The organism is Streptomyces sp. NPDC032091 (assembly GCF_055580265.1).
On sequence record NZ_JBVILR010000019.1, the window covers coordinates 54,884 to 167,121 of the forward strand.

Annotated in this window: 98 protein-coding genes, 1 tRNA gene, 3 pseudogenes and 1 riboswitch (2 of these 103 running past the window's edge); of the genes and pseudogenes, 49 read left to right on the plus strand and 53 right to left on the minus strand. The window is 74.5% G+C overall.

Translation table 11 applies throughout. The features are described 5' to 3' along the window. Window positions 1-88, plus strand: partial view of an O-acetyl-ADP-ribose deacetylase gene (locus tag ACZ5NJ_RS27145; protein ID WP_468767987.1) — the end only. Its footprint begins 422 nt before the window's first position; only the last 88 of its 510 coding nucleotides appear in the window; its start codon lies off the left edge, out of view; the stop codon is at window positions 86-88. Here the strand turns inward: ACZ5NJ_RS27145 and ACZ5NJ_RS27150 are convergent. Further along, window positions 85-798, minus strand: a complete 714-nt coding sequence (locus ACZ5NJ_RS27150) for an IclR family transcriptional regulator (protein ID WP_468767988.1) — start codon at window positions 796-798, stop codon at window positions 85-87. The two genes, ACZ5NJ_RS27145 and ACZ5NJ_RS27150, sit on opposite strands and share 4 nt — an antisense overlap. 183 nt (window positions 799-981) lie before the next feature. On the opposite strand from ACZ5NJ_RS27150, the gene ACZ5NJ_RS27155 reads away from it, so the two are divergent. Beyond that, window positions 982-2,061 carry a helix-turn-helix transcriptional regulator gene (locus ACZ5NJ_RS27155; protein WP_468767989.1) on the plus strand — a complete coding sequence of 360 codons (1,080 nt, stop codon included), beginning with the start codon at window positions 982-984 and terminating at the stop codon, window positions 2,059-2,061. Between the two features lie 7 nt (window positions 2,062-2,068). On the opposite strand, the gene ACZ5NJ_RS27160 is transcribed toward ACZ5NJ_RS27155, so the two are convergent. Beyond that, complete coding sequence (locus tag ACZ5NJ_RS27160; protein WP_468767991.1) at window positions 2,069-2,830, minus strand: GNAT family N-acetyltransferase; 762 nt, start codon at window positions 2,828-2,830, stop codon at window positions 2,069-2,071. 79 nt (window positions 2,831-2,909) lie between these two features. On the opposite strand from ACZ5NJ_RS27160, the gene ACZ5NJ_RS27165 reads away from it, so the two are divergent. Beyond that, window positions 2,910-3,890, plus strand: a complete 981-nt coding sequence (locus tag ACZ5NJ_RS27165; RefSeq protein WP_468767993.1) for a phosphotransferase family protein — start codon at window positions 2,910-2,912, stop codon at window positions 3,888-3,890. Here ACZ5NJ_RS27165 and ACZ5NJ_RS27170 read toward each other — a convergent pair. Continuing rightward, window positions 3,881-5,458, minus strand: coding sequence for an AMP-binding protein (locus ACZ5NJ_RS27170; RefSeq protein WP_468767994.1), 1,578 nt, complete (start codon window positions 5,456-5,458; stop codon window positions 3,881-3,883). The two genes, ACZ5NJ_RS27165 and ACZ5NJ_RS27170, sit on opposite strands and share 10 nt — an antisense overlap. 90 nt (window positions 5,459-5,548) lie before the next feature. Here ACZ5NJ_RS27170 and ACZ5NJ_RS27175 point away from each other — a divergent pair, with 90 nt between their 5' ends. Beyond that, window positions 5,549-6,430 carry a LysR substrate-binding domain-containing protein gene (locus tag ACZ5NJ_RS27175; protein WP_468767995.1) on the plus strand — a complete coding sequence of 294 codons (882 nt, stop codon included), beginning with the start codon at window positions 5,549-5,551 and terminating at the stop codon, window positions 6,428-6,430. 11 nt (window positions 6,431-6,441) lie between these two features. Here the strand turns inward: ACZ5NJ_RS27175 and ACZ5NJ_RS27180 are convergent, their stop codons facing one another. Beyond that, window positions 6,442-6,924: an Lrp/AsnC family transcriptional regulator gene (locus ACZ5NJ_RS27180; RefSeq protein WP_468767996.1), complete on the minus strand. Its 483-nt coding sequence runs from the start codon at window positions 6,922-6,924 to the stop codon at window positions 6,442-6,444. Window positions 6,925-7,089: 165 nt separating this feature from the next. Here ACZ5NJ_RS27180 and ACZ5NJ_RS27185 point away from each other — a divergent pair, with 165 nt between their 5' ends. The 7 genes from ACZ5NJ_RS27185 (at window position 7,090) to ACZ5NJ_RS27215 (ending at window position 15,166) form a co-directional block, all read left to right on the plus strand. Further along, complete coding sequence (locus tag ACZ5NJ_RS27185; RefSeq protein WP_468767998.1) at window positions 7,090-8,097, plus strand: DMT family transporter; 1,008 nt, start codon at window positions 7,090-7,092, stop codon at window positions 8,095-8,097. Continuing rightward, a complete protein-coding gene (locus ACZ5NJ_RS27190) occupies window positions 8,090-9,286 on the plus strand; it encodes an amino acid aminotransferase (protein WP_468767999.1) in 1,197 nt (398 codons plus the stop codon). Before ACZ5NJ_RS27185 ends, ACZ5NJ_RS27190 begins: the two co-directional genes overlap by 8 nt. 258 nt (window positions 9,287-9,544) lie before the next feature. Then, window positions 9,545-10,195 (plus strand): hypothetical protein, encoded by a 651-nt coding sequence (locus tag ACZ5NJ_RS27195; RefSeq protein WP_468768000.1) that lies wholly within the window; start codon window positions 9,545-9,547, stop codon window positions 10,193-10,195. Then, complete coding sequence (locus ACZ5NJ_RS27200; RefSeq protein WP_468768002.1) at window positions 10,192-11,400, plus strand: MAB_1171c family putative transporter; 1,209 nt, start codon at window positions 10,192-10,194, stop codon at window positions 11,398-11,400. Before ACZ5NJ_RS27195 ends, ACZ5NJ_RS27200 begins: the two co-directional genes overlap by 4 nt. Then, window positions 11,397-12,302 carry a DNA-binding protein gene (locus ACZ5NJ_RS27205; protein ID WP_468768004.1) on the plus strand — a complete coding sequence of 302 codons (906 nt, stop codon included), beginning with the start codon at window positions 11,397-11,399 and terminating at the stop codon, window positions 12,300-12,302. Before ACZ5NJ_RS27200 ends, ACZ5NJ_RS27205 begins: the two co-directional genes overlap by 4 nt. A 100-nt stretch (window positions 12,303-12,402) precedes the next feature. Beyond that, window positions 12,403-12,882: a DUF3574 domain-containing protein gene (locus tag ACZ5NJ_RS27210; protein WP_468768006.1), complete on the plus strand. Its 480-nt coding sequence runs from the start codon at window positions 12,403-12,405 to the stop codon at window positions 12,880-12,882. 199 nt (window positions 12,883-13,081) lie between these two features. After that, on the plus strand, window positions 13,082-15,166 hold the full coding sequence (locus ACZ5NJ_RS27215) for a SpoIIE family protein phosphatase (protein ID WP_468768007.1): 2,085 nt from the start codon (window positions 13,082-13,084) through the stop codon (window positions 15,164-15,166). A gap of 3 nt (window positions 15,167-15,169) precedes the next feature. On the opposite strand, the gene ACZ5NJ_RS27220 is transcribed toward ACZ5NJ_RS27215, so the two are convergent. Continuing rightward, complete coding sequence (locus tag ACZ5NJ_RS27220) at window positions 15,170-17,983, minus strand: SpoIIE family protein phosphatase (protein WP_468768009.1); 2,814 nt, start codon at window positions 17,981-17,983, stop codon at window positions 15,170-15,172. Next, on the minus strand, window positions 17,980-18,966 hold the full coding sequence (locus ACZ5NJ_RS27225) for a GlxA family transcriptional regulator (RefSeq protein WP_468768010.1): 987 nt from the start codon (window positions 18,964-18,966) through the stop codon (window positions 17,980-17,982). The genes ACZ5NJ_RS27220 and ACZ5NJ_RS27225 overlap by 4 nt, the downstream gene beginning before the upstream one ends. Before the next feature lie 113 nt (window positions 18,967-19,079). Here ACZ5NJ_RS27225 and ACZ5NJ_RS27230 point away from each other — a divergent pair, with 113 nt between their 5' ends. Next, window positions 19,080-19,667 (plus strand): cysteine hydrolase family protein, encoded by a 588-nt coding sequence (locus tag ACZ5NJ_RS27230; protein WP_468768011.1) that lies wholly within the window; start codon window positions 19,080-19,082, stop codon window positions 19,665-19,667. Between the two features lie 135 nt (window positions 19,668-19,802). On the opposite strand, the gene ACZ5NJ_RS27235 is transcribed toward ACZ5NJ_RS27230, so the two are convergent. After that, entirely contained in the window at window positions 19,803-20,951 is a 1,149-nt protein-coding gene (locus ACZ5NJ_RS27235; RefSeq protein ID WP_468768013.1) for a glycerate kinase, read from the minus strand. A gap of 143 nt (window positions 20,952-21,094) precedes the next feature. Between ACZ5NJ_RS27235 and ACZ5NJ_RS27240 the strand changes: the two genes are divergently transcribed. The 3 genes from ACZ5NJ_RS27240 to ACZ5NJ_RS27250 are packed head-to-tail and all read left to right on the plus strand — an operon-like array spanning window position 21,095 to window position 23,844. Continuing rightward, window positions 21,095-22,816, plus strand: coding sequence for a BCCT family transporter (locus ACZ5NJ_RS27240; RefSeq protein WP_468768014.1), 1,722 nt, complete (start codon window positions 21,095-21,097; stop codon window positions 22,814-22,816). A gap of 43 nt (window positions 22,817-22,859) precedes the next feature. After that, complete coding sequence (locus ACZ5NJ_RS27245; protein ID WP_468768016.1) at window positions 22,860-23,360, plus strand: NUDIX domain-containing protein; 501 nt, start codon at window positions 22,860-22,862, stop codon at window positions 23,358-23,360. Window positions 23,361-23,415: 55 nt separating this feature from the next. Beyond that, window positions 23,416-23,844, plus strand: a complete 429-nt coding sequence (locus ACZ5NJ_RS27250; protein WP_468768018.1) for a hypothetical protein — start codon at window positions 23,416-23,418, stop codon at window positions 23,842-23,844. A gap of 6 nt (window positions 23,845-23,850) precedes the next feature. Here the strand turns inward: ACZ5NJ_RS27250 and ACZ5NJ_RS27255 are convergent, their stop codons facing one another. The 11 genes from ACZ5NJ_RS27255 to ACZ5NJ_RS27305 all read right to left on the minus strand — a co-directional run bounded on the left by ACZ5NJ_RS27255 (window position 23,851) and on the right by ACZ5NJ_RS27305 (window position 37,209). After that, the gene (locus ACZ5NJ_RS27255) at window positions 23,851-24,345 is read right to left on the minus strand and encodes a methylated-DNA--[protein]-cysteine S-methyltransferase (RefSeq protein WP_468768019.1); all 495 of its coding nucleotides are present in this window, start codon (window positions 24,343-24,345) and stop codon (window positions 23,851-23,853) included. Next, on the minus strand, window positions 24,342-25,832 hold the full coding sequence (locus ACZ5NJ_RS27260) for an AlkA N-terminal domain-containing protein (RefSeq protein ID WP_468768020.1): 1,491 nt from the start codon (window positions 25,830-25,832) through the stop codon (window positions 24,342-24,344). Before ACZ5NJ_RS27260 ends, ACZ5NJ_RS27255 begins: the two co-directional genes overlap by 4 nt. Window positions 25,833-26,226: 394 nt before the next feature. Further along, window positions 26,227-27,087 (minus strand): CDP-diacylglycerol--serine O-phosphatidyltransferase, encoded by an 861-nt coding sequence (gene pssA, locus ACZ5NJ_RS27265; protein WP_237293154.1) that lies wholly within the window; start codon window positions 27,085-27,087, stop codon window positions 26,227-26,229. Then, window positions 27,074-27,730 carry a phosphatidylserine decarboxylase gene (locus ACZ5NJ_RS27270; protein ID WP_468768021.1) on the minus strand — a complete coding sequence of 219 codons (657 nt, stop codon included), beginning with the start codon at window positions 27,728-27,730 and terminating at the stop codon, window positions 27,074-27,076. Before ACZ5NJ_RS27270 ends, pssA begins: the two co-directional genes overlap by 14 nt. Before the next feature lie 186 nt (window positions 27,731-27,916). Further along, window positions 27,917-29,122, minus strand: a complete 1,206-nt coding sequence (locus tag ACZ5NJ_RS27275) for an acyl-CoA dehydrogenase family protein (protein ID WP_344166407.1) — start codon at window positions 29,120-29,122, stop codon at window positions 27,917-27,919. A gap of 2 nt (window positions 29,123-29,124) precedes the next feature. Continuing rightward, entirely contained in the window at window positions 29,125-29,637 is a 513-nt protein-coding gene (locus tag ACZ5NJ_RS27280; protein WP_007267475.1) for a MaoC family dehydratase, read from the minus strand. A 5-nt stretch (window positions 29,638-29,642) separates the two neighbouring features. Next, on the minus strand, window positions 29,643-30,617 hold the full coding sequence (locus ACZ5NJ_RS27285; RefSeq protein WP_399484595.1) for an HpcH/HpaI aldolase/citrate lyase family protein: 975 nt from the start codon (window positions 30,615-30,617) through the stop codon (window positions 29,643-29,645). Further along, window positions 30,614-32,665, minus strand: coding sequence for a protein meaA (locus ACZ5NJ_RS27290; protein WP_468768023.1), 2,052 nt, complete (start codon window positions 32,663-32,665; stop codon window positions 30,614-30,616). The genes ACZ5NJ_RS27285 and ACZ5NJ_RS27290 overlap by 4 nt, the downstream gene beginning before the upstream one ends. 31 nt (window positions 32,666-32,696) lie before the next feature. Continuing rightward, a complete protein-coding gene (gene ccrA, locus ACZ5NJ_RS27295) occupies window positions 32,697-34,034 on the minus strand; it encodes a crotonyl-CoA carboxylase/reductase (RefSeq protein ID WP_468768025.1) in 1,338 nt (445 codons plus the stop codon). 393 nt (window positions 34,035-34,427) lie between these two features. Continuing rightward, a complete protein-coding gene (locus ACZ5NJ_RS27300; RefSeq protein WP_468768027.1) occupies window positions 34,428-35,243 on the minus strand; it encodes a TetR family transcriptional regulator in 816 nt (271 codons plus the stop codon). Between the two features lie 163 nt (window positions 35,244-35,406). After that, a complete protein-coding gene (locus tag ACZ5NJ_RS27305; protein WP_468768029.1) occupies window positions 35,407-37,209 on the minus strand; it encodes a 3-hydroxyacyl-CoA dehydrogenase family protein in 1,803 nt (600 codons plus the stop codon). Between the two features lie 409 nt (window positions 37,210-37,618). On the opposite strand from ACZ5NJ_RS27305, the gene ACZ5NJ_RS27310 reads away from it, so the two are divergent. Then, a complete protein-coding gene (locus tag ACZ5NJ_RS27310) occupies window positions 37,619-38,188 on the plus strand; it encodes a HEAT repeat domain-containing protein (RefSeq protein ID WP_468768030.1) in 570 nt (189 codons plus the stop codon). A gap of 42 nt (window positions 38,189-38,230) precedes the next feature. Here the strand turns inward: ACZ5NJ_RS27310 and ACZ5NJ_RS27315 are convergent, their stop codons facing one another. Then, window positions 38,231-39,841, minus strand: a complete 1,611-nt coding sequence (locus tag ACZ5NJ_RS27315) for an alpha/beta hydrolase (protein ID WP_468768032.1) — start codon at window positions 39,839-39,841, stop codon at window positions 38,231-38,233. A 1,454-nt stretch (window positions 39,842-41,295) separates the two neighbouring features. On the opposite strand from ACZ5NJ_RS27315, the gene ACZ5NJ_RS27320 reads away from it, so the two are divergent. The 4 genes from ACZ5NJ_RS27320 to ACZ5NJ_RS27335 all read left to right on the plus strand — a co-directional run bounded on the left by ACZ5NJ_RS27320 (window position 41,296) and on the right by ACZ5NJ_RS27335 (window position 46,217). Next, a complete protein-coding gene (locus tag ACZ5NJ_RS27320) occupies window positions 41,296-41,739 on the plus strand; it encodes an SRPBCC family protein (protein WP_468768034.1) in 444 nt (147 codons plus the stop codon). Window positions 41,740-41,952: 213 nt separating this feature from the next. Further along, window positions 41,953-42,786: a M55 family metallopeptidase gene (locus tag ACZ5NJ_RS27325; RefSeq protein WP_468768036.1), complete on the plus strand. Its 834-nt coding sequence runs from the start codon at window positions 41,953-41,955 to the stop codon at window positions 42,784-42,786. Between the two features lies 1 nt (window position 42,787). Continuing rightward, a complete protein-coding gene (locus ACZ5NJ_RS27330; RefSeq protein WP_468768140.1) occupies window positions 42,788-44,203 on the plus strand; it encodes a M20/M25/M40 family metallo-hydrolase in 1,416 nt (471 codons plus the stop codon). A gap of 13 nt (window positions 44,204-44,216) precedes the next feature. Then, entirely contained in the window at window positions 44,217-46,217 is a 2,001-nt protein-coding gene (locus tag ACZ5NJ_RS27335) for a dipeptidyl-peptidase 5 (RefSeq protein WP_468768037.1), read from the plus strand. 40 nt (window positions 46,218-46,257) lie between these two features. Here ACZ5NJ_RS27335 and ACZ5NJ_RS27340 read toward each other — a convergent pair whose 3' ends face one another. Further along, window positions 46,258-46,965 carry a hypothetical protein gene (locus ACZ5NJ_RS27340; protein ID WP_468768039.1) on the minus strand — a complete coding sequence of 236 codons (708 nt, stop codon included), beginning with the start codon at window positions 46,963-46,965 and terminating at the stop codon, window positions 46,258-46,260. A gap of 35 nt (window positions 46,966-47,000) precedes the next feature. On the opposite strand from ACZ5NJ_RS27340, the gene ACZ5NJ_RS27345 reads away from it, so the two are divergent. Both ACZ5NJ_RS27345 and ACZ5NJ_RS27350 read left to right on the plus strand, forming a co-directional pair. Next, window positions 47,001-47,558 (plus strand): GNAT family N-acetyltransferase, encoded by a 558-nt coding sequence (locus ACZ5NJ_RS27345; protein ID WP_468768041.1) that lies wholly within the window; start codon window positions 47,001-47,003, stop codon window positions 47,556-47,558. Window positions 47,559-47,650: 92 nt separating this feature from the next. After that, window positions 47,651-49,640: pseudogene (locus ACZ5NJ_RS27350) on the plus strand (DUF5107 domain-containing protein). 84 nt (window positions 49,641-49,724) lie between these two features. On the opposite strand, the gene ACZ5NJ_RS27355 reads toward ACZ5NJ_RS27350, so the two are convergent. Then, window positions 49,725-50,546, minus strand: a complete 822-nt coding sequence (locus tag ACZ5NJ_RS27355; RefSeq protein WP_468768043.1) for a methyltransferase domain-containing protein — start codon at window positions 50,544-50,546, stop codon at window positions 49,725-49,727. 182 nt (window positions 50,547-50,728) lie between these two features. On the opposite strand from ACZ5NJ_RS27355, the gene ACZ5NJ_RS27360 reads away from it, so the two are divergent. The 4 genes from ACZ5NJ_RS27360 (at window position 50,729) to ACZ5NJ_RS27375 (ending at window position 55,432) form a co-directional block, all read left to right on the plus strand. Continuing rightward, window positions 50,729-51,301 carry a TIGR03086 family metal-binding protein gene (locus ACZ5NJ_RS27360; protein ID WP_468768141.1) on the plus strand — a complete coding sequence of 191 codons (573 nt, stop codon included), beginning with the start codon at window positions 50,729-50,731 and terminating at the stop codon, window positions 51,299-51,301. An 89-nt stretch (window positions 51,302-51,390) separates the two neighbouring features. Continuing rightward, the gene (locus tag ACZ5NJ_RS27365) at window positions 51,391-52,650 is read left to right on the plus strand and encodes an aminotransferase class I/II-fold pyridoxal phosphate-dependent enzyme (RefSeq protein ID WP_468768143.1); all 1,260 of its coding nucleotides are present in this window, start codon (window positions 51,391-51,393) and stop codon (window positions 52,648-52,650) included. Window positions 52,651-52,683: 33 nt separating this feature from the next. Then, window positions 52,684-53,895: an MBL fold metallo-hydrolase gene (locus tag ACZ5NJ_RS27370; RefSeq protein WP_468768044.1), complete on the plus strand. Its 1,212-nt coding sequence runs from the start codon at window positions 52,684-52,686 to the stop codon at window positions 53,893-53,895. 121 nt (window positions 53,896-54,016) lie between these two features. Beyond that, entirely contained in the window at window positions 54,017-55,432 is a 1,416-nt protein-coding gene (locus ACZ5NJ_RS27375) for an amidase (RefSeq protein WP_468768046.1), read from the plus strand. A 122-nt stretch (window positions 55,433-55,554) separates the two neighbouring features. Here ACZ5NJ_RS27375 and ACZ5NJ_RS27380 read toward each other — a convergent pair whose 3' ends face one another. After that, window positions 55,555-56,229: a DedA family protein gene (locus ACZ5NJ_RS27380; protein ID WP_468768048.1), complete on the minus strand. Its 675-nt coding sequence runs from the start codon at window positions 56,227-56,229 to the stop codon at window positions 55,555-55,557. After that, on the minus strand, window positions 56,226-57,002 hold the full coding sequence (locus ACZ5NJ_RS27385) for an MBL fold metallo-hydrolase (protein ID WP_468768049.1): 777 nt from the start codon (window positions 57,000-57,002) through the stop codon (window positions 56,226-56,228). Before ACZ5NJ_RS27385 ends, ACZ5NJ_RS27380 begins: the two co-directional genes overlap by 4 nt. Window positions 57,003-57,294: 292 nt before the next feature. Here ACZ5NJ_RS27385 and ACZ5NJ_RS27390 point away from each other — a divergent pair, with 292 nt between their 5' ends. The 3 genes from ACZ5NJ_RS27390 (at window position 57,295) to ACZ5NJ_RS27400 (ending at window position 61,309) form a co-directional block, all read left to right on the plus strand. After that, on the plus strand, window positions 57,295-57,699 hold the full coding sequence (locus ACZ5NJ_RS27390; protein WP_468768050.1) for a hypothetical protein: 405 nt from the start codon (window positions 57,295-57,297) through the stop codon (window positions 57,697-57,699). Window positions 57,700-57,751: 52 nt separating this feature from the next. After that, window positions 57,752-59,818 carry a phage holin family protein gene (locus ACZ5NJ_RS27395; RefSeq protein WP_468768145.1) on the plus strand — a complete coding sequence of 689 codons (2,067 nt, stop codon included), beginning with the start codon at window positions 57,752-57,754 and terminating at the stop codon, window positions 59,816-59,818. A gap of 75 nt (window positions 59,819-59,893) precedes the next feature. Continuing rightward, window positions 59,894-61,309 (plus strand): amino acid permease, encoded by a 1,416-nt coding sequence (locus tag ACZ5NJ_RS27400; protein ID WP_468768052.1) that lies wholly within the window; start codon window positions 59,894-59,896, stop codon window positions 61,307-61,309. Window positions 61,310-61,407: 98 nt separating this feature from the next. Here the strand turns inward: ACZ5NJ_RS27400 and ACZ5NJ_RS27405 are convergent, their stop codons facing one another. After that, window positions 61,408-62,985, minus strand: a complete 1,578-nt coding sequence (locus ACZ5NJ_RS27405; protein ID WP_468768054.1) for an RNA polymerase sigma factor — start codon at window positions 62,983-62,985, stop codon at window positions 61,408-61,410. A 247-nt stretch (window positions 62,986-63,232) separates the two neighbouring features. After that, window positions 63,233-63,994 carry a class I SAM-dependent methyltransferase gene (locus ACZ5NJ_RS27410; RefSeq protein ID WP_468768055.1) on the minus strand — a complete coding sequence of 254 codons (762 nt, stop codon included), beginning with the start codon at window positions 63,992-63,994 and terminating at the stop codon, window positions 63,233-63,235. A 69-nt stretch (window positions 63,995-64,063) separates the two neighbouring features. Further along, a riboswitch (ZMP/ZTP riboswitch) is annotated at window positions 64,064-64,163 on the plus strand. A gap of 74 nt (window positions 64,164-64,237) precedes the next feature. On the opposite strand from ACZ5NJ_RS27410, the gene ACZ5NJ_RS27415 reads away from it, so the two are divergent. Beyond that, the gene (locus ACZ5NJ_RS27415) at window positions 64,238-65,083 is read left to right on the plus strand and encodes a bifunctional 5,10-methylenetetrahydrofolate dehydrogenase/5,10-methenyltetrahydrofolate cyclohydrolase (RefSeq protein WP_468768147.1); all 846 of its coding nucleotides are present in this window, start codon (window positions 64,238-64,240) and stop codon (window positions 65,081-65,083) included. A gap of 99 nt (window positions 65,084-65,182) precedes the next feature. On the opposite strand, the gene ACZ5NJ_RS27420 is transcribed toward ACZ5NJ_RS27415, so the two are convergent. Both ACZ5NJ_RS27420 and ACZ5NJ_RS27425 read right to left on the minus strand, forming a co-directional pair. Further along, window positions 65,183-66,667, minus strand: a complete 1,485-nt coding sequence (locus ACZ5NJ_RS27420; RefSeq protein WP_468768057.1) for an NAD(P)/FAD-dependent oxidoreductase — start codon at window positions 66,665-66,667, stop codon at window positions 65,183-65,185. Between the two features lie 286 nt (window positions 66,668-66,953). Next, on the minus strand, window positions 66,954-67,775 hold the full coding sequence (locus ACZ5NJ_RS27425) for a helix-turn-helix domain-containing protein (protein ID WP_468768059.1): 822 nt from the start codon (window positions 67,773-67,775) through the stop codon (window positions 66,954-66,956). A gap of 183 nt (window positions 67,776-67,958) precedes the next feature. Here ACZ5NJ_RS27425 and ACZ5NJ_RS27430 point away from each other — a divergent pair, with 183 nt between their 5' ends. Next, the gene (locus ACZ5NJ_RS27430; protein WP_468768060.1) at window positions 67,959-68,264 is read left to right on the plus strand and encodes a 4a-hydroxytetrahydrobiopterin dehydratase; all 306 of its coding nucleotides are present in this window, start codon (window positions 67,959-67,961) and stop codon (window positions 68,262-68,264) included. A gap of 40 nt (window positions 68,265-68,304) precedes the next feature. On the opposite strand, the gene ACZ5NJ_RS27435 is transcribed toward ACZ5NJ_RS27430, so the two are convergent. The 4 genes from ACZ5NJ_RS27435 to ACZ5NJ_RS27450 all read right to left on the minus strand — a co-directional run bounded on the left by ACZ5NJ_RS27435 (window position 68,305) and on the right by ACZ5NJ_RS27450 (window position 72,592). Next, window positions 68,305-68,796 (minus strand): RICIN domain-containing protein, encoded by a 492-nt coding sequence (locus tag ACZ5NJ_RS27435; protein WP_468768062.1) that lies wholly within the window; start codon window positions 68,794-68,796, stop codon window positions 68,305-68,307. Window positions 68,797-68,803: 7 nt separating this feature from the next. Then, window positions 68,804-69,646, minus strand: coding sequence for an aldo/keto reductase (locus ACZ5NJ_RS27440; protein ID WP_468768064.1), 843 nt, complete (start codon window positions 69,644-69,646; stop codon window positions 68,804-68,806). A gap of 140 nt (window positions 69,647-69,786) precedes the next feature. Then, on the minus strand, window positions 69,787-71,610 hold the full coding sequence (locus ACZ5NJ_RS27445; protein WP_468768065.1) for an AMP-dependent synthetase/ligase: 1,824 nt from the start codon (window positions 71,608-71,610) through the stop codon (window positions 69,787-69,789). Between the two features lie 130 nt (window positions 71,611-71,740). After that, window positions 71,741-72,592 carry a LysR substrate-binding domain-containing protein gene (locus ACZ5NJ_RS27450; RefSeq protein WP_468768067.1) on the minus strand — a complete coding sequence of 284 codons (852 nt, stop codon included), beginning with the start codon at window positions 72,590-72,592 and terminating at the stop codon, window positions 71,741-71,743. Between the two features lie 147 nt (window positions 72,593-72,739). Between ACZ5NJ_RS27450 and ACZ5NJ_RS27455 the strand changes: the two genes are divergently transcribed. Together ACZ5NJ_RS27455 and ACZ5NJ_RS27460 are read left to right on the plus strand one after the other, a co-directional pair. After that, a complete protein-coding gene (locus tag ACZ5NJ_RS27455; protein WP_468768069.1) occupies window positions 72,740-73,792 on the plus strand; it encodes a bile acid:sodium symporter family protein in 1,053 nt (350 codons plus the stop codon). A gap of 9 nt (window positions 73,793-73,801) precedes the next feature. After that, complete coding sequence (locus tag ACZ5NJ_RS27460) at window positions 73,802-74,227, plus strand: (2Fe-2S) ferredoxin domain-containing protein (protein WP_468768070.1); 426 nt, start codon at window positions 73,802-73,804, stop codon at window positions 74,225-74,227. On the opposite strand, the gene fdhD is transcribed toward ACZ5NJ_RS27460, so the two are convergent. Then, window positions 74,224-75,084, minus strand: a complete 861-nt coding sequence (fdhD, locus tag ACZ5NJ_RS27465) for a formate dehydrogenase accessory sulfurtransferase FdhD (RefSeq protein ID WP_468768071.1) — start codon at window positions 75,082-75,084, stop codon at window positions 74,224-74,226. The two genes, ACZ5NJ_RS27460 and fdhD, sit on opposite strands and share 4 nt — an antisense overlap. 207 nt (window positions 75,085-75,291) lie before the next feature. On the opposite strand from fdhD, the gene ACZ5NJ_RS27470 reads away from it, so the two are divergent. The 3 genes from ACZ5NJ_RS27470 (at window position 75,292) to ACZ5NJ_RS27480 (ending at window position 78,234) form a co-directional block, all read left to right on the plus strand. After that, window positions 75,292-76,233 carry a beta-ketoacyl-ACP synthase III gene (locus tag ACZ5NJ_RS27470; protein ID WP_395510035.1) on the plus strand — a complete coding sequence of 314 codons (942 nt, stop codon included), beginning with the start codon at window positions 75,292-75,294 and terminating at the stop codon, window positions 76,231-76,233. Between the two features lie 182 nt (window positions 76,234-76,415). Continuing rightward, a tRNA-Leu gene (locus ACZ5NJ_RS27475) sits at window positions 76,416-76,500 on the plus strand. An 81-nt stretch (window positions 76,501-76,581) separates the two neighbouring features. Further along, a complete protein-coding gene (locus tag ACZ5NJ_RS27480; RefSeq protein WP_468768072.1) occupies window positions 76,582-78,234 on the plus strand; it encodes a serine/threonine-protein kinase in 1,653 nt (550 codons plus the stop codon). Window positions 78,235-78,597: 363 nt separating this feature from the next. Here the strand turns inward: ACZ5NJ_RS27480 and ACZ5NJ_RS27485 are convergent. Both ACZ5NJ_RS27485 and ACZ5NJ_RS27490 read right to left on the minus strand, forming a co-directional pair. Then, window positions 78,598-79,317, minus strand: a pseudogene (locus ACZ5NJ_RS27485) (IclR family transcriptional regulator domain-containing protein); the annotation flags it as partial. 800 nt (window positions 79,318-80,117) lie between these two features. Continuing rightward, a complete protein-coding gene (locus ACZ5NJ_RS27490) occupies window positions 80,118-80,648 on the minus strand; it encodes a sigma-70 family RNA polymerase sigma factor (RefSeq protein ID WP_468768073.1) in 531 nt (176 codons plus the stop codon). A gap of 433 nt (window positions 80,649-81,081) precedes the next feature. Between ACZ5NJ_RS27490 and metG the strand changes: the two genes are divergently transcribed. Then, window positions 81,082-82,797 carry a methionine--tRNA ligase gene (gene metG, locus ACZ5NJ_RS27495; protein ID WP_468768075.1) on the plus strand — a complete coding sequence of 572 codons (1,716 nt, stop codon included), beginning with the start codon at window positions 81,082-81,084 and terminating at the stop codon, window positions 82,795-82,797. Between the two features lie 178 nt (window positions 82,798-82,975). Continuing rightward, on the plus strand, window positions 82,976-84,175 hold the full coding sequence (locus tag ACZ5NJ_RS27500; RefSeq protein ID WP_468768076.1) for a glycosyltransferase 87 family protein: 1,200 nt from the start codon (window positions 82,976-82,978) through the stop codon (window positions 84,173-84,175). Between the two features lie 32 nt (window positions 84,176-84,207). Here ACZ5NJ_RS27500 and ACZ5NJ_RS27505 read toward each other — a convergent pair whose 3' ends face one another. The 5 genes from ACZ5NJ_RS27505 to ACZ5NJ_RS27525 all read right to left on the minus strand — a co-directional run bounded on the left by ACZ5NJ_RS27505 (window position 84,208) and on the right by ACZ5NJ_RS27525 (window position 89,343). Continuing rightward, complete coding sequence (locus tag ACZ5NJ_RS27505) at window positions 84,208-85,032, minus strand: SCO2583/SCO2584 N-terminal domain-containing protein (RefSeq protein WP_468768078.1); 825 nt, start codon at window positions 85,030-85,032, stop codon at window positions 84,208-84,210. Window positions 85,033-85,131: 99 nt separating this feature from the next. Continuing rightward, window positions 85,132-85,674, minus strand: a complete 543-nt coding sequence (locus ACZ5NJ_RS27510; RefSeq protein ID WP_468768079.1) for a DUF6245 family protein — start codon at window positions 85,672-85,674, stop codon at window positions 85,132-85,134. 80 nt (window positions 85,675-85,754) lie between these two features. Further along, on the minus strand, window positions 85,755-86,411 hold the full coding sequence (locus ACZ5NJ_RS27515) for a response regulator transcription factor (protein ID WP_468768080.1): 657 nt from the start codon (window positions 86,409-86,411) through the stop codon (window positions 85,755-85,757). Further along, window positions 86,399-87,733: a sensor histidine kinase gene (locus ACZ5NJ_RS27520; RefSeq protein ID WP_468768082.1), complete on the minus strand. Its 1,335-nt coding sequence runs from the start codon at window positions 87,731-87,733 to the stop codon at window positions 86,399-86,401. The genes ACZ5NJ_RS27515 and ACZ5NJ_RS27520 overlap by 13 nt, the downstream gene beginning before the upstream one ends. A 41-nt stretch (window positions 87,734-87,774) precedes the next feature. Continuing rightward, entirely contained in the window at window positions 87,775-89,343 is a 1,569-nt protein-coding gene (locus tag ACZ5NJ_RS27525; protein ID WP_468768084.1) for a YfcC family protein, read from the minus strand. 184 nt (window positions 89,344-89,527) lie between these two features. On the opposite strand from ACZ5NJ_RS27525, the gene ACZ5NJ_RS27530 reads away from it, so the two are divergent. Continuing rightward, complete coding sequence (locus ACZ5NJ_RS27530; RefSeq protein ID WP_468768085.1) at window positions 89,528-90,100, plus strand: hypothetical protein; 573 nt, start codon at window positions 89,528-89,530, stop codon at window positions 90,098-90,100. A 72-nt stretch (window positions 90,101-90,172) separates the two neighbouring features. Beyond that, on the plus strand, window positions 90,173-90,949 hold the full coding sequence (locus tag ACZ5NJ_RS27535; RefSeq protein WP_468768087.1) for a bestrophin-like domain: 777 nt from the start codon (window positions 90,173-90,175) through the stop codon (window positions 90,947-90,949). Between the two features lie 48 nt (window positions 90,950-90,997). Here the strand turns inward: ACZ5NJ_RS27535 and ACZ5NJ_RS27540 are convergent, their stop codons facing one another. The 3 genes from ACZ5NJ_RS27540 to ACZ5NJ_RS27550 all read right to left on the minus strand — a co-directional run bounded on the left by ACZ5NJ_RS27540 (window position 90,998) and on the right by ACZ5NJ_RS27550 (window position 93,475). Further along, entirely contained in the window at window positions 90,998-92,188 is a 1,191-nt protein-coding gene (locus tag ACZ5NJ_RS27540; protein WP_468768090.1) for an MAB_1171c family putative transporter, read from the minus strand. After that, window positions 92,185-92,742, minus strand: a complete 558-nt coding sequence (locus ACZ5NJ_RS27545; protein ID WP_468768092.1) for a toxin-antitoxin system, toxin component — start codon at window positions 92,740-92,742, stop codon at window positions 92,185-92,187. The genes ACZ5NJ_RS27540 and ACZ5NJ_RS27545 overlap by 4 nt, the downstream gene beginning before the upstream one ends. 64 nt (window positions 92,743-92,806) lie before the next feature. Continuing rightward, window positions 92,807-93,475 (minus strand): helix-turn-helix domain-containing protein, encoded by a 669-nt coding sequence (locus ACZ5NJ_RS27550; protein WP_358897047.1) that lies wholly within the window; start codon window positions 93,473-93,475, stop codon window positions 92,807-92,809. Window positions 93,476-93,810: 335 nt separating this feature from the next. Here ACZ5NJ_RS27550 and ACZ5NJ_RS27555 point away from each other — a divergent pair, with 335 nt between their 5' ends. The 3 genes from ACZ5NJ_RS27555 to ACZ5NJ_RS27565 all read left to right on the plus strand — a co-directional run bounded on the left by ACZ5NJ_RS27555 (window position 93,811) and on the right by ACZ5NJ_RS27565 (window position 98,396). Beyond that, on the plus strand, window positions 93,811-94,683 hold the full coding sequence (locus ACZ5NJ_RS27555) for a helix-turn-helix domain-containing protein (protein WP_468768095.1): 873 nt from the start codon (window positions 93,811-93,813) through the stop codon (window positions 94,681-94,683). 223 nt (window positions 94,684-94,906) lie between these two features. Beyond that, window positions 94,907-96,265: a 6-phospho-beta-glucosidase gene (locus ACZ5NJ_RS27560; RefSeq protein WP_468768097.1), complete on the plus strand. Its 1,359-nt coding sequence runs from the start codon at window positions 94,907-94,909 to the stop codon at window positions 96,263-96,265. 76 nt (window positions 96,266-96,341) lie between these two features. Beyond that, a complete protein-coding gene (locus ACZ5NJ_RS27565; RefSeq protein WP_468768099.1) occupies window positions 96,342-98,396 on the plus strand; it encodes an MDR family MFS transporter in 2,055 nt (684 codons plus the stop codon). A 54-nt stretch (window positions 98,397-98,450) separates the two neighbouring features. On the opposite strand, the gene ACZ5NJ_RS27570 is transcribed toward ACZ5NJ_RS27565, so the two are convergent. After that, window positions 98,451-98,945, minus strand: coding sequence for a nucleotide triphosphate diphosphatase NUDT15 (locus ACZ5NJ_RS27570; protein ID WP_468768101.1), 495 nt, complete (start codon window positions 98,943-98,945; stop codon window positions 98,451-98,453). Window positions 98,946-99,127: 182 nt separating this feature from the next. Here ACZ5NJ_RS27570 and ACZ5NJ_RS27575 point away from each other — a divergent pair, with 182 nt between their 5' ends. Further along, window positions 99,128-100,633, plus strand: coding sequence for an NAD(P)/FAD-dependent oxidoreductase (locus ACZ5NJ_RS27575; protein WP_468768102.1), 1,506 nt, complete (start codon window positions 99,128-99,130; stop codon window positions 100,631-100,633). Here ACZ5NJ_RS27575 and ACZ5NJ_RS27580 read toward each other — a convergent pair. After that, a pseudogene (locus tag ACZ5NJ_RS27580) lies at window positions 100,597-100,749 on the minus strand (ATP-dependent DNA ligase); the annotation flags it as partial. The gene ACZ5NJ_RS27575 and the pseudogene ACZ5NJ_RS27580 sit on opposite strands and share 37 nt — an antisense overlap. A 60-nt stretch (window positions 100,750-100,809) precedes the next feature. Here ACZ5NJ_RS27580 and ACZ5NJ_RS27585 point away from each other — a divergent pair. Then, entirely contained in the window at window positions 100,810-101,241 is a 432-nt protein-coding gene (locus tag ACZ5NJ_RS27585) for a recombinase family protein (protein WP_468768104.1), read from the plus strand. A 953-nt stretch (window positions 101,242-102,194) separates the two neighbouring features. Here the strand turns inward: ACZ5NJ_RS27585 and ACZ5NJ_RS27590 are convergent. The 8 genes from ACZ5NJ_RS27590 to ACZ5NJ_RS27625 all read right to left on the minus strand — a co-directional run bounded on the left by ACZ5NJ_RS27590 (window position 102,195) and on the right by ACZ5NJ_RS27625 (window position 106,970). Continuing rightward, the gene (locus ACZ5NJ_RS27590) at window positions 102,195-102,626 is read right to left on the minus strand and encodes a hypothetical protein (RefSeq protein ID WP_468768105.1); all 432 of its coding nucleotides are present in this window, start codon (window positions 102,624-102,626) and stop codon (window positions 102,195-102,197) included. Between the two features lie 76 nt (window positions 102,627-102,702). Next, window positions 102,703-103,143, minus strand: a complete 441-nt coding sequence (locus ACZ5NJ_RS27595; RefSeq protein ID WP_468768106.1) for a glycine-rich domain-containing protein — start codon at window positions 103,141-103,143, stop codon at window positions 102,703-102,705. Between the two features lie 263 nt (window positions 103,144-103,406). Next, a complete protein-coding gene (locus ACZ5NJ_RS27600) occupies window positions 103,407-103,628 on the minus strand; it encodes a DUF7848 domain-containing protein (protein WP_468768107.1) in 222 nt (73 codons plus the stop codon). Between the two features lie 8 nt (window positions 103,629-103,636). Further along, entirely contained in the window at window positions 103,637-103,843 is a 207-nt protein-coding gene (locus tag ACZ5NJ_RS27605) for a hypothetical protein (RefSeq protein WP_468768109.1), read from the minus strand. 291 nt (window positions 103,844-104,134) lie between these two features. Continuing rightward, window positions 104,135-104,983 carry a helix-turn-helix domain-containing protein gene (locus ACZ5NJ_RS27610; RefSeq protein WP_468768111.1) on the minus strand — a complete coding sequence of 283 codons (849 nt, stop codon included), beginning with the start codon at window positions 104,981-104,983 and terminating at the stop codon, window positions 104,135-104,137. Window positions 104,984-104,996: 13 nt separating this feature from the next. After that, the gene (locus tag ACZ5NJ_RS27615; protein ID WP_468768112.1) at window positions 104,997-105,524 is read right to left on the minus strand and encodes a DUF6879 family protein; all 528 of its coding nucleotides are present in this window, start codon (window positions 105,522-105,524) and stop codon (window positions 104,997-104,999) included. Then, window positions 105,502-105,729 (minus strand): hypothetical protein, encoded by a 228-nt coding sequence (locus ACZ5NJ_RS27620; protein ID WP_468768114.1) that lies wholly within the window; start codon window positions 105,727-105,729, stop codon window positions 105,502-105,504. The genes ACZ5NJ_RS27615 and ACZ5NJ_RS27620 overlap by 23 nt, the downstream gene beginning before the upstream one ends. A 170-nt stretch (window positions 105,730-105,899) precedes the next feature. Continuing rightward, window positions 105,900-106,970 (minus strand): ATP-dependent DNA ligase, encoded by a 1,071-nt coding sequence (locus tag ACZ5NJ_RS27625; RefSeq protein WP_468768116.1) that lies wholly within the window; start codon window positions 106,968-106,970, stop codon window positions 105,900-105,902. A 75-nt stretch (window positions 106,971-107,045) separates the two neighbouring features. Here ACZ5NJ_RS27625 and ligD point away from each other — a divergent pair, with 75 nt between their 5' ends. The 4 genes from ligD to ACZ5NJ_RS27645 all read left to right on the plus strand — a co-directional run bounded on the left by ligD (window position 107,046) and on the right by ACZ5NJ_RS27645 (window position 111,292). Beyond that, window positions 107,046-108,077, plus strand: a complete 1,032-nt coding sequence (gene ligD, locus ACZ5NJ_RS27630) for a non-homologous end-joining DNA ligase (RefSeq protein WP_468768118.1) — start codon at window positions 107,046-107,048, stop codon at window positions 108,075-108,077. Between the two features lie 19 nt (window positions 108,078-108,096). After that, window positions 108,097-108,609: an HAD domain-containing protein gene (locus ACZ5NJ_RS27635; protein WP_468768120.1), complete on the plus strand. Its 513-nt coding sequence runs from the start codon at window positions 108,097-108,099 to the stop codon at window positions 108,607-108,609. A 119-nt stretch (window positions 108,610-108,728) separates the two neighbouring features. Continuing rightward, window positions 108,729-109,790 carry a hypothetical protein gene (locus ACZ5NJ_RS27640; RefSeq protein WP_468768122.1) on the plus strand — a complete coding sequence of 354 codons (1,062 nt, stop codon included), beginning with the start codon at window positions 108,729-108,731 and terminating at the stop codon, window positions 109,788-109,790. Beyond that, window positions 109,787-111,292 carry a hypothetical protein gene (locus tag ACZ5NJ_RS27645; RefSeq protein ID WP_468768123.1) on the plus strand — a complete coding sequence of 502 codons (1,506 nt, stop codon included), beginning with the start codon at window positions 109,787-109,789 and terminating at the stop codon, window positions 111,290-111,292. The genes ACZ5NJ_RS27640 and ACZ5NJ_RS27645 overlap by 4 nt, the downstream gene beginning before the upstream one ends. Here the strand turns inward: ACZ5NJ_RS27645 and ACZ5NJ_RS27650 are convergent. Beyond that, window positions 111,289-112,238: the 3' portion of a GDSL-type esterase/lipase family protein gene (locus ACZ5NJ_RS27650; protein ID WP_468768124.1), read on the minus strand. Its footprint extends 28 nt past the window's final position; only the last 950 of its 978 coding nucleotides appear in the window; the start codon falls outside the window, past its right edge; its stop codon occupies window positions 111,289-111,291. The genes ACZ5NJ_RS27645 and ACZ5NJ_RS27650 overlap by 4 nt on opposite strands.

The following is a 112,238-nucleotide window of genomic DNA, read 5'->3' on the forward strand; positions in this document are numbered from 1 at the left end:
CCGCACCACCCCCACCCGGGTGGAGGAGGTCCGCTTCGTCCTCTTCGACACGGCCGCCTACACCACCTTCGAAGCCGCCCTCCGCTAGCCCCCCGACCCGGCCCGCCGCAGCGGCTCCGGCCAGGTCGTGCGGGCCCGCGCGGGGTCGTCCCGCCAGGGGTGGGCGGTGCGGGGGAGGCGGGCCGACAGCGCTGCGGCCGCCGCCGCGGCCGCGGCCGTCAGCGGGGCCAGGGGCCGGTCCGCCGGGGTCATCGCGGCCAGCGCCGCCACCACCCGCCCGTCCCGGCCCCGCACCGGGAGCGCCGCACAGCACAGCCCCGGCACCACGCCCTCGCGGTCCACGAACGGGCCCCGCTCCCGGCTCGTCAGGGCCAGCCCCGCGGCCGTGCCGAGCGGGAAGCACATCCCGTCGCGCACCGGCACCAGCGGTTCGGCGAGCCCCGGCACCGAGGCCACCGTCAGCGCCATCCCGTCACGCGGCACCACCAGGACGGCGCTGGCGCCCGTCGTCATCCGCACCCGCAGCAACGGCGTCCGCGCCGCCGCCCGCAGCCCCGGGTACGGCTGCCACGACTGCCCCAGCCGGAACAGCTCCGGCCCCAGCACGTAGCGCCGGCCCCGCCGCTCGACCGCCCCCAGCGCGGCCAGCTGCTCCAGCAGGCGGTGAGCCGTCCCCTTCGGCACCCCGCACGCCACGGCGATCTCCGTCAGCCCCGCCTCCCCGCCCGCCCGCCGCAACGCGTCGAGCAGCGCGAACGCCCCGTCGAGCACCCCTCTGCCCACCGACTTCCCCGTCATCGATCCCCCCGCACCCCTCGGTCACCGGCCCGAAGTCCCTCCGCAGTGTGCGGACGCCGCGCCGGCCGCGCCATCCCAGGAACCTGGGGGTGCGACCCGCCCCGCGCCGTTTATCGAACGTTCAGCGCCATGGCCGAATCTGGACCCCTGTCCGCCCCGCCGGGCGGCCGAACGGGAGGACGCATGACCGGCCCCACGTACTGGCAGGCCGCGTACCGGCGTACGGTCCGGGCCGCGCGGGAAGCGACCGGCCCCGTCCCGGTGCTGGAGGCGGCCGCGGCCGAACTGGCGCGCACCGTCCCCTTCGAGCTGTGGGCCGGGGTCCTGCTGGACCCGGACACCCTGCTCAACGTCGGCGGCGTCTACCGGCACGGCGTGGGCGCGCGGTGGATGCCCCGGATGCTCGACATCGAGTACCGCGAGGGGGACGCGCTCCAGATGCCCGCCCTCGCCCGGTCGGGCACCGCGCCCGTGGGGACCCTGCACACCGGACTCGACGGCCGGCTCGACCGCAGCACCCGCTACCGCGACATCTACCGCCCGCAGGGGCTGGGCGACGAGATGCGGATCCTGCTGCGCGACGCCGGCCGGGTGTGGGGCGCGCTGGTCATGGTTCGCGACGCCGGCGGAGTGCCGTTCTCCGCCGCCGAGACGGAGTTCGCCGCCCGGCTCTGCGCCCCGCTGGGCCGGGCCCTGCGCGACTCCCTGACGGCCGTGCCGGGCGGCCGCGACCCCGAGGCGCGGGCGATGGTCCTGCTCGGCGCCGAGTACGAGCTGCTCACCTCCTCCGCCGCGGCCCGGGCCTGGTTCGCCGAGCTGGCCGAGGTACCCGCGGCCGGCACCGGTCTGCCGGCCGCCGCCTACGGGGTGGCGGCGGCCGCGCTGCGCAGTGAGGCGGGCGGCAGCCGGGTGTGCGTGCCCACCCGCTCCGGAGGCTGGGCGGGCATCGAGGGCTGGCGCCTGGACGGGGGCCCCGCACCGCAGATCGCCCTGTCCGTCGGGCCGGCGTCCCCGCCCGACCGGATCGCCGCGCTGCTGCGGGCGTACGCGCTGACCCCGAGGGAGTGCCAGGTGCTGCGGCAGGTGCTGCGCGGCGCGTCGACGGCGCAGATCGCCGCCGGGCTGGCCCTCTCCCCGCTGACGGTGCAGGACCACCTCAAGTCGGTGTTCGCCAAGACCGGGGTGCGCTCCCGCCGCGAGCTGGTCGGGCGGGTCTTCTTCGAGCAGTACCTGCCCGAGCCGCCGCCCGACCCGTCCGGGTGACGCTGCCTCAGACCCGCTCGAAGCCGTGGCACCGGCCGATGACCGAGAAGCCCCGGCGCTCGTACCAGTGGCGCGGCCAGTCGGCCGCGTCGGCCGTCAGGAAACGGGTGGCGCAGTGCGCGTCGGCGGCCCGGCGCAGGGCGGAGGCCAGGACCGCGTCGCCGTAGCCGCGCCCCAGGTGGAGCTCGGAGGTGACCAGGTCCTCGATCTGGGCCGTGCCCGAGGCGGGGTCCAGGTAGAGGTCGGCCCACGAGACGACCTCGCCCTCCGGCGAGCGGGCGCCGATGAACCGCACGGTGTCGGCCCCGCGCCGGCCGGTGTCGCGGCGGTCGACGAGCTGGCGGATCACCTCCTCGCCGGCCTCGGGCAGGAAGTCGCGCCAGCGCCGGGCCAGCGGCACGCGGAGCGCGTCGAGGTCCACCTCCTCCGCCCCGCCGTCGGCCGGCACCGGACCCCCGTGCAGCATGACGAGGTAGACGGAGTGCGCGTAGCCGGCCCGCAGCAGCGGCTCGGCGCAGGCCTTCCCGGTCTCGTCGTCGAGGACGGTGAGCTGGCGGTACGGCAGGTGCCCCAGTACCTCGTCCGCCAGGGCGGGCAGTGCCCCGGGGTCGACCGCTCCGTCGACGACGGCGTAGTTGTTGCCGTACGAGAGCGGGAACGCGTCGTCGAGCGCGGCGAATCCGCCGGGGAAGTCGACGGTCCGCGCGGCCTTGCGGCGCGCGAAGGCCGCGAGGAAGGTCTTGATCTGCTGTATCTCGGAGACGGGCATGGGGTGAGCCTAGGCGGCCGGGTGCCGTGACTTCTCGGGTTTTCCCCCGGTCCGTGCTGTGTACAACTAGGCTGCGGCCATGGGGACGCACGCGGAGACGGAGCAGGCGGAGCAGACGGAGCGGGACTGGGCGGCGACCCGCGCCTGGGTGGAGGGCACACTGCCCGACGGGGAGCGCATTGAGGGCGCCACGCCGCTCCAGGGCGGCTGGACCTCGCGGATGCGCCGTCTGGACCTGGCCGGCGGGGCGGCGGGCGCCCGGTCGCTGGTACTGCGGTCCTTCGTCCGGCCCTTCTACCTCCGTCACGCCGAGGGCCTGCTGGCGCGCGAGGCGGCGATCCTGCGGCTGCTCGCCGGCACGGACGTCCCCGCCGCCTCGCTCGTGGCCGTGGACCCGACGGCGGAGCACTGCGACCACCCCTCCCTGCTGATGTCCCTGCTGCCCGGGACCGTGCGCGTCGACGACGGGGAGCACGGGCGGCGCGCCGAGCTGATGGCCCGGCAGCTGCTGGGCATCCACCGGCTACGGGTGTCCGCGGCGGACCGGCCCCGCGCCTACCAGGCGTGGGCCTCCGCCGAACAGGTCACCCCGCCGGAGGACACCGGGAGGCCCGCGCTGTGGCGGCGGGCCGCGGACGTCATCCGCCGCGAGCCCCCGGAGCACCGGGCCTGCTTCCTGCACCGCGACTTCCACCCCGGCAACGTCCTCTTCGAGGGGACCGGCGAGGCCCTGCGCGTCAGCGGGGTCGTCGACTGGGTGGAGACCTCCTGGGGGCCGGCCGACCTGGACGTCGCCCACTGCTCGACCTCCCTGGCCCTGCTGCACGGGGTGCCCGCGGGCATGGGCTTCGCCGACCGCTACACGGCGGCCGGGGGAACCCTGGCCGAGGACCCGGCCGGTCACCTCTACTGGCGCCTGCTCGACGCCCTGGCCTTCGCCCCGGACGCGGAGAAGGTCGCCGTGCCCTGGCGTGCGCTGGGCCGGACCGACCTCACCCCGCGGGTGATGGCGGACCGGCTGGAGGACTACCTCGACGCACTCTTCGAACGCTACGCCTGAGCCGGGGGGCGTCCCGCCGGGCCTCCCAGGGTGCGGGCCAGCAGTCGCTTGTCGGGCTTGCCGACGCCGGTGAGCGGGATCCGGTCCACGGTGTGCACGGCGCGGGGCGCGTACATCGCCCCCATGTGCCGCGTGACGTACTCCCGGACCACCCCGGGCCCCGCGTCCCGCCCCGGCACGGGGACGACCGCCGCGTGCACCTCCTCGGTCCCGTCCGCCCGGCGCACCCCGAACACCGCGCACCGGGCGACGGCGGGATGGGCCAGGAGCAGTTCCTCCAGTTCCGCCGGGTGGACGTGCCCGCCGACCACGACGATCCGGTCCCCGAGCCGGTCCAGGACGAACAGGCGGCCCTCGGCGTCCAGGCAGCCGACGTCCCCGGTACGGATCCAGCCGTCGCGCAGCACCTCCGCGGTCGGCCCGGGCTGCCGCCAGTACCCGCTCATCGGCATCGGGGTCCGGACGACGATCTCCCCGCTCTCCCCGGCGGGCAGCGGCCGGCCGTCGGCGCCGCGGATCTCGATGGTGACGCCGGGCCCCGGCCGGCCCGCCGTCGGCAGCCCGCCGGGGCCCGTCACCCCGTGCTCGTGCGGCAGCACCTCGGCGATGTTGCCCGCCTCCGTCTGCCCGTACCAGCCGTGCAGCACCGGCCCGAACGCCCGGGCCGCCTCCCGCAGCCGCCCCGCCGACGCGGCGGTCCCGCCGTAGAAGACGCGGCGCAGGGCGGACAGGTCGGTCGCCGGCCGGTCCGGGTGGTCCAGCAGCTCGTAGAGCAGCGGCGGCAGCAGCCAGACGTCCGTGATCCGCTCGCGGGCGAGGGCCGCCAGCACGTCGCCCGCCTCGAACCCGGGCCGGAGCACGACGGTGCCGCCGGCGAGGAGGGTGATGTCCGCGAGGACGCCCGCCATGTGCGCGAGCGGGGTGCAGGCGAGGGTGCGGGGCGGGCTCCCGGCGGGAATCCGGCCGGCGTGGAGGGCCAGCGTCCGCGCGTACGGGCCGTGCGCCATCCGCACCCCCTTGGGGACCCCGGTGGTGCCGCCGGTGAAGCGGACGCACCAGTCGTCCCCGGGGCGGGCCGCGCCCGCCACCGGGCGGGGCGGCCGCAGCGCCGCGGCCGCCGTCAGGTCCTCGTGGTCCGGGGACGGCCCCAGGGACAGGACGGCCTCCACCTCGACCCGGGCGAGCAGCGCCCGGACGGCGGCCTCCGTGCCGGGCGCCACCAGCAGCACCGCCGGGCCGACGCCCTCCACGATCCGCGCCCGCGCCTCCGGGGCCGTGCCCTCGCCCAGGAACACCGCCCGCGCGCCGATCAGGTTCGCCGCGTACCGGGCGGTGAGCGCCTCGGGCCGGTTCCCCGTCAGGAAGGCGACGGTGGCGCCCCGGCCCACGCCCCGCTCCGCCAGCTCCGCAGCCGTCCGCAGGATCCCGTCGCGCAGCTCCCCGGCGGTGACGGCGGGGCCCCGCGCCGGCACCAGGGCCGGCCGGCCGGGGGAGCGGGCCAGCACCTCCAGGACGGACTCGACGTAACTCCGGTACGGCACACCCGTGTTCACACTGTTCTCGGTCATGCTCCGCAGGCTAGGGGCGCACCGTTCATACGGTCCAAGACCGGTTCGGCCATGAAAGGATGCCTTCACGGGTATGAAGGGGACGGGGAGATGGACCTGCTCGCACTGCGCTGCTTCCAGGCCGTCGCCCGCCACGAGCACATCAGCCGGGCGGCCGCCGAACTGCGCGTGGCCCAGCCCTCGGTGAGCCGCACCGTCGCCCGCCTGGAGGCCGAGCTCGGTGTGCTGCTCTTCGAGCGCCGCGGCCGCCGCATCCGCCTGAACCGGCACGGCGCCGCGTTCCTGCGCCGCGTCGACCGGGCGCTGGCCGAACTGGAGGACGGCCGCCGCGAACTGGCCGAGGCGGCGGGCACCGGAAGCGGCGGCGTGACGGTGGCCGCCGAGACCCTGATGACGGTGGCGGCCCTCCTCCCGGGCCACCGCCTTGCCCACCCCGGCGTGGACGTGCGGCTGCGCCAGTGCCCCGCCGACGCGATGGCGCACCTGCTGCGCACCCGCGGGGCCGACCTCTGCCTCGCCTCCGCCCCCCTCGCCGGGCCCGGGCTGGAGGCGGTGGAGCTGCTCCGCGAGGAGGTCCTGCTCGCCGTGCCCGCCGGGCACCGGCTGGCCGGACGGGAGGGCGTCGCCGTGGCGGAGCTGGCGGGGGAGCCGTTCCTCACCCCGGGGCCGGGGCACTGGCAGCGGGAACTCGCCGACCGGCTGTTCGCCGGGGCCGGGCTGCGGCCCGCCGTCGTCTGCGAGGGCAACGAGCCCGGCGCGCTCCTCGACCTGGTCGGTACGGGCCTGGGCGTCGCCCTGCTCCCGGCGATGGCCCGGGACGCCGGCCCGCGCGCCGGCGTGGCCTGGGCGCGGCTGGCGGCGCCGGACTGCCGCCGGGTGCTGTGGCTCGTCCGCGACCGGGAGGCCTTCGTGCCCGCCGCCGTCCGCGACTTCGCCGCTTTCGCCCTCGCGCACTTCCGCGGGGACGGCTGACCGCCCGCGGCTCAGACGGTCCGGGCGGCCGTCCCCGGCATGGGCCGCGGATAGGTGCGGGACCGCTTGACGCTGCCGAACGCGAAGCTCGACTCGATCGAGGCGATCCCGGGGATCGCGTGGATCCGGTGGCGGACGAGGGCCTCGTAGGCCTCCAGGTCCTCGATGACCACGCGCAGCAGGTAGTCGCTGCTGCCCGCCATCAGGTAGCAGTCCTGGATGTGCTCGATCACCGCCACGTGCTGCTCGAACTCGGCGACCGCCTCCTTGGTGTGCCGCTCCAGGCGGATCCGGACGAAGACGGTGATCGGCAGCCCGAACGCGACCTGGTCCACCACCGCCGTGTAGCCCCGGATCAGGCCCGCCTCCTCCAGCCGGCGGACCCGGCGCAGGCAGGGCGAGGGGGACAGCCGGACGCGGTCGGCGAGGTCCTGGTTGGAGAGCCGCCCGTCGGCCTGCAGCTCCCGGATGATCTGGAGGTCGACGGCGTCCATGGCCACTCCCGGGGTTACTCGGCGCACTCTCGGCGTTTCTTGGCAGATCCTGCCCCAAACGTATGTCCGAGAGGCAGAACTGGCAATCGGCTGCCCCGGCCCAAGCCCTAACGTTGCCGGTGAACGGGCCGGACCGGCCCGCTCTCACAGGCTGGAGTGCATCCCTTGGTCGCGACCCACACCACCGGCGCGTCCGCGCCTGCCGACACGGCGGGCCCGCCGGCCGGAAACACCGGCCGGTTCGGGCTCTCCCCGCACGCCGAGGGCATGGCGGCCCTCGCGGTGACCGTGGCCATCTGGGCCGCCTTCGCGCTCAGCGCCCGCGCCCTCGGCGCCTCCACCCTGCTGCCCGCCGACGCCGCCCTGCTGCGCTTCGGCGTCCCCGTGCTCGTCCTGGCCCCCGCCCTGTGGCGGCGCAGGCGCAAGATCGCCGCCGTCCGCCCGGGCCCCGCCCTCATGATCGTCTGCGGGGCCGGGGTGCCCTTCTTCCTCGCCGCGATGCACGGCGGTTCCCTGACCTCCGCGGCCTTCGTCGGCTCGATCGTCCCCGGGATGGTCCCGCTCTTCGTCGCCGCGCTGATGGCGGCCCGCGGCCGCGGCCTGCCCCGGGGCGCCCAGGTGGCCGGGCTCGTCCTCATCGCGGCCGGCGTCGCCGCCCTGGTGTGGCGCTACGTCGTCCCCGTCGACGCCGACGTGCTGGAAGGGGCCGGCACCCTGCTCGTGGCCAGCGGCCTGTGGGCCCTGTACACGGTCGGGCTGCGCGACGTGGACCTCGACCCCGTCGGGTCGATCGGCCTGCTGTGCCTGCCCTCCTTCGCCGTGATCGGGCTGCTGGTCCTCACCGGGGTCCTCCCGACGGGCCTGGCGCACGCGGCCGGCGGCGACATCGCCCTGTTCCTCGTGGTGCAGGGGCTCGGCGTCGGACTCTGCGCCGGCCTGCTGTACGCCTTCGCCATCCGCCGCCTGGGCGCCGAGCGCAGCTCCGTCGTCGGCAGCCTCAGCCCCGTGGCCGTGGTCCTGCTCGCCGTCCCGGTGCTCGGCGAGTCCCCGACCGCCGCCGTCCTGGTGGGCGTCCCCCTCATCACCGCCGGCGTGGTCCTCGCCAACCGCCGCCCCGGCCCCCGTACCCGTCCCTCCGCCCGCCCCCGTCCCGAGGTCCCCGCAGATGCTTGAGCTCCTCCCCCCGCCGCCCACCGACCCGCTGTGGGACCTGACGTACGAGTTCGGCTCCGACGAGCGGGCCGAGCGGCTGAACCTGGTGCTCGGCGTCTACCGCGACCCCACGGGCCGCACGCCGGTCATGGCCGCCGTCCGCGAGGCGGAGATACGCCTGGCGGAGCGCTCCGAGTCCAAGGAGTACCGGGGCCTGTCCGGCAACACCGCCTTCAACCGGGCCCTGCTCACCCTGGTCCTGGGCGACGCCGGACCGCAGGGCCCGGCCGGCCGGGCGGCGGCCGTCCAGACCGTCGCCGGCTCCGGCGCGCTGCGGCTGCTGGCCGACCTGATCTGCCGCACCAGGCCGGGCGCCACGGTGTGGATCAGCGACCCGGCGTACGTCAACCACCGCCCCATCCTGGAGGCGGCCGGGCTCCGGGTCCGCACGTACGGCTGGCGCGACGCCGAGGGCGGTTTCGACGCGGCGGGCGTGCTGCGCGACCTCGCCGAGGCGCGCCGCGACGACGTGGTCCTGCTCCAGGGCTGCTGCCACAACCCCACCGGCGTCGACCCCGAGCCCGAGGACTGGGAGGCGCTGGCCGCCCTCGCGGCCCGCGACGGCTGGGTCCCGTTCGTCGACCTGGCCTACCACGGCCTCGGCGACGGGCTGGAGGCCGACCTGCGTGCCACCCGGCTGCTCGCCGAACGGGTGCCGGAGATGCTCATCGCCGTGAGCTGCTCGAAGAATTTCGGCCTGTACAGCGACCGCACCGGCTGCGCCATCGTCCTGGGCGCCTCGGAGCGGGCCGTGCGGCACGCGGAGACGGCCCTGCAGAACGCCGCCCGGACGCTGTACTCCATGCCGCCCGAGCACGGGGCCGCCGTGGTGACGGCCGTCCTGGAGGACGAGGGCCTGCGGACCGCCTGGCGGGCCGAACTCGACGTCATGCGCGGCCGTATCGAGGCCAACCGCACGAGCCTCGCCGCGCACCTGGCGGAGCTGGGCCGGCCGGCGCAGGCGGCTTCGCTCGCACGGCAGCGGGGGATGTTCTCGATGCTGCCCCTCACCCCCGAGGAGATGCTCCGGCTGCGCCGGCAGTACGCCATCTACGGGACCACCGCCGGCCGGATCAACATCGCGGGCATCGCCGCCGAGCGGATCCCGTGCCTCGCGCGCGGCGTGGCCGGCGTGCTCGCCGGCCGCTGAGACGGCCCGGAGCCGCCGCCCGAAGCCACCGCGGAGCCACCGCCCGGACCCACCCGGAACCGCGCCCGCGGACGTCCGTTCCGGCGCCCCGGATTTCCCGGCCGCTTTCCCCGTCTCCGGGGAGGGCGGCCGGCGGAGTATCACCGGTCGAAATGCCCTGGAGAATGGCCGGATAGAACTCACCGGCCCTGGTGGGGAGTTGGCCGTATGGCATCATGGCCGCGTTGTCGACCGCTGGGTTCGCCGGAGGACTGAGGGATGAAGTTACCTGGCTCCGCGTTACCGGCGTCGGAGGACCGGACGCTCCGGCGCCGGCTGAAGAAGGTGCGCCGGACCTGCGAGGGGCTGCTCGCGGAGTGGGGCATGGAGCACGGCTGCGGCATCGACGAACTCCACGCATATCTCAGCGAACAGCGCGGACGTCCGATCCATTTGATTCCGACGGCCTTCCCCGAACGCCACCTGTTCGGCATATGGCTGAAAACGGATGACTTCGACATCATCGCCTTCGAGAAGGCGGCTTCGGCGTCGCACAAGGAACACATCATCGCCCACGAACTCGCCCATATCGCCTTCGATCACAAAGGCTCCCTGCAACTGGACGGGGCCGCCCCCGGTACGCAGGAGCCGGACGGTGCGCAGGGTGCGGGCGAGGAGGACGAGGCGGCCGAAGAGGCCGACGCGGGACTGCTGTTCTCCGACGTCGACCCGGAGGCCGTGCGGAGCGTGCTGATGCGCTCCCGCTACAGCGACGACGAGGAGCAGGAGGCCGAGACGATGGCCTCCCTGATCCTCGCCCGCGCCAACAAGCGCTGGACCGAACCGGCCTGGGGCGTTCCGGACGCGGCCGCCGAGATAGTGGCCCGGATCGAGAGCGGCCTGGGCAGGCCCGAACAGGGGCCCGCGTGATCTACGCGATCCTCGCGTGGGTCTGCGCCTTCGTGGGCCTCGCGGCCTTCGCCTACCGGCTCCCGGACCTGCTGCGCAGACGGCACGACGTCGCCCTGTGGGCGCTGTGCACCTACTTCCTCTGCTCCGGCATCAGCTTCCTGGTCGACCTGGACCTGCTGCGGCTGCACATCTCCGCCTTCTTCGGGCTGCCCAACATCACCTCGCTGATCACCCAGGCCGCGGTCGTGGTGCTCACCGCCGCGCAGCAGGTGGTCCTCGTCTACTGGTCCTCGCCGCCGGCCGAGGCCCGCCGCATGGCCCGCCGCCGCGTCCTCGGCTTCGGCGGCGCGCTCGCCGTGCTCGTCGTCTCCTCCTTCTCCGTCGGCCCCGTGGCCCACTCGGAGACGGCGACCTCGACGATCCTGCTCAGCATCCAGCACGGCGGATACGCCGTGTACATGTCCTTCTACCTGCTGATCTGCGCCGTGGGGCAGTTCGAGACCGTGCGCCTGTCGCTGCGCTTCACCACCATGGCCAACCGCCAGTGGCTCAAGGTCGGCATGCGCACCGTCACCGTCGGCGCCAGCATGATCCTCGTCTACTGCGTCACCCGGGGCGTCCAGATCGCCGGGACCCGCCTGGACTTCGACGGCAGCGCCCTCGACCCCATCCAGTGGACGGCCGGCAGCGTCGGCGCCCTCCTCCAGATCGCCGGCTGGACCATCCCCTCCTGGGGCATCCGCATCACCCGCGCCCGCGGCTGGATCCGCTCCTACCGCTCCTGGCGCCGGCTGCGGCCCCTGTGGTGGGCGCTGTACCAGGCCTCGCCCGACATCGCCCTGGACCCGCCGCGCTCCCGGCTGCGCGACCTGATGCCGCCCCGCGACCCGCACTACCGCCTCTACCGCCGGGTCATCGAGATCCGCGACGGCCAGCTGATCCTGCGCACCTCGCTCTCCCTGGAGGACTTCTCGCGGGTGGCCCGTTCCCTGGACCTCCCCGAGGACCCCACCTCGCCCCTGGGCGAGGCCCTCCAGCTGCGCGCCGTGCTGAGCCGGCCGGCCGAGGAGCGGGCCGAGTGCGCCGACCCCTCCGAGATCCCCGCGCGGCCCCCGTACGAGGACTTCCGCGACGAGGTGGAGTGGCTCAGCCGGGTGGCCTCGTCGTTCCGCCGGCTCGGCCGGCGCCGCTCCGGGCCGGTGGACGCCGGCCTGCTGTCATGACGGCACCGGAGCGGGAGCCCGGCGGCCTGGTCCCCCTGGCCGGACGCGCCGTCGCGCACCTGGTGGCCCTCGACACCGAACGCGGCGCCACCACCGCCGTGGCGGCCGTACGGGGGGCCGTGCGCGGGATCCCGCAGCTGGCGGCCGACCCGCACGCCCTGCGCGGGCTCGGCCCCGACGCCCTCGCCGCCCTCGCCGAGCTGGCCGAGGTCATCGGCTGGATCCTCTTCGACGCCGGCCGCTACCGCCCCGCCCACCGGATGAACCTGCGGGCGCTCGCCCTGGCCGGCCTCTGCGGGGACCGCTGGACGGCCCGGCTGACCCTGCTCAACCACGCCATGCTCGCCACCCACACCGGCCGCCCCCGCGCCGCTTTGGACGCCGCCGGCCGGGTCGCCGGGCCGCGCCCGCTGCCCGCCCGGGTCGCCAGCCTCGTCCTGGTCCGCCGGGCGCACGCCACCGCCCTGCTCGGCGGCCACCGCGAGCCCCTGGAGCTGATCGCCCGGGCCCGCAGCCGCTTCCTGGACGGGGTCTCGGCCCGCGACCCGCACTGGGCGTGGTGGATCGACGAGACGGAGCTGCTCGGCCACCAGGGCTGGGTCCAGGCCCGGCTGCGCCGCTGGGACCGGGCCATCCCCCTGCTGTACGAGGCGGCCACCGCGCCCGGCCCCGCCTACCGGCACCTGTTCACCGCACAGCTCCTCGCGGCCCTGGCCGGGGCCGGGGCCTGGCGGGAGGCGGAGGAGCTCATCGGGCGGGTCGCCCCCGGCGCCGCCGGCATCGGCTCGGTCCGCACGACCGAGACGCTCGCCGCCACCGCGGCCCGCCTGCGCCGCCGCTCCGGAGCCCCGGCCCCGCTGCGGGACGCGGCCGCCTTCCTGCGGGAATCCCTGCCGGCCTGAGCGGCCCCCGCCGCCCTCCGCGGCGGCCCCCCCACGCGACACGGACACACGCACGCACCCCCGGAAACACACCCACGCACCCCAGAGTGAGGACGACGACATGCGCTCCCCGAGAATCTCGACCCCCGCCGCGGCCCTGCTGGCCGCGGCCGCCCTGCTCTTCGCCTTCGGCGGCCCGGTGTCGCAGGCCGCCTTCGGCACGCCCACCGCCTCCGCCGCCCCGGCGGCGCAGCCCGCCGCCGACCTCGGCAGCCCGTACATCTCCACCCACCTCTACTTCGGGACGGGCCGGCACAACGGGAACCCGCCCATCACCGAGGAGGAGTTCAACGCGTTCGTCGCCGACGTCATCACCCCCCGCTTCCCCTCCGGGCTGACCCTCCAGGAGGGGCGCGGCCAGTGGCGTGACAAGGAGGGCGACATCAACCGGGAGAAGTCGTACGAGCTCACCGTGATGTACCCGGTGCGCGAGGCGGCCGCCCGCAACGCCGACATCGAGTACATCCGCCGGCTGTACTGCAAGACCTGGGAGCTGGAGTCCGTGGGCCGGGCCGACGTCCGCGCCCAGGTCGACTTCTGACGGGACCGGCCCGCGCGCCTTCCGGGCGGGCCGGCGGGGTGCGGTCGGCGCGCCACCGGCCCGTCCCGCCCCACCGGCCCGTCCCGCTCCACCGGCCCGTCCCGCCCCACCGGCCCGTCCCGCCCCTGCCACAGCGCCCCGCGTCGAGCGCTCGGATAGGGTGAATCGGTACGAATCGGACCCCCGTGAGGTCGGTGCCTTGGACACGTACCAGTCGACGAGCAGGGTGCCCGATCCGCCGGAGGCGGCCGTCGGCTACGCGGGCGTGCTCCGCGAGCTGCTGCCGATCGCCCTGTGGCGGGAGGACGCGGACGGGCGCGTCGTGGAGTGGTCCCTGGCCGCCCAGGAGCTCCTGGGCCACCGCCCCGAGGACATCCTCGGCCGCCCGGGCACCGCCGTCCTCGTCCCCGAGGCCAACCGCGCCCTCGCCGACGACCTGACCCGACGGGTCCAGGCCGGCGAGACCGTCGTCGGCACCCTGCCCGTGCGCCACCGCGACGGCCACCGCGTCGCGATGGAGATGTGGATCGTGCCCGCCGCCGACCCCCGCGGCCGCAGGGGCGCCATGCTCATCGCCGTCGAGACCTCCGAGGTCCTGCGGATGCGGGACTCCCTCGCCGCCCTCCAGAGCCTCTTCACCCAGTCCCCGATCGGCCTCGCCACCCTCGGCCCCGACCTGCGCTTCCTGCGCGTCAACGACGCCCTCGCCCGGATGAACGGCGTCTCCGCCGCCGAGCACCTCGGCCGGCGCCTCACCGAGGTGGTCCCCGGGGTCAACGCCGCCGCCCTCGAAGCCACCATGCGCCAGGTGCTCGAACGCGGCACCGCCGTCCTCGACGTCCGCCGCACCGGCCGCACCCCCGCCGACCCCGGCCACGACCACACCTGGTCCTGCTCCTACGCCCCCCTCCTCGACGGCGGCGGCCGCACCCTCGGCCTGATCGCCTCCCTCATCGACATCACCGAGGGCCAGCGCGCCCAGCTGGAGGCCGAACGGGCCCGGACCCGCTTCGCCCTCCTCGCCGAGGCCGGCACCCGCATCGGCACCACCCTCGACCTGGGCCGCACCGCCCAGGAGATCGTGGACCTGCTGGTCCCGCAGCTCGCCGACTCCGCCGACGTCCAGCTCCTCGAAGCCGTCCTGGACCCCGACGAGACCCACGCCGCCGCCGCCCACGGGCTGCTGCGCCGCCTCGCCGCCACCTTCCCCGACCCCGCCGCCCCCACCGCCCGGCTCGCCCCCGGCCAGACCCTCCAGATCCCCGCCGGGTCGGTCTACGAACGCGTCCTCGCCGAGGGCGTGCCCATGAACCTCTACGCCTCCGACGTCCCCGCCCTGATCACCGACCCCCGCGCCGACGCCCTGCGCGCCTACCTCGCCACCCTCGGCTCGGCCCGCATGGTCCCGCTCGTCGCCCGCGGCAAGGTCCTCGGCGCGGTCGCCGTCACCCGGCTGCGCAGCCGCGAGCCCTTCGACGCGCAGGACTGCGTCCTCATCGACGAACTCGTCGCCCGGGCCGCCCTCAACATCGACAACGCCCGCATGTACACCACCCAGCGGCACGCGGCCCTGACCCTCCAGCGCAGCCTCACCAACAGCGCCCTCCCCGACGTCCCCGGCCTCCGGCTCACCGGCCGCTACCTGCCCGCCAGCGACCACGACGTCGGCGGCGACTGGTACGACGTCATCCAGCTGCCCCGCGGCCGCACCGGCCTGGTCATCGGCGACGTCATGGGCCACGGCATCCACGCCGCCGCCGTCATGGGCCAGCTGCGTACCGCCGTCCGCACCCTCGCCCGGCACGACGTGCCGCCCGCGCGGATGCTCCGCTCGCTGGACGCCGTGGTCTGCGACCTCGGCGAGGACGAGATGGCCACCTGCGTCTACGCCGTCCACGACGCGGCCACCGGCGACTGCGTCATCGCCCGCGCCGGCCACCCGCCGCCCGCCGTCGTCTCCGGCGACGGCACGGTCGCCTTCCTCCGCGGCCCGTCCGGCACCCCCCTGGGCACCGGCGGCCGCTCCTTCCGCACCGAGACCGTCGCACTGCCCCCGGGCAGCCTCCTCGCGCTCTACACCGATGGGCTGATCGAGGCCCGCGACCGGGACCTGGACGAGGGGATGGAGCGCCTCGCCGACGCCCTGGGAGGGCCCGCCCGGCCGCTGGAGGAGCTGTGCGAGGGCATCCTGGCCCGGCTGCTGCCCGCCGCCCCACAGGACGACGTGGCGGTCCTGCTGGCCCGGACCACCGGCCCGGCCGGCCCCGTCCGGCCGCCGGCGTAGCCGTCACCAGGCCAGGTCCCCCAGGGCGTCCAGGTCCAGGTCCAGCGGCAGCGGCGGCTCCGCCCCGGAGGCGCGCGACAGCTCCGCCCAGATGACCTTGCCCCGCTCCGTGTAGCGGGTGCCCCAGCGCTCCGCGTACTGCGCGACGAGGAACAGCCCGCGGCCGCCCTCGTCGGTGGTCGCCGCGTACCGCAGGTGCGGGGACGTGCTGCTGCCGTCGGAGACCTCGCAGATCAGGTTCCGGTCGTGCAGCAGGCGGACCCTGATCGGCTCGTTCCCGTACCGGATCGCGTTGGTGATCAGCTCGCTGAGGACCAGCTCGGCGGTGAACGAGAGCTCCTCCAGCCCCCACGCCTCCAGCTGTCCCGCCGCCGCGCGGCGCACCCGGGAGACCGCCGACGGATCGTCGGGGACCTCCCACTCCGCGATCAGGTGCGGATCCAGCCGCCGCGCCTCGGCGATCAGCAGTGCGATGTCGTCGCTCGGCGCCGGGAACAGCATCGCCGCCAGGACGTCCGCGCAGGCCTGCTCGGGGCTGCGGCCCGCCCGGGCCAGCGTCCGCCCCAGCAGCTCCAGCCCGGCGTCGAAGTCCCGGTCCCGGTCCTCCAGCAGCCCGTCGGTGAACAGCACCAGCCGGCTGCCCTCGGGCAGGGCCAGCCCCGCCGCCTCGAAGGGCATCCCGCCCACCCCGAGCGGGAGACCGGTCGGCAGCTGGGGGAACTCCACCCGCCCGTCCGGGTGGACCAGGGCGGGACCCGGGTGGCCGGCGCTCGCCATGACGCAGTGGCCCGACACCGGGTCGTAGACGGCGTACAGGCAGGTGGCGCCGGTGATCCCGGCCGGCTCCTCGGCCCCCGCGCCGGCCTCCTCGCCCGCCCGGCCGCCGGGCCCCGCGCCACCGCCCGGCTCGCCGCTCTCCAGCTGGTCGATCCGGTCGATGAGCTCGTCCAGGTGCCCCAGCAGCTCGTCGGGCGGCATGTCCAGCGTCGAGAAGTTGTGCACCGCCGTCCGCAGCCGGCCCATCGTCGCCGCCGCGTGCACCCCGTGCCCCACCACGTCGCCCACCACCAGCGCCACCCGCGCCCCCGGCAGCGGGATCACGTCGAACCAGTCCCCGCCCACCCCCGCCTGCGCCGGCAGGTACCGGAAGGCCGTCTCCACCGCGCTCAGGTCCGGCAGCACCCGGGGCAGCAGGCTGCGCTGGAGGGTCACCGCGGTGGCGTGCTCCCGGGTGAAGCGGCGGGCGTTGTCGATGGAGACGGCCGCGCGCGCACCCAGCTCCTCCGCGAAGGACAGGTCCTCCTCGTCGAAGGCCTCCTGGGTGTCCGCCGCCCGCCAGAAGTTCGCCATCCCCAGCACCACCCCGCGCGCCTGGAGCGGTACGGAGATCAGCGAGTGGAACCCATACTCCAGGGCCACGCGCGTACCCGCCGGGTCGGCCGCCCGCCAGCCCATCGCGGCGCGCAGGTCGGCGGCCAGCACCGCATGACCGGCGTCCAGGGCCGCTGCCATCGGGGCCGTGGGCACCGCGAAGAAGATGGTGTCGCCGACCGGCTGGAGCGGCTGGTCGGCGCGCACCCCCGACATCGCCGCCCGGCGCATCCGCGTGTGCATCCCGGCCGCCGGCGAGGGCTCTTCCCCGCGCAGCACCGGCTCCAGCAGCTCGACGGTGACGAAGTCGGCGAAGCGCGGCACGGCCACCTCCGAGAGCTCCTCCGCCGTGCGCGCCACGTCCAGGGTCGTGCCGATCCGCACCCCCGCGTCGTACAGCAGCTGGAGCCGCTCCCGGGCCACCTCGGCGCGGCCGGAGAGCGCGGCGAGCTCGGTGGTGTCGCGCAGGGTCATCACGCTGCCCGACGGCCGCCCCGCGAAGGGCGCGGTGGGCCGCAGGTTGAGGGCCAGCAGCCGGTCGCCCGCCAGGTGGACCTCGTCCGTCGCGACCCGGCCGGACAGCAGCAGCTCCGCGGTGCCCGGATCGAGGCCCAGCTCGCCGACGTGCCGCTGCTCGGCGTCGGGCGGCAGGTCCAGCAGCCGGCGGGCCTCGTCGTTGGCGAGCAGCAGCCGGTGGTCGGCGCCGACGATCAGCACGCCCTCGCGCACGGCGTGCAGCACCGCCTCGTGGTGCTCGTTCATCCGGGCCAGTTCGGCGGCGCCCAGGCCCCGGGTCTGGCGTCGCAGCCGCCCGCTGACCAGGGCGGCCCCCGCGGTGCCCAGCAGCAGGGCGCCCACGGCGGCGCCGATCAGCAGCGGGAGCTGCCCCTCGACCACATGGCTCACGTTCTCGATCTCGATGCCGGTGGAGACCAGCCCGACCACCGTGCCCCGCGCGTCCCGTACCGGGACCACGGCGCGGACCGCGTCACTGGGGGCGCCCCGGAAGACCTCCGTGAAGGCCTCCCCGGCGGCGGCCCGCCCCAGGTCGCCGGTGGCGCGTTTGCCGATCAGGTCCGGCCGGGAGTCGGTGTAGCGGATCCCGTCGGGGGTCAGGACCGCGATGAAGTCGAGCCCGGAGGCCTTGCGGGCGGCGTCGGCCAGCGGCTGGAGCTCGGCGGTGGGGTTCGGGGAGGCCAGGGCGGCGGGCAGGCCGGGGGCGTGGGCGAAGGCCTCGGCGGCGGCCAGCGAGCGGTTGCGGGCGTCCTTCTCGCCGTCGTAGCGGGCCTGGAAGACCAGGGCCACGGCGGCGGCCGTGATCAGCAGCAGCACGATGAGGGCCTGGAGGGAGAACACCTGACCGGCGAGACTGTCCCGGGCCAGGGAGAGGCGCGCGAGCAGGCTCCCCGGCCGCGTCTCCCTGTGCCGACCCGAACGTCCGGTCATGAGCCATTTCTAACACTGTCACCGGGTATGGGGGCGTTGGCCGCCGCCGTGCGGTACGCGCGCGGGCTGCGCCCGAAGGCCGCCGCGAAGTGCTGGCGGAAGGTCACCTCGCTGGCGAACCCCGCCCGGCGGGCCACCTCGGGCACCGGATGGTCGGTGCGCTCCAGCAGCTTGCGGGCCTCGTCCAGCCGGCGGCTCAGCAGCCATTGGTGGGGTGTGGTCCCGGTGGCGGCCGTGAAGTGCCGGGCGAAGGAGCGCGGGGACATCCCGGCCCAGCGGGCCAGGGTGGCCACGTCCAGCGGCTCGTGCAGCCGGCGCAGGGCCTGCTGGCGTACGGCGGCCAGCGCCTCGGCCGTCCGGTCGGCGGCCGGGGTGGGCCGGTCCAGGTACTGGGCGTGGTCCCCGGTGCGGAAGGGGCCCGTCACCATCGAACGGGCGATGGCGGCGGCGGCCTCCGCGCCGTGGGCCTCGCGCACCAGGTGCAGGCACAGGTCGATGCCGGAGGCGACCCCGGCGGAGGTCCACAGCCCGTCGTCCTCCACGAACAGCGGGGCCTCCTCCACCAGCACCGCGGGGTGGCGGGCGGCCAGCTGCGGGGCCAGCCACCAGTGCGTCACCGCGCGCCGCCCGTCCAGCAGTCCCGCCTCGGCGAGGACGAACGCCCCCGCGCACAGCGCCGCCACCGGTACGCCGCGGGCGTGCGCCTGCCGCAGGGCGGCCAGCACCGGCTCGGGCGTCGGGTCGGTGGGCTCGGCCAGGGCCGGCACGACGACCAGGTCGGCCCGGTCGAGCCAGTCCAGGCCGCGGTCGGGGGCGAGGGTGAGCCCGCCGGGCAGGGCGATGGGCCCGGGCTCCAGCGCGCAGCGGCGCAGCTCGAACGGGGGCACCCCGCTGCGGCTGCGGTCGGGCCCCCAGACCTCGGTGATCACGGCGAGGTCGAAGGCGCGGATGCCGGGCTGGGCGACGATCGCGACGCGGTGCATGCGGCCACTCTGCCAGAGGCCCGCCCGGTGATCCTGCCAGGCTGGCAGGATCCCATCGTTTCGCGTCCCCGTCGCCCCTGGGGCGCGGGGGCGGGGCGAACCATGATCGACCCATGACCGAGAACGCGATCGAGATCGCCCCCGACAGTGCCCTGATCGTCATCGACGTGCAGAAGGGCTTCGACGACGCCTCCTTCTGGGGCCCGCGAGACAACCCGGCGGCCGAGGACAACATCGCCGCCCTGATGGACGCCTGGCAGGAGACGGGCCGCCCGGTGGTGCTGGTCCGGCACGCTTCGCTGCGCCCGGGGTCCGTCCTCGCCGCCGACCGGCCCGGCCACGCCTTCAAGGACTTCGTCGCCGAGCGGGCCGGGCGGGAGGCCCTGCTCGTCACCAAGACCGTGAACTCGTCCTTCTACGGCACCCCGGACCTGGGGGACTGGCTCACCGCGCGGGGCATCCGGCAGCTGGTGGTCACCGGCATCCAGACCAACATGTGCGTCGAGACCACCGCCCGGATGGGCGGGAACCTGGGCTACGAGGTCCTCGTCCCGCTGGACGCCACCCACACGTTCGACCTCGCGGGGCCGGAGGGCCTCACCCTCACCGCCGCCCAACTGGCGGCGGCCACCGCCGTCAACCTCCACGGCGGCGGCTTCGCCCGCGTGCTCACGACGGCGGAGGTCCTGGCCGCGGTGTGATCCCGTACGTGCGCTCCACACCCGTGCGCCCCAACGCGGCGCGGGCTGTTCGCGGCCCCGCCGGCGCCCCCGGACGGCCGAGGCCCGGCACCCCCGTAGCGGGGTACCGGGCCTCGGGAGCAACGGCCGGCCGGGTCAGAGGACCTCGGCGGCGATGTTCTCCGCGACGCGCTCCAGCAGGGGCCCCGCGTTCGGGATGGACTTCGCCGGGTCCGGCTCCAGGTCCGTCAGGGGGTACGCCTTGCGGATGCCCGCCGCCTCCAGCGCCTCCTGCCCCAGCAGCAGCCGCCCGCACACCGCGACCACCGGCTTCCCCGCGGCCCGCGCCGCCGCCGCGACACCGGCCGGGGCCTTGCCGTGCAGGGTCTGCTCGTCCAGGGAGCCCTCACCGGTGATCACCAGTGTGGCCCGCTCCAGCGCCGGCGCGAAGCCGAGCACCTCCAGCATCAGCTCGATGCCGGGGCGGAAGCTCGCGCCCAGCAGCAGCGCGCCGTAGCCGATGCCGCCCGCGCCGCCCGCGCCGGGGGAGGCGGCGAGCTCGGCGGCCTTGGGGCCGATCGCCTTCTCCAGCACCTGCGCGTAGTGGCCCAGCGCCGCGTCCAGGGTCGCCACGTCCTGCGGCGAGGCCCCCTTTTGCGGGCCGTACACCGCCGCGCAGCCCTTCGGGCCCGTCAGCGGGTTGTCCACGTCGCTGGCCAGGACGAAGTCCACGTCCGCGAACCGCGGGTCGACGCCCGACAGGTCCGCCGACGCCAGCGAGGCCAGCGCGCCGCCGCCCGGGCCCACCGGTGCGCCGTCCGCGTCCAGGAACACCGCGCCCAGTGCGGCGAGCATGCCCGCGCCGCCGTCGGTGGTGGCGCTGCCGCCCACGCCGAAGACGATCGAGCGCGCGCCCGCGTCCAGCGCGGCCTTCAGCAGCTCGCCGGAGCCGTACGTGGTCGCCGTCAGCGCGGCGAAGGTGCCCGCGGGGAGCAGCTGGAGCCCGGAGGCCTCGGCCATCTCGACCACCGCGGTGCCGTCACGGAACGCGAAAGCGGCCGTGACCTGCTCGCCGAGGGGACCGGTGACCCGGACCTCCCGGCGTTCGAACCCGGCCGCCACGGCGGCCGCGACCGTGCCGTCGCCGCCGTCCGCGACGGGGAGGGTCTCGACCTCCACGCCCGGTACGGCCCGGCGAAGACCCGCCGTCACCCGCTCCGCGACCTGAACGGCCGTGAGCGAGCCCTTGAATTTGTCCGCGGCGATGAGCACGCGCGCGGCCTCAGTTACTGCTCCGTCCGTCACCTTGCTAATCCCTTGCTATCGAACAGTGCAGTCGCGCCGCCATGAGCTTATCCGGAGGATCCTCCTATGCCCACGAGTGGCCTGGGCCACATGCGGCGTGCCATGCGCCTAAATACGGATATACGCCTGCATAGTGTGGCCGCATGAGCGCGGAATCACTGGAAGAGGCACGCCCGGACGCCCTCGGCGCGGGGCCCGGCGGCGGCCCGCCGGACGACAGTCCCGACCGTACGGTCGTCACCGTCGGGGTGGCCGCCGTGCTGGCCGTCGTCGCCTGGGCCGCCCTGGGCAAGGACTCCTTCGACAGCGCCTCCGGCTCCGCCCTGGCCTGGGTGCTGGACAACTTCGCCTGGCTCTTCGTGATCGCCGCCGACGTCTTCCTCGTCCTGTGCGTGGTCCTCGCCGTCAGCCGCTTCGGCCGCATCCGGCTCGGCGCCGACGACTCCGAGCCCGAGTTCGGCAACCTCGCGTGGATCGCGATGATGTTCAGCGCCGGCATGGGCATCGGCCTGATGTTCTACGGGGTGGGCGAGCCCCTCACCCACTACCTCGCCCCGCCCCCCGCCAGCGGCGCCGCCCCCCGCACCGGCGACGCGGCCCGCGCCGCCCTCGACTACTCCTTCTTCCACTGGACCCTCACCCCGTGGGCCATCTACGGCATCGCCGGCCTCGCCCTCGCCTACGCCACCTTCCGCAAGGGCCGCGGCAACCGCCTCAGCTCCGCCTTCGTCCCCCTCATGGGCGAGCGCCGGGCCGCCGGCTGGCCGGGCAGGGCCATCGACCTGCTCGCCGTCTTCGCCACCGTCTTCGGCACCGCCACCAGCCTCGGCCTCGGCGCCCTCCAGGTCGCCGAGGGCCTGAACATCACCACCGGGATCCGCGCCTCGACCGGCGTCGAGCTGGTCATCATCGGATCGCTCTCCGCCGCCTTCGTGCTGTCCGCCTTCTCCGGACTGCACAAGGGCGTCAAATGGCTCAGCACCCTCAACGTCGTACTCGCCGCCGCCCTGATGCTCTTCGTCTTCCTGCTCGGCCCGACCGTCTACGTCCTCGACGTGATCCCCGCCGGCGTCGGCAGCTATCTGCACGAGCTGCTGCCCATGGCCAGCCGCACCGGCGCCTTCACCGACCGGGCCTGGCTCGGCGCGTGGACGATCTTCTACTGGGCGTGGTGGCTCTCCTGGGCCCCCTTCGTCGGCACCTTCATCGCACGGATCTCCCGCGGCCGCACCATCCGCGAGTTCCTCGTCGGGGTGCTCCTCGTCCCCTCCGGCGCCACGGTCGTCTGGTTCTGCGTCATGGGCGGCACCGCCATCCGCCTGGACTCCACCGGCGCCGCCGACCTCGCCGCCAAGGCCAAGGAGGGCGCGGAGGCCTCGCTCTTCGCGATGCTCGACGCCCTGCCGCTCGGCACCCTCACCTCCTGGGTGGCCATGGCCCTGGTCATGACGTACTTCATCACCAGCGCCGACTCCGCCTCCCTGGTCATGGGCTCGCTCACCAGCCGCGGCTCCCTGCACCCGCCGACCTGGCTCGTGGTCACCTGGGGCGTCCTGATGGCCGCCGTCGCCGCCGTCCTGCTCGTCGCGGGCGGCCTGAAGTCCCTCCAGGCCGCGACCATCCTCGTCGCCCTGCCGTTCGTGCTCGTCATGCTGCTGCTGTGCTGGGCGCTGCTGCGCGAACTGCGCGAGGACCCCGGCGCCGGACCCGCCCGCCACCCCGCCCTGCACGGGCTGCGCGACGCCGTCCGGGCCATGGTGGGCGAGGCCGTCACCGAGGCGAACCCCGTCCGCCACCCCCGGCTGCGCCGCGTCGCCGAGGGCCGGGGCCGCGACCGCGAGGACGGCCCGGACCCGCGGGGGTGAACCACCCGGAACGGGTCCCGGGCGGGCCCGTTAGGGTGGCGGCGTGACCACCACGGATGACTTCGCCACCTACATCGCGAGCCTGCCCCGGGTGCTGGCCGGCGCCGCCGCCCTCTTCCGCGACGAGCGGGGCCGGGTCCTGCTCGTCGAGCCCAACTACCGCGAGGGCTGGGCCCTGCCGGGCGGCACGATCGAATCCGACCTGGGCGAGTCGCCCCGTACGGCCGCCCGCCGCGAGAGCGCCGAGGAGATCGGCCTCGACCTGCCCCTCGGCCGGCTCCTCGCCGTCGACTGGAGCCTGGGCGAGGGCCGCCCGCCGCTGGTCGCCTACCTCTACGACGGCGGCGTGCTCGACTCCGCCCAGCTGGCGTCCATCACCCTCCAGGAGGAGGAACTGCTCTCCTGGAAGCTCGTCGAGCCCGCCGAGCTCCCCGCCTACCTCCTCGGGTCGCTCGGCCGGCGCACCCAAGAGGCCTGTCGCGTACTGGAGTCGGGGGAGGGGACCGTGGAACTGGAGAACGGCCGCCGCCCCGGGAACGCCTGAACCGCCCCACGCCCCTGCCTGTCCCGAACGCCTCGACCCAGGGCAGAATCAACAGATGATCACGATGTACGCCTGGCCGAGCACGGCCGACGGTCCCGACGCCCTTCCCATGGTCCACTTCACCACCGAGGAGCAGTCGGGCGGCGAGGTCTCCCCCGAGGGGATGCCGGTCTGGCTGTTCGACACCGCGATCCGCGAGGGCGGCTGGGCCAACTTCGAGGACTTCGAGGCCTGGTCCGCGCCCGCCGAGGGCTGGCAGGCCTTCTACCGCCGGGAGGACGACGTCCTCGCCGTCACCGGCCCCGGCCCCTGCGAGGGCTGGTACCAGGGCCGGCTCGGCGCCGACGGCGACTGGGTGAAGGCCGCCGCGACCCAGCAGAGCCTGGTCCTGCTCGCCGCGCCGGTCCAGCACCCGTCCCTCTACGCCTACGCCGTCGAGGCGGGCGCCGGTTTCGCGCTGCTGGTCCCCCTGGCGGTGGTCTGACCCCGGTCAGGCACCGCGGCCCTCGAACTCCAGCAGCCGCACCTTGCGCTCGATCCCGCCGCCGTAGCCCGTCATCGAGCCGGAGGCGCCGATCACGCGGTGGCAGGGCACGATGATGCCGACCGGGTTCTTCCCGTTGGCCAGGCCCACCGCACGGGAGGCGCCCGGCTTCCCGAGCTCCGCCGCGAGCCGCCCGTAGGACCAGGTCTGCCCGTACGGGATCCGGACGAGCTGCTCCCAGACGCTGCGCTGGAACGCGGTCCCCTCCAGCTTCACCGGGACGGTGAACTCGGTCAGCTCGCCGGCGAAGTACGCGGTGAGCTGCCGCACCACCTCGGGGAACGGCTCCTCGGCCGCCGCGACCCGCTCGCCGAAGGACTCCTCGTCCGGGCGGTGGCGCTGGCCGGTCATGTACAGCCCGCTCAGGACCCCGTCGGTGGCGACGAGGGTCAGCGCCCCGTACGGGCTGTCGACGACGGTGTGCTGCCTGGTGCTGGTCACGACGGTGCTCCTTCTGCGGGCATGCGGTTGATCGGGTGGTCGTCGGTGGCCCAGAGGTACTGGACGGCGTACGCGCGCCAGGGCCGCCAGCCGGCCGCGCGGGCGGTGAGCGCGGCGGGCGTCGAGGGCAGCCCCAGCCCCCGGGCGGCCTTGCGGACCCCGAGGTCGGAGGGGAGGAAGGCGTCCGGGTCGCCCAGGGCCCGCATCGCGATGATCTCCGTGGTCCACGGCCCGAATCCGGGCAGGGCGCCCAGCCGGGCGCGGGCCACCTCCCAGTCGCTGTCGATGCCCAGCGGCAGGGAGCCGTCGGCCAGGGCCGCGATCAGGGTGGTGAGCGTGGTGCGGCGGCTGCGCGGCATCGACAGCGCCTCGGGATCGAGGCCCGCCAGCGTCCCGGGGGAGGGGAACAGGTGCGTCAGCCCGCCCTGCGGGTCCTCGACGGGCTCCCCGTACGCGGTCACCAGGCGGGCCGCGTGGGTCCGCGCGGCGGCCGTGGACACCTGCTGCCCGAGCACCGCCCGTACGGCGAACTCCGCCGCGTCGACGGTACGGGGCACCCGGCGCCCGGGCGCCTTGTCCACCAGCGGGGCCAGCAGCGGGTCGGTGCGCAGCTGGTCGTCGACGGCCTCGGGGTCGGCGTCCAGGTCGAGCATCCACCGGCAGCGGCTGATGGCGATGGTCAGGTCCCGCAGGTCGGTCAGCGCGAGCCGGCAGCCGATGTGGTCGGGGCCGGGGGTGAGGGCGACGATCCCGGAGCCGTGGGGGAGCCGCAGCGTCCGACGGTAGGCCCCGTCCCGCCACTCCTCCACGCCGGGGACGGCGGTGGCGACGAGGTGGCCGAAGAGGTTGTCGGGGTTCAGCGGGGCCCGGTAGGGCAGCCGCAGGCTCAGGGTCCCGGGGATCCGCGGCTCCCGCCGCCCCGCCCGGGCGGCGCGGGCCCGCAGCTCGCCGGGGGTGAGGGCGAAGACCTCGCGGACGGTCTCGTTGAAGTTCCGGATGGAGGAGAAGCCGGCGGCGAAGGCGACGTCGCCCATCGGCAGCTCGGAGGTCTCGATCAGCAGCCGGGCGGTCTGCGCGCGCTGGGCGCGGGCCAGGGCGAGGGGGCCGGCGCCGAGCTCGGCGTTCAGCTGCCGCTCGACCTGCCGGGCGGAGTAGCCGAGCCGCGTGGCGAGCCCGGGGACCCCCTCGCGGTCGACGACCCCGTCCTGGATGAGCCGCATCGCGCGGGCGACGGCGTCGGCGCGGGCGTTCCACTCGGGGGACCCGGGGCTGGTGTCGGGCCGGCACCGCTTGCAGGCCCGGTAGCCGGCCTGCTGGCAGGCGGCCGCGCTGGGCAGGAAGCTCATGTTCTCGACCTTGGGCGGCACGGCCGGGCAGCTGGGCCGGCAGTAGATGCCGGTCGTCCGGACCGCGGTGAAGAACCACCCGTCGAAACGGGCGTCCTTCGACTGCACGGCCCTGACGCAGCGGTCGGTGTCGGTGTACATGGCTCCAGCATCCCGGCCGGCCGGGGGTGGGGCTGGCGGTTTTCCGACATCAAGCCTAGCCCTCCCGGGGGGCGGGGGTGGCGTGGTCCCGCTGCGCGGGGCGAGGTCCCCTACCCGCCCTTCGCCCGTTCCCTGGGGGCTCCGCCCCCAGACCCCCGCGCCTCAAACGCCGGCTGGGCTGGAAATTCGCTGCGCGAATTCCAGCCCGCGCGGCGTTTGAGCGCACCGGGCGCGGAGCGCACGGTATCGGGGTCAGGGGCAGAGCCCCTGGGAACGGTGGAAGGGCGGGTAGGGGACCTCGCCCCGCGCAGCGGCACCCGCGCAGCCCCGCCGGGGAACGGCGAAGGCCCCGGGGGCCAAGTGGGACCCCGGGGCCTTCGGAAGCTGCGCCGCGCTACGGGAGCTGCGCCGCGCGGGCCTCGCGTCGGTTGTGGCGGAACGTGTTCGCCCGCCGCGTCGTCGCGAACAGCGGAATCGTCGCCGCGAGGGCGATCTGCAGCGCGCACCCCGTCTGGAGCAGCAGCTGGCCGCCCGGGGCGTCGAACGCCCAGGCCGCCAGGAGGCCCATGGCCCCCACGATCCAGCTGAGCATCGCCGCCGCGAGGGCCCCCCGCGGCTTCGGGTACTCGACCCGGCTGACCATCAGCCAGGCCACGCCCACGATCGCCAGCAGCGTCGGGACGAACGGCAGCTCCAGCAGGACGATCGAGACGACCGTCAGCGCGCCGAAGGGGCTCGGCATGCCCTGGAACATGCCGTCCTTCATCGTCACGCAGCTGAATCTCGCCAGGCGCAGGACCACGGCCAGCAGGACCACGATCGCCGCCAGCGCCGACACCTTCTGGTGCGCGTCGTCGGCGACCATCCCGTAGACCAGCACGAAGTACGCCGGCGCGAGGCCGAAGCTGATCAGGTCGGAGAGGTTGTCCAGCTCGGCGCCCATCGGGGAGCTGCGCAGCTTGCGGGCGACGATGCCGTCGAAGAGGTCGAAGACCGCCGCGAGCAGCATCAGTATCACCGCGGTCGCCGCGCTGTGCCGGGCCATGCCGGACTCGCCGCTGCCGGTCAGGTGCGGGATGAGGATCCCGGTGGTGGTGAAGTACACCGCCATGAACCCGCAGGTCGCGTTGCCCAGGGTGAGCGTGTCCGCTATCGACAGCCGCAGCGAGAGCGGCATGTCGTCCTCGGCGGACTCCTCCGGGGCGGACTCGGGCACCCAGCCGGTGGCAGGAGTCTCGGGGTCAGTCACGGTCAATTCGGGTCACCCCCGCGGTGGTGGCCTGACCGACCTCGACCGCGACCTCGACGCCCTCCGGGAGGTAGATGTCGACGCGGGAGCCGAAGCGGATCAGACCGATGCGTTCGCCCTGCTCCACCTTGGTGCCGGCCGGCAGGTACGGGACGATGCGACGGGCGACGGCGCCGGCGATCTGCACCATCTCGATGTCGCCGAGCTCGGTGTCGAAGTGCCAGACGACGCGCTCGTTGTTCTCGCTCTCCTTGTTGAACGCCGGGACGAACCCGCCGGGGATGTGCTCCACGGACGTCACCGTGCCGGCCAGGGGCGCGCGGTTGACGTGGACGTTCAGCGGGCTCATGAAGATCGCGACGCGGGTGCGCCCGTCCTTCCACGGCATGATGCTCTGCACCACACCGTCGGCGGGCGAGATGACGCGGCCCTGGGCGATCTCGCGCTCGGGGTCGCGGAAGAACCACAGCATGCCCGCCGCGAGCGCGGTGGTGGGCACGGCCACAGCGGCCCAGCGCCCGGACTTGCGGGCCCGGGCCAGGCTGAGGGCCGCGGTGGCAACGGTCGGCAGAAGCCACGGCGATGCTCCGCGCGCGAGGCGTACGCCGAGTCGGCTGTCGCGAGGTGCAGAGGTTTGGCTGTGGGGCATGGATGACCTTCGTAGCGGGTGATTGCCGCGCCGCAAACGGGGGGACGGGACGGCGGCTTTACTGGAATGCTATCGGTTGCGCGCAACAACTGGGCAAGCCAGAAGCCGAGTCGATGGCCCCCAGCCAGTGACTCGCAGTGACTCTCCCACGGAAAACCGTGGGATGAGTCACCGCAAAAGGGACTTTCAGCCCTGGACTCGGTACTCCTCCAGCAGGCGGCGCCCGATGATCATTTTCTGGATCTCGGCGGTACCTTCACCGATCAGAAGCATCGGGGCCTCCCGGTAGAGACGCTCGATCTCGTACTCCTTCGAGAATCCGTAGCCGCCGTGGATGCGGAAGGCATCCTCGACGACCTCCTTGCAGTATTCGGAGGCGAGGTACTTCGCCATGCCGGCTTCCAGGTCGTTTCGTTCCCCGGAGTCCTTTTTGCGTGCTGCGTTCACCATCATGGCATGGGCCGCTTCGACCTTGGTAGCCATCTCGGCCAGCTTGAACTGGATGGCCTGGTGCTGGGCGATGGCCTTGCCGAAAGTGTGACGTTGCTGGGCATAAGAGACACCCAGCTCGAACGCACGCTGCGCGACGCCACAGCCACGGGCCGCCACGTTGACGCGGCCGACCTCGACCCCGTCCATCATTTGGTAAAACCCTCGGCCGGTCTGGCCGCCGAGGACCCGATTGGCCGGAATGCGCAGTCCGTCCATGATCAGCTCGGTGGTGTCGACACCCTTGTAGCCCATCTTGTCGATCTTGCCCGGGATGGTCAGGCCCGGGCGGACCTCACCGAAGCCCGGCTCCTTCTCGACGAGGAAGGTGGTCATCGACTTGTGCGGGGCCGTGCCCTCGGGGTGTCCTTCGTCACTCCGCACCAGGACGGCCACCAGGGTCGACGAGCCGCCGTTCGTCAGCCACATCTTCTGGCCGTTCAGGACGTACTCGTCGCCGTCCTTGACCGCCTTGGACGTGATGGCCGACACATCGGAGCCCAGTCCCGGCTCCGACATCGAGAACGCGCCGCGCACCTCGCCCAGCGCCATGCGCGGGAGGAAGTACTCCTTCTGCTCCTGCGTGCCGTGCTGCTTGAGCATGTACGCCACGATGAAGTGGGTGTTGATGATGCCCGAGACGGACATCCAGCCGCGCGCTATCTCCTCGACGCACAGCGCGTAGGTGAGCAGCGACTCACCCAGGCCGCCGTACTCCTCGGGGATCATCAGGCCGAAGAGGCCGAGCTCCTTGAGCCCGTCGACGATCTGCTGCGGGTACTCGTCGCGGTGCTCCAGCTCGGTCGCGACCGGGATGATCTCCTTGTCGACGAACTCCCGGACGGTCTTCAGGATCTCCTGCTGGACGTCCGTGAGCCCGGCGGTCTGGGCGAGTCGGGCCATGGCTACTTCCCCTGTTCCTTCAGCTGAGGCCGGCCGGGCTGCTCGCCGCCGCGCGCCTTGATGTACGTCTCGGTCGGGACCATCACCTTGCGCCGGAAGACGCAGACGAGGGTGCCGTCCTGCTTGTAGCCCTTGGTCTCCACGTACACGATCCCGCGGTCGTCCTTGGACTTCGACGGGGTCTTGTCGAGGACCGTGGTCTCGCCGTAGATCGTGTCGCCGTGGAAGGTCGGCGCCACGTGCCGCAGGGACTCGATCTCCAGGTTGGCGATGGCCTTCCCGGAGACGTCCGGCACGGACATGCCCAGCAGCAGCGAGTAGACGTAGTTGCCCACGACCACGTTCTTGCCGAAGTCGGTCGTGTTCTCCGCGTAATTGCTGTCCATGTGGAGCGGGTGGTGGTTCATGGTCAGCAGACAGAAGAGGTGGTCGTCGTACTCCGTGACCGTCTTCCCGGGCCAGTGCTTGTAGACCGCGCCGACCTCGAACTCTTCGTAGGTGCGTCCGAACTGCATGGCGCTCAGGCCTCCGGGATCTCGAACTTGGTGGTGCGCTGCATGCCGGCGGCCCGGCCCTTGCCGGCGATGACCAGGGCCATCTTGCGGCTGGCCTCGTCGATCATCTCGTCGCCGAGCATCGCGGAGCCCTTCTTGCCGCCCGCCTCGGAGGTGCACCAGTCGTACGCGTCGAGGATCAGCTCGGCGTGGTCGTAGTCCTCCTGCGAGGGGGAGAAGACCTCGTTGGCCGCGTCGACCTGGCCCGGGTGCAGGACCCACTTGCCGTCGAAGCCCAGGGCGGCGGCGCGGCCGGCGACCTCGCGGTAGGCGTCCACGTCGCGGATCTGGAGGAAGGGGCCGTCGATCGCCTGGAGGTCGTGCGTGCGGGCCGCCATCAGGATCCGCATCAGGATGTAGTGGTAGGCGTCCGCCGGGTAGCCGGGCGGCTGCATGCCCACGACCAGGGACTTCATGTTGATCGAGGCCATGAAGTCGGCCGGGCCGAAGATGATGGTCTCCAGGCGCGGCGAGGCGGCGGCGATCTCGTCGACGTTCACCAGGCCCTTGGCGTTCTCGATCTGCGCCTCGATGCCGATCTTGCCGACCTCGAAGCCCATGGTCTTCTCGATCTGGGTGAGCAGGAGGTCGAGCGCCACGACCTGCTGGGCGTCCTGGACCTTCGGCAGCATGATGCAGTCGAGGTTCTGGCCGGCGCCCTCGACGACCGTGATGACGTCGCGGTACGTCCAGTGGGTGGTCCAGTCGTTGACGCGCACCACGCGGGTCTTGCCGGTCCAGTCGCCGTTGTTCAGCGCGTCCACGATGGTGTGGCGGGCGCCTTCCTTGGCGAGCGGCGCGCAGGCGTCCTCCAGGTCCAGGAAGACCTGGTCGGCCGGCAGACCCTGGGCCTTCTCCAGGAACCGGGGGTTGGAGCCCGGCACCGCGAGGCAGGAACGGCGCGGCCGCAGCCGGTTCACGGGGGACGTGGGCGTGGTCATGCGGAGACCTCCAGGGGGTCGAGCTTGTTCGCTTTCCGGATCTCGTCGACGATACGGCCGATGATCTCCGTGATACCGAAGTCCTTGGGTGTGAAGACGGCGGCGACTCCGGCCGCCTTGAGGGCGATGGCATCGGCGTTCGGAATGATGCCGCCGAGGACCACGGGGATGTCACCCGCCCCCGCCGTACGGAGGCGTTCCAGCACGTCCGGCACGAGCGCGCTGTGCGAGCCGGACAGGATGGACAGTCCCACGCAGTGCACGTCCTCGGCCAGCGCCGCCGTCGAGATCTCCTCGGGCGTCAGCCGGATGCCCTGGTAGACGACCTCGAAGCCGGCGTCGCGGGCCCGCACGGCGATCTGCTCGGCGCCGTTGGAGTGCCCGTCCAGGCCGGGCTTGCCGACCAGCAGGCGCAGCCGGCCGGAGCCCAGCTCGTCCGCCGTGCGGGCGACCTTCTCGCGGACCAGGGCCAGCGGGGTGCCCTCCTCGGCGGTGACGGCCACCGGGGCCGAGGAGACCCCGGTCGGGGCGCGGAACTCGCCGAAGACCTCGCGCAGGGCGTTGGCCCACTCGCCGGTGGTGACACCGGCCCGGGCGCACTCCAGGGTGGCCTCCATCAGGTTCTCGGTCCCGGCGGCGGCCTCCTTCAGCCGGTCCAGGGCCTGGCCCACGGTCGGGAAGACGAACGGGTCTCCCTCCCCCTGCCGTTCCGAGGACTCCTGCCGCTCGGCGCGCCAGCGCACGATCCGCTCCACGGTCAGCGCCTCGGTGGCCGGGTCGACCGTCATGATCGCCCCGTCGAGGTCGGCGGTGAGCGGGTTCTCCTCGGTCTGCTGGAAGCAGTTGACGCCGACGATCTTGTCCTCGCCGGCCTCGATCCGGGCGCGCCGCTCGGCGTGCGAGGAGACCAGCTCGCCCTTGAGGTACCCGGACTCGACGGCGGCCATCGCGCCGCCCATCTCCTGGATCCGGTCGATCTCGGCCAGGCAGTCGGCGACCAGGGAGTCGACCTTGGCCTCGATGACGTGGGAGCCGGCGAAGATGTCCTCGTACTCCAGCAGGTCGCTCTCGTGCGCGAGGACCTGCTGGATGCGCAGCGACCACTGCTGGTCCCAGGGCCGGGGCAGGCCCAGCGCCTCGTTCCAGGCGGGCAGCTGCACCGCGCGGGCGCGGGCGTCCTTGGAGAGGGTGACGGCCAGCATCTCCAGCACGATGCGCTGGACGTTGTTCTCCGGCTGCGCCTCGGTGAGGCCGAGGGAGTTGACCTGGACGCCGTAGCGGAAGCGGCGCTGCTTGGCGTCCTCGATGCCGTAGCGCTCCCGGGTGACCTGGTCCCAGATGCGGCCGAAGGCGCGCATCTTGCACATCTCCTCGATGAAGCGGACGCCCGCGTTCACGAAGAAGGAGATACGGGCGACCACCTCGCCGAAACGATCCTCCGGCACCTGGCCCGAGTCGCGCACCGAGTCCAGGACGGCGATCGCGGTGGACATCGCGTACGAGATCTCCTGGACCGGGGTGGCCCCGGCCTCCTGGAGGTGGTACGAGCAGATGTTGATCGGGTTCCACTTCGGGATGTGGTTGACCGTGTACGCGATCATGTCCGTCGTCAGGCGGAGGGACGGTCCCGGCGGGAAGACGTGCGTCCCGCGCGAGAGGTACTCCTTGACGATGTCGTTCTGGGTGGTGCCCTGGAGCTTGGCGATGTCCGCGCCCTGCTCCTCGGCGGCCACCTGGTAGAGCGCCAGCAGCCACATGGCGGTGGCGTTGATCGTCATCGAGGTGTTCATCTGCTCCAGGGGGATGTCCTGGAACAGCCGCCGCATGTCCCCCAGGTGGGAGACGGGGACGCCGACCCGGCCGACCTCGCCGCGGGCGAGGACGTGGTCCGGGTCGTAACCGGTCTGCGTCGGCAGGTCGAAGGCCACCGACAGGCCGGTCTGTCCCTTGGCGAGGTTGCGGCGGTACAGCTCGTTGGACGCCTCGGCCGTGGAGTGGCCGGCGTACGTCCGCATGAGCCACGGACGGTCCTTCTGGCGCTCTGTCATCTCAGGCGATCCTTACGGCCTTTGAGCGGACTCAGACGTTGCGGAAGCGGTTGATGGCGTCGAGGTGCTTGGCGCGCAGCTCGTGGTCGCGGACGCCCAGGCCCTCCTCGGGGGCGAGCGCGAGGACGCCGACCTTGCCCTGGTGGAGGTTGCGGTGGACGTCGTACGCGGCCTGGCCGGTCTGCTCCAGGGAGTAGACCTTGGAGAGGGTGGGGTGGATCTTGCCCTTGGCGATCAGACGGTTGGCCTCCCAGGCCTCGCGGTAGTTCGCGAAGTGCGAGCCGATGATCCGCTTCAGCGACATCCACAGGTAGCGGTTGTCGTACTCGTGCATGTAGCCCGAGGTGGAGGCGCAGGTGGTGATGGTGCCGCCCTTGCGGGTGACGTAGACGGAGGCGCCGAAGGTCTCGCGGCCCGGGTGCTCGAAGACGATGTCGATGTCCTCGCCGCCGGTCAGCTCGCGGATGCGCTTGCCGAAGCGCTTCCACTCCTTGGGGTCCTGGGTCTGCTCGTCCTTCCAGAACTTGTAGCCCTCGGCGTTGCGGTCGATGACCGCCTCGGCGCCCATGGACCGGCAGATCTCGGCCTTCTCCGGGGAGGAGACGACGCAGATCGGGTTGGCGCCACCGGCCAGGGCGAACTGGGTGGCGTAGGAGCCCAGGCCGCCGCTGGCGCCCCAGATGAGGACGTTGTCGCCCTGCTTCATGCCGGCGCCGTTGCGGGAGACCAGCTGGCGGTAGGCGGTGGAGTTGACCAGGCCGGGGGAGGCGGCCTCCTCCCAGCTCAGGTGGTCGGGCTTCGGCATCAGCTGGTTGGACTTGACCAGCGCTATCTCGGCAAGGCCGCCGAAGTTGGTCTCGAAGCCCCAGATGCGCTGCTCGGGGTCGAGCATCGTGTCGTTGTGGCCGTCCGAGGACTCCAGCTCGACCGACAGGCAGTGCGCGACGACCTCGTCGCCCGGCTTCCAGGAGTTGACCCCGGGGCCGGTGCGCAGCACGACGCCCGCGAGGTCGGAGCCGATGATGTGGTAGGGGAGGTCGTGGCGCTTGCTGAGGTCGCTCAGCCTGCCGTAGCGCTCCAGGAAGCTGAAGGTCGACACCGGCTCGAAGATCGAGGTCCAGACCGAGTTGTAGTTGACCGAGGAGGCCATGACGGCCACCAGGGCCTCGCCCGGGCCGAGTTCCGGCACCGGGACCTGGTCCAGGTGCAGGGACTTGCGGGGGTCCTTGTCCCGGCTGGCGAGACCGTCGAACATCTCGGTCTCGTCCTTGTGCACGGTGATCGCGCGGTACGAGTCGGGCAGCGGCAGCGCCGCGAAGTCTGCGGCGGTGGCGGACTGCGACTGAATCGCGTCCAGGATGTCCTTCACGGTGTTGCCTCCGGCTGAGCGCTGTTTGAGGGTGCGCAGAGGGGTACGCGGTGCGTGCGTGGGAGCTGGTCGTGGGTGCTGCGAGGTGCCGTCGGTCCGGCGGGCTGTGGTGCGGCCGCGCCTGTGGTGGGGCGGGCGGGGGCCTGGTGACGCAGGCATCCGGGGCGCGTTCCGTGCCGAGTGGGCGTGGACCGCGGGGACGTCCGGACGGGATTCAACGTATGGCACCCCGTGTCACTCGGCAAGGCACTGCGTGCCAAAAATTTCTCTCATTTGCCTACTGACCTGCGCAGATGAGCGATGATCGATCAGAGTTACCCACGAGTAGGGGCAAGCCGGACAAACGAAAGCGGCCGCCCCCGTACCGGGAGCGGCCGCTGTGACGCGAGCGACTTACCTGTTCTTGAGTGCTTCTTCGATGGTCCGCATGACCTCGTCGAGCGGGGCGTCGGTCCGGGCCACCGCGACGAGCACCTCGCCCTCCGTGCGCACCGCCGTCTGCGGGACCGCCGGAGCGCCGCCCAGCGAGCGGCCGGCGCCGATCCCCGACCCGAAGGTCTTGCGGACGATTCCGAAGGCGTGGTCCAGCTGCGCCTCCACGTCCCCCTGGCCGCCGGCCCGCAGCCAGCGCCGCAGCACGTGGTTGTGCGCGGTCACCACCGCGGACGCGGCCACCTCGGCGAGCAGCGGGTCGTCGTTGCCGTCGTGGTGGTCGGTCTCGTCGAAATGGGCCAGCAGGTAGCGGGTGAACAGCCGCTCGTAGCGGGCCACCGAGGCGATCTCCCGCTCCCGCAGCGCCGGTACCTCGCGGGTCAGCCGGTAGCGCTCCACCGACACCGCCGGCGAGGCGGCGTACATCTTCATGACTTCCTTGATCCCCCGGCACACCGTGTCCAGCGGGTGCTCGTGCGCCGGGGCCACGTCCAGGACCGCCTCGGCGCGGATCAGGGTGTCGTCGTGGTCCGGGAAGATCGCCTCTTCCTTGGACCGGAAATGCCGGAAGAAGGTCCGGCGCGCCACCCCGGCGGCCGCGGCGATCTCGTCGACCGTCGTGGCCTCGTACCCCTTCGTCGCGAACAGCTCCATGGCCGCCGTCGCGAGCTCGCGGCGCATCTTCAGGCGCTGGGCCGCCGCCCGGGTGCCCGCCGTGCCCTCGGGGGCGTCGGAGGCCGAGGAGGCGCGGGGTGAGGTCTTGGCGGGCTGGGACATAGAGCGAAAGTACTTCATCCGGGCGGGTGTGCGCGCCGGAGGGGGGTGGGCGGGGGGCGGATGCGGGGGAGAGCCCGCACTGGGCTCGGGAGGGTGTGTCCGCCGTGAGGGTCCGGCGGACCCGAGCAGCCCTCCCCACGCATCCTGCTCAGGGCCCGGCGGGTTACCGGCGGGCGTACTCACGGAATCCGCGGCCGGTCTTCCGGCCCAGGCAGCCCGCGGCGACCAGGTGCTCCAGCAGCGGCGACGGGGCCAGGCCCGGGTCGCGGAACTCGCGGTGGAGCACCTTCTCGATGGCCAGCGACACGTCCAGGCCGACCACGTCGAGGAGCTCGAACGGGCCCATCGGGTAGCCGCCGCCCAGCTTCATCGCGGCGTCGATGTCGTCGAGGCTGGCGTAGTGCTGCTCGACCATCTTGACCGCGTTGTTCAGGTACGGGAACAGCAGCGCGTTCACGATGAACCCGGCCCGGTCCCCGCAGTCCACCGCGTGCTTGCGGACCTTGCCGCAGACCTCGCGGACCGTGGCGTGCACGTCGTCGGCGGTCAGGACGGTCCGGACCACCTCGACCAGCTTCATGGCCGGTGCCGGGTTGAAGAAGTGCATCCCGATCACGTCCTGCGGGCGCTCGGTGGCCCGCGCCACGGCGATCACCGGCAGCGAGGAGGTGGTGGTGGCCAGCACCGCGCCGGGCTTGCAGACCTTGTCCAGGCCCGCGAACAGCTGCTGCTTGACCTCCAGGTCCTCGGCGACGGCCTCCACGGCCAGGTCCACCTCGGCGAAGGCCTCCAGCGACCCGGCCGGGGTGACCAGCGCGAGGGTCTGCGCGGCGGCCTCCTCGGTCAGGCGGCCCCTGGACACCGCACGGTCCAGGGACTTCCCGATCGCGGCCTTCGCGGCCTCCGCCTTCTCCTGGCTCCGCGCGGCCAGCACCACCGGGTATCCGGCCTGCGCGAAGACCTGCGCGATCCCGCTCGCCATGGTCCCGGAGCCGGCCACGCCGACCGAGTGGACCGGGCGGCCCGAGCCCAGCAGGGAGCCGTCCAGCGGCGTCTGGAGGTCGCGGACGACCACAGGGCTGCCCGGGGCCTCGTACGTGTAGAAGCCGCGGCCGGCCTTCTGCCCGGTCAGGCCCGCCTCCACGAGGTGGCCCAGGATCGGGGCCGGGGCGTGCAGCCGGTCGCCGGAGGAGGCGTACATGGCCTCCAGGACCGTACGGGCGGTGTCCACGCCGACCAGGTCGAGCAGGGCGAGGGGGCCCATCGGCAGGCCGCAGCCCAGCTTCATGGCCGCGTCGATGTCCTCGCGGGAGGCGTACTTGGCCTCGTACATCGCGGCGGCCTGGTTGAGGTAGCCGAAGAGCAGGCCGTCGGCGACGAAGCCGGGCCGGTCGCCGACCGCGACGGGCTCCTTGCCCAGCTCCCGGGCCAGGGCGGTGACCGCCTCGACCGCGGCGGGCGAGGTCAGCACGCTGGAGACGATCTCGACGAGCTTCATCGCCGGGGCCGGGTGGAAGAAGTGCATGCCCAGGACGCGCTCGGGCCGCAGCGACTCGGCGGCGAGCCGGGTCACGGACAGCGCGTTGGTGCCGGTGGCCAGGACCGTGTCGGGCCGGACGATCGCGTCCAGTTCCCGGAACACCCGGAGCTTGAGGTCGTAGTCCTCCGGGACCACCTCGATGACCAGGTCGGCGTCGGCGGCGGCGGACAGCTCGGTGGAGGTGCGGAAGCGGGCGAGGACCTCCTCGCGCTCCTCCTCGGTGAGCTTGTACTTGGCCACCGAGCGGGCCGTGGCGGCCGCGAGGGCCCCGGCGGCCCGGCGGGCGGCCGTCTCGCTGACGTCGATGCCGACGACCTCGCGGCCGGCCCGGGCGAGGACCTCGGCGATGCCGGTGCCCATGGTGCCCAGGCCGACGACGGCGATGGTGTGCGGGGAGGAGGGACTGGACGTGGACGGAAGGTCCATCGCGGGACTCCAGTGGAATGAGGGTGACGACTGAGGGAGGGCGCGCGCGGCGCACGGTGCGCGCGAAGAGCCGTACGGCCTGCCGGATGGGCTGCGGCCGTGCGGGGAGCGGGCCCGGAGGGATCGCGCCCGGAAGTGGGCGCGGGGGCCTGGGCGGCACGACCCTGTCCCGGGGTCCTGCCGTGCGTACGGGTGGAGCGGTGAACCGACTGACACGGGGCGGCTGCGTCACCAGGCCGGTCCCGTGCGTGTGGAAGAGACAGTAACTCGGCGGTAACTCGCGCGCCAGAGCGCGGAGATGTGACCTGTACCGCCCAAATGTACCGATCATCGATGATCGATCAGCCGGGGCGCGTGCAACTCCGCGGAACCCGGCGTGGCGCGGCTCGGGGAGCCCTAGGGTGGCCGCGTGAACGAGGTACTGGAGCGCCTGCGGGCGGAGGCGGACGGATCGCCCGGGTACGAGACGCTGCTGGCGGCCGGCCCGGACGGGCTGGCGGCCTCGCTGACATCGGCCGGGCAGCCCCTGTGGGCCCGCGAACTGGCCGCGTACCGGCTGGGAATGGCGCGGGACCGGCGGGCCTTCGAACCGCTGGTCCTGCTGCTCAACCACCGGGACCCGGCGCGCTGCGAGGCCGCCGCGCAGGCCCTCGGCGTGCTCGGCGACCCCCGCACCGCCCGCGCCGCGGCCGCCCTCGCCACCAATACCCTGCGCACCGCCTACGCCCTGCACCCGGTGCGGCTGCTGGCCGCGCTGCGGGCGCCCGAGTCGGCCCCGGCGCTGATCTCCACCCTGTCGCGGCTGCTCGCCCCGCACGATCCGTACTGGCGGGTGGCCCTGGCCTGCGTCGAGGGCCTGGGCGCCCTGGCCGACGCCCGGGCCCGCGACGTCCTGGTCCGCGCCCAGGCCCACCCCAGGCTCGCCCTGGCGGCCACCGACGCGCTGAACCGTCTGATGGCCCACCACCCCGACGCCTGACCCCCCGGCCCGGGCGTCATGCGGCGGGCCGCCCGCCGGAGGTCAGCCGCGGAAGCCCAGCAGCCCGTGCAGGGCCGCGCCGCCCGCCGAGGACGGGACCGCCCGGGTCTGCGTCGTCGGCTTCGGGGCCGGCTGGGCGGGGCAGGTGGCGTCGGAGGCCTCTCCGGTCCTCAGGTACGCCGCCAGCTTCTCGTCGAGGCACTTGTTGCCCGCCAGCGCGATCCCGTGGTTGCCGCCGCCCTGTTCCACCACCAGCGCCGAACCCGCCAGCCGGCGGCGCATGCCCACCGCGCCCTCGTAAGGGGTCGCGGCGTCCTCCGTCGCCTGGAACAGCAGCGCCCCCGGGAGCGCGGTGTTCGTGACGTCCGGGGCCTGGAGCGGCTCCGTCGGCCAGAACGCGCACGGCGCGTTGTACCAGGCGTTGTTCCAGGTCATGAAGGGCGCCTTGGCGTGCGTGCGCCACATGTCGGCCCGCCACTTGTTCCAGTCCTTCGGCCAGGCCGAGTCCCGGCACTGCACCGCCGTGTACACGCTGTACGAGTTGCCCGCCGAGGGCTCCACCGCCCCGAACCGCTCGTACGCCGCCACCAGAGGCTTCGGGTCCCCCTTCACCGCGTACGCCGCGAACGCCTCGGCCAGGTGCGGCCAGTAGCCGTTGTAGTAGCCGCCCGGCATGTAGGTGTCCTCCAGCTCCGCCGGGCCCACCTTCCCGCCGGCCGGCGTCCCGCGCAGCGCCTCGCGCATCCCGTACCAGCGCCGCTCCACGGCGGCCGGGTCGGTGCCCAGGTGGTACGTGGAGTCGTACTGCGCCACCCAGGCCAGGAACGCCTTGTGGCGGGCGTCGAAGGCCTGGTCCTGGGCCAGGTTGTCCTCGTACCAGACCCCGCCCGGGTCGACCACGGAGTCCAGGACGAGGCGGTGCACCCGGTCCGGGTGCAGCTTGGCGTACACCGCGCCCAGGTAGGTGCCGTAGGAGTAGCCGAAGTAGCTGACCTTGGGCGCCCCCAGGGCCGTGCGCAGCACCTCGAGGTCACGGGCGGCCGAGACGGTGCCGACGTACGGGAGCACGTCCGCGTGCTTGGCCTGGCAGGACTCGGCGAAGGAGCGCACCCGGTCCAGGTTGGCCTGCTCGGTGGCCGCGTCCAGCGGCACCGAGTCCGGCCGTACGGGCTTGAAGTGCCCGGCCCCGCAGTCCAGCGCGGGCTCGCTCTTGCCCACCCCCCGGGGGTCGAAGCCGATCACGTCGTACCGGGCCGCCACGTCCTTGGGCAGGGCCGCGGCCACGAACCCGGCCAGGGCGCGGCCGCTGCCGCCCGGACCGCCCGGGTTGACCAGCAGCGGGCCCTGGAAGGCGGAGGCGGGGGCGGTGTGCGGGACCCGGGTCAGGGCCAGGGAGATCTGCCGCCCGGCGGGCCGCTCGTGGTCGAGGGGGACCCGGAGGGAGGCGCACTGCAGGGTCGGGTAGCGGGGGGTCGCGCAGCCGGTCCAGCGCAGCGCGGCGGCGGCCGGTGCGGGTGCGGGCGCGGGCGCCGGGGCGGCGGCGGTGACGGGGCTCGCGAGGGCGGCGGCGACCGTGGAGATCGCCAGCAGCAGGGCGGCGCGCCTCTTCACGGGGCCGCGCTGCTTCGCGGGGTGCGGTACGGGGTGGAGCATGGGGCCTCCCAGCCGAGGGGTCTGGGCGGAATCGTCCCGGAAACCGCGCCCGGAAAGCGGGATTGGGCGCCCTATTGGCCCGATGTGATGACCCGTCGGGCGGCGTCCGGGTCACGGGGCCGCCCCCGGTGACGCGCGCTGCGACTCCGCCCGGGCCGCCCCGGCCGGGACACCGGCCCGCCGCCCCGGACCACGCGCCACCGGCCCCCGGGGCCGCAGACGGCCTACCACCGGCCCCGCCGCGCCGCCCGCCCCGAGGCCGTGCGGGCGGCGGCCGCCGGCGCGGCAGGCCCGCCACCCCGCGCGGCGGGGCCCGGACCCGGAGGGCCCCGCCGGTCACGTCCCGCGGCCCTCCGGCCCGGGCGGGCCCGCCGGGGCCGCCGCGCTGGCCGACTCGCGGCTGTGCCGGCGCGGCGGGCCCGCCGCCCCGTGCTGCGGGGTCCGGACCCGGAGGGGCTCCGCCGGGCGCGTCCCCGGCCGGGGCGGGCCTACTGCCGGTGCCGCCGCGCCGGCCGACTTGCGGACGTGCGGGCGTCGGACCGTCGGCGCGGCAGATGCGCCACCCCGTGTCGCGGGGGTCGAACCCGGACAGGCCCGCCGGGCACGTCCCCGGACCCCCGGCCCGGGCGTGTACGGCTGAGGACGCCGTCAAGGAGGCGGTGGTGTCGTGAACACGGCGGACGGGATCCGGCGGGCGCCGCCGTGTCCGGCGAGGGCCTCGAAGAGCTGGACGCGTCGCCGCTCCGGCAGCGGGACCGGGACACAGACCGCAAGCCGGGCTCCCGCCTCCGCGCGGCCGGCCGGCGGGCCGGAAAAGGGCCGGCGGGGGCAGTGGGGTTCGAGGCCGGGCACGCCGGCAGGCGACGGCCCCGCCGCCCCGGTCCGGCTGCGCCGGACGCCCGTCCCAACTCCCCGACCAGCGCCGCAGGCGCCCGTCCCGTGCCGCCGGCGTCCGCCTCGCGGCGTTGGCGTCCGCCTGTGCTGTAGGCATCCGCCTCGTGGCGCGCAGGCGCCGGTCCCGTGCGTCCGTCCCGCGCACCGGCATCCGTCCCGTGCCGCAGGCATCGGTCCGGTGCCGCCGGCTCGTGCCGTAGGCGTTGGCCTGATGCGTCCGGCTCGTGCCACAGGCGTCGGTCCGGTGCGCCCGTCCCGTGCCACAGGCGTCGTCGGCACGGTGAGCCAGCCCTGTGCCGCAGGCGTCGTCGGCCCGGTGCGCCCGGTCCGGGCCGCAGGCGTCCGTCCCCTGCGTCCGTCCCGCGCGTGGGCGTCCGGCTCCTGCCGCAGGCGTCCGGCCTCCGTCCCGTCCGGTGCCCCCGGCCGCGTCGCAGGCCCCGGCTCCGGGGGGCCTTCCGCTTCGGCGGCGGGACCGGGTGCGGACGTCCCGGATTTGGGCGCCCGCCCCGGAGGTGGTTGGCTTGCCGCGAAGAACGGACACCACAGCTGGAGGAACAGGTATGGCGCAGGTCGAGGCCACCACGGAGCGCATCATCGGGGCCGACGCGGAGACCGTCTTCGACGCGCTGGCGGACTACACCGGCACCCGGGGCAAGCTGCTCCCCGAGCACTTCAGCGAGTACGAGGTGCGCGAGGGCGGCGACGGCGAGGGCACCCTGGTCCACTGGAAGCTCCAGGCCACCAGCAAGCGCGTCCGCGACTGCCTGCTGGAGGTCACCGAGCCCACGGACGGCCAGCTCGTGGAGAAGGACCGCAACTCCTCCATGGTCACCACCTGGACCGTCACCCCGGCCGGCGAGGGCAAGTCCAAGGCCGTCGTCAGCACCGTCTGGAACGGCGCGGGCGGCGTCGGCGGCTTCTTCGAGCGCACCTTCGCGCCCAAGGGCCTCGGCCGCATCTACGACACCGTCCTCGACAACCTGGCCCGGGAAGTCGAGGCCTGACCGGCGCCTCCGGCCGCCGTCAGGGCAACTCCCCTGGCGGCACTCACCGGTTCGGGTGGATTTCCCCGGCCCGCGGCGGACGTTCCCGGCGCCCGGGCCGCACGCGCGCCGCGCCCGGCCCCGCGCCCCGCGCGGCCCGGGCGTGGCCCCGGGCCGGGGAGCCCCCGGGCGGCTAGGGTGGGGCCCCAGTCGACCCGACCCACCGGGGGCCCGATGAAGATCCTCATCTCCGCCGACATGGAAGGCGCCACCGGCGTCACCTGGCCCGCCGACGTGCTGCCGGGCACCCCCCAATGGGAGCGCTGCCGGGGCATGTTCACCTCCGACGTCAACGCCGCGATCCTCGGCTTCCACGACGGCGGCGCCGACCGGGTGCTCGTCAACGAGGCCCACTGGACCATGCGCAACCTGCTGCTGGAGGAGCTCGACGCCCGCGCCGAGATGATCACCGGCCGCCACAAGTCCCTCTCCATGGTCGAGGGCGTCCAGCACGGCGACGTCGACGGCGTCGCCTTCGTCGGCTACCACACCGGCGCCGGGGCCGAGGGCGTCCTCGCCCACACCTACCTCGCCAACTCCCTCACCGGGGTCTGGCTCGACGGGCTGCGCGCCAGCGAGGGCGTCCTCAACGCCCATGTCGTCGCCGAGTACGGAGTCCCCGTCATCCTCGTCACCGGCGACGACCTCACCTGCGCCGACGCCGCCGGCTACGCCCCCGACGCGCGCACCGTCGCCGTCAAGGACCACGTCTCGCGCTACGCGGCCGTCTGCCGCACCCCGGCCCGCACCGCCGCCGACATCCGGGCCGCCGCCGCCGAGGCCGTGAAACTCGCCGTCCGCCACGAACCGGTGCGCGGCGGCCCGCGCACGGTGGAGGTGGAGTTCGACGCGGAGCACCTGTCGATGGCCGCCACCGTCGTCCCGGGCGTCGAACGGACCGGCGAACGCCGGATCGCGTACACCAGCGGGACCATGTACGAGGCGATCCGCACCTTCAAGGCGGTCACCACGGTCGTCTCGGCGGCTCTGGAGGAGCAGTATGGCTGACATGGAACGGCTGGACGGCGGCCCCGGCGCGGCGGGCCCCCACGCGGCGGTCTCGCTCGCGGCGGCCCCCGACGGGGCCCTGGACCGGGCCCTGAGCGGGGCCCTGGACGCGGCCGCGTTCGACGAGGTGACCGCGTTCACCTCCGAACTGATCCGCATCGACACCAGCAACCGCGGCGGCGGCGACTGCCGGGAGCGCCCCGCCGCCGAATACGCCGCCGAGCGCCTCGCCGGGGCCGGACTGGACCCGGTCCTCCTGGAACGCACCCCGGGCCGCACCAACGTGGTGGCCCGCATCGAGGGCACCGACCCCACCGCGCCCGCCCTCCTCGTCCACGGCCACCTCGACGTGGTCCCCGCCGAGGCCGCCGACTGGAGCGTCGACCCCTTCTCCGGCGAGGTCCGCGACGGGGTGGTCTGGGGCCGCGGCGCGGTCGACATGAAGAACATGGACGCGATGGTGCTGGCCCTCGTACGGGCCTGGGCGCGCACCGGCGCCCGCCCGCGCCGCGACATCGTCATCGCGTTCACCGCCGACGAGGAGGACAGCGCCGTCGACGGCTCGGGCTTCCTCGCCGACCACCACCCGCACCTCTTCGAGGGCTGTACGGAGGGCCTGAGCGAGTCCGGTGCCTTCACCCTGCACACCGGACCCGGCCGGGCCCTCTACCCCATCGCCGCCGGCGAACGCGGCACCGCCTGGCTGAAGTTGACGGCACACGGCCGCACCGGGCACGGCTCCAAACCCAACCGCGACAACGCCGTCACCCGCCTCGCCGCCGCCGTCGCCCGCATCGGCGACCACGAGTGGCCGCTGCGCCTCACCGACACCGTCGCCGCCTGCATCACCGAACTGGCCGCCCTCCAGGGCCTGTCCGTCGACCCGCGCGCCCCCGGCGTCGACCTCGAAGCCGTCCTCGGCAAGCTCGGACCGGCCGCCGCCCTGGTCGAGGCCACCCTGCGCAACAGCGCCAACCCGACGATGCTCAGCGCCGGTTACAAGCTGAACGTGATCCCCGGCCACGCCACCGCCCACGTCGACGGCCGCACCCTGCCCGGCGGCGAGGCCGAGTTCGCCGCCGTCCTCGACGAGCTCACCGGCCCCGACGTGGACTGGGAGTTCCACCACCGGGAGGTCGCCCTCGAAGCGCCCGTGGACGGCCGGACCTACGCCGTGCTGCGCGAGGCCGTCGAACACTTCGACCCCCACGGGCACGCCGTCCCCTTCTGCATGGCGGGCGGCACCGACGCCAAGCAGTTCTCCCGCCTCGGCATCACCGGCTACGGCTACTCCCCGCTCAAACTGCCGCCCGGCTTCGACTACTGGGACCTGTTCCACGGCGTGGACGAACGGGTCCCCGTCGACGCCCTGCACTTCGGCGTCCGCGTCCTGGACCGCGCGCTGCGGACCCTGTGATGGGGGCCCGCTGATGGCGGCGGCCGCCGCCTGCGCGCCCTACGGCAGCTGGCCCTCGCCGCTCACCGCCGCCCACGCGGCCGCCCACGACGGACGCCCCGAGTACGTGGGCACCGTCGGCGCGGAGGTGTGGTGGACCGAACCCCGACCCGAGGAGGGCGGCCGCCGCACCCTGGTGCGCCGGCCCGCCGACGGCGGCCCCGCCCGGTCGGTACTGCCCGCGCCCTGGAACGTGCGCAGCCGGTTCACCGAGTACGGGGGTCTGCCCTGGGCGGGGGCCGAACGCGCCCGCGGGGGACCGCTGGTGGTGTTCGTCCACCACACCGACCAGCGGCTCTACGCCTACGAGCCCGACGCGCCCGGAGCCCCGCCGCCCCGTCCGCTGACCCCGGTCTCGGCGACCGGCGGCGGGCTGCGCTGGGCCGACCCGGTGCTGCGCGGGGCCGAAGTGTGGTGCGTGCTGGAGGAGTTCACCGGCCCCGCCCCGGGTGAAGTGCGCCGGGTCGCGGCCGCCGTCCCGCTGGACGGCTCCGCCGCCGCCGACCGGGGCGCCGTCCGGGAGCTCACCGACGACCGCCACCGCTTCCGTACCGGGCCGAAGCCCTCCCCGGACGGGCGGAGCGCCGCCTGGCTGGTGTGGGACCACCCCCGGATGCCCTGGGACGGAACGGAGCTCCAGCTGGCCGACGTACGCCCCGACGGCACGCTCGGCGCGCCCCGTACGGTGCTCGGCGGCCCGGAGGAGGCCGTGGCCCAGTCGGCCTGGGCCGCCGACGGGAGCCTGCTCGCGGTGAGCGACCGCGGCGGCTGGTGGAACCCGTACCGGGTGGACACCGCCGGCGGCGGGGCCGTCGCCCTGTGCCCGCGCGAGGAGGAGTTCGGCGGTCCGCTGTGGAAGCCGGGGCTGACCTGGATGGCGCCGCTGCCGGAGGGGACGGTCGCCGTCCTGCACGGCCGGGGCTCCTGCGTCCTCGGCGTCCTCGACCCCGACACCGGCGACCTGGTGGACGCCGCCGGGCCCTGGACGGCCTGGCAGCCGGGCCTGGCCGTCAGCGGCACCCGCGTCTACGGGGTCGCCGCCAGCCCGCGCAGCGCGTACGAGGTCGTCGAGCTGGACACCGCCACCGGGCACGCCCGGGTGGTCGGCGCCCGGGCGGCGGACCCCGTGGACCCGGCGTACTACCCCGAGCCGCAGAGCCGCACCTTCCCCGGCCCCGGCGGCCGCGACATCCACGCCCACGTCTATCCGCCCCACCACCCCGCCCTGCGGGCCCCCGCCGACGAGCAGCCCCCGTACGTGGTGTGGGCGCACGGCGGCCCCACCGACCACGTGCCGCCCGTACTGGACCTGCACATCGCCTACTTCACCTCGCGGGGCATCGGCGTCGTCGAGGTGAACTACGGCGGCTCCACCGGCTACGGCCGCGCCTACCGCGAGCGGCTGCGCGAACAGTGGGGCGTCGTCGACGTGGAGGACTGCGCGGCCGTGGCCCGCGCCCTGGCCGACGAGGGCACCGCCGACCCCCGCCGCCTCGCGATCCGCGGCGGCAGCGCGGGCGGCTGGACGGCGGCCGCCTCCCTGGCCGCCACCGGCCTGTACGCCTGCGCGGCGGTCATCTACCCTGTCCTAGACCTGAGGGGCTTCGCCGCCGAGACCCACGACCTGGAGTCCCACTACACCGACGGCCTCGTCGGCCCGCCGCAGACCCTGGGACCGCGCTGCCGCGAACGCTCGCCCGTGGCCCGCGCCGACCGGATCACCGCACCGTTCGTCCTCCTCCAGGGCCTGGAGGACCCCGTCTGCCCGCCCGCCCAGGCGGAACGCCTGCTGGCCGCGCTCCGCGCCCGGACGCCGGCGGTCCCACACGCCTACCTCACCTTCGAGGGCGAGGGCCACGGCTTCCGGCGGGCGGAGACGATGGTCCGGGCACTGGAGGCGGAACTCTCCCTGTACGCGCAGGTCTTCGGCTTCGACAGGTCGGACGTACCGCGGCTGGAACTGCGCGGCGACTGAGCGGGCGCGGCTCGGCCCGGCCGTGGCGGTCCGGCCGGGCTCAGGCCGTACGGAGCCAGACGCGCAGCGGGCCGAGCGGGCTGAACCCGGCGCGTACGGCGGCGTCCAGGTCCGCGCCGTGCTCGTATCCCACCACCGGCAGCTCCGGCCAGTGGCGGGCGGCCGTGCCGAGGGCGACGGCCCGGGCGGCGTCGGCGTCCTCTCCGCTCCCGCCGAACACGTTCGAGACGCCCACCACGCCGCCGCCGGTGCTGAGGACGGCCCCGGCCGCGATCCGGCCCCCGTCACGGCCGGCCAGGAAGACGACGCCCTCCCGCAGCAGGCCGGAGTGGAACAACCCCTCGCCCTCCCCGCCCGCCCAGGCCGCCTCCCACCGAGCCAGCTCCCCGGGTGCCTCCACCTCGTCCCACTCCAGCCGGCCGCCGGCCGGTGCGGCGGCGGCCCCCTCCGGACGGTGGACCCACTGCGCCTCGAACAGCACCTCGAACCCGGCCGGGGACAGGTCCAGCGAGGCGAAGCTGTCCTTCACCGAGCAGCCCGGGGTGGCGGTGTCGACGCCGGCGAGCACCTCGGCGGCCGTCGCCGAGGGGGCGAGGGTGACGGCGTCGGGGTACAGGGGCGGGGTGCGGCGGGGGCTGCACCACAGGCCGCGGCGGAAGTGGCCGCCGCGGACGACGGCGGCGCACCACTCCGCGTTGTTGCGGGCGGCGGCGGCGAGCAGGGCGGGGGCATCCGGGTCGGTGATCACACCGGGGATGCTGCCACGGGCCGTAGCCTGGGTCGATGCCGTTTTCCACGTCCACGTACCTGAGGGAGGGCGCGCGGGTCGGGCTGCGCCCCTTCCGGCCCGCCGACGGACCGGAGTTCACCGCCCGGGTCCGCGAGAGCCGCGCCCTGCACGAGCCCTGGCTGTACCCGCCGGACACGATCGAGGAGTACGAGCCGTACGCCGCCGGCCTCGCGGAAGGCGGGGTCCGGGCCGGCTTCCTGGTCTGCGAGCTCGCCGGCGGGGCCATCGCCGGGTTCGTCAACGTCAACAACATCGTGCGCGGCGCCTTCCAGTGCGGGGCGCTGGGCTACGGGGCCTTCGCGCACGCGGCGGGGCGGGGGCTGCTCGGCGAGGGCCTGGACCTCCTGCTGGAGCACGCCTTCGCGGACCGTGACCGGGACGGCCTGGCGCTGCACCGGCTGGAGGCGAACATCCAGCCGGGCAACACGGCGTCGATCGGCCTGGTCCGGGGGCGGGGCTTCCGCCGGGAGGGGCTCTCCCCGGACTTCCTCCACGTCGCGGGCGCGTGGCGCGACCACGAACGGTGGGCGCTCACCGCGCCGACGCCCTGACACCCGGCCCGCGCTCCGCTTTGCGTAATCCTGACCGGTGGTGATGCGCGGAACCCCTGTGCACCGCCCGTGGTGGCGTGTTCCATTCCTCCATGGCCACCACCGTCCGACGTGTCCCGCTGACCCTCCCCGCCGCCCCGCTGGGCCCCGACAACCCGCTGCCCGCCCTGCGCGCCCCCGACGGGGTCCACGCCCTGGACGAGCGCTCGCGCGAAGGGCTGCCGCGCGACATGGCCCGTCAGATCGGGTACGAGCCGCTGCGTTCCCTGCTGCCCGTCCGCATCCGCGACGGCTACGGACGCCGCCGCGCGGAACGGGAGTTCGACGCCGTCGTCATCGACAACGGCCGGCTGCGCGCCACCGTGCTGCCCGGCCTCGGCGGGCGGGTCCACTCGCTCGTCCACCTCCCCACCGGGCGTGAACTCCTCTACCGCAACCCCGTGTTCCAGCCCGCCAACTTCGCCCTCAACGGCGCCTGGTTCTCCGGCGGCATCGAGTGGAACATCGGCGCGACCGGCCACACCGCCCTGTCCTGCGCCCCGTTGCACGCCGCGCTCGTGCCGGCCCCCGACGGGGGCGTCATGGTGCGGCTGTGGGAGTGGGAGCGGCTGCGCGACCTGCCGTTCCAGGTGGACCTCTGGCTGCCGGAGGACTCGGACTTCCTGTACGTCGGCGTCCGCGTGCGCAACCCGCACGAACGGCCCGCCGCCGTCTACTGGTGGTCCAACACCGCCGTCCCCGAGGATGCCGGCACACGGGTCCTCGCCCCCGCCCGGGAGGCCTGGCACTTCGGCTACGAGCGCGCGCTGCGGCGGATCCCCGTCCCCCGGTGGGAGGACGCGGACCGGACGTACCCGCTGGACAGCACCTACCCCGCCGACTTCTTCTACGAGGTCGAGCCCGAGGCCGCCGCCCGCCCCTGGATCGCCGCCCTCGACGCCGGGGGGCAGGGCCTGGCGCAGGCCTCCACGGGGCTGCTGCGCGGACGCAAGCTGTTCGTGTGGGGCGCGGGCGCGGGCGGCCGGCGCTGGCAGGAGTGGCTGACGGAACCCGGTACCGGGGGCTACGCCGAGATCCAGGCCGGACTGGCCCGGACCCAGCTGGAGCACGTACGGCTCGACGCCGGGGCGGAGTTCAGCTGGCTGGAGGCGTACGGGCCGCTGTCCGCCGACCCGGCGGCGGTGCACGGCGCCGACTGGGCCGCGGCGCGCACCGCGGCCGGGGCGGCGCTCGACGCGGCGCTGCCGCCCGGCACCCTGGACGCGGCCCACGAGGCGTGGCGGCGCGTCTCCGCCGACGCCGAGCCGGACGGCGGGCCGGGGGAGTGGCTGGCGCGGGGCTCGGGATGGGGCGCGCTGGAGGTGCTGCGCGCCGGCTTCGCCCTGCCCGGCACCCCGTTCCCGGAGGCCGTCCTGGAGGAGGCCCAGGAGCCCTGGCTGGGGCTGTGGCGGACGGGTGTCCTCCCGGCACCGCGGCGGGTCGTCCCGCCGGGGCCGAGCCTGGTGGCCCCGCACTGGCGGGACATGCTGGAGACCGCCCCCGCGGACCCGTTGACCGAGTACCACCTGGGCGTGGCGCAGTGGCACGCGGGCGACACCGCGCAGGCCGTGCGCAGCTGGGAGCGCGGACTGGCGCTGGCCCCCTCGCGCTGGCCGCTGCTGCGCTGCCTGGCGGTGGCGGACACGCTGGCCGGCGACCGGGAACGGGCGGCCGACCGGTACGCGGAGGCGTTCGAGGACCTGGCGGCGGAGAGCCGGGGCGGCGAGGCGTGGACCGCCGCCGAGTCCGCGCTCGGCCGGGAGGCGATGGCGGCCCTGCTGGCGGCGGGCCGCCCGGCGGGCGCGCGGGCGGTCTGGGACCGGCTGCGGCCCGCGCTGCGGGAGCAGGGGCGCTTCCGTCTGCTCGCCGCGCGGCTGCTCGCGGCGGAGGGGCACGTCGGCGCGGCCCGGCGGGTGTTCGAGGACGGCTTCGAACCGGCGGACCTCCGGGAGGGGGGAGGAAACCCTGGCGGAGGTCTGGTCGACGGTCTCGGCGGCGCCGCTGCCGCCCCCGTACGACTTCCGCATGCGCCCGCCGACGTAGCCCCCGGCCCCGGGGGTTCCCTCGCGCCCCCGGCCCCGCCGGCGTTCGGGTGGCCCCGGAAATGAGGGGGTCAGGGGCGGAGCCTCACGCGCGGCACAGCAGCTCGCCGTTCAGCACCGAGAACCACGCGTCGGGCGCGGCCCCCCACTCCCGCCAGGCGGCGGCGACCCGGGCCAGGTCGTCGCCCGTCGCGTGCCGCCCGCCCACGGCCGCCTCCGCGTACGACGAGGCCGTCGTCCGGTCCGCCCACAGGCCGGACCACCACGCCACCTCCTCCGGCGTCGCATAGCACCACGCCGTCGCCGACGCGCGGACCTCCGTGAAGCCCGCCGCCCGCGCCCATGACAGCAGCCGCCGCCCGGCGTCCGGTTCGCCGCCGTTCGCGCGGGCCACCCGGCGGTACAGGTCCAGCCACTCCTCCAGCCCCGGCGTCGACGGGTACCAGGTCATGGCCGCGTAGTCGGCGTCGCGCACCGCGACGACGCCGCCCGGCCGGCACACCCGCCGCATCTCCCGCAGGGCCCGCACCGGGTCGCCCACGTGCTGCAGTACCTGGTGGGCGTGGACCACGTCGAAGGTGTCGTCGGGGAACTCCAGCGCGTGGACGTCCGCCACCGCGAAGTCCACGGCGTCCTCCAGCCCCCGCTCGGCCGCGTGGGCGCCCGCCTGGGCCAGGACGTCCTGCGCCGCGTCGACCGCCGTGACCCGGCCGCCCGGCGCCACCAGCTCCGCCAGGTCGGCGGTGATGGTGCCGGGGCCGCAGCCCACGTCCAGCACCCGCAGGCCCGGGCGCAGCTCCCCGATCAGGTAGGCGGCCGAGTTGGCGGCGGTGCGCCACCGGTGCGAGCGCAGGACCGATTCGTGGTGGCCGTGCGTGTAGACGGCCGTCTCGCGGGCGTCGCCCATGGCGGGTCTCCTCCTCGTCGAAGTGCTGTGATCACCGTAGGCGGTCCGACCGGGATATGAGATATGCGTTTTGACATGTGGACAGCAGCCTTGATTCCCAACGGCACGGGCCGGGTCGGTGGCAGGGCGGGGCGGGGGCGAGGACAGTGGGCCGCAGGGGATCGCCGAGGACGGTGAGGACGATGCCGGAGTCGCTGCTCGCACAGCACGCCGCGGCTCTGCGGCTCTTCGGTGAGCGGGTACGGGCCGTCGCGGACGGCCAGTGGGGCGCTCCGACCCCCTGTACCGAGTGGACCGTGCGCGACCTGGTCAACCACGTCACCGGCGAGCAGCTCTGGGTGCCCCCGCTGGTGACGGAGGGGAAGACGGTCGAGGACGTCGGGGACGGGCTCTCCGGCGACCTGCTCGGCGGGGACCCGGCGGGGGCCTGGGAGCGGGCCGCGGCCGCCGGGCGGGCGGCCTTCGGCGCGCCCGGGGCGCTGGAGCGCACGGTCCGGCTCTCCTACGGGCCGACGCGCGGGGCGGCGTACTGCGCGGAGCTCACCGCCGACTGCGTCGTCCACGCCTGGGACCTGTCGCGGGCCATCGGCGCGGACGACCGGCTGCCGGACGGGCTCGTCGAGTTCGCCCTCGAGGAGGTCATGCCGTACGCGGACGGGCTCGCCGCGAGCGGGATGTTCGACGCGCCGCTGGAGGTGCCGCCCGGGGCGGACGCGCCGACCAGGCTCCTCGCCCTGCTGGGGAGGCGCGGCTGACGGCGAGGGATAGCGGGCAATATGGCGGAAATAATCGTATAAAGGGCGGGTCGGGCACCAGGCAGCGGGAAGGCGGGCACGTGGCGGGGATGGCCGAGGGGACGACGGAAGGACCGGCCGGGGCCGGGGTGTGGCGGCTGGCGCCGGAGGGACGGGGGCCGGTCCGGTACGGTCCCCCCGCTCCCGAACCGGGCCTGCCGGTCCTCCCCGAGCTGCGGGCCGCCCTCGCCGGGGCGGCCGACCTGGCCGCCCCCGAACCCCCCGGCGGCGCGGAACCCGTACGCGCCGCCGCCTGCCGGTACTGGGCCCGGCGCGGGCTCCCCACCGAGCCGGAGAACGTCGCCGCCGGGCCCGGCGCGCCCGCCCTGCTGCTCGCGCTGCTCGGCGCGTACGGGGGCGACGTGCTGCTGCCCCGCCCCTGTCCCGCCTGGTGGACCCCCCAGGTCCGGCTGCTGGGACGGCGGGCCTACCACGTGCCCACCCCGGCCGAGTGCGGCGGCGTCCCGGACCCGTACGCCCTGCTGGAGACCGTACGGCGGGTGCGCGCCGAGGGCGGCGACCCGCGCGTGCTGCTGCTGTCCGTGGCCGACGACCCGACGGCCACCGTGCCGCCGCCCGAGATGCTCCGCGAGGCCTGCGAAGCGGCCGCCGACGCCGGGCTGTTCGTGGTCAGCGACGAAAGCTGGCGCGACACCGTCCACCGGCCGCACGACACGCTGGTGCTGAGCCCCGCCGAGATGCTGCCCGACACGGCCGCCGTGCTCGTGGACCTGTCCGGCGCGCTGCTGCCGGGCGGCTGGCCCGCCGCCGTGGCCCGCTTCCCCGCCACCCCGCGCGGCACCTGGCTGCGCGCCCGCACCCTCGACATCCTCACCGCCACCGGCGCCCTGGTGGCGGGCCCCCTCGCCGTGGCGGCGGCGCACGCGCTGGACGAGCCGGACCACGTCGCCGGACGGGCCTACGCGGCCGCCGCCCTGCACGGCGCGGTGGCCGCGGCCGCCCACCGGGAACTGCTCGCCGCCGGGGCGCTCGCCCGGCCCCCACAGGCCGGGCGGCACCTGTACGCGGACCTCACCCCGCTGCGCGCCGGCCTGGCCCGGCACGGGGTGGGCGACGCGATGGAACTGGAGGACTGGCTGGGCGGCCGGCTGGGCTCGCCGACGCCCGGCGGACAGCGGTTCGCGGACGAACTGGGTGCCCTGCGCGTACGGCTGTCGACCGGCCCGCTGCTGGGCGCCACCCCGCGGGAGCGGCTCGCCGCGCTCGGCTCCCGCGACCCACTGGACCTGCCGCACGTCCGGGGCGCGCTCGACCTGCTCGGCTCGGTACTGGCCGGGCTGGCCGACTGACGCCGAAGACCGCCGCCGAACGGAGACCGCTCGATGAGGGACCAGCCGGAAACCCCGGTGACGACCGCCCGCCCCCCGCACCCGGACGGCGCCCCCTCCCCGCCCGCCCCCCTGGCGCCGTCCACCCCCGCGCGCCGCGCCACGCTCCCCGCGCCCCCGGCCGGCCCGGAGCCCGCGGACCCGTCCGCCGCGCACCCCTCCGCCGCGCACACCGCCCCGCGGCCCCTCGGGGAGGTACGGGTCTGGCCGCGGTCGTTCCGGGACCGGCTGACGACACCGCTGCCCGGGGTGCGCGGCCTCGCGCGGCTGGCCAGGGAAGGGGCCTTCCGGCCCGGGCCCGACGGGCTGAGGGGGATCCCCGACCTGCCGTACCGGCCCGCGCCGCTGCCCGAGGTGCCCCCGGGCGCCGTCTGCGCGACCTGGGCCGGGCACGCCTCCTGGGTGATCCGCACCGGCGGGCTGACGGTGCTCACCGACCCGGTCTGGTCCCGGCGGATCCTGGGCACCCCGGCCCGGATGACGCCGCCCGGCGTGCCCTGGGAGGAACTGCCGCCCGTGGACGCCGTGGTGATCAGCCACAACCACTACGACCACCTCGACGCCCCCACCCTCCGACGGCTCCCCAGGGACACCGCCCTCTTCGTCCCGGCGGGCCTCGGCCGCTGGTGCCGGCGCCGCGGCTTCCGCCGGGTGACCGAGCTCGACTGGTGGGAGTCCGCCGAACTGGGCGGCGTGCGCTTCGACTTCGTCCCCGCCCACCACTGGTCCAGGCGCACCCTGCTCGACACCTGCCGCACCCTGTGGGGCGGCTGGGTGCTCACCGACCGGGCCGGCACGGGCCGCACGGTCTACTTCGCGGGGGACACCGGTTACGGGCACTGGTTCGGCGAGATCGGCGCCCGCCACCCCGGCATCGACCTCGCGCTCCTGCCCGTCGGCGCCTACGCCCCGCGCTGGTGGCTGCGCGACGTCCACGCCGACCCGGAGGAGGCCGTACGCGCCTGCCGCGACCTCGGCGCCCGCCGGATGGCCCCGATGCACTGGGCCGCCTTCGTCCTCTCCGCCGAACCGGTCATGGAACCCCTGCACCGCGTCCGCGCCGCCTGGGCCCGCGCCGGGCTGCCCCGCGAGGACCTCTGGGACCTGCCCGTCGGCGCCTCCCGCACCCTCGCCCCCCGCGCGGAGGCGGACGCCGCGGCCGGGGTGGCGGCCAGGCGCCCGTCCGCCGTGCGCGAGGCCCCTTAGGACCGGCCGCGGCCGATCCCCTGGGACCGGCCGCGGCCGGATCCCGCCCCTGTCGTGGACCGCCCGGGTCGGCATACCGTGCCACCACGGAACACCCCGGTGGAGGAAGGCGCGTACGCACGTGGACGACGGTGAGCTGATGTTCCTGGGCGCGGCCCGGCAGGCGGAGCTGGTCAGGGAGGGGAAGGTGACCGCGCGGGCCCTCGCGGAGGCCTCGCTCCGCCGGATCGCGGAACTGGACCGGCACCTGGGCGCGTTCCGCGTGGTGCGGGCCCGCGAGCGGGTCCTCGCCGAGGCCGACGCGTGTGACGCGGCCCGGGAGGCCGGTACGGAACTGCCCCTGCTGGGCGTGCCCGTGGCGGTCAAAGACGAGCTGGACGTGGCGGGGGAGGTCACGACCTTCGGCGGCGCCGCCAACCTGACCCCGGCCGCCCGCGACGGCGAGGCGGTACGGCGACTGCGGGCGGCCGGAGCCGTCGTCGTCGGGAAGACCACGATGCCCGAGTTCGGGCAGTGGCCGTTCACCGAGTCCGCCGCCCACGGCCGCGCCCGCAACCCCTGGGACACCTCCCGCACCACCGGCGGATCCAGCGGCGGCAGCGCCGCGGCGGTGGCGGCCGGCCTGGTCGGTGCCGCGCTCGGCGGCGACGGCGGCGGCTCGATCCGCATCCCCGCCGCCTGCTGCGGGCTCTTCGGCCTCAAACCGCAGCGCGGCCGCGTGCCCACCGCCCCGCAGCCGCACCTGTGGCACGCGCTCGGCACCATCGGCCCGCTCACCCGCGGCGTACGGGACAGCGCCCTGCTCTACGACGTCCTCAGCGGGCCCGCGGACGGCGACCGCTGGACGGCCCGCCCCACCCCCACCGGCTTCCTCCGGGCGGCGTCCACCGAGCCCGGGCGGCTGCGGATCGCCTGGTCGGCCAAGCCCGCCGTGCCGGGCGTACGCCCCCACCCCGAACACGTGGCGGCCCTGCGGCGGACCGCGGAGCTGCTGCGCGAACTGGGGCACGACGTACGAGAGGTGTCCCCGCGCTACCCCGACGCCACGGCGGCGTTCCTGCCGCAGTTCTGCGGGGGCGTGCGGGCGGAGGCGGCGGCCGTGGAGCGGCCGGAGCTCCTGGAGCGCCGCACCCGGCAGACCCTGGCGCTGGCCCGGCTGGTGCCGGACGCCGCGGTGGAAGCGGCCGTACGGGCGGGGGAGCGGCTGGCCGACCGGGCCGACCGGGTCTTCGCCGGGGCGGACCTGCTGCTCACCCCGGCCCTCGCGCACCGGCCGCGCCGGGTCGGCGCGCTGGACGGGGTGGGGCTGGCGGGAGCGCTGATCCGCTCCCGGCCGATGGTCGCGTACACCGCGCTGTGGAACGTCACCGGGCATCCCGCGGCGTCCGTCCCGGCGGGGTTCGGGACGGACGGCCTGCCGGTCGCCGTCCAGCTGGTGGCGCGGCGGCACGAGGAGCCGGTGCTCGTGGGCGTCGCCGCCCAACTGGAATCCGCCCGCCCGTGGACCGGCCGGACCCCGCCCCTGGCCGCCGCCTGAGCGCAAGCCCCCGACCCCGACCGCGCGCTCCGCGCCCGGCGGGGTCAGGGCCCCTCGGCCCCGGCCGGGGACGGTGGGAAACGGCCCGCCTCCAGGGCCGGCCGCCCCGTCCGGTTCCCGCGTCATCGCCCACCCCCGTCGTCCCGGAGGGAAGGAGCCGGCCCGCGACCGCCCCGGGCCCGCCGCCACACCGCCGGGCCCGCGCTGATCACCACCGTCAGGGCCACCGCGACGGCGACGCCCTTCCACGGCTCGGAGAACAGCGAGCCGCCCAGGATCCCGATCAGCCCGTACGTCGCCGCCCAAGCGAGACACGCGGGCGCGTCCCCCCGGGCGAACCGCCGCAGCGACAGCCCGCCCAGCAGGCAGGCCAGCATCACCGGGACCCGGCCCGCCGGAACCAGCCGCGACAGCACCAGGACCAGTACCCCGTGCTCCTCCAGCCCGGCCCGCGCCCGCTCCAGCCGCTCCGGCGCGGCCCGCCGGCGCAGGGACTCCAGCATCCGCGAGCCGCCGCGCGAGCGCACCCCGCGCTGCCCGAGCCAGTACAGCGCGAGGTCCCCGGCGAAAGCCGCCAGGGCCGCCACCCCGAAGACCGGCAACACCCCCAGCGGCAGCGACCGCTGATGGAACGCCACCACCGCCGCGGAACTCACCAGCGCCCCCGTGGGGATCACCGGGACCAGCGCCCCCACCGCGACCAGCACGAACAGCGCCGGATAGCCCACCGCCCGCTGGGCCGTCCCGGGCGGCACCCGCCCGACCACCTCCGCCGCGCCCTGCCACCACCCCGTCACGGCAGCCGCACCCGCTCCCCGTGCCCGGGGACCCGGACGGCCACCTTCGGCGCGAGCACGGCCGCCAGCCGGGCGAACTCCTCGCCCGGCGCGTGGAACTCGTGCGGCCGGACCGCGTCCATGCCGATCGGCCAGTACGTCCCGTAGTGCACCGGCACCGCGGCCGGCGGCGCCAGCCGCACCAGCGCCCGCGCCGCGCCCTGCGCGTCCAGGTGCCCCGGCCCCAGGTACGGCCCCCAGCCGCCCACCGGCAGCAGGGCCACGTCCACCGGCCCGGTCTCGTCGGCCATGGTGTCGAACAGGCCCGTGTCCCCCGCGAAGTACGTCCGCGCCGACCCCTCCACCACGTACCCCAGCGCCCGCACCCGCTGCGGCCCGAACGGCACCCGCCGCCCGTCGTGCCGGGCGCTCACCGCCCGCACCCGTACGCCCTCCCGCACCCCGACCTCCTCGCCCGGGACCACCTCCGTCACCGCCAGGCCCCGCCGCCGTGCGAGCCGCACCAGCCCGGGCACCGCCCGGCCCGCCCCGCGCGGCACCACGAGCCGGGTGCCGGGCGCCAGCCGGGCCAGCGACGGCAGGTGCAGGTGGTCGGCGTGCAGGTGCGACACCAGCACCACGTCCGCCTCGGCGGCCTCCGGCGGGGGCGGTGCCCCGCGCCGGCGCCGCAGGTGGGCCAGCCGCCGGACGAACAGCGGGTCCGTCAGCACCCGTACGCCCGAGTCCCGCACTGTGCACGTGGCGTGCCCCCACCAGGTGATCTCGACCGGCACCCCCGCACCCCCTTCCGCTCGACCCGTCGAGCCTAGGGCCTGTCGTCAAACTCCCGTCTGCCCCGCGACGCCTGGCACGCGCTCTCGCCGCACCGGGCGAAAGCCAAGTACGTCCAGTACGCGGGCTTCCGCCCGGCGCACCGAGAGCACGCACCAGACGCCGCGGGGCCGCCCTCCGGGCGACGACGGGAGTTTGACGACAGGCCCTGGGCCTTCCCCGGCCGGCCCGCCCGGAAGCGGAACTCCGCTGCCCCCTCCTCCGCGGGCCCGGATCGGAGTAGGGTCGGGCGCCATGGATGCGTTGCGCGTGGCCGCGATCACCAGCCTGGCCCCGCTGGAGGAACTCGACGCCGACCCCTTCGCCGTGGACACCCGGAGCCAGCACGCCATGTGCGCGAACTGGGCCGCCGCGCAGGGGTACGTGGTCACCCGGCAGCTGCTCTTCTACGGGCTGCGGGCCGACCACTGCGGGCTCTGGAGCGACGTGGACGCCGGCCACGTCGACCTGTTCGTCGCCCCCAACCGGCGGGTCCTGGCCCGCGCGCTGCGCTCCGTGGAGGAGTTCACCGCCGAGTGCGCGCGGCGCGGCGTACGCCTGGAGACCGCCGGGACCGAGGAACCGCGCTACACCTCCGCCATGAAGGCGGAGGTGCACCGCAGGCTGTCCATGCCCACCGCCGGCTACGACGGCACCTGAGGAGGGGCGCGGCGTGGGGCGGTGGCGGGCCACGGGCGGCGCCCTGGTGCGGATGCTCCTCGTGTGGGCGGTGTCCACGCTGACCCTGCTCGTGCTGGCCGGGATGCTGCCCGACGTCCGCCTCCAGTCCGCCGACGGCGACAGCGTCACCCGCGTCGGGCTGACCGCCGCCTGGGGCGCCGGGGCCTTCGGTCTGCTGAGCGCCCTGGTCTGGCCGCTCGTCGTACGGGCCCTGCTCCTGGTGCCCGCCCTGCTGCTCGGGCTGCTCGTCTTCTTCCTCAACGGCTCCCTCCTGCTGCTCGCCCTCCGCCTGATCCCCGAGGACCGCGGCGCCGCGGTCGCCCCCGAGACGGCGGTGGTCGTCGCCGCGGCGATGTCCGCCGTCGCCTCGGCCGCCTCCACCGCGCTGGCGGTGCGCGACGACGAGGCGTACCGGCGCCGGCTCCACCGGCTCGCCTCCCGGCGCCGCCGCCGCTCCGGACCGCCCCCGGGCGGCCCCCCGGGCCTGGTCTTCCTCCAGCTCGACGGGGTCGGGTACCGGCTGCTGCGCCGGGCGGCCGCCGAGGGGCTGATGCCGACGGTGGCCGGCTGGCTGGAGCGGGGCCACCGGGTCATGCCCTGGCGCACCGACTGGTCCAGCCAGACCGGCGCCAGCCAGCTCGGCATCCTGCACGGCTCCACCTTCGACGTGCCGGCCTTCCGCTGGTACGAGAAGGACACCGGCGAGGTGAGGGTCTGCAACCGGCCCACCAGCGCCGCCGAACTCCAGCGCCGCGCCGTGGAGCGCACCCGGGACGGGGGACTGCTCACCCTGGACGGGGCGAGCCGGGGCAACCTGTTCAGCGGGGGCGCCGACCAGCTGGCGCTGGTGCTCTCGGTCGCGGCCCGGCGCGGCCGCGCCAACCGCTCCCGCGCGGGCTACTTCGCGTACTTCTCCGACCCGGCCAACGCCGTCCGCACCGCCCTGTCCTTCGTCGCCGAGGCGGCCCGGGAGATCGGCCAGTCGCTGCGCTCGCGGCTGCGCCACGAGCACCCCCGGGTGGCGCGCGGCGGCCTGTACCCGCTGATCAGGGCCTTCGCGACGGTCGTCGAGCGGGACGTGGTGGTCTCCGCGGTGATCGGCGACCTGTTCGCGGGCCGGACGGCCGTCTACGCGGACCTGGTGGCCTACGACGAGGTCGCCCACCACTCCGGCCCGCACGGCCGGGACACCGACCGGGTGCTCGCCCGGCTGGACCGGAGCCTGGCGCTGCTCGCCCGGGTCGCCGAGCACGCGCCCCGCGAATACCGCTTCGTCCTGCTCTCGGACCACGGCCAGAGCCCGGGGGAGACCTTCCTCGGACGCTACGGGCTCAGCCTGGAGGACCTGGTCCGGGCGGGCTGCGGATTGCCCGTGCCGCGTCGGGCCGGCCGCACCCGCAGCGGGGCGGAGGCCCGGGCGGCGGTGCTGGCCGCCCTGCACCGGCCGGTGGAGGAGGACGGGGAGGAGGCCCGCCCCGGACCGGGGCCGGACCCGGTGGTGCTGGCCTCGGGCAACCTCGGGCTGATCTCCTTCCCCCGGCTGCCGGGCCGCGCCGGCCGCCGGGCGATCGAGCGGGCCCACCCGGCCCTGCTGCCTACCCTGGCCAACCATCCGGGCGTGGGCTTCCTGCTGGTCGACGGGGAGGTACTGGGCCCCGGCGGGGCCTCGGCGCGGCTCGACGTACCGGGAGCGGCGGAGGAGCTCCTGGCCGCGTTCGGGCCGGGAGCGGCGGACGCGGTCCGCCGGACGGACTCCTTCCCGCACGTGGCCGACGTCATGGTCAACTCCGCCTACGACCCCCGCACCGGGACCGTGCACGCCTTCGAGGAGCAGATCGGCTCGCACGGCGGCCTCGGCGGGGAGCAGGGGGAGCCGTTCCTGATGTGGCCGGCGGCCCTGTCACGGCCGGACCCGGAGCTGGTGGGCGCCGAGGCCGTGCACGAGCTGCTGCGCCGCTGGCTGCGCGAGGCGGACGGCCCCCAGGTCCCCCTCCCGGCGCGTCCGGACGATCATCGGCCGGAGGATCACCGGCCGGAGGGCGCATTGAACGGAACCTTTCCGTCCGCAGCGCGTACCGCGCCGGACGAAAGCCGGTGATTTGGCGCGGACTTCCCGGTGGTCAACCATGTGTTCACCTGCCCACCATGTGAGACATTCCGAGGCGCACCACCGATGACCAGCACCGCAGCCCCGCCCGCCGAGCAGAGCACCGCCCCCGGGGCCGCCGGAAACCATTCGCCGGTCACGCCCGGACAGGCACCCGCCCCGGCCGACCGCCACGCCCGCCGCTTCGGCCTCCCCGTCGCGATCTGCCTCGTCATGGGCAACGTGATCGGCGGCGGGATCTTCCTGCTCCCCGCCTCGGTCGCGCCCTTCGGCACCATCAGCCTGCTGGCCTTCGCCGTCCTGACCGTCGGCGCGGTCGCCCTCGCCCTGGTCTTCGGCCGCCTCGCCCGGCGCCACCCGCAGACCGGCGGCCCCTACGTGTACGTGCGCGCCGCCTTCGGCGACTTCGCGGGCTTCCTCGCCGCGTACAGCTACTGGATGACCGCCTGGGTCTCCAACGCCGCCCTCGCCGTGGCCTCCGTCGGCTACCTCGGCGTGCTCTTCCCGGCGGTCGGGGAGCACAAGTGGTCGATGTGCCTGGCCGCCCTCGCCGTCCAGTGGCTGCCGGCCCTCTCCAACCTGGCCGGGACCCGGTACGTGGGCGCGGTGCAGGTGGTCGCGACCGTCCTGAAGCTGGTGCCGCTGCTGCTGGTGGCCGTCGGCGGGCTGTTCTTCTTCGACCCGGCCAACCTCGGCCCCTTCCGGGCCACCGGTCAGAGCCCGGTCGGGGCGGTCTCCGCGTCCGCCGCGATCCTGCTCTTCAGCTACATCGGCGTCGAGTCCGCCGCCGTCAGCGCGGGCGAGGTCCGCGACCCGGCCCGCAACGTCGGCCGCGCGACCGTCCTCGGCACCGTCGGCGCGGCCACCGTCTACCTGCTGGGGACCCTGGCCGTCTTCGGCCTGGTCGCCCACGACAAGCTGGTCACCTCCCAGGCCCCCTTCACCGACGCCGTCGACACGATGTTCGGCGGCACCTGGGGCGGCACGCTGGTCGCCGGCGCCGCCGTGATCTCGATGGTCGGCGCCCTCAACGGCTGGACGCTGCTCGGCGCCCAGACCCCGTACGCGGCCGCCAAGGACGGACTCTTCCCGAAGGTCTTCGAGAAGAAGCAGCGCGGCGTCCCGGTGGCCGGCGTCCTCGTCACGGTCGTCCTGGCCTCGGCCCTGACCGTCTACAACTACACCGCGGGCTCCGCGGCGGTCTTCGAGTCCCTGGTCCTGATCACCACCTTCACGGCGACCGTCCCCTACCTGCTCTCCACCGCCGCCCAGCTGTACTTCCTGGCCTCGGGCCAGTCGGAACGGGTCCGGCGCGGACAGCTGGTCCGGGACGCGGTCCTGGCCGGAGTGGCCTTCGCCTTCTCCATGTGGCTGGTCGCCGGATCCGGGTACGCGGCCGTCTACCAGGGCGTCCTGTTCCTCTTCGCGGGCGTCCTGGTCCACGCCCTGATGTCCGCCCGCAAGCGCCGCGCGGCGGCCTGACCGGCCGGCTCACGAACGGCGGAATCCGGCGAAAACGGCGAAAACGCGGAGGTCCGCGCCGAACGGCGCGGGCCTCCGCTTTCGTGTGTCCCCGGGGATCAGTCCAGGTAGTCGCGCAGCACCTGGGAGCGCGACGGGTGGCGCAGCTTCGACATGGTCTTGGACTCGATCTGGCGGATGCGCTCACGGGTCACCCCGTACACGCGGCCGATCTCGTCCAGCGTCTTCGGCTGGCCGTCGTTGAGGCCGTAGCGCATGGAGACCACGCCCGCCTCGCGCTCCGAGAGCGTCCCCAGGATCGACTGGAGCTGCTCCTGGAGGAAGGTGAAGGACACCGCGTCCGCGGGCACGACCGCCTCGGAGTCCTCGATGAGGTCACCGAACTCGCTGTCGCCCTCCTCACCCAGGGGGGTGTGCAGGGAGATCGGCTCGCGGCCGTACTTCTGGACCTCGATGACCTTCTCCGGGGTCATGTCGAGCTCCTTGCCCAGCTCCTCCGGGGTGGGCTCGCGGCCCAGGTCCTGGAGCATCTGGCGCTGCACGCGGGCGAGCTTGTTGATGATCTCGACCATGTGCACGGGGATGCGGATGGTGCGGGACTGGTCGGCCATGGCGCGCGTGATCGCCTGCCGGATCCACCAGGTCGCGTACGTGGAGAACTTGAAGCCCTTGGTGTAGTCGAACTTCTCCACGGCGCGGATCAGACCGACGTTGCCCTCCTGGATCAGGTCCAGGAAGAGCATGCCGCGGCCGGTGTAGCGCTTGGCCAGCGAGACCACGAGGCGGAGGTTGGCCTCCAGCAGGTGGTTCTTGGCGCGGCGGCCGTCCTCGACGAGGATCTCCAGCTCGCGCTTGAACGCGGGCTTGTGGTCCTCCTCCTCTTCGAGCTTGTACTCGGAGAAGAGACCGGCCTCGATGCGCTTGGCGAGTTCGACCTCCTGCTCGGCGTTGAGCAGCGGCACCTTGCCGATGAGCTTGAGGTAGTCCTTGACCGGGTCGGCGGTGGCACCGGCCACCATGACGGTCTGCGCCGGAGCGTCGTCCTCGTCCTCGTCGGACAGCACGAAGCCCTGGCCGCCGGCCTTGGGGGCCTCTTCCTCGGTCTCGTCGGCGAGGTCCTCCACGGCCCATTCCTCGCCCTCGACGGCCGGGTTCTCGGCGTCGTCGGCGTCCTTGGCGGTGGTCTTCTTCGCGGCGGTCTTCTTGGTGGCCGTGGCCTTCTTGGCCGCGGTCTTCTTGACCGTGCGCTTCTTGGGCTCGGCGGCGGCCTCGGCCGACACCTCCTCCGCGGCGGCGGCCGACGGAGCGGATATCGCCGCGGCGGCGGCCGGGGCGGCGGCGACCGAGGCCTTGCGCGCGCCGATGGGGCGCGGCGCGGCCGCCTTCTTGGTCACGGTGCGGGCCGGGGCGGCGGCTGCCTTGCGGGGCTTCTTGGCAGCAGCCTTGGTGGCGGGGGCGGCGCTGACGTGGAGGGCGACACCCTCCTCGTCCAGGACCTGGTTCAGGCTGCGCAGGACCCGCTTCCACTGGTCCACCGGGATGCGGCCGGCCTCGAAGGCCTGGCGCACATCGTCACCGTTGATGTGACCCTGCTCGCGGCCGCGCTCGACGAGCGCGACGAGGGCCTCCGATTCGGCGATCTCCGGAGGGAACGTACGGGACGGGCTGAGCGACACAAGGAGCCTCTCGTTGCGAACAGATAAGGGGTGGGCGGGAATCATCGCGCGGACTCGGGAAACAGTCCCCGGAGGGGCTGTATTCCGGGGCCGCGCGAGGACACCTGTCGGTTCATCGCCCGCCCGAGTCGATTCGTTACGCGCTGAATTGAGTGACCTGCGCCACGCTGTGTCCGGGCAACCGATCCCGCGCGCTTCCGTCCGCGCCGGACCGGTGCCGGACGCGCCTCGTACGCACGCCCCCGCATCAGTCCGGTTTGCGGGCCTCGATGAGGAACCGGGCGGTGTGCGCGACGAACGGACCGTCGCGCTCGATCCGTTCGTGGAGCTCCCGCAGCCGGTCCCGGTACTGCCCGACCGTGAAGCCCGGCACCATCCAGATCACCTTCCTCAGGAAGTAGATCACGGCTCCGATGTCGTGGAATTCCGTACGCAGCCGCTCGGAGCGCAGGTCGACCACCTCCAGGCCCGCCTTCCCCGCGTCCGCCACCGCGTCGTCGGGGTGCCGGGCGCGCCGGACCTCCTCCGGCTGAGGGCCCAGGAAGTACTCGACCAGCTCGAAGACGCTGGCCGGACCGACCTGCTGCGAGAAGTAGGTGCCGCCCGGTCTCAGCACCCGGGCGATCTCCTCCCACCAGATGGTCACCGGGTGGCGGCTGGTCACCAGCTCGAAGGCCGCGTCGCCGAAGGGCAGCGGCGGCTCGTCGGCGTCCGCGACCACCACGGCGCCCAGCGGGTGCAGCAGCCGGGTCGCCTTCTCGATGTTCGGCGGCCAGGACTCCGTGGCCGCCGTCAGCGGCGGCAGCGGGCCCGCCCCGGCCAGCACCTCTCCGCCGCCGGTCTGGACGTCCAGGGCGGAGCGCACCCGGGACAGGCGTTCGCCGAGCAGCCGCTGGTACCCCCAGGAGGGGCGCTGCTCGGTGGCCCGGCCGTCGAGCCAGGAGAAGTCCCAGCCGTCCGCCGAGACGGATTCCGCCTCGGCGACGAGATGGTCGAAAGTGCGCGTCATGTCTCGATCGTCCCAGCATCGGCGCCGGTCATCCACCGGATAAACCGGTGGACGGTTCGATTACAGTGGAGGCAGGGCCGTGACTGGCGTTCGGGTGGATCACCACCGGGGAGCGGCCCGGCGTACGCACCTCCCCGTACGTCGACTGCCGCGCGCCTGGGCGAACCGCGATCCGCGACCAGCGATCCGCAGCGACGTTCAGGAGACCCCGTGACGACTGCCCCCTCGGCCACCGCCCAGCTCATGGACGGCACCGCCCTCGCCCGCCGCATCTCGCAGGAGACCGCCGCCCTCGCGGCGAAGATCACCGAGCGCACCGGCACCGCGCCCTGCCTGGCCACCGTCCTGGTCGGCGAGGACCCCGCGTCCGTCACGTACGTGCGCATGAAGCAGAACCGCTGCGCCAAGGCCGGGATCACCTCCCGCCACGTGGAGCTCCCGGCGGAGACCACCACCGAGGAGCTCGTCGCCACGATCACGGCGCTCTCCGAGGACCCCGCGATCAGCGGCATCCTGCTCCAGCACCCGGTCCCGCACCACATCGACGAGCGGGCCGCCTTCGAGGCCATCGCCCCCGGCAAGGACGTCGACGGGGTCACCATGCACTCCTTCGCCGCCATGGGCTTCGGCCTGCCCGGCTTCGTCTCCTGCACCCCCGGCGGCATCATGCGCCTGCTCGCCGAGTACGAGGTGGACCTCACCGGCAAGCACGCCGTCGTGGTCGGCCGCAGCGCGATCCTGGGCAAGCCCGCCGGGATGCTGCTGCTGGAGCAGAACGCCACCGTCACCTACTGCCACTCCCGCACCAAGGACCTGTCCTCGATCGTCCGCCAGGCCGACGTGCTGGTCGCCGCCGTCGGCAAGGCCGAGTTCATCCGGGGCGAGGACATCAAGGAGGGCGCGGTCGTCCTGGACGCCGGCTACAACGAGGGCAACGTCGGCGACGTCCACTTCGAGTCGGCCGCCGCCCGCGCCTCGCTGATCACCCCGGTGCCCGGCGGTGTCGGCCCGATGACGATCGCGGTCCTGCTGGAGCAGACCGTGCACGCCGCGGCCGCCCAGGCCGGCCTGGACCTCGCGGACCTCTGAGCCGCCGCACCCCCGTACGGCGGGCGCCCCGGACCTCCGCGGTCCGGGGCGCCCGCCGTGTGCGCGCGGGCGGCCGGGCCGCGTCGGGGCGGCCGCCGCTCAGGGGGCCTGGCCGACCGAGTCGACGGATCCCGCCTGTGCGGCCGGGCGCACCGGAGCGCCGCCGGTTCCGGGCCCGGGGCCCTTCGCCCGGCCGAGGCCCGCGACGGCCCGCTCCGCCGCCGTCAGCGGCGGCTCCTGGGACGCCCCCCGGTCCGAGGCCCGCAGCACGTGCCAGACCACCGGCGGGCGCAGCCAGCGGGTGGGCGCGCTGCTCATGGTGATGACGTCGAACAGCACGCCGGTCAGCGCCTCGTCGGTGGTGGCCCCCGTCATCAGCCGGTCCACGTACGCGTTGACCAGCCCGGCGCCCGCCCGCAGCTTCGTCCCGGTGGCCCCCGGGTAGAGGATGTCCTGCGAGGTGGCCAGCTCCCAGGCGGCGCCCACCGCCGGCGCGATCGCCCGCTGCGCCGCCCGGCCGATGCCGGGGTGGCCGAGCCCCTTGGCCCGCAGCAGGGCCCGGACGGCCAGCAGCGACTGCGCCGCCACCGACATGCCCTGCCCGTACAGCGGGTTGAAGGTGGCGACCGAGTCGCCGACGGCGAAGAACCCGTCGGGCAGCGGCGCCTTCTCGAAGAAGACGCGGCGGTTGGCGGTGCCCGGGGTGACGGCCACGTCGGTCAGGGGCTTCCGGCCCTCCAGCAGTTCGCCGACGATCGGGTCGCGGACCCCCTTGGCGAACGCGACGAACAGGTCCGGGTCCCCGGTCGGCTGGCCGCCCCGGGTGCCGGACAGGGTGGCCTGCCACCGACCGCCCTCGATGGGAACGATCGTGGCCGTCTGCCCCGGTACGGGAACCCGCGGATCGGACTGGACGTTGACGATGGGGAAGCCCGCCTCGTGGGCCCCGGCCGGGGCCTCGAAGACCCGCGTCGCGTAGACGAGTCCGGAGTCCACCTCGGCCTGCCGGATACCGGACACCCCGAGCTCCCCCAGCCAGGCCGGGGCGCGCGAGCCGCGTCCGCTCGCGTCGACCACCAGGTCGGCGCGCACCAGCCGGTCCCGCTCCTCGGGGGTGTCGACGCGGACGCCGGTGATCCGGGCCGCCGTGCCCTCCAGCCCGCTCACCCGGCTCTCCTGCAGCAGGGTGACCCCCGGCAGCCCCCGCACCCGGGCGCGGACCACCGAGTCGAGGAGGTCGCGGCTGCAGGAGATGTTGAACTGCTTCTCCCGGCAACGCGGGATCCAGCCCTGGGCGGTCTTGGTGACCAGGTCGGTCGGCAGGCTGCGGCGCAGGGCGCCCGCGCCGGTCCAGGCGTCGATGACCCCGGGCAGGATCCGCTCCATGGCACGCGCCCCGCCCGACCACAGCAGATGCGTGTGCCGGCCCTGGGGGAGCCCGCGGCGCGGGGCCGGCCCGTCGGGCAGCCGGTCGGCGTCGATCACGGTGACCGTGGCGTGTTCGGCCAGCACGGCGGCGGCGAGGAGGCCGCTCAGGCTGCCGCCGATGACGACGGCGTGGCGGGGCGCGGAGGACTGGTTCATCGTGTCGGGCTCTCTGTCTCGGGCCGGGCCGGCCGCGTGGCGCCGGGCCGCCGCACGGTCCGCGTGGTCCTCATGGGCCTGCCCTCCGGCGGTGTGGGATCGGGAGGCGGCTCGCACCGGGTCATTCTCCACATGTCGACAAGACGTTCGGTCTGGTTCGTCCGCAGCGCAGCCTAACCGCCGCTCCCGTCGCCCAACCAGCACCTTCCACAAATGCGGTCACGGGCGCACCCGCGTCCGGCGCACCGCCTCGGCCTCCGGGGTCATCGCCCCCCGGCCCCGGCGGTCACCCCAGGGTGCGCAGGTACTTCGCCGTCGCCGGGTCCGCCGGCAGGAAGGTCTCGACGGCCAGTTCGGCGACGGTCACGTCCATCGGCGTGTTGAAGGTGGAAACGGACGACACGAACGACAGCAGCCGCCCGTCGTGTTCGATCCGCAGGGGCAGCGCGATGGGCGGGACGGCCTCGTCCGGCTCGGCGTCGCCCGGCTCGGCGTCGCCCTGCCGCTCCGCCACCGGGTACGCCGCCACCTCCTCGTACAGGGCACGCAGCGGCGCCGACCGGGCCGGCGCCATCTGCCGTTCCATCTGGCCCAGCAGATGGGCCCGCCACCGGCGCAGGTTGCGGATCCGCGGGGCGAGCCCCTCCGGGTGCAGGGTGAGCCGCATCGCGTTCGGCGCCGGCGCCAGCAGGTGCTCCGCCACCCCCTCCAGCAGCATCGCGATGCCCCGGTTGGCGGCGATCACCGTGTACGTCCCGTCCACGACCAGCGCCGGGTACGGCTCGTAGCCGGTCAGCAGCCGCTCCAGGCCCTCGCGCAGGGCGCCCAGGGACGGGTCGTCGAGCGGGGTGTGCGGGTAGCGGGGCGCGTAACCGGCCGCCAGCAGCAGGGCGTTGCGCTCCCGCACCGGCACGTCGAGGTGGCCGGCCAGCCGCAGCACCATCTCCTCGCTGGGCCGCGAGCGGCCCGTCTCGATGAAGCTGATGTGCCGCGAGGAGGAGTCGGCACGGCCCGCCAGCTCCAGCTGGCTGATCCCGCGCCGCACCCGCCACGCGCGCAACAGGGGGCCCACGGAACCGGCGCCGCCCGCCGAGGTCGAGGTGGTCATGAACACGACGTTAGCCGAGGGACGCCGTCCCGGCCGGACGCGTCCACCGCCCGGACGGCGCGCCCGGCGGTCCGGGAAGTACCCGGGCGCCCCGGCGCGGGAAGGGTTCACTCCGGCACGCCCCGTGGAAAACTGACTGCACATCACGGACGTGGACGAGCAACGAGCCCGAGGAGGCCGCCGATGCCGAGCGAACCGCTCTCGCAGAAGGAGATCGAGGACCGGCTCCGGGAACTGCCCGGCTGGGCCTTCGAGGAGGACCGGATCCTGCGCACCTACCGGGTGGGCAGCCACCGCGCCGCCAGCGCGCTCGTGGCCCACATCGCCGTGGTCCAGGACGAGTTGAACCACCACTCCGACCTCACCCTCGGCTACGACACCGTCCGCCTCGCGGTGAACAGCCACGACGCCGGCGGCCGCGTCACCGAGAACGACTTCGCGCTGGCCGAACGCGTCGAGGCCCTCGCCCCCGCCCACGGCGCGGCCTGACCGCGGACCGGTCGGCGGGCCGGCCCGGCCCCGGCGGGGGTCAGGCCGGCTCCAGCCGCCACCACTGCGACGGGGAGTCGGTGTCCTCGCCCTGCCGGGCCCGCCCCTCTCCGTCGGCCTCCAGCAGCAGCCCGCTGATGCACGCCACCAGCGAGACCACGCCCGGATCGTCCAGGTGCTCCTCGACGATCCACTCCTGGGCCCCGAACGCGTTGGCCCGCCACACCTGGACCCGCGCCCCGCTGTCCGTCGACGCGTTCGCGACGTCCAGGCGGCGGCCGTTGTCCTCGCTCACCACGTGGAAGACCCCGGCGCCGCCGTGCGTCGGCGCGAGCCGCCACCGGCGGGCGGCCTCCGGCGCGGGCGGCCCGTCGGGGCCCACCCGCACCCGGGAGGCGCCCTCCAGCTGGAGCACCAGCCCGCTGCCGGCGTTGCGGATCAGGTAGACCCCCTCCCGGGGGCCCGGGGTGCGGTCACGGCCGGAAGCGCCCGAGGAGGCGGCGGAACCGGCGGAGCGGGGAGCGTCGTCCACGACCGCTTCAGACGTCGAAGACGGCGGGGTCCGGACCGATGCGGCGCCCGTCGGCGCCCAGGGCGTCCAGCGCCGCGAGGTCCTCGGAGTCCAGCTCGAACCCGAACACGTCCAGGTTCTCGCGGATCCGGGACGGGGTCACCGACTTGGGGATCACGACGGTGCCCCGCTGGAGGTGCCAGCGCAGCACCACCTGCGCCGCGCTGCGCCCGTGCCGGGCGGCCACCGCGGTGACCGCGGGGAGCTCCAGCAGCTCCTTGCCCTGGCCCAGCGGGGACCAGGCCTCGGTCGTGATGCCGAGCGAGGCGTGCAGCTCGCGCAGCTCGGCCTGCGGGAACAGCGGGTGCAGCTCGATCTGGTTCACCGCCGGCACCAGGGGGCTCTCCGCCCGGAGCCGCTCCAGGTCCGCCGGGCGGAAGTTCGACACGCCGACGGCCCTGGCCCGGCCGCTCGCCGCGATCTCCTCGAAGGTCTTCCAGATGGCGAGGAAGTCGTCGCGCATCGGACGCGGCCAGTGGATCAGGTACAGGTCGACGTGGTCCAGGCCCAGCCTGCCGAGGGAGTCGTCGAAGGCGCGCAGCACCGCGTCCCGGTCCCAGCGCCGGTCCGGCCCGTTCCACAGCTTGGTGGTGACGAACAGCTCCTCGCGCGGCAGCCCCGACCCGGTCACCGCCCGGCCGGTGCCCCGCTCGTTGCCGTAGACGGCCGCCGTGTCGACGCTGCGGTAGCCGGCCTCCAGCGCCGTCCCGACGACCCGCTCCGCCTCGTCGTCGGGCACCTGCCAGACGCCGAAGCCGAGCTGGGGCATGAGCGTGCCGTTGTTGAGCTTGATCTGGGGGACCTGGTTCACGGTGGGTGTTCCTCGGGCTCGGGGCGCGGTGGCGTACGGGGGGCGACAACCGGCCACCCGTACCCCGTATTCCCGCCGCCGTACCCCGCCGCACGACACCACCCGGACGGCGTAGCCCGCGCTGCTGCGGCGTGGCGGGGTCAGGCGGGGTAGAGGCCCGCGATCTCCCGGGCGTACGCCTTCTCGATCGCCCGGCGCTTGAGCTTCAGCGAGGGCGTCAGCAGCCCCCGCTCCTCCGTGAACTGCCCGGCCAGCACCCGGAAGGCGCGGATCTGCTCGGCCTGCGAGACCAGGGTGTTGGCGGCCACCACCGCCCGCCGCACCTCCGCCGTCAGCGCAGGATCGCCCACCAGCTGCTCCGCCGGCCGCTGCGGCAGCCCGCGCATCGACAGCCAGTGCGCCATGCCCTCCATGTCCAGGGTGACCAGCGCCGCGACGAACGGCCGGTCGTTGCCCACCAGGACGCACTGGGACACCAGCGGATGCGAACGCACCCGTTCCTCCAACGCCGCCGGCGCGACGCTCTTGCCGTTCGAGGTCACCAGGATCTCCTTCTTGCGCCCGGTGATCGTCAGGTAGCCGTCCCCGTCCAGCCGCCCCAGGTCACCCGTCGCCAGCCAGCCCTCGCGCAGCACCTCCTGGGTGGCCCGCACGTCGCCCAGATAGCCGGAGAAGACGTGGGGGCCGTGCAGCCACACCTCCCCGTCCTCGGCGATGTGCACCGTGGTGCCCGGGATCGGCGGCCCCACCGTCCCGTACTTGACCGCCCCCGGCGGGTTCGCGGTGGCCGCCGCGCAGGACTCCGTCAGCCCGTACCCCTCGAAGACCGTGATCCCGGCGCCGTCGAAGAACAGGCCCAGCCGCCGCGACATCGCCGACCCGCCCGACATCGCGTGCAGCACCCGCCCGCCCAGGGCCTCCCGCACCTTGGCGTACACCAGCTTCTCGAAGAGCCGGTGCTCCATCCGCAGCGCCGCCGAAGGTCCCGGACCCGTCCCGAAGGCCTTCTGCTCCCGCGCCTCCGCGTACCGCACGGCCGTCTCCACCGCCCGGTCGAAGGGCCCCGTACGCCCCTCCGCCTCCGCGGTGCGCCGCGCCGCCGCGAACACCTTCTCGAAGACGTACGGCACCCCCAGCACGAACGTCGGCCGGAAGGCGGCCAGATCGGGCAGCAGTTCCGAGGAGGCCAGCGCCGGCTGGTGCCCGAGCTTGACCCGGGCCCGGACGGCGGCCACCTCGACCATCCGCCCGAAGACGTGCGCCAGCGGCAGGAACAGCAGGGTGGAGGGCTGCTCGCCCGGCCCGGCCCGGAAGACCGACTCCCAACGGGCGACCAGCGTGTCGGCCTCGAACATGAAGTGCGCGTGGGTCAGCACGCACCCCTTGGGGCGGCCCGTGGTCCCCGAGGTGTAGATGACGGTGGCGACGGCGTCCGGGGTCACCGCCCGCCGGTGCCGGTGCACCACGTCCTCGTCCACCCCCCGCCCGGCCTCCACCAGTTCGGCCACCGCGCCCGCGTCCAGCTGCCACAGCAGCCGCAGCCGCGGCAGCCGCTCGATCACCGAACCGACCGTCATCGCCTGGTCCTCGTCCTCCACGAGACACCCGGTGCAGGAGGAGTCGGACAGGATCCAGTGCACCTGTTCCGCCGAGGACGTCGGGTACACGGGGACGGGCTGGGCGCCGATCGCCCACAGCGCGAAGTCGAACAGGGTCCACTCGTAGCGGGTCCGCGCCATCACCGCGACCCGGTCCCCGAACCGCACCCCCTGCGCCAGCAGCCCCTTCGCCAGCGCGAGCACCTCGCCGGCCAGCTCCGCCGAGGTCACGTCCCGCCACCCCCCGGCCGTCTTGCGTCCGAGCACCACCCGCCGCGGGTCCTGTCCGGCATGCTCGAAGACGACGTCGGCCAGGCCGCCCACCGGCGAGCCGCTGACCACGGGCGGCACGGTGAACTCGCGCAACACTGCCTCCTTGGGTCCCGGGCGCCGAGACGCTACCCCACCGGCCCCGCCCCCCGGCACCCCTGAGGAAACCTCCACAAGATCCCCTCGCACGGAACCCCGCCCCACCTGCGGATCCGAAGGAGACGACCTACGCCGGCCGGCTCAGACGGTCGCCGCCCGCCAGCACCGCCGCCGCCAGGGCCTCCGCCGCGGGCGCCGGGCGGCGGCCCTGCAGCAGGGCGAACTCCACCGGGCCCAGCTCCGGCAGCCCGCCCACGCGCACCAGCCCCGGCGGGATCAGCCCCCGGGTGTGCGCCATTACCCCCAGCCCCGCACGGGCCGCGGCGATCAGACCGCTCAGGCTGCCGCTCGTACAGGCGATCCGCCAGGCCCGCCCCTCCCGCTCCAGCACCTCCAGCGCCCGCGCCCGGGTGATCCCCGGCGGCGGGAACACGATCAGCGGCACCGGACGCTCCGGGTCCAGCCGCAGCCCCTCCGCCCCGATCCACACCATCCGGTCCCGCCACACCAGCCGGCCCCGCTCGTCCCCCGGCCCGCGCCGCTTGGCCAGCACCAGGTCGAGGCGGCCCTCGTCCAGCCGCTCGTGCAGGATCCCCGACAGCTCGACCGACAGCTCCAGGTCCACCTCGGGGTGCTCGTGCCGGAACCCCTCCAGGATCTCCGGCAGCCGCGTCAGCACGAAGTCCTCCGAGGCACCGAACCGCAGCCGCCCGCGCAGCCGGGTCCCGGCGAAGAACGCGGCCGCCCGCTCGTGCGCCTCCAGGATCGTGCGCGCGAAGCCCAGCAGCGCCTCCCCGTCCTCCGTCAGCGCGACGCTGTGCGTGTCCCGGGCGAACAGCGGCCGGCCCGTGGCCTCCTCCAGCCGCCGCACGTGCTGGCTGACCGTCGACTGCCGCACCCCCAGCCGCCCTGCGGCCTGGGTGAAGCTCAGCGTCTGGGCCACGGTGAGGAAGGTGCGCAGCTGGACGGGGTCGTACATGCCCCCACCCTACGGCGCCGTCATCGCACCTCGCGATGGCAGTCAGTGCGGTGTGCGGGTTTCCCGATGACCGGTGCGGCGGCGACGATGGAAGCGCCCCGCCGCCACCGGGGCACCCCCGCTTCCGACAGCAAACGAGCACCGCCCATGCGACGCCCCCGCCTGCCCGCCCGGCTCCCCCTGGACCCCTACGTACTGGCCCTGCTCGCCACCGTCGGCCTCGCCGCGCTGCTCCCGGCCCGCGGCCCCGCCGCCACCCTCGCCGACGGCGCCTCCACCGCCGCCGTGGCCCTGCTCTTCTTCCTCTACGGGGCCCGGCTCTCCACCCGCGAGGCCCTCGACGGCCTGCGCCACTGGCGCCTCCACGCCACCGTGCTGGCCTGCACCTTCCTGCTCTTCCCCGCCCTCGGCCTGGCCGCCCGCGCGCTCGTCCCCACCCTCCTGACGCAGCCCCTCTCCAACGGCCTGCTCTTCCTCTGCCTGGTCCCCTCGACCGTCCAGTCCTCCATCGCCTTCACCTCGATCGCCCGGGGCAACGTCCCCGCCGCTATCTGCGCCGGCTCCTTCTCCAGCCTCGCCGGCATCGTCCTCACCCCGCTGCTCGCCGGGGCCCTGCTCGGCGGTGACGCCGGCGGCTTCTCCCCGGACTCCCTCCTCAGGATCGTCGTCCAGCTGCTGCTGCCCTTCCTCCTCGGGCAGCTCCTGCGGCGCTGGGTCGGCGGCTTCCTCACCCGCCGCAAGAAGGTCCTCGGCTACGTCGACCGGGGCTCGATCCTCCTCGTCGTGTACGCGGCCTTCAGCGCGGGCATGGCCGCCGGGGTCTGGCAGCGGGTCAGCCTCCCGCGCCTCGGCGCGCTGCTGGCCGTGGAGGCCGTGCTCCTCGCCGTCATGCTGCTCGTCACCTGGTACGGCTCCGCCCGCCTGGGCTTCGGCCGCGCCGACCGGATCGCCATCCAGTTCGCCGGGTCGAAGAAGAGCCTGGCCGCCGGACTCCCCATGGCCAGCGTGCTGTTCGGGGCCCAGGCCGCACTCGCCGTGCTGCCGCTGATGCTCTTCCACCAGATGCAGTTGATGGTGTGCGCCGTGCTGGCCCGGCGCCGCGCCCGCGACCCGCTGGACCCGGACGGCACCCAACTCCCCGTCGACCGTGTGGCGGAGGTCTCGCCCCGCCCCCAACACCCCGCACCGCCGGGCCGGTAACGTGCGGCGGTGACCTGGATACGCCCGCTCGCCGCCCATGCCCCGCGCCCCTGCACCCTCGTGGTCTGCCGGGGCTGCTGCTGCGGGGACCCCCGCAAGAACCCCGGCACCGACCACGCCGGCCAGCTCGCCCGGCTCCGCGAGGCCGCCGACGCCTCCGGCGGCCGGCTGGCCGTGCGGACCAGCGACTGCCTCGGCCCCTGCGAGCGGGCCAACGTGATCGTGGTCCAGCCCACCACCGAGGCCCGCCGCCGGGGCGCCCGCGCCGTCTGGTTCGGCTGGGCGCTGGACGACACCGCGACGGACGAGATCATCGCCTGGGCCGAGTCCGGCGGCCCCGGCGCCACCCCGCTCCCGGCCACCCTCGACCTGCACCGCATCGACCCCCCGGAGCCGAAGCCGGCCGCCACACCCCGCCGGGGCCGCCGGCGCTAGGAGGCCGGCCGGGCCGCCGCCTCGGGGGCGGGCAGGAGGACGCGCTCCTCACCCGCGTAGATGTTCATGTCCGGCCCCCGCAGGAAGCCCACCAGCGTCAGCCCCGCGTCCGCCGCCAGGTCCACCGCCAGCGAGGACGGCGCCGACACCGCCGCCAGCACCGGGATCCCGGCCATCACCGCCTTCTGCGCCAGCTCGAAGGAGGCCCGGCCCGACACCAGCAGCACCGCCCCGGCCAGCGGCAGCAGCCCGGCCTGCAACGCCCGTCCGACGATCTTGTCCACCGCGTTGTGCCGCCCCACGTCCTCCCGTACGTCGAGCAGCTCGCCCTCCGCCGAGAACAGCCCGGCGGCGTGCAGCCCGCCCGTGCGGTCGAAGACCTTCTGCGCCGCGCGCAGCCGGTCCGGCAGCTCCGACAGGAGGCCGGCGCGGACCCGTACCGGATCCGCCGCGAGCCCGGGGAAGCGCGTCGCCGTGCGCACCGCGTCCAGGCTGGCCTTGCCGCACAGCCCGCAGGAGGAGGTGGTGTAGACGTTCCGCTCCAGCGTGATGTCCGGGACCGGAACCCCGGCGGCCAGCTGCACGTTCACCACGTTGTAGGTGTTGGAGCCGTCCTCCGTGGCCCCCTCGCAGTAGGTCACGGCCTGGACGTCCGAGGCCCGCGCGAGCACGCCCTCGCTGACCAGGAAGCCCGCCGCCAGCGCGAAGTCGTCACCCGGGGTGCGCATCGTGATGGCCAGCGGCTTGCCGTTCAGCCGTATCTCCAGCGGCTCCTCGGCGACCAGGGTGTCCGGCCGGACACCGGCCGCCCCGCCCCGGACCCGTACGACGCGGCGCCGCTCGGTGACCCGTCCCATCGCGATCAGCCCGCCTGTTCCGTCCTCATCGTGTACCTGACGAGGACATTCTCCCGGATCCGGGACGGGTCCGGTCTCCTGGCTGGAAGATGCTGGGAATTCTCCAAATTCCGATGGCCCAATCCTGTTGGGTTACACGCACACGTACTCATCAGTAGCAGGAGAAGGTGAATGATCCTGACTGCCGTACAAAGGGGGATCCCGCCCATGACCGGTTCACGCGTGGTGGCGCTTGGGCACTACCAGCCCGCGAAGGTGCTCACCAACGAGGACCTCGCGGCCATGGTCGAGACCAGCGACGAGTGGATCCTCTCCCGGGTCGGCATCAGGACCCGGCACATCGCCGGCCCCGACGAGCCGGTCGACGAACTGGCCTACCAGGCCGCCGCCAAGGCGTTGGCCAACGCCGGCCTGACCCCGCACGACATCGACCTCGTGCTGGTGGCCACCTCCACCGCCATCGACCGTTCCCCCAACATGGCCGCCCGCGTCGCCGCCAAGCTGGGCATGACCAGCGCGCCCGCCGTGATGGACCTCAACGTCGTCTGCTCGGGCTTCACCCACGCCCTGGCCACCGCCGACCACGCCATCCGCTCCGGCTCCTCCACCCGCGCCCTGGTCATCGGCGCCGACACGATGGCCGGGATCACCGACTGGACCGACCGCACCACCTGCGTCCTGACCGGCGACGGTGCCGGCGCGGCCGTCGTCGAGAGCTGCCCCGACCGCGCCATCGGCCCCGTGCTGTGGGGCTCGGTCCCCGAGATGGGCCACGCGGTGCGCATCGAGGGCACGCCCCCGGTCTTCGCCCAGGAGGGCCAGTCCGTCTACCGCTGGACCACCAGCCGGCTGCCCGCCCTCGCCCGCAAGACCTGCGAGAAGGCCGGGATCACCCCCGAGGACCTCGCCGGGGTCGTCCTGCACCAGGCCAACCTGCGCATCATCGAGCCCCTCGCCGCGAAGATCGGCGCCGTCAACGCCGTCGTCGCCCGGGACGTCGTCGACTCCGGCAACACCTCGGCGGCCAGCATCCCGATGGCCCTCTCCAAGCTGGTCGAGCGCGGCGAGATCCCCTCGGGCTCCCCGGTCCTCCTCTTCGGCTTCGGCGGCAACCTCTCCTACGCCGGCCAGGTCATCCGCTGCCCGTAGCGGACCGCGCCCCCGCGCCCACCCCGGACCGGGGGTGGGCGCCGTCGTCTCCGGCCCCGGAGCATGCCCGCAGGTCAGCGCGGCGTGGCGGGCCGCCGGCCGGACCGGATACCTGGTCGGAGCGGCGCCGATCCTTTGCTATGGTTGTCCATGTCGCCGCGGGAAACCGGGGCCGACCACCGGTCCGGGTGGCGGAATGGCAGACGCGCTAGCTTGAGGTGCTAGTGCCCTTTATCGGGCGTGGGGGTTCAAGTCCCCCCTCGGACACAGTGAGAGAACCCCACTTCGGTGGGGTTCTTTCTGCGTTCCGGACGGAGCCGGGGTGACCGGATCCGCCCTTGCGGCATCATGGCCCTGACCAGGTCGAGGGGGAGCAGCGTGCCGCAGGACCAACCGCGCAACGAGGTCGTGATCGCCGGGCGCTACCGCCTGGGGAAGAGGCTGGGCCGGGGCGGCATGGGGACCGTCTGGCAGGCCTCCGACGAGCTCCTGGGCCGCGCGGTCGCCGTCAAGGAGCTCCACGTCGGCGAGGGCAAGGCGACGACGGGGGCCCTGCGCGAGGCGCGCACCGTCGCGCAGATCAAGCACCCGCACGTGGTCGTCGTGCACGACGTCGTCGAGGACGACGGCCGGCCGTACATCGTCATGGAACTCGTCGAGGGCGGCTCGCTCGCCGACCGCCTCACCGCCGGCGGCCCGCTGGACGCCGGCGAGACCGCCCGCGTCGGGCTCGCCCTGCTCGGCGCCCTGAACGCGGCGCACGAGCGCGGGGTGCTCCACCGCGACGTCAAGCCCGCCAACGTGCTCCTGGAGGCGGGCACCGGCCGGGTGGTGCTCACCGACTTCGGGATCGCCCGCCTCGCCGGCTCCACCACCATCAGCGAGACCGGCGCGTTCGTGGGCTCGCCCGAGTACACCTCTCCCGAGCGGATGCAGGGGGCCGCCGCCGGCCCCGCGTCCGACCTGTGGTCCCTCGGCGCCCTGCTGTGCGCCGCGCTGACCGGCGCGTCCCCCTTCCACCGGGACTCGCTGGGCGGGGTCCTGCACGCCGTCGTCCACGACGAGATCAGGCCGCCGGTGCAGGCGGGACCGCTGGCCCCGCTGGTCCGGGGCCTGCTGGACCGCGACCCCGACCGCCGGCTCGGGGCGGCGGAGGCCGAGCGGATGCTGTCGGCGTACGTGACCACCGGCAGCCTCCCCCAGGTCGGGCCCGCCCCCGGCCCGCGGCCGCCCGCCGCCCCGGCCGGGTACGCGCCGACCGCCCGCGCCACCACCCGGACCGGTCCCGCACGGCCGCCTGCGCACCGGACGGCCCTGCGCGCCGGGCTCGTCGCCCTGCTCGTCGCGGCGGCCGTCATCGGCGCCGTGGCCGTGACCTCCCGGCTCTCCGGCCCGGCGGGCGGCGGGGGACGGGCGGCCGCGCAGGACGACCGCCCCGCCCCGTCCTCCGCCGCGACCGCCTCCGCCCCGCGGTCCCCGGCGACCGCGCCGGCCGGGGTCACGGCGACGGCGACGGCCACGGTGACCGCGACGGCTCCCGCCCCGGCCGCCAAGCCCGCGCCCGCCGGCTACCGGACGGTGGCGGACCCCGAGGGCTTCGTCCTCGCCGTACCCCAGGGCTTCCGGCGCACCACCGACGACCAGCGGGTCTTCTACGTCTCCGCCGACGGCGCCTTCCGGATCGGCATCAGGACCGGGCCCGCGTCGTCCGGCGGACCGCTCGCCGCGATGCGCCGCTCCGACGCCGACGGCCCCTCGACCAACCCCGGCTACCGCGCCAACACCGTGGTCCCCGCCACGCACGGTGGACTGCCCGCCGCCCTGTGGGAGTTCACCTGGAACGGCTTCACCGCCGCCGAGGGGGCCCGGCACACCTACGACCTGTGCTGGGACGAGCACGGCCGCGCGTACGACGTCTGGGTGTCGGCCCCCGTCGGCCGCCTCGCCCAGGCCAGGGAGTACTTCGACACCGCCCTGGAGTCCTTCGTCACCCGCGGCTGAACCCCCGCCCGCCCCCGCCGCCCGCCCCCGCCGCCCGCCCCGGCCGCCCGCCCCCGCGCGGACCCCGGGCCGTCAGGTGCGCAGGACCACCAGCCCCTCCTGGGCCGGCAGGCTGCCGGGAGCCAGGGGGCCCAGGGTCTGGGGGAGCGCCAGGCGCGGCCCGTCGCCCTCCGGGAGGGTGCCGAACAGGTACGCCGCCCCCGAAGCGGAATCACTGACCAGGTGCGGGCCGGCGGCGGTCGCCGTGAACCGGGTCAGCGGGGTGCGGAAGAGCCGGCCCAGGTGGCGCAGGGTCTCCGGGGTCGGGGCCCCGGCCGCGGGGGGCGGCGCCTGCGCCGGGGTGTCCGGGGGGATGGCGCCCGACAGGAGCAGGGCCAGCAGCACCGGCACCGCCTTGCGGCGCAGGGCCTCCGTCGCCTCGCGCAGGCGGTGGGCGTGCGTGGCGGGCAGGGAGAGCGCCAGGCTCCCGGCGGCACCGCCCGTGGCGATGGGCACCGCCGAGCAGACCACCCCGGGGGAGTACTCGCGCAGGTCGAAGACCGGGGCCCCGGGGGCCACCGCGTCCAGGGCACTGAACAGGGCCCGGCTGTCGGTGATGGTGTGCGGGGTCAGCCGGGCCGGGCGGTGGCGGGCCACGTGGTCGGCCCGGACCCGGGGGTCGAGCTGGGTCAGCAGGCACTTGCCGACGGCGCTGGCGTGCGCGGCGGCCCGGAAGTCCACCCACTCCCGCACCGGTGGGGCCCCCGGCCCGTCCGCCATCTGGGTGATCCGGACCTCGCCGTCGGCGTACCGGCTGAGGTAGACGGCGGCGCCCGCGCTGTCCCGCGCCAGCGCCAGGGTCCGCTGGAGCTGGTCGGCCAGGCCCCCGCCGCCCGGCGCCGCGAGCCGGTCCAGGGCCGGCCCGGCCGCGTACACCCCCGCCCCGGGGCGGTAGGCGTACTCCTCCTCGCAGAGCAGGGCGAGCAGCGGCCGCAGCGCCGCCTCCGTGAGCCCGGACTTCCGCGCCAGCTGCCCGGCCCGCACCCCCAGCGGGTGCCGCTCCAGGACCCGAACGACGTCCAGCGCGCGCCGCGCCTGCTCCAGGGCCCCGCCGGTGCCGCCCCGGACCGCCGTCCCCCGCGCGGCGGCGGCCGGCGCGGGCCGGCGCGGCGCGATCGCGGCGGGACGCGGCCGGTCGGCCGGGAGCGGGGCCGGCGGCAGGAACGCGGCCAGCACCCCGGGCAGCTCCGCCCGGGGCACCGGCACCGGGCCCAGATCGGGGTCCTCGCACTGGTCGACGTACCGCAGGACGGCCGCCTGGGCGCACAGCCGGACCTCGCGCAGCTCCCGGCGGCCGCCCGGCCTGAAGCCCCGGCGGCCGAGCTCGCGGGCCCAGTGGCGGGCGTCGTGGTGCTCGCCGCACCGGGAGTGGTCGAGGAAGAGGCAGTAGGCGGCGGGGGCGGTGCGCGCGGCGGCGGACCCGGCGGCGAACTGCCACCAGAACCGTGCGCCGTCCCGCAGCCCGGACAGGTGCAGCAGACAGCCGAACACGACCGCCCCGGGCAGGTCGGCGTGGCCGTCGTCCACGAACCGGCGCAGGTCGGGGCCGGCGTGGGGGTCGCAGACCACGGCGAGGCAGACGGCCTTGAGGTCCCGCCGGGCCCGGTCCGAGTCCAGCGGGCAGTCCCGGGAGGGGTCGCTCCAGCCGAAGGGGCGGCGCCGGCCCCGGGCGGCGGCCGCCGGGGCGCCCGAGGAGCGGGGGAGGCGCAGCAGGCGGGCCTCGGCGGCGCCCAGGTCGTAGTGCGGGTAGCGGTCGCGCACGCCCGCGCGGAGCAGGAACTCCGACAGGGCCCGGGGGGCCCCGCCGCGGCTCCCGTCCGCGCCGGTGCGGTCGTCGGCGGGGCTCATGACTCGGGGGCGGCGTCGAGCAGCCGTGCGAGGCGCCGGTGGGCCTGGCCGAGCTGAGAGCGGACGGTGGCCTCGTCGACGCCCATGACGGCGGCGGCCTCGCCCGGGGTGCACCGGAGCCCGTAGCGCAGCATCACGGTGTCCCGCTGCCGTTCGGCGAGGCGGGAGACGGCCCGGTAGAAGCGGATGGTGTCGGTCAGCACCTCGTACCGGTCGGGGTGGGCCTCTTTCAGGGCCGCCTCGAAGGCGCTGATGTCCATCGGCTCGGGCCGGCGCAGCCGGGGGTCGCGCCGCTGCTGCCAGTCCACGATGCGCTGCTTGAGCACGGTCCAGGCGTAGGCGTCGAGGCGGTCCATGTGCAGCATGCGGAGCCATTCGTGCATGATCGAGTCGAAGGTGGCGTCCACCGCGTCCTCGGCGTCCGCGTCGGAGCCGAGCTGGAGGTACGCGAAGCGCATGTACGCGGGCCGCCGGTTGGTGTGGAAGGCCCAGTACGACAGGCGCGCGGTCGGGTTCCACTGACTCATGGGCGTCGGCTGCCGCCGCCGGCTGGGCAGTCCCACGGCCCCGCCGGACTCCTCCGGTCCGCCATCGTTCACCGTTCCCCACCTCATCCCCTGGTGCCGGTCCATGAGAGCAGTACCGGCGCACTCGGGGGGCGTGGAGGAGGAAGGTGAAGGGATTACGTTGGGCGGTGACCGTTCGTGAACGATGTCGATCAGGCGGAGGGCCCGGCGGCCCGTACGCATATCCCCTCGGCACGTACCCGCCCGCGGCGCGTCGGCGCAGGCCCGGCGGGGGTCCGCGTCCGCCCTCCGGATACCGGTCGGGGTCCGCGCCCGCGGTTCGATACGATGAACCGCCTCACCATGCGTATCCGGCACGGCACGCCCCGGCGGGCCGCCGCCGCGCGGATCCGCGTGGATTCCGTAGAAATGAACTGAAATGGAGCATCCGAGGATGGCTCGACACCTGATCACCAGCGCGCTTCCCTACATCAACGGGATCAAGCACCTGGGCAACATGGTCGGGTCGATGCTTCCGGCGGATGTGTACTCCCGGTACCTCCGCCAGCGCGGCCACGACGTCCTGTACATCTGCGCCACCGACGAGCACGGCACCCCCGCCGAACTCGCCGCCAAGGAGGCCGGGATCTCGGTCGCCGAGTTCTGCGCGCAGGCCCACGACGCCCAGAAGGCGGTCTACGACGGCTTCGAGCTGTCCTTCGACTACTTCGGCCGCAGCTCCTCCGCGCAGAACGCCGAGATCACCCAGCACTTCGCGCGGCGGCTCCAGGCGAACGGCTTCATCGAGGAGCGCGCGATCCGGCAGGTGTACTCGCCCGCCGACGGCCGCTTCCTGCCGGACCGCTACGTCGAGGGCACCTGCCCGCACTGCGGCTACGACAAGGCCCGCGGCGACCAGTGCGAGAACTGCACCCGCGTCCTGGACCCCACGGACCTGATCGAGCCGCGCTCGGCCATCTCCGGCTCCACCGAGCTGGAGGTCCGCGAGACCAAGCACCTCTTCCTGCTCCAGTCCAAGCTCCAGCACGAGGTCGAGGCCTGGGTCGCGCGGCACGAGGAGGAGTGGCCGCAGCTGGCGTCCTCCATCGCCCGCAAGTGGCTGACCGAGGGCCTGCACGACCGCGCCATCACCCGCGACCTCGACTGGGGCGTCCCGGTCCCGGCCGACACCTGGCCCGAACTGGCCGCCGAGGGCAAGGTCTTCTACGTCTGGTTCGACGCGCCGATCGAGTACATCGCCTCCACCAAGGAGTGGGCCGACGCCGACCCGGCCGGCCGCGACTACAAGTCCTGGTGGTACGAGGCCGAGGACGTCCGCTACACCCAGTTCATGGCCAAGGACAACGTCCCGTTCCACACGGTGATGTTCCCGGCCACCGAGCTCGGCACCCGCGAGCCCTGGAAGAAGGTCGACTACGTCAAGGCCTTCAACTGGCTGACGTACTACGGCGGCAAGTTCTCCACCTCGCAGAAGCGCGGCGTCTTCACCGACCAGGCGCTGGAGATCCTCCCGGCCGACTTCTGGCGCTACTTCCTGATCGCCAACGCCCCCGAGTCCGACGACTCCTCGTTCACCTGGGAGCACTTCGCGGCCACGGTCAACAAGGACCTCGGCGGCACCCTCGGCAACTTCGTCAACCGCGTCCTGACCTTCTCCCGCAAGAAGTTCGGCGACGAGGTCCCGGCCGGCAGCCCCGCCGGCGAGGCCGAGGCCAAGCTGGGCGAGCAGATCGCCGAGCTCCTCGCCGAGTACGAGGGCCACATGGAGACCCTCCAGTACCGCAAGGCCGCGGCCGCGCTGCGCGCCCTGTGGTCCGCGGGCAACGCCTACCTGGACGAGAAGGCCCCCTGGCTGGAGGTCAAGACCGACCTCGACGCCGCCGCGCTCACCCTGCGCACCGCGATGAACCTCATCCACCTCTACTCGGTGGTCTCCGAGCCGTTCATCCCGGCCTCGGCGCGCGCCATGCGCACCGCGTTCGACCTGCCCGCCGACACCGCGACCTGGGTGACCCCGGAGCAGGCCCGGGCGCTGGACGCGGTCCCGGCCGGCACCCCGTTCACCGTGCCGCCGGTGCTCTTCGCCCGCGTCACCGAGGAGGACCTGGAGTCCTACCGCGAGCGCTTCGGCGGTTCCCCGGAGGCGTAAGGCCCCCGATCCCGCCGCCCGAAGGGCGCGACCCCGCCGGGGCCGCGCCCTTCGGCATGTCCGGCGGCGGCCGGGGCCTTCGGCACGTCCGGCGGCGGCCGGGGTAGGGAAAACCCGACCGTGAAAGCTCCGCCCAGGCGTGCAGACCCGGCCGGGGCCGCGCGGCTGGAATGGGCCCATGACCCCTTCCCGTACCGCCCGGTGGACCGCCGGCTGGCTGCTCGCCGCCGCGTGGGCCCTGTCCTTCCCGCTGTTCTCCACCCTGGCCCCGCACCGCCTGTGGGGCTGGTGCGCGGCCGCCGGATACCTGGCCGCCGCCGCGGCCACCGCCCTCGGCCGGCGCCGGGAGGCGCTCGGCGCGGCCCTCCTCGGCGCCGTCGCCGTCCCCCTCCTGTACCTGGTCCTGACCGGGCAGGGCCAGTCCGAGGTCGCCGTGATCGCACGGTCCGGGCGGCTCCTCCTCGACACCGGGAAGACGTACGTGGAGCACCCCGCCGACGTCGGCGCGTACACGCCCTACCTCCCGGCCATGTCCCTCCTCGGCGTCCCCCGCGCCCTGCTCGACGGCGGCTCCGGCGAGGGAGGGGGGTGGGCGGTCCGACTCCTGGGCGATCCCCGCATCTGGTGCGCGGCCGTCCTGTTCGGCGGCATGCGGGCCGGCCGCCGCCTCCTCGGCGCGGCCCCCTCACCCCTGCTCCCGCTGCTGGTGGCTTCGCCGGTGGTGGCACTTCCGCTGGCGGTGAGCGGGGTCGACCTGCCGCTGGCGGGGCTGTGCTGCCTCGCCCTCGGCGCGGCCGCCTCCGGCCGCCCGGTCCTCGCCGGGGCGGCCCTGGGGGTGGCGTGCGCCCTCAAGTGGACGGCGCTGCCCGCGGTGGCGGTGGCGGCGGCCCTGCTCGGCTCCCGCTCCGGCGCCCGGGCGGCGGTCCGCTGCGCGGTGGCCGCGGGGTCGGTCACGGCGGCGCTGGTGCTGCCGGGCGCCCTGCTCCAGCCGGCGGAGCTGTGGCGGCAGGTGTTCGCCTTCCCGACGGGCCGGGCCGAGGTGGCGACCCCGGCGGGCAGCCCGCTGCCGGGGCACCTGCTGGCGGAACTCGGACCGTGGGGCTGGTACCTGACGGTGGCGCTGCTCGTGCTGGGCGGCCTGGGCGTGGCCCTCTCGCTGCGGGTGCGCCCGCCGCGCACGGTGGCCGCCGCCGCGGACCGGCTCGCGCTGGGGCTGACCCTGGCCTTCCTGCTCGCCCCGGCGGGGCGCTTCGGCTACCTGGCGCTGCCCGTACTGCTGGTGGTCTGGGCCCGGTCGGCCGTCCCCGCCGGCCCGGTCCCCTCACGGGTGGTGGCCCGGTCGGGGGCCCGGGGGCCGCGTCCGGCGCCGGCCCGCTGAGCGGGCCGGGGGGAGGGGGCCGGCGCTGGGGGTCAGGGCGCGCCGGTGCCCTCGTACTGCCTCACCTTCCCGTCGACCGCCCCTTGCAGGGGGCCCAGCCGCTCCACCAGCTGCTGGAAGTCGGCGGTCCGGCCGTCGGACCACTGCCCGAGCCCGACCACCATGACCCGGCCGACGCCCGTGAAGGACTGCACCAGTCCCGCTCCGGGCCCCAGGACCGCGAGGCCGGATCCGGGTGGCGGGTCCTGCGCGCCCACCTGGTGGTCGTCGAAGGCCGTCGTCAGCCCTGTCACCACCCGCAGCGTGTCCCCGGGGTCCTCCATGGTGAAGACGGCGACGGTGAACCGGTTGTCCTGCGCGTCCTTGTAGAGCGCGACCTGCTCGCCGACGCAGCCCTTGCCCTGCGCGATCATCGCGGCGAGGCGGGGGCCCACGGAGTCCCGCTCGGTGCAGGAGGCCTGCACCTTCGCACCGACCCGCAGGAACCCGCCGCCGGCCCCGTCCGGGACCTCGGCGGGGAACACGTCGGCCAGCGGGACCATCGGCCGGCCGGCGGCGGCCGCAGCGGCGGCGGTCGCAGCGGTGGCGGCCGGCACGGGAGCGGCCGTCTTCCGAGGCCTGGCCGTCACGCGCTCCTCGTCGGACGGGTCCGTCATCCTCAGCGTGACGAAGGCCAGGGCCCCCATCAGCAGGCACAGCCCGAGGATGATCGGCCACGTCCGAGACCGCCCCCGCGCGGCGGGCTCGTGGATCGAGGCGGCCCGGACGAAGTCCTCGTCGAGGACCACGTTCCACTTGTCGTCGTCCGGTCCGTCCGGGCCGTCCGCTCCTGGGGGCATCGCATCGTTCTTCGGCACCCTGAGACCCTAGTGAGCGCTCCCGCCGATCTGAACACCCCCAGGTCACAGCCTCGTCACTATGCGGCCCCGGGCCTTGTGCGCGAGCGGTCGCGGCGCCTATCCTCCGATCGACTTCACCAGGGTGTCGGCGTGCTCGTGGGCGGTCCTCAGCAGTTCCCGGGCCGCCTTCATCATCGCGAACTGGGAGATGATCGTCGCCTGGTCGCCGGCCGCCACCGCCTTGTCGACCGTGCCGATCACTCCCAGCAGGATGTGCAGGGCCTCGGCGGCCTGCGCGGCCGAGACCACGGCCGGCCCGGCGTCCGGGTCGCTGGCGATCCAGTGCATCGGCAGGCCCGCCCGCCGGACCTGCCAGCCCAGGAAGCCGATCTGCCGGGCCGGGTCCTCCCAGGCGCCGGCGGCCTTCAGCTGCTCGCACCACGTGTCGACCAGCGTCTCGGTGTCCACGCTCTCGTCGACGAGCTGCGCCTGTGCCTGCACCGCACCCAGCAGGGTGTTCAGCAGCAACAGCCGGTGGCGGTCGGGGCCGCCGTCCCCCGCGTCGCCCGCGTCCGTCGTGCCGTTGCCGCCGGGTATCCCCAACGCGGCCAGCGCCGCGCCGATCTGTTCCTCCGTCACCGGAGTGATCTCGCTCGTCATACCGGCACGCTACCCGCCGCCGGGCGGCTGCGGGAGATCAACAGGGGGTCAAAATGCGGTGGTTGTCGGTCCGGTACCCCTTACGCGTCCGCGCCGCGCAGGTGCGCCAGTACGGCCAGGACGCGGCGGTTGCCCTCCGTGGGATCCAGTTCCAGTTTCGTGAAGATGCTGCCCGCGTGCTTCACGACGGAGGCCTCGGTGACGAACAGCCGTGCCGCCAGCGCCTGGTTGTTGAGCCCCTCCGCCATCAGGGCCAGCACCTCGCGCTCGCGCGGGGTCAGCCGGGCCAGGGGGTCGTGCGCGGGCCGCGGGGCCAGCAGGACGCGGACCACCTCCGGGTCGAGGACCGTCTGCCCCTCGTGCACCCGCCGCAGGGCGTCGAGGAACTCCTCGACCTCACCCACCCGGTCCTTGAGCAGGTACCCCAGCCCGGCCGCCGGTCCGCCGGTGAACAGCTGCGTGGCGTAGGCGGTGGCCACGTACTGGGACAGCACCAGGACCGGCAGCGTGGCGTCCCGGGACCGCAGTTCGAGCGCGGCCCGCAGCCCCTCGTCCCGCAGCCCGGGCGGCATCCTGACGTCCGTGACGACCACGTCGGGCCGCTCGGCCTCCACGGCGCGCAGCAGCGCCGGGGCGTCGCCGACGGCGGCGAGGACGCGGTGGCCGCCCAGGGCCAGCAGCTCCGTCAGACCCGCACGCAGCAGGACGGAGTCCTCGGCCAGGATCACCCGGAGCACGGCACCTCCACCCGCAGCTCGGTCGGCCCGCCGACCGGACTGGACACCGTCAGCCTTCCCCGCAACATCGCCACCCTGTCCGCGAGTCCCGCCAGGCCCGCTCCCGCACCGGGATCGGCCCCGCCGCGGCCGTCGTCGGTGACGGTGAGAGTGAGCCGGCCGCCCTCGACCCTACCGGCGACGCCGACCCGCGAGGCACCGCTGTGCTTGGCGGCGTTGGCGAGCGCCTCGGTGACGGTGAAGTACGCGGTGACCTCGACCGATGCGGGCAGCCGGGGCACCTCCAGGTCCACCGTCACCGGCACGGGATGGCGCAGCGCCACCTCCGCCACGGCCGCGGCCAGCCCGTGGTCGGTCAGCACCGGCGGGTGCATGCCCCGGACGAGATCCCGCAGTTGGGCCAGCGCCAGCTTCGCCTCCTCGCGCCCCCGGCGCACCAGGACGGCGGCCCCGTCGGTACCGGGGGTCTTGCGCAGCTCCAGCTCGGCGAGGCCCAGCGTCATGCTGAGGGCGACCAGCTGCTGCTGCGCCCCGTCGTGCAGGTCCCGTTCGATGCGGCGCCGCTCGGCCTCGAAGGCCTCCACCAGCCGGACCCGCGAGCGGGTCAGCTCCAGCACCCGGGCGTCCTCCCCGCGCGGGCCGAGCAGCAGCCGGGCCGCCTTCACCTGGGCCCCGCCGACCAGCGCGGCCCCGTACGCGGCGAACACCAGCCCGGCCAGTCCCACGGCGGTCCCGCCGAGCGCCGCCGACGGCCCGGCCACCGCCTCGCCCGGTATCAGCATGACCGGCTCCGGCGCGAGGGCCCACACGATCACCGGGGCCGCCACCAGCATCAGGGAGAAGGCCAGCAGGCTCAGCACCCCGAAGCCGGCCGCGCCGAAGACCACCCCGAACAGCAGGGCGTAACCGAACTCCCGCCAGGTGGCCCGCTCCCGCAGCCGGGTCCGCAGCCAGGCGGCCGCACCGGCCCCGGCGAGCGAGGTGTGCGGGTCCGCGACCGGCTCCGGCTCGATCCACCGCAGCCGCCGCCGCTCCAGCTCCCCGAGCGGCACGGCCCCGGCCACGGCCCCGACCAGCAGCACCAGCCCGATCCCGGCGACCGCCAGCAGCAACCCGAGCCCGAGCAGCAGCGCCAGCGCACACAGCACCGCGTACCCGATCACGAACCCGCTGCCGAGGTACGCCCAGCACCGCCAGGGCCACCAGGACCCCAGGAACCGCAGGGGCCGCCGCAGCACCCGCCAGACGGCCACGGGGGGTTCGGGCGGTTCGGACACGGGAGCGGGAACGGGGGCGGGCGCGGCGGCGGAGGATCCGGGCATACCGCCAGCCTAGGCGACGCGCCCCCGTCCCCGACGGGCCGTCACATCGCCGCGCCCAGCGCCACGAAGGCGCAGATCAGCACGGCCAGCACCGAGAGCAGGGGCCACACGAAACGCAGGTACGTGTCGTAGCGGACCTTCGCCAGCGCGACGCCGCCGATGGTGACGGCGGTCGTCGGCACCCACAGGTTCATCCAGCCGCTCGCCGCCTGCCAGGCCGTCACCACCACCGCCCGGGAGACCCCGGCGAAGTCGGCCAGCGGGGCCAGGATCGGCATGGCGAGGGTGGCGTGGCCGGAGGTGGAGGGGATCAGGAAGGCCAGCGGCAGGTTGACCAGGAAGACGATCACCGCGAAGACGCCGGACGAGGTCCCCTTGACCACGCCCTCGATGGAGTGCAGGACGGTGTCGGTGATCTTCGCGTTGTTCATGATGACGGTGACGCCCCGGGCCAGCATGATGACCAGCGCGGGGGAGACGAAGTCGGCGGCGCCCCGGATGATCGTCGAGCTGAGCTCCGCCTCGCCCATCCGCGCCACCAGCCCCACCAGCACCGCCGCGCACAGGAACAGCGCCGACAGCTGGGGGAAGGACCAGCCGAGCTCCCAGGAGTACGGGGTGGCGTCGGCCCTCCCGGTCAGCGCGCCGGCCCAGGGCACCACCGAGAAGATCATGAAGGCGAAGACCAGCACGAGCAGGACCAGCACGGCCTGGTGCAGCCGCGTCAGGCGGGGTTCCGCCTCGGCGTCGGCCTCCGCCTTGCGCGTCAGGTCGCCGGGCAGGAACCCGCACAGCGAGCGGTCGGGGTCGCGCCGGACGCGCCGGGCGTAGCGCACGACGTAGAGGACGGTGACGGTGGTGAGCACCACCCACATGGCGAAGCGCAGCACGATGCCGTCGCCGAGGGAGATGCCGGCCGCCGAGGAGGCCACGCCGGTGGCGAAGGGGTTGACGGTGGAGCAGAGCACGCCGACGCCGGCGCCCAGGATCGCGGCGCCGACGGCCACGAGCCGGTCGTAGCCGAGCGCCAGCATCATCGGCACCAGCAGGCCGTAGAAGCCGAGGGTCTCCTCGGCGAAGCCCTCCACGGTGCCGAGGACGGAGAAGACCACCATCACGGCGGTGATCAGCAGGGCCCCGCGGTCGCGCAGCCGGTGGGCGAGGCGGGCGATGCCCCGGTCGAGGGCGCCGGTGGCGAAGACGACGGTGATGAAGGCGCCGATGGCCAGCACGAAGAGGAAGACGCCGGCGCTGCCGTACAGGGCGCCCGTGAGGCTCGGGCCGACCTCGTGGGTGGCGGGGTCCTGGATGCCGTAGAGGCCGTTGACGGGGGACAGGAAGAGGTCGTTCAGCCGGTCGGTGAGGCTCCGCGTGCCCCGGACCCGGTGGTAGGTGCCCGAGACGGGGGCGCCGGCCGCGTCGCGGTCGTACTGGCCCGCCGGGATCAGGAAGGCCAGCAGCCAGACGGCGACGGTGACCAGGGCCAGGATGGTCAGGGCGCTGGGGAAGCGGAGCCCCCGGGCGGGGGCGGCCGGCTCCGGTTCCGGCCCGTTCTCCTGCACGCGCGCCACCGTCCTTCGGCCGAGCCGCGAACCCGTCCCTCCGAGCATGGTCCGCGGGCCCGCGCGACGCCGTGGCGGACTGCGCCACGGGGGTGACGGGCCCGCGCCGTCACCGGCGCGCCCGGAGTCCCGCGGGCCCGGGGGATCCCGACCCGTCCGGTGCGTGTCGAACCGGGCCCTTGATCGTTTCTTCTCTGTAACCCCTTGTCGGCTGCCGGATCGGAGGACCGCGGTGACGGCTTGGCAGTACTACGCCGGGGCGGGCATGGTGGCCGCGCTCTGCCCGCTGCACGGCCATGTGGCGGTCGCCGGTGACGGGCACGGCAGCGGGGCCCGGGTCGACGTGTGCGTACCGGCCGGGCGGCCGCCCGCCGCCCGGCCGCCGATGCCCCCGCCGCCCGTGGCCCGGCCCGGCAGCCCGGCCGTGGTCCCGCCCGCCGTACGGGTGCGGGTGCCCGGCGCCGAGCGGCCCGCCGTCCACCACCCCGGTGACGCTCCGGGCCTGCCGCGGGACCCCGCCCCCGCGCCCCCGGCGCCGGGTGGCGCGGCGCAGCCGGCCCCGGCTCCGCCGGCGTCCCCGCCGGGGCCGCAGGCGGCTCCGGCCGCAGCTCCCGGTCCGGCCGGGCCCGGGACCGCCGCGCCCGCGCGCGCCTTCCACGTGCGCCCGTACCACTCCGTGGCCCTGGAGCGGCGCGGCCCGAACGGGCTGGGCACCATGATGCTGATGGTGGTCGTCACCACCCCGGCCGTGCTCGCCGCCGCCGCGCTGCGCCCCCGCTCCAAGAGCCGCGGCGCGGCCTCCTGAGACACCGAAGCGCCGACGGACCCACGCACCGGCGCACCACGTACCGACGCACCCACGAACGGGAGATCCCTCGTGTCCGAATGGCTGGTCCTGGCCATCGCCCTGGCGCTCGTCTGCGCCCTCGTCCTCGCCATGACCGCGCTCCGGCACCGCCGGGTCGCGGCCGACGAGGACACCAGCGAAACCCCCGACGTCATCGAGTACATGACGATGATGGTCGGCGTGGTCTACGCGATCGTCCTGGGCCTGGCCATCGCGGGAGTCTGGGAGGCGCGCGGCGCCGCCGAGGACAGCGTGCGCCGTGAGGCCCAGTCGCTGTACGAGGTCACCCAGCGGGCCGACGTCTACCCGGCGCCCGTCCGCGACCGGATCCGCGGCGAGGTGGACGCGTACGTCTCCCACACCGTGAACGTCGACTGGCCGCGGCTGGTCTCCGGCAGGCAGGCCACCCCCGAGGGCGCGCAGCTGCTCGGCCGGCTCCGCACCGACGTCACCCACCAGAGCCCCGCCAACGAACTCCAGGCGCAGGCCTACCAGCCGCTGCTCGACCAGATCGCGGCCGCCGACGACGCCCGGCACTCCCGTACCCAGAGCGACGAGTCCACCCTGCCGAGCGTGGTGTGGGTCGGGCTGCTGGTGGGCGGGGTCGTCACCATCGGGCTGATCTTCACGCTGCAGATCCGGCGTTCGGGGCGCGAGCTGCTGCTGGCCGGGCTCTTCAGCGCGCTGATCGTCTTCCTGCTGTTCATGGTCTGGAGCTTCGACGCCCCCTACGGCCGGGACGGCACCGACTCCGCGGGCGCCTTCCAGGACCTGTTCCCAGTCCTGTCGGTGACGGCCTCCCGCTGAGGCACGGGGGCCGAGGCCCCCTCCCGCGGCCGTGCGGCCCCGGCGGGTTCAGCCCCCCGCCGGGGCCGCCTGCCGCCGGGCCGCGGCCACCAGCGGCGAGTGCCGCAGCGCGAGCGAGATGCGGACGAGGTCGCGCGGCCCGTCGGCGGTGAGGAGCACCCGCCGGCCATCCGCGTCCTCCTCCTCGGTTCCGGCCGCCGCCTCCGGGTCGGCGGCGCAGACCCGCACCGCGGCCGCCACCATCACCGCGTCGGCGACGGCGCGGGCCGTCTCCTCGTCCGCGCCGTCCGCCCGGGCGCACGCGTAGGCGGTGTCGCGGTGACGGCGGTCGAAGCAGGGGCCCAGCCTCAGGAACCCGTCGTGGATGTCGGACTCCCGCTGGATCACCCGGATCGCGGCCGGGGACCACCAGGACATCCGCACCCCCGGCGTGCCGCTCGGCGCGGTGCTCTGCACCTCGTGCCACAGCGCCCCCAGGTCCCGGTAGGTGCTCCAGGTGCGCCAGCTGTCCGACACCCGCTGGTACACCAGGGGCAGCACGAAGCCCACCGAGCTGACCAGCGCGCCGGCGGAGGCCAGCGGCGGGGCGACGAAGGTGCTCAGGAAGTCCAGGTCGCGGCCCAGCCAGCGGGCGGCGACGGCGGACATCTTCGCGGCGTCGTAGGCCAGGCTGATGGCGTAGCCGGAGATGATGATCAGCAGTCCGGCCCGGAGCCAGCCGCAGACCTGGAGGGACCACCGCCAGCACATCGACACCATCACCATCACGGCCACGTTGTGCGCCAGCAGGTAGGCCAGGATCATCAGCCGGACGTACGGGGTGTTCGCGTAGTACGTGTCGAAGTCGCGCAGCCGCTCGACGGGGGCCGACCCGACGGCGAACAGGACGACGATCGCCGCGATGACGACGGCGTAGCCGGCGATCCAGCGCAGCGACGTGTGTCTGATCTCCTCCGCCGGGCCGCCGCGCCAGTTGAACACCAGGACGAGGCAGGAGGCGCTGAAGGCGGTCATCAGCGAATAGACGAGGGGGGCGGAGAAGTTGGGGATCCCGGTCCAGCGGTTGACGGCCGCGATGGTGGGCGGGGCGGCGAAGGCGAAGACCGCGCCGGCGAGGAGGAGCAGGAAGCAGACCGACCGCAGGAGCGGATCGCGCCAGTTGGTGCGCAGGGCCGGCAGCTTGCAGACGAGGGAGATCGCCATCGCCGCCGCCGGGATGTAGTAGTCCGGTCCTTTCAACGGTCGTTCCTGTGCCCCCGGTAGCCGAGGGAGGTCTCGATCCGGCCCGCCAGCTCGTCCCGGCCGCCCGCGGGCCGCGGGCCGGCGGAACCGGCGAGCCAGGAGCGGCACCTGCTGCCGAGCAGCAGCCCGAAGGTCTCGGCCTCCGTCTCCTCCTGGACGTCGGCGCGGGTGCGCGCCGCGACGCTGCGCACCGTCTCGCCCAGGTCGGCGCCGTCGCTCAGCAGCCGGGCGGCGACGGCGGCGCCGTCCACGTGGTGGCTGCAGTGGCCGGCCTTCATGTGCCAGAGCTCGTGCCCCAGGATGACCAGCTGGTGGTCCGGCGCGGTCCGCTCCTCGATCACCACCAGGTCGCGGTCCGCCATGTCGAGCCACAGGCCGCTCGCCGTCCCCTGCGGGAAGGCCGCCATCCGGAACTGCACCGGGCGGCCCCGGTGCCTGCTCATGCCGTCGCAGAGCGCGGTGTAGAGGTCCACGGGTTCCACGGGGGCGGCCAGCTTGATGCCGGACACCAGCTCCGCGCACAATCGCCGCTGCGCTCTGCCTATGCTCACCGTTCTCCCCGTCGACGCGGATCCGGATCAGGACTCAAGGATCAGATCCAGACTTTCGACTGGGTCATGATTCGTTCGGTTTGACGCTTTCGAGAAGCATGTCCAGCCATTCGGTCACCTTGTCCCGGTGCTTGTCGCTCGGCAGTTGGGCCGCGCGCCAGGCGATGCCCCGGACCCCGTGGTTCTGCAGGAGCCGGGCGAGCGGGTCGCCGGCCGCCGCGGCCTCGGCCGGTACGGGCTGCCGCTCGCGTCCCGCGAAGTCCTGGAGGAGCTGCTGCTCGGTGCGCTGGAGGGCGTCGGTGAGGGCGTCGGCGTCATGGGCGGTGAGGAAGCCCGCGTGCACCCCGAAGAAGCGCTGGATGGCGTCGCAGTGCTCCATGGTGGGCCGCCGGTCGCCGTTGATGAGGGCGCCCGCCTGCTGCCGCGACATCCCGGCGCCGTCCGCGATCTCCTGCTGGGTGTAGCGGCGGCCGTTGGGTTTCACCCGGGTCCGCCGGAGCAGGTCGAGGCGCTGGAGGAAGCGCGCCTGGAGGTCGGGTTCACCGGCCCGCCGGCCGTCGAGCAGGGATCTGATCACGTCGGTGGGAACTCCGGACGCCTCCGAGAGGCGGCGGAGGTCGAAGACCTGGTTCGGGTCGCGGCCCATTTTGTTCGCCAGCTCGGCGACCCGCGTGACGGTTGCCGCCAGGGGCGCGTTGGCCACCGCGACGGGAGCCGGGAAGCCGTCTGTCACCAGTGGTTCTCCTAGATCGCGCGAGGTCAGTGGGCACGTGGTCGGCCTCAGGGAATCTATCCGGTTTGTTTTGGGAGAGCCAGAACTTGCCACAGCTGTGGCGCGAATGAGCTGTCGCCAGGCTGGAATTGCCACAATAGTTGACACTCGAATGAAGTCGGTAGCAGGATCGCCACACGGAAATGAAGATCCAGACCGTTGAGGAGGGGGAGCTCTCGGTGCCACATCTCGCAGCGGTGGGCCCGTCTGATGGCCTCGTCCGAGCCGGTGAGGAGCGCCTGGCGGGCGACGAGTCCGCCCGTGGCGCAGTGCGGTCGGAACGGCGCAAGGAGATTTTGCGCCAACGCCGCGAAGAACTGGGCCTGAGTCAGGAAGACCTCGCGGCGCGCCTGCGCATCAGCGTACGCGCGTACGGGAACTGGGAGCGCGGGCTCGTCAAGGAATGGACGGACCGCAAACTCCTCGCCCTGGCCGAGGCCCTGGAGATGAGCGAGCGGCAGTGCTTCTGGCTCTTCAGGATCATGGTCGACCGCGAGCCGCCGCCCACCTGGCGCGCGGCCGAGGAGAACCGGCTGCCCCAGGACCCGGGCCAGCGCGACTACCTGGTCGACTACGCGGCCCTCATGGAGGCCGTCCCCTACCCGAGCTTCCTGGTGGACCACCGCTGGGACGTGGCCCTCACCAACTCGGCCTTCGACCGCCTCTTCCAGACGGTGAGACCGCACCCCACGGCCCTGCCGGACGACAACTTCCTGCGCTTCGTGCTGTTCCATCCGGACGCCGCGGCCGTGCTGGAGGACCACGAGCCGGCCTGGTGCGTGCCCCTGCTGGCCCAGTTCGCGACCGCCCTTGCGGCGGCCCCGGAGGACGAGGGCCTGCGGAGCATCCGTCAGGAGGTGGCCCGCGACCCGTTCATGGAGGCGGCCTACCGCTACGGGGTCCCGCACTGGCTGACCACCCACGGGCAGGAGGCCGCCGAACAGGACGGCGCGGTGCGGACGGTGCGCCACCCCGACCCGGGCTGGGGCCTGGTGCGCTGCCGGATGGTGGCCGAAACCAGCCGGATGCTCGACGGGATGGGACTGACCCGGATCACCCTGGTGCTGTCCGCCCCGCAGGGCCTGCCGACCGGCCCCGTACGCGGCGGCGCCGGGTTCCAGCAGGCACCGGGGGCCCGCCTGCGGGCGGTTCCGGCGCTGGGGGACTGACCCGGCGGGGGACACTGGTCCCCGAGCGCCCGCCACGGCGCGGGCGGCGGCGGGATCCGGTGATGCTCCGGTACGCCACCGCCGGGCGCCGAGGGGTCGATGCCACGATCGGCGACATCGAGCGGATGTCGCCGATCGTGGCATTCGCGGCGGTGCCCGGGGCGCCGCGCCCCGGGCCGTGGCGGCGACAGGTACCTCGAAAGGCCGGAAGGACGGTAGGGGCGTGCGGTTGACCATCCTCGGCGGGGGCGGATTCCGCGTCCCGCTCGTCTACGGAGCACTGCTCGGCGACCACGCCGAGGGCCGGGTGTCCCGGGTGACCCTCTACGACGAGGACCCGGTGCGGCTCGCCGCGATGGCCCGGGTGCTCGCGGACCAGGCCGCCGCCTCCGGGGCGGCGGACGCCCCGGAGGTCACCGCGACCCGGGACCTGGACGAGGCCCTGCGCGGCGCCGACTTCGTCTTCTCCGCCATCCGCGTCGGCGGTCTGGAGGGACGCGCGGCGGACGAGCGGATCGCCCTGGCCGAGGGGGTGCTCGGCCAGGAGACCGTCGGCGCGGGCGGGATCGCGTACGGCCTGCGGACCGTGCCCGTGGCCCGTGAACTGGCCCGCAGGATCGCCCGCGGCGCCCCCGACGCCTGGGTCATCAACTTCACCAACCCGGCCGGAGTGGTCACCGAGGCCATGTCCGAGGAACTGGGCGGACGGGTCATCGGCATCTGCGACTCGCCCGTGGGCCTCGGCCGCCGGATCGCCCGTCTGCTCGGCGTCGCCCGCCCCGAGGAGGCGTGGATCGACTACGTGGGCCTCAACCACCTGGGCTGGGTGCGCGGACTGCGGGTCGGCGGCCGCGACGAGCTGCCCCGGCTGCTGGCCGACGACGAGGCGCTGGAGTCCTTCGAGGAGGGGCGCCTCTTCGGTGCCGACTGGCTGCGCTCGCTGGGCGCCGTTCCCAACGAGTACCTGCACTACTACTACTTCAACCGGGAGACCGTACGGGCCTACCAGGAGGCCGGGCAGACGCGCGGGGCCTTCCTGCGCGACCAGCAGCGCGGCTTCTACGCCGGGGCCGGCCGGGCGGAGCAGCCCCCGGGGGCGGCGCTGGCCGCCTGGGACCGGACCCGGGCCGAGCGCGAGGCCACGTACATGTCGGAGAACCGCGAGGTGGCGGGCGTCGGGGAGCGCGAGGAGAGCGACCTGGAGTCCGGCGGCTACGAGAAGGTGGCCCTCGCGCTGATGCGGGCCATCGCCCGGAACGAGCGGGCCACGCTGATCCTCAACGTCCGCAACGGCTCGACCCTGTCCGTGCTCGACGCGGAGGCGGTGATCGAGGTGCCCTGCCTGGTCGACGCGAACGGGGCCCACCCGGTGTCGGTGGCGCCGCTGCCGCTGCACGCGGTGGGGCTGGTGACCTCGGTGAAGGCGGCCGAGCGGGCCGTCCTGGCCGCCGCGGCGAGCGGCTCGCGGGCCGACGCGGTGAAGGCGTTCGCGCTGCACCCGCTGGTGGACTCGGTGGCCGTGGCCCGGCGGCTGCTGGACGGTTACGCCGCCGAGCACCCGGGGCTGGCCTACCTGCGCTGAGCCGGGCCCGCGTCGGGTTCACCCGTACGGCGGCTTGCGGCATGCGGGGCGGGCGGGCGGCTGTGACAGTGCGAGGGTGACCACTGCCCCCGCCGCGGCCGCACCGCCGCCCGTGCTCGACCGGCGGCGGCGCAACGTCGTCTTCGGCACGATCATGCTGGGCGTGCTGCTGGCCGCCCTCGACCAGACCATCGTGGGCACCGCGCTGCCGACGATCGTGGGGGACCTGGGCGGCGGGGACCACATGGCCTGGGTGGTGACCTCGTACCTGCTCGCGGAGACCGTCGCGACCGTGCTGGTCGGCAAGTTCGGCGACCTCTTCGGCCGCAAGGTCGTCTTCCAGATCTCCGCGATCGTGTTCATCACCGGCTCCTTCCTGTGCGGACTCGCCGGGAACATGTCCCTGCTGATCCTGTGGCGCGGGCTCCAGGGCATCGGCGCCGGCGGCCTCATGGTCACCTCCATGGCGCTCATCGCGGACGTGGTCCCGCTGCGCGAGCGCGGAACGTACCAGGGCGCGATCGGCGCCGTCTTCGGCGTGGCCACCGTCATCGGCCCCCTGCTCGGCGGGCTGTTCACCGACCACCTGAGCTGGCGCTGGGCCTTCTACGTCAACGTCCCCGTCGCGGTGCTGGTGGTCGCGGCGGCCGCCCGCACCATCCCCTCGGTACGGGCGGCGGGCCGGCCCCGCGTCGACTACCTGGGCATCGCCCTGGTCGCGGCCGGGTCCAGCACGCTGATCCTGGCCACCAGCTGGGGCGGGAACGAGTACCCCTGGGACTCCGGGGTGATCATCGGACTGCTGGCGGGCGGGGTGCTGGCGCTCGCGCTCTTCTGCCTCGCCGAGACCCGGGCCGCCGAACCGATGCTGCCGATGCGGCTGTTCCGCAACCCCGTCTTCACGGTGTGCTCGGTGCTCAGCTTCGTCGTCGGCTTCGCCATGCTCGGCGCGATGACCTTCCTGCCGACCTACCTCCAGTACGTGGACGGGGACTCCGCCACCCTGTCCGGGATCCGCACCCTGCCGCTGGTCGTCGGCCTGCTGATCGCGTCCGTCTTCAGCGGCAACGTCACCAGCCGGACCGGCCGCTACCGGATCTTCCCCATCGTGGGCTGCGCGGTGATGGGCGCCGGCCTCTACCTGCTGTCGCGGATGGACGCCGGGACCGGCGCCTGGCTGGAATCCCTGTACATGTTCGTGCTCGGCGCCGGGATCGGCCTGTGCATGCAGGTGCTCACCATCGCCGTGCAGAACACCGTGGACTACGCCGACCTGGGCACGGCCACCTCCGGCGTCACCTTCTTCCGGACGCTGGGCAGCTCGTTCGGGACGGCCGTGTTCGGGACGATCTACGCCAACAGCCTCGGGCCCGCGCTGAAGGGCGCCGTGGCCGAGGCCGCCCGCGCCACCGGCGGGGACCCGGCCCGGCTCGCCACCGCCGCCCAGGACCCCAGGGCGGTGCACGCGCTCGAACCGGCGGCGTCCGGCCCGATCGTCGGCGCGTACACCGAGGCCCTGCACACGGTGTTCCTGTGGACCGTGCCGGTGGCGGCCGTCGGCTTCGTCGTCGGGCTCTTCCTCGAGCAGGTCCGGCTGCGCGACAGCGCCCGCGCCGCGTCCACGGACATGGGCGACGGCTTCGCCTCGCCGGTGACGGCCTCGGGGGACTCGGCCAAGCTGCTGGAGCTGGCGGTGGGCAAGCTGGTGCGGACCATGGGGCCGCGGCAGGCGAGGGGCATCGTGGAGGCCTCCGACACCCGGCTGGACATGGCCGGCGCGTGGGCCGTCATGCAGGTGGACCTGCTCACGCGTACGGTCGGGCACGCCGGCCTGGGGCTGATCGCCTCGCGCCGGTCGCTGCCGCCGGAGGTGCTGCTGCCGGTCTTCGACCGGATGGTGGAGGAGGGCTACCTGACCCGGCAGAACGGATTCTTCAGCCTGACGCGGGGTGGGCAGCGGGAGGCCGACGTCATCTCCGCGGCCTGGGCGCGATGGCTCGGCGACCAGCTGGAACGGGACCGGGGCCGGCCGCGCAGCGCGGAGCTGCGGGCGGCGGCGGACGCGATCGCCAAGCGGCTGCTGGCGGAGGACCTGCGCGAGGGCGACTTCGCACCGCGGCAGGGGGTGTAGACGGGGGCGGCCGGAGGGGGTCGGGCCGGGCGGGGATTCCCGGGTCGGGCCGGGTCAGGCCGGGTCGGCGACGGGGTAGTCGTGCCGGGGGACGTGCGGGAGGGCGGGCAGGTCGTGGCGCCAGGCGTGCAGGACCGCCGCCGAGGGGGAGTACAGGCCGCCGGGGATCTCCTCGGGGGCGAACCAGCGCCATTGGGTGATCTTGTGCGGCTCGGTCACGGCCGGGGTGCCCTCGGCGGAGCGGGTGAGGGCGGCCGCCGTCAGCCGGGTCACGCCGGTGTCGAGGGAGGAGATCTGCACGGCCAGCACCTCGACGGCCTCCGGTGCGGTGCGCAGGCCCGTCTCCTCGGCGAGTTCCCGCGCGGCGGCCTGCTCGAAGCCCTCGCCCGGGTCGACCTTGCCGCCGGGCAGTTCCCAGCGGCCGTCGTGCGCCTGGCCGAGCAGCACCCGGCCGTCGGGGCCGAGCACGATCAGCCCGACGCCGACGACGGCGTTGGGCTGGGGGACGGCACGGGGGGCGCTACTGGCTTGGGGGTTCCGGTCGGTCACGGGAGCCGTCCTGTTCTTCGTCTTCGTCGTCCGGTGGGGGCAGGCGGGGGCCGCCCGTGAGGGGCCGGGGGGACGGTCATTGTCCCACCCCCTCGGACGGGTGTGCGAGTTTCGGCCAGGGGCCGTGCGTGCAGGATCTGTCGGTCTGATCGTCGTACGTTACGTCGGCTCGGGGGCGCGCAATGGCACATGTGCTGGTCATCGGCGGTGGGGTCGCGGGGCTGGCGACGGCCCTGCTCGCGGCCCGGCGGGGGCACACCGCCGAGGTCTTCGAACGCGACACCCGGGCCCCCGGAACCGCCCTCGACCGGGACTTCTTCGACTGGCACCGGCCGGGCGTCCCCCAGGCGGCCCAGCCGCACGTGCTGCTCGGCGCCGCCCGGGCGGTGCTCCGGGCCGAGCTGCCGGACGTCCACGCGGAGATGCTCCGGCTCGGCGCCCGCGAGCGGCACGAGCTGGACTGGTTCGACGTACGGCCGCCCGCGCGGCCCGGCGACGAGGACCTGGTGCTGCTCCAGGCCCGGCGCGTCGTACTGGAGAGCGCGCTGACCACCGCCCTGCGCGCGGAGCCGGGCGCGGTGGTGCGGTACGGGGAGCCGGTCACCGGCCTGACCACGGCCGGGGGCCCGCGGCCCGTGGTCACCGGTCTGACCACGCCGGGCGGCCGGCACGCGGGCGACCTCGTGGTGGACGCGGCCGGACGGCGCTGGGGCCGCGCCCCGCTGCTGGCGCGGGCCGGCTGCCGGCCGGGCACCGTCGAGCGGCACCGTACGGGCCTCGCCTACTTCTGCCGCTGGTACCGGCTGCCCGACGGGGTGGACGAGGGGCCGAGCCGGCCCTGGACGGTCACCGGCGGAGCCTTCGCGGGCTGCGCCGTCTTCCCGTCCGACAACCGGGTCTTCGCCGTCACCGTCTTCGCGCACACCGGGGACCCCACCCGGGCCGCCCTGCGCGATCCGGCCGTCTTCGAGGCGGCCGCCCGGGCCTTCCCGCCCGGCGCCGCCTGGCTCGGCCTGGGCGCCGCGCCGCTGTCGGGGGTGCTGGCCATCGCGGGGCTGGACAACCGGTGGAGCCCCCTGGCCGACGGGCGCGGTCCGGTGGTGAGCGGGATGGTCCCCGTCGGGGACGCCCTCACCCACACCAACCCCACCCTGGGCCAGGGGACCTCGCTCGCGCTGTGGGCGGCCGACCGGGTGGCCCGGACGGCCCACCGGGACCCGGGTTCCCCCGGCTTCGCCGCCGGCTACCACGGCTGGGCGCTGCGCACGCTGAAGCCCTGGTTCGACTTCCAGGCGGGCGCGGACGCCGCCGTCGGAGAACGGCTCGCGGCGGGCGCGGGCGCGGGCGCGGGCGGCGGGGCCGACGGGGCGGGTCGCGCGGACCGGGTGCGGGAGGCGGCCGCGCTGTTCGAGTGCGCGCTGGAGGACCCGGAGGTGATGCGGGCGCGGGCCCGGGTCCGCCACCTCGCCGCACCGCCCGGCCGGGCCTACGCGGACCCCGTGGTCCGGGCCCGGGTGGCGCGCTGGCTCGCGGACCGGCCGGGCTGGGTGCCGCACGCGGTGGGGCCGGACCGGGCCGCGTGGGAGGAGCTCACCGCGTCCGCGTCCGCGTCAGCCTCCGCGCCCTCCTGCGACCCCGCCTCGGTGCCCCCTCAGCCGGCGCTGCCCAGCACCTCGGCCAGGTCGTAGCCGACGACCTCTTCCAGCTGCTCGTACGTGCAGCTCTCCGGGGTCCGGTCGGGCCGCCAGCGGACGAACTGCGCGGTGTGCCGGAAGCGGTCGCCCTCCATGTGGTCGTACCTCACCGCGTACAGCACCCTCCACTACGGGTCGCGACGTCGCCGCACTGGAGGGAAGATCCACACATGGGCCAGGTACGTCTACTGGGGGCGCTGCGGGAGTCCAAGGGCCGGGACTGGTCCGATTCGTTCGAGGGGCAGGAGAACGACGTTCGTGGGCTGGTGGCTCGGCATCGCGGCGCCTTGGCCGAGATCACCCGCGACCGTGATGTGTCGGGCCGCGAGGTGCGCCTTTTCGAACGGCCGGATCTTGGCCCCTGGCTCAAGAAGCCAGACCTGTACGACGGCATCGCCGTCCAGAAGATCGACCGCCTCACCCGGCGGCCCGTGGACATCTGCTTGTTCTTCGAGTGGTGCAAGGACCACGGCAAGTTCCTCGTGTCCGCCGACGGCGTCGACACCCGGACTCGGGCCAGTGTGGACGTTGGGGCCGTCGAGGCTCTGACCCCACAGGCAAGGCAGGAGAAAAGCCGTCGTGCGGCCCTGATCCGCCACTAGGGCAACGCGGGTACCTGTGGCTAGGCAGATGCCGGTGAAGCCGGTTGAGCCAGGCCCGTGCCCGTGGCATCAGGCGTTCGGCCGGGTGATGATCCAGGAAGCTGAGGCGTGGGTTAGGTGAGCGGTGACGGCAGGGCAACGCGGTGCAGGCCCGTGCCCGGCGAGCGGCAGCAGGCGGGCAGTGCTCGTGCAACGGCTGGCCGGCGTGTGCGGTCTAACGGACAGGAGGCAGAGGCTGTGAGCCTCGGCCGGCGGTTTGCAATAGGACGGCGATGCACTTCAACACACCTACTGATCTGGGCTGTTGTCATATTCGGTGCGGGCGTAGTAGCTTGTGAAAGCTCTTGTGATACCACTCGAACCATGTGCTAGTCGGCGTCTCGCCGTGTCGGCATGCAAGAGAGTTGAGCAAGATCGAAACGAGCGACCTATAGCAAGGCTTCGTTCGGAGCGCGCTGTCTCCGAACACCTTCCGTGGTGGTGACACATCACGGCAGCCCGCACCCTCTTTCCCTTCGGGGCATTCAAGGTCATCACGACCTCAACGAACACCACTCGCCGACGACGGCGGGGGGCGCAGCTCGCGGGCGGCTGTGTTTTCCGGCAGACACCTCCGTCTGCCTTCGTTGAGGTTTTGTGCCTTGCGCACCCTCTCGAAGGCGACGGCCTGACCGTCCTTGTAGAGGCCATGTGGGCCGTTATGCAAGAGTTGGCAGCTTCGGGTCCGGACGCACTGATCGCGTTCTTCGCTCTCTTGGTCTTCATGTTTCTTGCCGCGTTGATGATCGCCTTGCGAAAGGCTGACCCAGGCCATCGGCCTGAGATCATCAGAGCCCTGGCTGAGCTGATGGGCTTTTGGAAGAAACGATGAAATCCAGCCGAGTTGGGCCCCGCGAGCTAGGCCGGCGGGGCACGTGACCTGTGGTGTCGGGGGGATATCCCTCTCAACGCGTCTATGCCGTGTAGAAGGAGGGCCGCTTCGTAACTTGGTCAGGCGTGAGCCCTTCCACGGTGAGGTCTCCGGTCCACAGGTGGTCGCGGTTGGCGTACGCAGCCTCGAAACCGACCCGTTTTCCTCCCGGTTGCAGCTTCCAGTCCTGCTCCTGGAACTGGGCGATGCGGTCGCTGCCGCATACGAACGCACGGGTGGCCTGGATCAGGATCCACTGCGCAAGCTCGATGTCCTTGGCGGCGGACCTCCGGCTCTTGCGAGCCATGTCCCACAGACGGGGCCACTCGACCCCCGGCGTCAGCGGGCCGACGATACCTACGTCTCCGATTCGCCGTTCGTCAAGGTGGTGGGTGGCGTATCCGAAGATGACGCCGAACATGTGGAACACGGTGACTCTGCTTCGACCAGCGAGGCCCTCGTCATTGCTGCTCATCGATGGAACCCTTGTGTGTGGTGCGACCCCGGGCGCAATGCCCGCGCCCGGGGTCGCTTCGTTCATGAGGGCAGGTTCAGCAGCACGGGCCGTCGCCGCAGCACGCGGGCTGGTTGCAGCTGGCGGCCGTGCCCCACAGGGCTTCGTCCGCCTCGAACCCCGCGGCCTTGGTCCGCTCCACGGTGGAGACCATCAGGGGTCGGGTGCGGACCTTGGAGTTCGGGGCGTGGTGCACGAAGTAGCCGAACTCCTTCTCGCAGAAGTCGGCGTACTCCTGCGTGTGGAGCATGAACGTGTGCCAGCCGGGGTCCACCTGCTGACTCGGGGCGAGGTCGAACGCCTTCTCGCTCCCCAGCACGTAGACGAACGCGATGGCCTGGTCCATGACCTTCCGGGCTACGGACAGCTCCTGTCCGTACTGGTCCGCGCAGAACGCGGAGAGTTTCTCGAACAGCTCAGGACTGAGCAGGTCCCGCCCGCGCCGGAGCGCGACGGGGGATTCCAGCATCGTCGTCATGCCATTACTCCTCTCGGGTTGGGTCAGGTTGCGGGTGGCGGCGGGAACTTCTCTCCGCCCTCCTTCTCTCCGGGATCGGTCATCGCCTTCACCTCCTCCCTTATTCCGGCCGGCATTGGTCACCGCCCCCACAAGGGGCGGGAGTCTGAGCGGGGCTACGCGCCCCAGCCACGGGCCACGATCATGGCGACCGTCACAGCCCAGGCGGTGGCAGCGGCGAGGGTGAGCAAGCGGGGGTGCGGGGAGGCTGCTCCCCGTCGTGGTCAGTCACCGCGCACCCGCTGAACCACGGCGGTGTCCTTGTGCGTGCGCTCGAACAGCGAGTGGTACAGGTTCAATCTCGTGTGGCTCATGCACTGGCGGTCGACGTCAGCCACGTCCGCGCTGGTCGTCGCTTCCCACGTGCAGTTCTCGTGCAGGCACTTCGCGGAGACCGTGGGGGGTTTGCGGGGGACCGGGATGATCCGGTGGTTCACGAAGCGCATGATCGTCTTCACTTGCCCGCCCCCGGGGACTCAGCCTTCGGCCGTTGCCTCATGTGCGGGTGGTTGCGGATCTCCTCGTTGATCTTGGCTACCTCGCGGAACTCACCGGCCTCGAAAGCCTCGCTCCGCTCCACGTCCAGAGCGACGCAAACGCCACAGGTGTCCGTGGCGACCGGCCAGCCCCGCCGCGCGGGGGTGACGTTCCTCGTCGTCACCGGTGCCCCCGGGCGGTGTGGCGACGGATCAAGACGTTCATGTCGCTCACGACCGTGCCCGAGGTCGGGCCCTTGGCCGCGCTCCGGGTGCGCGCCCACTTCTGGCACTGGTCGCAGGTGGAAGGAGGGTCGGGCCACACCGGCATGAAGAGAGCGGCTACGTCCGGTCTTACCTTCGTCGTCTGCCTGCTGGCGGCCACTGCGCCCCTCCCGATGACTTCACGGTCGATGTCATGACCGTAGGAAGGGGGCTAGAGCGGCCTCAACGAACTTGCATGAGCTTGCAGGGAATCACCCGAGTGCGGCGATGGCTTCCGCGATCAATGCGCGTGCGGGCCGCCCATGGCAGGCAAGTTTGGCCAGTTCAGCGAACATGTGGGCGTACGTCTCGATCTCGCTGGGCTGCTTGACGGTCACCTGCGCCGTGGCTAGCTCGATGATCACTTGGCTGTCGTCGTAGATCCAGAAGCCTTCCACGGGCCACATGACTCGTTCGGCGCTCATGGGGACCACGCCAAGGCTCACGTTGGGCAGCACGGCGATTTGAAGGAGGTGTCCGAGTTGGGCGGCCATGACGTCCGGGCCGCCGAAGCGGGAGCGCAGCGCCGACTCTTCCAGCACGATGCCGAAGTGCCGATGAGCATCGTGTAGGTAGCGCTGGCGTAGCATGCGCACCTTGACCGCTGCCTCAACGTCGTCTGGGATCTGCCTGAACGAGACGATCCGCTTCATGATGGCCGTTGCGTAGTCGGCCGTCTGGAGCAGGCCTGGGATCACCCCGGGCTCGTAGATGCGGAATCGGCTCGTCCGGGCGTACAGGGGAACGTGGGCCTCTTGGGCGTGCTTGAGGCCTGCGCGCTGCAACCGCTTCCACTCGACGTACATCTCATCGATGCCGTGGGCCGTGGCGCGCAGGTCTTCGTAGTCCTGCGGGACTCCGCAGATGGTGACGTAGGCGAGGAGGTCTTGATCCGAGGGCGGCGTCTTGCCGTTCTCGATGCGGGAGGCCTTGGACTCGCTCCACCCCGCACGCGCGGCCAGCGCCCGCGCTGTCAGGCCGGTCGGCTTGCGAATGTCTCGCAGCCGCCTGCCGAGGGCAGCGCGGGCGTCCTGGACTGCTGATGAGGGTGACGTGTTCACGGGCGGTCAGGCGTCAGGTGGGCTGGTACTCCGAGTGCGGAGTGGCCCGTTCCCAGACAGCTTCGAACGCGCCGACGCACAGCTTGAGGATCGTCGGGTCCTCGGTCATCTCCAACCAGTCGCCCGGGGCGCTCTCGCCGTTCCCGTCGAAGTGCAAGACGACCACGGTCTTGTTGTCGAAGACCCAGAAGTCGTTGCCAGGGAAGGCGATGTCGGTAGCGTTCCGGCGCGGAAGCCACCTGATCTGCTCCCCGGCCTTCACGTTGGCGTCGGAGACGTGATGCTCGAACCGGAGGTAGTCCGATTCCGGGACGGAGAACACGCGGGCGCGACGGATGGACACACCCCGGTCCGTGGCCTTGCGGACCCACTTCAGCCAGTGGCGGATCTCCGGGTCGTTGTCCTCGGGGAGGTCGCGGAAGCCCTGCTTCCAGGCGATGAAGCTGGGGTCGGACTCCATGTAGCCATCCCGCATCTCCAGATGGATGGCGCTGTGCTCGGCCGAAGCCAGAAGCTCCTCAAACGACGGGACCGTCGGCACCCTTAACCTCCAAGAAGAACTGCACCATGCGTCGCGGCAGCTCGATGACATCCTCATGGCCGGGGATGTCCATCAGTTGCCTGCGTTCCGCGTCCGTCACCTTGAACCCCTGGACCAAGTACGTGTCAGAGGCGTCGTCCAGGTAGATCGTGGGCGAGCCGCCATCCTTGCTCTCAGGGTCCTTGCCGAGCTTGTGCAGAGCCATGGTGTCCTCCTCGCTAGGGGCTGACGATCTCTGTGTGCAAGCTTGCGTGGCGGACACTCTCGCGCGCATCGAACTTGCACCAACTTGCGCGACTGAATGCCGGGTCTGGCTGGAAGCTGCCGGACGGAGACAGCAGGAACCCCCGCGGCCGGTGGGGGTCGGGCGAGGCGCTACTTTCCATCCATGCCGAGGACCGCGGCCAGGTCGTAGCCGACGACCTCCTCCAGCTGCTCGTACGTGCAGCTCTCCGGGGTCCGGTCGGGCCGCCAGCGGACGAACTGCGCGGTGTGCCGGAAGCGGTCGCCCTCCATGTGGTCGTACCTCACCTCGCAGACCCGCTCGGGGCGCAGCGGCACCCAGGACAGGTCCTTCTTCCCCGTCCAGCGGCTCTGCGCGCCGGGCAGCCGGGCGTTCTCGTGCGCGGCCTCGTCGGTCCAGGAGGCCCACGGGTGCCCCTCCGCGTCCGGCATCCGCAAGGGCGCCAGCTCCTCGACGAGCTCGGCGCGGCGCTTCATGGGGAAGGCGGCGCAGACCCCCACGTGCTGGAGCGCGCCGTGGCCGTCGTAGAGGCCCAGGAGCAGCGATCCGACAATCGGACCGCTCTTGTGGAAACGGAAACCCGCGAGGACGACGTCGGCCGTACGCTCGTGCTTGATCTTGAACATCAGGCGGGCGTCGGGCCGGTAGGGGAGATCGAGGGGTTTCGCGACGACCCCGTCGAGCCCGGCGCCTTCGAACCGCTCGAACCACTCCCGCGCGAGCGCGGGGTCGGTGGTGGCGGGCGCGAGGTGCACGGGGGGCCGGGCTGTGGACAGGACGCGGACGAGGGCGCTGCGGCGCTCGGCGAGCGGGGTGCCGAGGAGTGACTCGTCGCCCAGGGCGAGCAGGTCGAAGGCGACGAAGCTGGCCGGGGTGGTCTCGGCGAGCATCTTCACCCGGGAGGCGGCGGGGTGGATCCGCTCGGTCAGCCGGTCGAAGTCGAGCCGCCCGCCGTGGACGATCACGATCTCCCCGTCGACCACGCAGCGGGGCGGCAGGTTCTCCTTGAGCGCCGCCACCAGCTCGGGGAAGTACCGGCTCAGGCTCTTGCCGGTGCGGCTGCCGACCTCCACCTCGTCCCCGTCGCGGTGCACGATCGCTCGGAAGCCGTCCCACTTGGCCTCGTACTGCATGCCGGGCGGGATCCTCGCCACGGACTTGGCGAGCATCGGCTTCACGGGCGGCATCACCGGCAGATCCATGCAGTCGATTCTGCGGTGGTACGTCCGGGTCCGCTCGGTGTGCGCGTCCGGCCGCGCCCGCCTACCGTGGCGCCCATGGGCGGTAGCGCGGGTGGTGCGATCGAACTCGACGCGGGCGGACGGGCGGTACGCCTGTCCAGCCCCGACAAGGTGTACTTCCCGGAGCGCGGGTACACCAAGCGGGACGTCGCCGAGTACTACCTGGCCGTCGCCCCCGGGATCACCCGCGCCCTGCGCGACCGCCCCACCACCCTGGAGCGCTACCCGGACGGGGTGGAGGGCGAGTCCTTCTTCCAGAAGCGGGCCCCGAAGAACCTGCCCGACTGGATCCCGACCGCCCACATCGCCTTCCCCAGCGGCCGCACGGCGGACGAGATCTGCCCCACCGAGCCGGCCGCCGTGCTCTGGGCGGCCAACCTGGGCTGCCTCACCTTCCACCCCTGGCCGGTGCGCCGCGGGGACACCGACCGGCCGGACGAACTGCGCATCGACCTGGACCCGCAGCCGGGCACCGACTACCACCACGCCGTGGCCGCCGCGCACGAGCTGCGCGCCCTGCTGGACGAGGTGGGGCTGCGCGGCTGGCCCAAGACCTCCGGCGGCCGCGGCCTGCACGTCTTCGTGCCGATCGCCCCGCGCTGGACCTTCACGGACGTCCGCCGGTGCGCGATCGCCCTGGGGCGCGAGCTGGAGCGGCGGATGCCCGGCAGGGTCACGACGGCCTGGTGGAAGGAGGAGCGCGGCGAGCGGATCTTCGTCGACTACAACCAGACCGCCCGCGACCGGACCATCGCCTCCGCGTACTCCGTCCGCCCCCGCCCGCACGCCCCGGTCTCGGCGCCCCTGCGCTGGGAGGAGGTCGACGACGCGGAACCGCGCGACTTCGACATCGTGACGATGCCGGCCCGCTTCGCCGAACTCGGCGACCTGCACGCCGACATGGACGAGCACGCGTTCAGCCTGGAACCCGTACTGGAACTCGCGGCCCGCGACGAACACGACCACGGCCTGGGGGACATGCCGTACCCCCCGGACTACCCGAAGATGCCGGGCGAACCCAAGCGGGTCCAGCCGAGCCGCGCGAAACCGAAGCCCCCGGCAGCCTGACCGGCCGTAGGCTGCCCGCATGCCCCCGTCCGCCCGCGCCCCGCACCCGCACCCGCTCCTCTTCCTCGACGTGGACGGCCCGCTGATCCCCTTCGGCGGCACCGGCTACCGCACGGCCCCCGGCCCCGGTGCCCCGGACGACAACCCGCTGCTGGCCAGGCTGGACCCCGGAGTGGGACCGCGGCTCACGGCCCTGCGGTGCGAGCTGGTGTGGGCGACGACCTGGGGCGCCGGGGCCAACGAGACCGTGGGCCCCCGCATCGGCCTGCCCGAGCTGCCGGTGCTCGACTGGCCGGAGCCCCGCGAGGACGAGGGCCGGGACGGCCTCCACTGGAAGACCCGCCCCCTCCTGGCCCGGGCCGCGGGGCGCCCGTTCGCCTGGATCGACGACGAGATCGGCCCGGCCGACCGCGCCTGGACCGCCGCCCGGTATCCGGCCCCCGCCTTCCTGTGCCGGGTCGACGCGCGTACGGGCCTCACGGACGGGGACTTCGAGGCACTCGCCGCCTGGCGCGCCCGGATCGGCGACTGAGGCGCCCGGCCCGGTCCCGGACACCGCCGCGGGTTCGGCCGATTTTCGTCTCTTCGCCCTGGCCCGGGATGCCCCACCATGTCGGTTCCCGGTAACCGGGGCCGAGGCTTGGGGGAGCCATGACGGAGACGATCAGCGAGGAGCACGAGCCCGCCGGGGAGCCCGAGGGCGCCGTCGGGGCCGGCCCGGCCGAGCAGGCGGGGCAGGACGAGCAGGGCGATGACGCCGGGCAGGACGGGCAGGAGGCGCGGGGCGCCGCCGGTGGCCCCGGTGAGGCGGCGGAGGCCGAGGCCCAAGAGGCGGAGGAGGCGGAGGAGGCGGAGGAGGCGGAGGAGACGGCCGGGGCCGGGGCCGACGACCCGGGCGACGGTACGGAGCCCGCCGACGGTACGGAGTCGGAGGGCGGTCGGCTCGGCCGGCGGGTGACGGGGAAGCTGCGGACGCTGGCGCTCGCCGCCGCCGGTGTGGCGCTCAGCGCGGTGGTCGCCGCGGTCGTCTCCGCCTACCTCGACATCTGGTCCGTACGGCAGCCACCACCCGGCGCCCCGCGGATCACGGCCAGTTCCGAGGTCTGGTGGGACCTGCTGAACGACCACCACGTCGTACGGTCCGCGCCCGGCTCCACCTACGACAAGGAGCCGCTGCCGGACAACGACGCCCAGGAAGCCCTCGCCCACATGGTCACCGAGGGCGGGGCCGACGCGGGCACGATGCGGATCCGGCTGATCCTCTCGAACTTCACCCGCACGCCCGCCACCATCACCTCCCTCCGCGCCCGCATCGAGCGCACCCGCCCCGCGCCCACGGGCCCGCTCTTCCACTGCGGCGGACCCCAGGGGACCGTCGAGGTCAGCCGGGTGGTCCTCGACCTGTCCACCCCGCAGCGGCCCGCATGGGAGCAGAGCGCGGAGGGGAAGCCGACGGCGCAGTACCCGAGCGGCACGGTCCAGGTGGCGGCCCAGGGCGAGCCGGCCTACTTCGACGTCCAGGTCTTCACCGGCAGCGCGGCCGGCCCGGCCGCCGTCGCCTACGAGTTCGTCCTCGACGTCACCTACACGCAGGGCGACCGGCAGGAGCACCTGCTCGTGGACAGGGCGGGCCGCCCGTTCGTCCTGGCGCAGGGGATCAACAGCTATACCCAGGGGTTCCGTTGCAGCCCCGAGGGCTGGAAGGCGGCATGACGGGCCGCTCACCGGCGTCCCGGAGGCGGTACCTCGCCACCTCCGCGTCCGCCGTCCTGGCGCTCGTGCTGTGCTCCGTCCTGACCGTCGTGCTCCTGCGCGCGCTGTTCCCCCCTCCCGCCGGTCCCGGCCGCACCGGCGTGTACGCGACGGCCGCACCGCTGCTCGGGCGCTCCTGGACCGCCACCCTCCCCGAGTCCGGCCGACGGCCCCCGGCCGAGCTGATGCGGGGCGCGCTGGGCTGCGTACCGCTGTTCCGGTGGGCCGGCACGGCCCGGGCCGTACCCCGCGGCCAGGTCACCCTCGCGTACTCCGTCGGCGCGTCACCCTCCCACCCGGCCGTGGTCCGCGGGGTGCGGGTGGTCAGGGGTCCGGCCGTCCCCGCACCGCGCGGGGACGACGTCGGCTGCGCGGGATGGGTGTCGGACGAACGGGAGACCGCCGTGGCCGCGGTGGGCGACAAGCCCGTGGAGCCGGTGCGTCTCTCCCTGGACCAGCCGGGGGTCCGCCGCGAGGCTCCGCTCCCGGTCCGGGCGGGCGGTACGGCCGCCGGGCTGGTCACCGTCACGACGGCCGCCTGTACCTGTGCCTGGTGGCTCGAACTGGACGTGGAGGAGAACGGCAGGCCCGTCACGGTACGGGTGGACGACGACGGCCGGCCCTTCACCCTGGCACCGCCGACGGCCCCGCTCTCCTCGTCCGCCGACCGGGAATTCCGCAGCGGCCCCCTGTCCCGGGCCTTCGGTGACCCCCAGCAGCCCCAGGCGGGGATCACCGCCACCGCCAAGCTGGTGCCGCCCTACGCCGGCTGGGAGGCGGAGTCCGACACCCCGCAGGACCCCGCGGCCGCCGTCGGGGGCGAGGCGCGGCTCGGCGGCGTGGGCTGCCGCCGCATGTACGACTCCGTGGTCCGGGCGGGAGGCGTCCCCGCCGGGCCCCACGCACTCGCCCTGCGGATCAGCGGCCCTCCCCTCGTGGCGGGGGCCGTCCTGGACGCGTCGGTCCGGCTCGCATCGGTCCGGCTCGACGCCGCGCGGCGCTACCGCTACTCCTGCGCCCGGGCCGGTGTGGAGCTGGTCAGCCCCGCCGACGGGCCGGGGGTCGACCGGCACCTCTTTCCCGACACCCTCCACGCCCTCGGGCCGTTCCCCAGCGGCTCCCTGAAGTACGACCCGGACTGGAGTCCCGAGCGGGGCGTGGGCCTGACGATGCCGATGGCCAAGGACGAGATGTTCGCCTTCGGCACCGCCGGCCCGGACGGCCGGGGCACGTTCGGCATCAGCGCCGGCATCGATCCCGAGCTGGCCACCTACGGCATCACCGTGGACGTGACGGTCACCCTGCCGACGGGGGAACGCGCCGCCTTCACGCTGACCGACCACGGCAAACCGTTCCTGCTGGGACCCGGAAGGACCCGGCTGGAGCCCGTCCACCAGCAGGACCTCCTGGAACCCTTCTCCGGACCGCACGCCCGCTACCAGGAGAAGCTGGGCCTGAGCTAGGCCCGGTCCGGCCCGGCCGTGAGGTGGCGCCCGTCCGTGAGGTGGCGGTGGAGGAGCTCGTGGCCTTCGGGTGTCGGGTGGATGCCGTCCGTGAAGAGGTCGGGGCGGCCGTGGAGGGGGCTCCACAGGTCGATGTGGTCGACGTGGTGTTCCGCGCACCAGGCGCGCAGCGACGCGCGCAGGTCCCGCGCGCGGGACTCGGTGAAGCGCAGGCCCTCGTAGTCGGCCGTGCGGGACTCGTCCAGCCAGAGCGGGCCGAGCACGACCAGGCGGGCGTCGTGCTCGCGGGCCGTGGCCGCCAGGGAGGCGAGGTGGCCCGCGACCCCGGCCGCCAGGCCGTCCCGGTCCCGGTCTCCGTCCCGGTCCGGGGCGGACAGGGGGACGGCCGAGTCGTTGATGCCGGCGGCGACCAGCAGGGTGTCCGGGCGGCGCGCGGCGAGGAGGGCCGGCGTCTGCTCGGCGACGTCGGCCAGGGTGCTGCCCGGAACGGCCAGGTTGAAGAGCCGGTGGTCCCGCTCGTTCGCGGCGATGTGGCGGGCCGCGAGCCGGGCCGCCCAGCCGCCCCGCGGGTCGCAGCGCCCGTACGCGATGCTGTCGCCCGCGATGACGATCCGCGCCGCCGGACGCAGCGGGTCCGCGTCCAGGTAGGCCCAGGCGTCCTCTCCCGAGGAGAGCCGCACCCGCCGGCGGACGTAGTCGTCCACCTCGTAGGCGTCGGCGGCGGCCAGCTCCTCGTCCGTCAGGCGCAGGACGGCGCCCTCGACCGCGGAGCCCAGCCGGCACTCCAGGGCCAGGTGGACGTCGAGGCCGCTGGCGGCGATCACGTCCGGGTCGGTGATCTTCAGCGGCCGGGTCGTGTGCCCGGCCAGCGAGGCGGGGGAGCTGGGCACGGTCCGGCCGAAGAGGGCGGTCTGGACGCGCGCGTCCCGCAGCGTGCCGAAGGAGA

Bases quoted from the DNA above. Each gene is read 5' to 3' on its own strand.
- ACZ5NJ_RS27150 (WP_468767988.1), bottom strand. From the start codon at position 798: ATGACGGGGAAGTCGGTGGGCAGAGGGGTGCTCGACGGGGCGTTCGCG.
- ACZ5NJ_RS27155 (WP_468767989.1), top strand. From the start codon at position 982: ATGACCGGCCCCACGTACTGGCAGGCCGCGTACCGGCGTACGGTCCGG.
- ACZ5NJ_RS27160 (WP_468767991.1), bottom strand. From the start codon at position 2,830: ATGCCCGTCTCCGAGATACAGCAGATCAAGACCTTCCTCGCGGCCTTC.
- ACZ5NJ_RS27165 (WP_468767993.1), top strand. From the start codon at position 2,910: ATGGGGACGCACGCGGAGACGGAGCAGGCGGAGCAGACGGAGCGGGAC.
- ACZ5NJ_RS27170 (WP_468767994.1), bottom strand. From the start codon at position 5,458: ATGACCGAGAACAGTGTGAACACGGGTGTGCCGTACCGGAGTTACGTC.
- ACZ5NJ_RS27175 (WP_468767995.1), top strand. From the start codon at position 5,549: ATGGACCTGCTCGCACTGCGCTGCTTCCAGGCCGTCGCCCGCCACGAG.
- ACZ5NJ_RS27180 (WP_468767996.1), bottom strand. From the start codon at position 6,924: ATGGACGCCGTCGACCTCCAGATCATCCGGGAGCTGCAGGCCGACGGG.
- ACZ5NJ_RS27190 (WP_468767999.1), top strand. From the start codon at position 8,090: ATGCTTGAGCTCCTCCCCCCGCCGCCCACCGACCCGCTGTGGGACCTG.
- ACZ5NJ_RS27195 (WP_468768000.1), top strand. From the start codon at position 9,545: ATGAAGTTACCTGGCTCCGCGTTACCGGCGTCGGAGGACCGGACGCTC.
- ACZ5NJ_RS27205 (WP_468768004.1), top strand. From the start codon at position 11,397: ATGACGGCACCGGAGCGGGAGCCCGGCGGCCTGGTCCCCCTGGCCGGA.
- ACZ5NJ_RS27210 (WP_468768006.1), top strand. From the start codon at position 12,403: ATGCGCTCCCCGAGAATCTCGACCCCCGCCGCGGCCCTGCTGGCCGCG.
- ACZ5NJ_RS27220 (WP_468768009.1), bottom strand. From the start codon at position 17,983: ATGACCGGACGTTCGGGTCGGCACAGGGAGACGCGGCCGGGGAGCCTG.
- ACZ5NJ_RS27225 (WP_468768010.1), bottom strand. From the start codon at position 18,966: ATGCACCGCGTCGCGATCGTCGCCCAGCCCGGCATCCGCGCCTTCGAC.
- ACZ5NJ_RS27230 (WP_468768011.1), top strand. From the start codon at position 19,080: ATGACCGAGAACGCGATCGAGATCGCCCCCGACAGTGCCCTGATCGTC.
- ACZ5NJ_RS27240 (WP_468768014.1), top strand. From the start codon at position 21,095: ATGAGCGCGGAATCACTGGAAGAGGCACGCCCGGACGCCCTCGGCGCG.
- ACZ5NJ_RS27250 (WP_468768018.1), top strand. From the start codon at position 23,416: ATGATCACGATGTACGCCTGGCCGAGCACGGCCGACGGTCCCGACGCC.
- ACZ5NJ_RS27260 (WP_468768020.1), bottom strand. From the start codon at position 25,832: ATGTACACCGACACCGACCGCTGCGTCAGGGCCGTGCAGTCGAAGGAC.
- ACZ5NJ_RS27270 (WP_468768021.1), bottom strand. From the start codon at position 27,730: ATGCCCCACAGCCAAACCTCTGCACCTCGCGACAGCCGACTCGGCGTA.
- ACZ5NJ_RS27275 (WP_344166407.1), bottom strand. From the start codon at position 29,122: ATGGCCCGACTCGCCCAGACCGCCGGGCTCACGGACGTCCAGCAGGAG.
- ACZ5NJ_RS27280 (WP_007267475.1), bottom strand. From the start codon at position 29,637: ATGCAGTTCGGACGCACCTACGAAGAGTTCGAGGTCGGCGCGGTCTAC.
- ACZ5NJ_RS27285 (WP_399484595.1), bottom strand. From the start codon at position 30,617: ATGACCACGCCCACGTCCCCCGTGAACCGGCTGCGGCCGCGCCGTTCC.
- ACZ5NJ_RS27290 (WP_468768023.1), bottom strand. From the start codon at position 32,665: ATGACAGAGCGCCAGAAGGACCGTCCGTGGCTCATGCGGACGTACGCC.
- ACZ5NJ_RS27300 (WP_468768027.1), bottom strand. From the start codon at position 35,243: ATGTCCCAGCCCGCCAAGACCTCACCCCGCGCCTCCTCGGCCTCCGAC.
- ACZ5NJ_RS27305 (WP_468768029.1), bottom strand. From the start codon at position 37,209: ATGGACCTTCCGTCCACGTCCAGTCCCTCCTCCCCGCACACCATCGCC.
- ACZ5NJ_RS27315 (WP_468768032.1), bottom strand. From the start codon at position 39,841: ATGCTCCACCCCGTACCGCACCCCGCGAAGCAGCGCGGCCCCGTGAAG.
- ACZ5NJ_RS27320 (WP_468768034.1), top strand. From the start codon at position 41,296: ATGGCGCAGGTCGAGGCCACCACGGAGCGCATCATCGGGGCCGACGCG.
- ACZ5NJ_RS27325 (WP_468768036.1), top strand. From the start codon at position 41,953: ATGAAGATCCTCATCTCCGCCGACATGGAAGGCGCCACCGGCGTCACC.
- ACZ5NJ_RS27330 (WP_468768140.1), top strand. From the start codon at position 42,788: ATGGAACGGCTGGACGGCGGCCCCGGCGCGGCGGGCCCCCACGCGGCG.
- ACZ5NJ_RS27335 (WP_468768037.1), top strand. From the start codon at position 44,217: ATGGCGGCGGCCGCCGCCTGCGCGCCCTACGGCAGCTGGCCCTCGCCG.
- ACZ5NJ_RS27345 (WP_468768041.1), top strand. From the start codon at position 47,001: ATGCCGTTTTCCACGTCCACGTACCTGAGGGAGGGCGCGCGGGTCGGG.
- ACZ5NJ_RS27355 (WP_468768043.1), bottom strand. From the start codon at position 50,546: ATGGGCGACGCCCGCGAGACGGCCGTCTACACGCACGGCCACCACGAA.
- ACZ5NJ_RS27360 (WP_468768141.1), top strand. From the start codon at position 50,729: ATGCCGGAGTCGCTGCTCGCACAGCACGCCGCGGCTCTGCGGCTCTTC.
- ACZ5NJ_RS27365 (WP_468768143.1), top strand. From the start codon at position 51,391: ATGGCCGAGGGGACGACGGAAGGACCGGCCGGGGCCGGGGTGTGGCGG.
- ACZ5NJ_RS27370 (WP_468768044.1), top strand. From the start codon at position 52,684: ATGAGGGACCAGCCGGAAACCCCGGTGACGACCGCCCGCCCCCCGCAC.
- ACZ5NJ_RS27390 (WP_468768050.1), top strand. From the start codon at position 57,295: ATGGATGCGTTGCGCGTGGCCGCGATCACCAGCCTGGCCCCGCTGGAG.
- ACZ5NJ_RS27395 (WP_468768145.1), top strand. From the start codon at position 57,752: ATGCTCCTCGTGTGGGCGGTGTCCACGCTGACCCTGCTCGTGCTGGCC.
- ACZ5NJ_RS27400 (WP_468768052.1), top strand. From the start codon at position 59,894: ATGACCAGCACCGCAGCCCCGCCCGCCGAGCAGAGCACCGCCCCCGGG.
- ACZ5NJ_RS27410 (WP_468768055.1), bottom strand. From the start codon at position 63,994: ATGACGCGCACTTTCGACCATCTCGTCGCCGAGGCGGAATCCGTCTCG.
- ACZ5NJ_RS27415 (WP_468768147.1), top strand. From the start codon at position 64,238: ATGGACGGCACCGCCCTCGCCCGCCGCATCTCGCAGGAGACCGCCGCC.
- ACZ5NJ_RS27420 (WP_468768057.1), bottom strand. From the start codon at position 66,667: ATGAACCAGTCCTCCGCGCCCCGCCACGCCGTCGTCATCGGCGGCAGC.
- ACZ5NJ_RS27425 (WP_468768059.1), bottom strand. From the start codon at position 67,775: ATGACCACCTCGACCTCGGCGGGCGGCGCCGGTTCCGTGGGCCCCCTG.
- ACZ5NJ_RS27430 (WP_468768060.1), top strand. From the start codon at position 67,959: ATGCCGAGCGAACCGCTCTCGCAGAAGGAGATCGAGGACCGGCTCCGG.
- ACZ5NJ_RS27450 (WP_468768067.1), bottom strand. From the start codon at position 72,592: ATGTACGACCCCGTCCAGCTGCGCACCTTCCTCACCGTGGCCCAGACG.
- ACZ5NJ_RS27455 (WP_468768069.1), top strand. From the start codon at position 72,740: ATGCGACGCCCCCGCCTGCCCGCCCGGCTCCCCCTGGACCCCTACGTA.
- fdhD (WP_468768071.1), bottom strand. From the start codon at position 75,084: ATGGGACGGGTCACCGAGCGGCGCCGCGTCGTACGGGTCCGGGGCGGG.
- ACZ5NJ_RS27470 (WP_395510035.1), top strand. From the start codon at position 75,292: ATGACCGGTTCACGCGTGGTGGCGCTTGGGCACTACCAGCCCGCGAAG.
- ACZ5NJ_RS27480 (WP_468768072.1), top strand. From the start codon at position 76,582: ATGGCCCTGACCAGGTCGAGGGGGAGCAGCGTGCCGCAGGACCAACCG.
- ACZ5NJ_RS27490 (WP_468768073.1), bottom strand. From the start codon at position 80,648: ATGAGTCAGTGGAACCCGACCGCGCGCCTGTCGTACTGGGCCTTCCAC.
- metG (WP_468768075.1), top strand. From the start codon at position 81,082: ATGGCTCGACACCTGATCACCAGCGCGCTTCCCTACATCAACGGGATC.
- ACZ5NJ_RS27500 (WP_468768076.1), top strand. From the start codon at position 82,976: ATGACCCCTTCCCGTACCGCCCGGTGGACCGCCGGCTGGCTGCTCGCC.
- ACZ5NJ_RS27510 (WP_468768079.1), bottom strand. From the start codon at position 85,674: ATGACGAGCGAGATCACTCCGGTGACGGAGGAACAGATCGGCGCGGCG.
- ACZ5NJ_RS27520 (WP_468768082.1), bottom strand. From the start codon at position 87,733: ATGCCCGGATCCTCCGCCGCCGCGCCCGCCCCCGTTCCCGCTCCCGTG.
- ACZ5NJ_RS27525 (WP_468768084.1), bottom strand. From the start codon at position 89,343: ATGCTCGGAGGGACGGGTTCGCGGCTCGGCCGAAGGACGGTGGCGCGC.
- ACZ5NJ_RS27575 (WP_468768102.1), top strand. From the start codon at position 99,128: ATGGCACATGTGCTGGTCATCGGCGGTGGGGTCGCGGGGCTGGCGACG.
- ACZ5NJ_RS27585 (WP_468768104.1), top strand. From the start codon at position 100,810: ATGGGCCAGGTACGTCTACTGGGGGCGCTGCGGGAGTCCAAGGGCCGG.
- ACZ5NJ_RS27590 (WP_468768105.1), bottom strand. From the start codon at position 102,626: ATGAGCAGCAATGACGAGGGCCTCGCTGGTCGAAGCAGAGTCACCGTG.
- ACZ5NJ_RS27595 (WP_468768106.1), bottom strand. From the start codon at position 103,143: ATGACGACGATGCTGGAATCCCCCGTCGCGCTCCGGCGCGGGCGGGAC.
- ACZ5NJ_RS27600 (WP_468768107.1), bottom strand. From the start codon at position 103,628: ATGCGCTTCGTGAACCACCGGATCATCCCGGTCCCCCGCAAACCCCCC.
- ACZ5NJ_RS27620 (WP_468768114.1), bottom strand. From the start codon at position 105,729: ATGGCTCTGCACAAGCTCGGCAAGGACCCTGAGAGCAAGGATGGCGGC.
- ACZ5NJ_RS27625 (WP_468768116.1), bottom strand. From the start codon at position 106,970: ATGGATCTGCCGGTGATGCCGCCCGTGAAGCCGATGCTCGCCAAGTCC.
- ligD (WP_468768118.1), top strand. From the start codon at position 107,046: ATGGGCGGTAGCGCGGGTGGTGCGATCGAACTCGACGCGGGCGGACGG.
- ACZ5NJ_RS27635 (WP_468768120.1), top strand. From the start codon at position 108,097: ATGCCCCCGTCCGCCCGCGCCCCGCACCCGCACCCGCTCCTCTTCCTC.
- ACZ5NJ_RS27640 (WP_468768122.1), top strand. From the start codon at position 108,729: ATGACGGAGACGATCAGCGAGGAGCACGAGCCCGCCGGGGAGCCCGAG.
- ACZ5NJ_RS27645 (WP_468768123.1), top strand. From the start codon at position 109,787: ATGACGGGCCGCTCACCGGCGTCCCGGAGGCGGTACCTCGCCACCTCC.